This window comes from Leptospira sanjuanensis (assembly GCF_022267325.1).
Classification (GTDB): domain Bacteria; phylum Spirochaetota; class Leptospiria; order Leptospirales; family Leptospiraceae; genus Leptospira; species Leptospira sanjuanensis.
In genome coordinates this window covers 3162672-3247500 of record NZ_JAIZBG010000001.1, presented here as the reverse complement: position 1 = coordinate 3247500, position 84829 = coordinate 3162672, and the positions used below count along the sequence as shown (strand labels likewise).

At 46.0% G+C, this 84829-nt stretch carries 85 protein-coding genes, 4 tRNA genes, 2 pseudogenes and 1 riboswitch (2 of these 92 only partly in view); of the genes and pseudogenes, 56 read left to right on the top strand and 35 right to left on the bottom strand.

All coding sequences use genetic code 11. The annotated features are described in order from the left end of the window. Together rplQ and LFX25_RS14630 are read left to right on the top strand one after the other, a co-directional pair. Positions 1-110 carry the end of a 50S ribosomal protein L17 gene (gene rplQ / locus LFX25_RS14635; RefSeq protein ID WP_238730888.1) on the top strand. It extends 427 nt beyond the left edge of the window, so the window shows 110 of its 537 coding nt (coding positions 428-537); its start codon lies off the left edge, out of view; it ends in the stop codon at positions 108-110. A 410-nt stretch (positions 111-520) separates the two neighbouring features. Continuing rightward, positions 521-1672, top strand: a complete 1152-nt coding sequence (locus tag LFX25_RS14630; RefSeq protein ID WP_238730887.1) for a LamG domain-containing protein — start codon at positions 521-523, stop codon at positions 1670-1672. Between the two features lie 181 nt (positions 1673-1853). On the opposite strand, the gene LFX25_RS14625 is transcribed toward LFX25_RS14630, so the two are convergent. Next, positions 1854-3863, bottom strand: a complete 2010-nt coding sequence (locus LFX25_RS14625; protein ID WP_238730886.1) for a 1-acyl-sn-glycerol-3-phosphate acyltransferase — start codon at positions 3861-3863, stop codon at positions 1854-1856. A 95-nt stretch (positions 3864-3958) separates the two neighbouring features. Between LFX25_RS14625 and LFX25_RS14620 the strand changes: the two genes are divergently transcribed. From LFX25_RS14620 to LFX25_RS14595, 6 genes are all read left to right on the top strand, one after another. Next, positions 3959-4123, top strand: a complete 165-nt coding sequence (locus LFX25_RS14620; RefSeq protein WP_238730885.1) for a hypothetical protein — start codon at positions 3959-3961, stop codon at positions 4121-4123. Between the two features lie 114 nt (positions 4124-4237). Next, complete coding sequence (locus tag LFX25_RS14615; protein WP_238730884.1) at positions 4238-5272, top strand: ATP phosphoribosyltransferase regulatory subunit; 1035 nt, start codon at positions 4238-4240, stop codon at positions 5270-5272. A 37-nt stretch (positions 5273-5309) separates the two neighbouring features. Continuing rightward, positions 5310-6587: an adenylosuccinate synthase gene (locus LFX25_RS14610; protein WP_238730883.1), complete on the top strand. Its 1278-nt coding sequence runs from the start codon at positions 5310-5312 to the stop codon at positions 6585-6587. 74 nt (positions 6588-6661) lie between these two features. After that, positions 6662-6734: transfer RNA gene (locus tag LFX25_RS14605), tRNA-Lys, on the top strand. 17 nt (positions 6735-6751) lie between these two features. Then, positions 6752-6826: transfer RNA gene (locus LFX25_RS14600), tRNA-Glu, on the top strand. Positions 6827-6990: 164 nt separating this feature from the next. Next, positions 6991-7371 (top strand): TIGR04452 family lipoprotein, encoded by a 381-nt coding sequence (locus tag LFX25_RS14595; RefSeq protein ID WP_238730882.1) that lies wholly within the window; start codon positions 6991-6993, stop codon positions 7369-7371. A 4-nt stretch (positions 7372-7375) separates the two neighbouring features. Here LFX25_RS14595 and LFX25_RS14590 read toward each other — a convergent pair whose 3' ends face one another. Both LFX25_RS14590 and LFX25_RS14585 read right to left on the bottom strand, forming a co-directional pair. Further along, entirely contained in the window at positions 7376-8287 is a 912-nt protein-coding gene (locus tag LFX25_RS14590; protein ID WP_238731618.1) for a TIGR02757 family protein, read from the bottom strand. Positions 8288-8310: 23 nt separating this feature from the next. After that, a complete protein-coding gene (locus LFX25_RS14585; RefSeq protein WP_238730881.1) occupies positions 8311-9207 on the bottom strand; it encodes a hydroxymethylglutaryl-CoA lyase in 897 nt (298 codons plus the stop codon). A 229-nt stretch (positions 9208-9436) separates the two neighbouring features. On the opposite strand from LFX25_RS14585, the gene LFX25_RS14580 reads away from it, so the two are divergent. Both LFX25_RS14580 and LFX25_RS14575 read left to right on the top strand, forming a co-directional pair. Continuing rightward, positions 9437-10546 (top strand): hypothetical protein, encoded by a 1110-nt coding sequence (locus tag LFX25_RS14580; protein ID WP_238730880.1) that lies wholly within the window; start codon positions 9437-9439, stop codon positions 10544-10546. 45 nt (positions 10547-10591) lie between these two features. Beyond that, on the top strand, positions 10592-11356 hold the full coding sequence (locus tag LFX25_RS14575; protein WP_238730879.1) for an ABC transporter ATP-binding protein: 765 nt from the start codon (positions 10592-10594) through the stop codon (positions 11354-11356). A 6-nt stretch (positions 11357-11362) separates the two neighbouring features. Here the strand turns inward: LFX25_RS14575 and LFX25_RS14570 are convergent. Next, positions 11363-12053: pseudogene (locus LFX25_RS14570) on the bottom strand (hypothetical protein). Beyond that, positions 12050-13108, bottom strand: a complete 1059-nt coding sequence (locus LFX25_RS14565; protein WP_406600536.1) for a tetratricopeptide repeat protein — start codon at positions 13106-13108, stop codon at positions 12050-12052. The pseudogene LFX25_RS14570 and the gene LFX25_RS14565 overlap by 4 nt, the downstream one beginning before the upstream one ends. A 58-nt stretch (positions 13109-13166) precedes the next feature. Here LFX25_RS14565 and LFX25_RS14560 point away from each other — a divergent pair, with 58 nt between their 5' ends. The 12 genes from LFX25_RS14560 to LFX25_RS14505 all read left to right on the top strand — a co-directional run bounded on the left by LFX25_RS14560 (position 13167) and on the right by LFX25_RS14505 (position 23668). After that, a complete protein-coding gene (locus tag LFX25_RS14560) occupies positions 13167-13958 on the top strand; it encodes an ABC transporter ATP-binding protein (protein ID WP_238730877.1) in 792 nt (263 codons plus the stop codon). Beyond that, complete coding sequence (locus tag LFX25_RS14555; RefSeq protein WP_238730876.1) at positions 13930-14601, top strand: heme exporter protein CcmB; 672 nt, start codon at positions 13930-13932, stop codon at positions 14599-14601. Before LFX25_RS14560 ends, LFX25_RS14555 begins: the two co-directional genes overlap by 29 nt. A gap of 47 nt (positions 14602-14648) precedes the next feature. Beyond that, positions 14649-15341, top strand: coding sequence for a cytochrome c biogenesis protein CcsA (gene ccsA / locus LFX25_RS14550; RefSeq protein WP_238730875.1), 693 nt, complete (start codon positions 14649-14651; stop codon positions 15339-15341). 7 nt (positions 15342-15348) lie between these two features. After that, positions 15349-16482: a PP2C family protein-serine/threonine phosphatase gene (locus tag LFX25_RS14545; protein ID WP_238730874.1), complete on the top strand. Its 1134-nt coding sequence runs from the start codon at positions 15349-15351 to the stop codon at positions 16480-16482. Then, positions 16479-17345 (top strand): phosphoribosylaminoimidazolesuccinocarboxamide synthase, encoded by an 867-nt coding sequence (locus LFX25_RS14540; protein WP_238730873.1) that lies wholly within the window; start codon positions 16479-16481, stop codon positions 17343-17345. Before LFX25_RS14545 ends, LFX25_RS14540 begins: the two co-directional genes overlap by 4 nt. Then, positions 17321-17569: a phosphoribosylformylglycinamidine synthase subunit PurS gene (purS, locus tag LFX25_RS14535; RefSeq protein ID WP_118956110.1), complete on the top strand. Its 249-nt coding sequence runs from the start codon at positions 17321-17323 to the stop codon at positions 17567-17569. Before LFX25_RS14540 ends, purS begins: the two co-directional genes overlap by 25 nt. Next, positions 17566-18225 (top strand): phosphoribosylformylglycinamidine synthase subunit PurQ, encoded by a 660-nt coding sequence (gene purQ / locus LFX25_RS14530; RefSeq protein WP_238730872.1) that lies wholly within the window; start codon positions 17566-17568, stop codon positions 18223-18225. The genes purS and purQ overlap by 4 nt, the downstream gene beginning before the upstream one ends. Before the next feature lie 397 nt (positions 18226-18622). Further along, positions 18623-19672 carry a cytochrome-c peroxidase gene (locus tag LFX25_RS14525; RefSeq protein ID WP_240009054.1) on the top strand — a complete coding sequence of 350 codons (1050 nt, stop codon included), beginning with the start codon at positions 18623-18625 and terminating at the stop codon, positions 19670-19672. A 29-nt stretch (positions 19673-19701) separates the two neighbouring features. Then, positions 19702-20019, top strand: a complete 318-nt coding sequence (locus LFX25_RS14520) for a methylamine utilization protein (protein WP_238730871.1) — start codon at positions 19702-19704, stop codon at positions 20017-20019. After that, the gene (locus LFX25_RS14515) at positions 20019-20378 is read left to right on the top strand and encodes a c-type cytochrome (protein WP_238731616.1); all 360 of its coding nucleotides are present in this window, start codon (positions 20019-20021) and stop codon (positions 20376-20378) included. The genes LFX25_RS14520 and LFX25_RS14515 overlap by 1 nt, the downstream gene beginning before the upstream one ends. 3 nt (positions 20379-20381) lie before the next feature. Beyond that, complete coding sequence (locus LFX25_RS14510; protein ID WP_238730870.1) at positions 20382-22094, top strand: methyl-accepting chemotaxis protein; 1713 nt, start codon at positions 20382-20384, stop codon at positions 22092-22094. Between the two features lie 200 nt (positions 22095-22294). Continuing rightward, positions 22295-23668 (top strand): cyclic nucleotide-binding domain-containing protein, encoded by a 1374-nt coding sequence (locus tag LFX25_RS14505; protein ID WP_238730869.1) that lies wholly within the window; start codon positions 22295-22297, stop codon positions 23666-23668. A gap of 35 nt (positions 23669-23703) precedes the next feature. On the opposite strand, the gene LFX25_RS14500 is transcribed toward LFX25_RS14505, so the two are convergent. After that, positions 23704-24666 (bottom strand): hypothetical protein, encoded by a 963-nt coding sequence (locus LFX25_RS14500; protein ID WP_238730868.1) that lies wholly within the window; start codon positions 24664-24666, stop codon positions 23704-23706. A gap of 154 nt (positions 24667-24820) precedes the next feature. Between LFX25_RS14500 and LFX25_RS14495 the strand changes: the two genes are divergently transcribed. The 9 genes from LFX25_RS14495 (at position 24821) to LFX25_RS14455 (ending at position 32814) form a co-directional block, all read left to right on the top strand. Then, complete coding sequence (locus LFX25_RS14495; RefSeq protein WP_238730867.1) at positions 24821-26065, top strand: EAL domain-containing protein; 1245 nt, start codon at positions 24821-24823, stop codon at positions 26063-26065. A 262-nt stretch (positions 26066-26327) separates the two neighbouring features. Beyond that, positions 26328-27095, top strand: a complete 768-nt coding sequence (gene sufC / locus LFX25_RS14490; protein ID WP_238730866.1) for a Fe-S cluster assembly ATPase SufC — start codon at positions 26328-26330, stop codon at positions 27093-27095. Continuing rightward, complete coding sequence (sufD, locus tag LFX25_RS14485; RefSeq protein ID WP_238730865.1) at positions 27064-28302, top strand: Fe-S cluster assembly protein SufD; 1239 nt, start codon at positions 27064-27066, stop codon at positions 28300-28302. Before sufC ends, sufD begins: the two co-directional genes overlap by 32 nt. Further along, the gene (locus LFX25_RS14480; protein WP_238730864.1) at positions 28299-28610 is read left to right on the top strand and encodes a non-heme iron oxygenase ferredoxin subunit; all 312 of its coding nucleotides are present in this window, start codon (positions 28299-28301) and stop codon (positions 28608-28610) included. Before sufD ends, LFX25_RS14480 begins: the two co-directional genes overlap by 4 nt. A 5-nt stretch (positions 28611-28615) precedes the next feature. Next, positions 28616-29857: a cysteine desulfurase gene (locus LFX25_RS14475; protein WP_238730863.1), complete on the top strand. Its 1242-nt coding sequence runs from the start codon at positions 28616-28618 to the stop codon at positions 29855-29857. After that, the gene (gene sufU / locus LFX25_RS14470) at positions 29841-30281 is read left to right on the top strand and encodes a Fe-S cluster assembly sulfur transfer protein SufU (protein WP_238730862.1); all 441 of its coding nucleotides are present in this window, start codon (positions 29841-29843) and stop codon (positions 30279-30281) included. The genes LFX25_RS14475 and sufU overlap by 17 nt, the downstream gene beginning before the upstream one ends. Before the next feature lie 258 nt (positions 30282-30539). Continuing rightward, positions 30540-30863, top strand: coding sequence for a metal-sulfur cluster assembly factor (locus LFX25_RS14465; protein ID WP_238730861.1), 324 nt, complete (start codon positions 30540-30542; stop codon positions 30861-30863). Between the two features lie 102 nt (positions 30864-30965). Then, entirely contained in the window at positions 30966-31724 is a 759-nt protein-coding gene (locus LFX25_RS14460; RefSeq protein ID WP_238730860.1) for a GNAT family N-acetyltransferase, read from the top strand. Between the two features lie 34 nt (positions 31725-31758). Beyond that, positions 31759-32814, top strand: a complete 1056-nt coding sequence (locus tag LFX25_RS14455; protein ID WP_238730859.1) for a BPSS1187 family protein — start codon at positions 31759-31761, stop codon at positions 32812-32814. A 494-nt stretch (positions 32815-33308) separates the two neighbouring features. On the opposite strand, the gene LFX25_RS14450 is transcribed toward LFX25_RS14455, so the two are convergent. Beyond that, positions 33309-33815 carry a hypothetical protein gene (locus tag LFX25_RS14450; RefSeq protein WP_238730858.1) on the bottom strand — a complete coding sequence of 169 codons (507 nt, stop codon included), beginning with the start codon at positions 33813-33815 and terminating at the stop codon, positions 33309-33311. Beyond that, complete coding sequence (locus LFX25_RS14445) at positions 33805-34272, bottom strand: RidA family protein (RefSeq protein ID WP_238730857.1); 468 nt, start codon at positions 34270-34272, stop codon at positions 33805-33807. Before LFX25_RS14445 ends, LFX25_RS14450 begins: the two co-directional genes overlap by 11 nt. 122 nt (positions 34273-34394) lie before the next feature. Here LFX25_RS14445 and LFX25_RS14440 point away from each other — a divergent pair, with 122 nt between their 5' ends. Genes LFX25_RS14440 through LFX25_RS14420 form a run of 5 tightly spaced genes read left to right on the top strand, consistent with a single transcriptional unit; the run spans position 34395 to position 40093 of the window. Continuing rightward, a complete protein-coding gene (locus LFX25_RS14440) occupies positions 34395-35198 on the top strand; it encodes a class I SAM-dependent methyltransferase (protein ID WP_238730856.1) in 804 nt (267 codons plus the stop codon). Beyond that, positions 35195-36871: a DEAD/DEAH box helicase gene (locus LFX25_RS14435; protein ID WP_238730855.1), complete on the top strand. Its 1677-nt coding sequence runs from the start codon at positions 35195-35197 to the stop codon at positions 36869-36871. The genes LFX25_RS14440 and LFX25_RS14435 overlap by 4 nt, the downstream gene beginning before the upstream one ends. Beyond that, positions 36838-37929: an N-acetylmuramoyl-L-alanine amidase family protein gene (locus LFX25_RS14430; protein WP_238730854.1), complete on the top strand. Its 1092-nt coding sequence runs from the start codon at positions 36838-36840 to the stop codon at positions 37927-37929. Before LFX25_RS14435 ends, LFX25_RS14430 begins: the two co-directional genes overlap by 34 nt. Next, positions 37910-38698, top strand: a complete 789-nt coding sequence (locus LFX25_RS14425) for an LIC_10740 family protein (RefSeq protein ID WP_238730853.1) — start codon at positions 37910-37912, stop codon at positions 38696-38698. The genes LFX25_RS14430 and LFX25_RS14425 overlap by 20 nt, the downstream gene beginning before the upstream one ends. 42 nt (positions 38699-38740) lie before the next feature. Then, entirely contained in the window at positions 38741-40093 is a 1353-nt protein-coding gene (locus tag LFX25_RS14420; protein WP_238730852.1) for a hypothetical protein, read from the top strand. A 111-nt stretch (positions 40094-40204) separates the two neighbouring features. On the opposite strand, the gene LFX25_RS14415 is transcribed toward LFX25_RS14420, so the two are convergent. Together LFX25_RS14415 and LFX25_RS14410 are read right to left on the bottom strand one after the other, a co-directional pair. Beyond that, positions 40205-41092: a DUF2167 domain-containing protein gene (locus LFX25_RS14415; RefSeq protein ID WP_238730851.1), complete on the bottom strand. Its 888-nt coding sequence runs from the start codon at positions 41090-41092 to the stop codon at positions 40205-40207. 217 nt (positions 41093-41309) lie between these two features. Continuing rightward, positions 41310-42158 (bottom strand): tetratricopeptide repeat protein, encoded by an 849-nt coding sequence (locus tag LFX25_RS14410; protein ID WP_135574622.1) that lies wholly within the window; start codon positions 42156-42158, stop codon positions 41310-41312. A gap of 113 nt (positions 42159-42271) precedes the next feature. Between LFX25_RS14410 and LFX25_RS14405 the strand changes: the two genes are divergently transcribed. After that, a complete protein-coding gene (locus LFX25_RS14405) occupies positions 42272-42451 on the top strand; it encodes a hypothetical protein (RefSeq protein ID WP_118956466.1) in 180 nt (59 codons plus the stop codon). 9 nt (positions 42452-42460) lie between these two features. Here the strand turns inward: LFX25_RS14405 and LFX25_RS14400 are convergent, their stop codons facing one another. After that, the gene (locus LFX25_RS14400) at positions 42461-43288 is read right to left on the bottom strand and encodes a crotonase/enoyl-CoA hydratase family protein (RefSeq protein ID WP_238730850.1); all 828 of its coding nucleotides are present in this window, start codon (positions 43286-43288) and stop codon (positions 42461-42463) included. Positions 43289-43401: 113 nt separating this feature from the next. On the opposite strand from LFX25_RS14400, the pseudogene LFX25_RS20995 reads away from it, so the two are divergent. Beyond that, positions 43402-43500, top strand: a pseudogene (locus tag LFX25_RS20995) (LIC12628 family protein); the annotation flags it as partial. A gap of 15 nt (positions 43501-43515) precedes the next feature. Here the strand turns inward: LFX25_RS20995 and LFX25_RS14395 are convergent. Beyond that, the gene (locus LFX25_RS14395) at positions 43516-44895 is read right to left on the bottom strand and encodes a histidine kinase dimerization/phosphoacceptor domain -containing protein (protein WP_238730849.1); all 1380 of its coding nucleotides are present in this window, start codon (positions 44893-44895) and stop codon (positions 43516-43518) included. A 579-nt stretch (positions 44896-45474) separates the two neighbouring features. Here LFX25_RS14395 and LFX25_RS14390 point away from each other — a divergent pair. Together LFX25_RS14390 and LFX25_RS14385 are read left to right on the top strand one after the other, a co-directional pair. Continuing rightward, positions 45475-45936, top strand: coding sequence for a MarR family winged helix-turn-helix transcriptional regulator (locus tag LFX25_RS14390; RefSeq protein ID WP_238731615.1), 462 nt, complete (start codon positions 45475-45477; stop codon positions 45934-45936). Positions 45937-45959: 23 nt separating this feature from the next. Beyond that, entirely contained in the window at positions 45960-46628 is a 669-nt protein-coding gene (locus LFX25_RS14385) for a hypothetical protein (RefSeq protein WP_238730848.1), read from the top strand. Positions 46629-46830: 202 nt separating this feature from the next. On the opposite strand, the gene LFX25_RS14380 is transcribed toward LFX25_RS14385, so the two are convergent. From LFX25_RS14380 to LFX25_RS14360, 5 genes are all read right to left on the bottom strand, one after another. Then, entirely contained in the window at positions 46831-47901 is a 1071-nt protein-coding gene (locus LFX25_RS14380; RefSeq protein WP_238730847.1) for an alpha/beta hydrolase, read from the bottom strand. Between the two features lie 378 nt (positions 47902-48279). Then, on the bottom strand, positions 48280-49398 hold the full coding sequence (locus LFX25_RS14375; RefSeq protein ID WP_118956140.1) for a peptidoglycan DD-metalloendopeptidase family protein: 1119 nt from the start codon (positions 49396-49398) through the stop codon (positions 48280-48282). A 53-nt stretch (positions 49399-49451) separates the two neighbouring features. Further along, entirely contained in the window at positions 49452-49862 is a 411-nt protein-coding gene (locus LFX25_RS14370) for a bactofilin family protein (RefSeq protein ID WP_118956141.1), read from the bottom strand. 104 nt (positions 49863-49966) lie between these two features. Next, complete coding sequence (locus LFX25_RS14365) at positions 49967-52459, bottom strand: penicillin-binding protein 1A (protein ID WP_238730846.1); 2493 nt, start codon at positions 52457-52459, stop codon at positions 49967-49969. Positions 52460-52465: 6 nt separating this feature from the next. Continuing rightward, entirely contained in the window at positions 52466-53542 is a 1077-nt protein-coding gene (locus LFX25_RS14360; RefSeq protein ID WP_238730845.1) for a zinc dependent phospholipase C family protein, read from the bottom strand. A gap of 75 nt (positions 53543-53617) precedes the next feature. On the opposite strand from LFX25_RS14360, the gene LFX25_RS14355 reads away from it, so the two are divergent. Both LFX25_RS14355 and LFX25_RS14350 read left to right on the top strand, forming a co-directional pair. Next, on the top strand, positions 53618-54889 hold the full coding sequence (locus LFX25_RS14355; protein WP_238730844.1) for a diaminopimelate decarboxylase: 1272 nt from the start codon (positions 53618-53620) through the stop codon (positions 54887-54889). Next, positions 54867-55574, top strand: coding sequence for an IspD/TarI family cytidylyltransferase (locus LFX25_RS14350; RefSeq protein WP_238730843.1), 708 nt, complete (start codon positions 54867-54869; stop codon positions 55572-55574). Before LFX25_RS14355 ends, LFX25_RS14350 begins: the two co-directional genes overlap by 23 nt. Here the strand turns inward: LFX25_RS14350 and LFX25_RS14345 are convergent. From LFX25_RS14345 to LFX25_RS14335, 3 genes are all read right to left on the bottom strand, one after another. Next, positions 55566-55832: a PIN domain-containing protein gene (locus LFX25_RS14345; RefSeq protein ID WP_238730842.1), complete on the bottom strand. Its 267-nt coding sequence runs from the start codon at positions 55830-55832 to the stop codon at positions 55566-55568. The two genes, LFX25_RS14350 and LFX25_RS14345, sit on opposite strands and share 9 nt — an antisense overlap. Positions 55833-55904: 72 nt before the next feature. After that, the gene (locus LFX25_RS14340) at positions 55905-56354 is read right to left on the bottom strand and encodes a hypothetical protein (protein ID WP_238730841.1); all 450 of its coding nucleotides are present in this window, start codon (positions 56352-56354) and stop codon (positions 55905-55907) included. Between the two features lie 17 nt (positions 56355-56371). Next, the gene (locus LFX25_RS14335; RefSeq protein WP_238730840.1) at positions 56372-56581 is read right to left on the bottom strand and encodes a heavy-metal-associated domain-containing protein; all 210 of its coding nucleotides are present in this window, start codon (positions 56579-56581) and stop codon (positions 56372-56374) included. 164 nt (positions 56582-56745) lie between these two features. On the opposite strand from LFX25_RS14335, the gene LFX25_RS14330 reads away from it, so the two are divergent. From LFX25_RS14330 to LFX25_RS14310, 5 genes are all read left to right on the top strand, one after another. Beyond that, a complete protein-coding gene (locus LFX25_RS14330; protein ID WP_238730839.1) occupies positions 56746-57033 on the top strand; it encodes a 2Fe-2S iron-sulfur cluster-binding protein in 288 nt (95 codons plus the stop codon). 25 nt (positions 57034-57058) lie between these two features. Next, a complete protein-coding gene (gene cueR / locus LFX25_RS14325; protein ID WP_238730838.1) occupies positions 57059-57460 on the top strand; it encodes a Cu(I)-responsive transcriptional regulator in 402 nt (133 codons plus the stop codon). A 96-nt stretch (positions 57461-57556) separates the two neighbouring features. Continuing rightward, positions 57557-57638 (top strand) — tRNA-Leu (locus LFX25_RS14320). 609 nt (positions 57639-58247) lie between these two features. Continuing rightward, the gene (locus tag LFX25_RS14315) at positions 58248-59660 is read left to right on the top strand and encodes an MBOAT family O-acyltransferase (RefSeq protein WP_238730837.1); all 1413 of its coding nucleotides are present in this window, start codon (positions 58248-58250) and stop codon (positions 59658-59660) included. Next, positions 59629-60657 (top strand): hypothetical protein, encoded by a 1029-nt coding sequence (locus LFX25_RS14310; RefSeq protein WP_238730836.1) that lies wholly within the window; start codon positions 59629-59631, stop codon positions 60655-60657. Before LFX25_RS14315 ends, LFX25_RS14310 begins: the two co-directional genes overlap by 32 nt. Before the next feature lie 324 nt (positions 60658-60981). Here the strand turns inward: LFX25_RS14310 and LFX25_RS14305 are convergent, their stop codons facing one another. The 7 genes from LFX25_RS14305 to LFX25_RS14275 all read right to left on the bottom strand — a co-directional run bounded on the left by LFX25_RS14305 (position 60982) and on the right by LFX25_RS14275 (position 68347). Beyond that, positions 60982-61629 (bottom strand): FFLEELY motif protein, encoded by a 648-nt coding sequence (locus LFX25_RS14305; protein ID WP_238730835.1) that lies wholly within the window; start codon positions 61627-61629, stop codon positions 60982-60984. A gap of 52 nt (positions 61630-61681) precedes the next feature. Beyond that, entirely contained in the window at positions 61682-62422 is a 741-nt protein-coding gene (locus LFX25_RS14300; RefSeq protein WP_238730834.1) for an SPOR domain-containing protein, read from the bottom strand. Then, positions 62419-63042, bottom strand: a complete 624-nt coding sequence (gene coaE / locus LFX25_RS14295) for a dephospho-CoA kinase (protein ID WP_238730833.1) — start codon at positions 63040-63042, stop codon at positions 62419-62421. Before coaE ends, LFX25_RS14300 begins: the two co-directional genes overlap by 4 nt. A gap of 94 nt (positions 63043-63136) precedes the next feature. Then, positions 63137-65140, bottom strand: coding sequence for an NHL repeat-containing protein (locus LFX25_RS14290; RefSeq protein ID WP_238730832.1), 2004 nt, complete (start codon positions 65138-65140; stop codon positions 63137-63139). A 428-nt stretch (positions 65141-65568) separates the two neighbouring features. Further along, complete coding sequence (locus tag LFX25_RS14285; protein ID WP_238730831.1) at positions 65569-66021, bottom strand: hemerythrin domain-containing protein; 453 nt, start codon at positions 66019-66021, stop codon at positions 65569-65571. 2 nt (positions 66022-66023) lie between these two features. Next, on the bottom strand, positions 66024-67694 hold the full coding sequence (locus tag LFX25_RS14280) for an EAL domain-containing protein (protein WP_406600535.1): 1671 nt from the start codon (positions 67692-67694) through the stop codon (positions 66024-66026). A 248-nt stretch (positions 67695-67942) separates the two neighbouring features. Then, positions 67943-68347, bottom strand: coding sequence for an STAS domain-containing protein (locus tag LFX25_RS14275; protein WP_135779457.1), 405 nt, complete (start codon positions 68345-68347; stop codon positions 67943-67945). A 655-nt stretch (positions 68348-69002) separates the two neighbouring features. On the opposite strand from LFX25_RS14275, the gene LFX25_RS14270 reads away from it, so the two are divergent. The 4 genes from LFX25_RS14270 to LFX25_RS14255 all read left to right on the top strand — a co-directional run bounded on the left by LFX25_RS14270 (position 69003) and on the right by LFX25_RS14255 (position 72410). Beyond that, a complete protein-coding gene (locus LFX25_RS14270) occupies positions 69003-69293 on the top strand; it encodes a hypothetical protein (RefSeq protein WP_238730830.1) in 291 nt (96 codons plus the stop codon). Positions 69294-69360: 67 nt separating this feature from the next. Beyond that, positions 69361-69798 carry a hypothetical protein gene (locus tag LFX25_RS14265; protein ID WP_238730829.1) on the top strand — a complete coding sequence of 146 codons (438 nt, stop codon included), beginning with the start codon at positions 69361-69363 and terminating at the stop codon, positions 69796-69798. A 242-nt stretch (positions 69799-70040) separates the two neighbouring features. Beyond that, positions 70041-71135, top strand: coding sequence for a helix-turn-helix transcriptional regulator (locus LFX25_RS14260; RefSeq protein ID WP_238731613.1), 1095 nt, complete (start codon positions 70041-70043; stop codon positions 71133-71135). Between the two features lie 9 nt (positions 71136-71144). Continuing rightward, positions 71145-72410, top strand: coding sequence for an NHL repeat-containing protein (locus LFX25_RS14255; RefSeq protein ID WP_238730828.1), 1266 nt, complete (start codon positions 71145-71147; stop codon positions 72408-72410). A gap of 213 nt (positions 72411-72623) precedes the next feature. Here the strand turns inward: LFX25_RS14255 and LFX25_RS14250 are convergent, their stop codons facing one another. Further along, entirely contained in the window at positions 72624-73793 is a 1170-nt protein-coding gene (locus LFX25_RS14250) for a DUF1577 domain-containing protein (RefSeq protein WP_238730827.1), read from the bottom strand. Positions 73794-74041: 248 nt separating this feature from the next. Beyond that, on the bottom strand, positions 74042-74467 hold the full coding sequence (locus LFX25_RS14245) for an AAA family ATPase (protein WP_238730826.1): 426 nt from the start codon (positions 74465-74467) through the stop codon (positions 74042-74044). 109 nt (positions 74468-74576) lie between these two features. Between LFX25_RS14245 and LFX25_RS14240 the strand changes: the two genes are divergently transcribed. Then, positions 74577-74819, top strand: a complete 243-nt coding sequence (locus LFX25_RS14240; protein ID WP_000876121.1) for a hypothetical protein — start codon at positions 74577-74579, stop codon at positions 74817-74819. A 16-nt stretch (positions 74820-74835) separates the two neighbouring features. On the opposite strand, the gene LFX25_RS14235 is transcribed toward LFX25_RS14240, so the two are convergent. Then, a tRNA-Phe gene (locus LFX25_RS14235) sits at positions 74836-74908 on the bottom strand. Between the two features lie 94 nt (positions 74909-75002). Between LFX25_RS14235 and LFX25_RS14230 the strand changes: the two genes are divergently transcribed. Next, positions 75003-75668: a protein-L-isoaspartate O-methyltransferase family protein gene (locus LFX25_RS14230; RefSeq protein ID WP_238730825.1), complete on the top strand. Its 666-nt coding sequence runs from the start codon at positions 75003-75005 to the stop codon at positions 75666-75668. Positions 75669-75984: 316 nt separating this feature from the next. On the opposite strand, the gene LFX25_RS14225 is transcribed toward LFX25_RS14230, so the two are convergent. Then, on the bottom strand, positions 75985-76323 hold the full coding sequence (locus LFX25_RS14225) for an LIC10421/LIC12816 family protein (RefSeq protein ID WP_238730824.1): 339 nt from the start codon (positions 76321-76323) through the stop codon (positions 75985-75987). 102 nt (positions 76324-76425) lie between these two features. Continuing rightward, entirely contained in the window at positions 76426-76674 is a 249-nt protein-coding gene (locus LFX25_RS14220; RefSeq protein WP_238730823.1) for a hypothetical protein, read from the bottom strand. Positions 76675-77267: 593 nt separating this feature from the next. Between LFX25_RS14220 and LFX25_RS14215 the strand changes: the two genes are divergently transcribed. After that, the gene (locus tag LFX25_RS14215) at positions 77268-78395 is read left to right on the top strand and encodes an alpha/beta hydrolase (protein ID WP_238731612.1); all 1128 of its coding nucleotides are present in this window, start codon (positions 77268-77270) and stop codon (positions 78393-78395) included. Between the two features lie 606 nt (positions 78396-79001). Further along, the gene (locus tag LFX25_RS14210; protein WP_238730822.1) at positions 79002-80702 is read left to right on the top strand and encodes an acyl-CoA dehydrogenase family protein; all 1701 of its coding nucleotides are present in this window, start codon (positions 79002-79004) and stop codon (positions 80700-80702) included. 54 nt (positions 80703-80756) lie between these two features. On the opposite strand, the gene LFX25_RS14205 is transcribed toward LFX25_RS14210, so the two are convergent. The 3 genes from LFX25_RS14205 to LFX25_RS14195 all read right to left on the bottom strand — a co-directional run bounded on the left by LFX25_RS14205 (position 80757) and on the right by LFX25_RS14195 (position 82995). Next, complete coding sequence (locus LFX25_RS14205) at positions 80757-80912, bottom strand: hypothetical protein (protein ID WP_238730821.1); 156 nt, start codon at positions 80910-80912, stop codon at positions 80757-80759. A gap of 3 nt (positions 80913-80915) precedes the next feature. Continuing rightward, complete coding sequence (locus LFX25_RS14200) at positions 80916-81887, bottom strand: porin OmpL1 (protein ID WP_255717825.1); 972 nt, start codon at positions 81885-81887, stop codon at positions 80916-80918. A gap of 148 nt (positions 81888-82035) precedes the next feature. Next, the gene (locus LFX25_RS14195; protein ID WP_238730820.1) at positions 82036-82995 is read right to left on the bottom strand and encodes a porin OmpL1; all 960 of its coding nucleotides are present in this window, start codon (positions 82993-82995) and stop codon (positions 82036-82038) included. 464 nt (positions 82996-83459) lie between these two features. Beyond that, positions 83460-83558: riboswitch (TPP riboswitch) on the top strand. Positions 83559-83683: 125 nt separating this feature from the next. On the opposite strand from LFX25_RS14195, the gene thiC reads away from it, so the two are divergent. After that, on the top strand, positions 83684-84829 hold the 5' portion of the coding sequence (gene thiC, locus LFX25_RS14190) for a phosphomethylpyrimidine synthase ThiC (protein WP_238730819.1). It continues 423 nt past the right edge of the window; 1146 of the gene's 1569 nt are visible here — the first part of the coding sequence; it begins with the start codon at positions 83684-83686; the stop codon falls past the right edge of the window.

Below are 84829 nucleotides of genomic sequence, written 5' to 3'. Positions count from 1 at the left end.
GACAAGCGAAGGTTAGAGAAGAAAAAAGAGCCGCAAGAAAATCGGGTTCCGCTCCAGCCCCTGCAAAGAAGGAAGCGGCTCCTAAAAAAGAAGCAAAGAAAAAGAAATAATTTTTTTCTTAAAGAATTCACGTCGCTTTCTTCAAGCGACTTTGAAACCCGGCCTGTTTACGCATCGCCGGGTTTTTTATTTACGGCGAGGGATTGATATCGATAACCCAAAGTATCTATTTCAATTAAAGCGAACGGTTTACGATGTGCACGGCAGATCGTAAGAGTTCCCACGCTTTCATTTCCTAAAAAAGTAAAAGAATTCTGTCTTACCCGTTCTGAGGTTAGGATATACTTCCGTTCTTTATCTTTCTTGTATTTTTATTCTCAATTAAAAATTGAGAGATTGATTTTTACAAAATATTTATCGCTCTCTATAAAAATAGATCAACAGCAAAGAAGCGGTCTGTTGTTTTTGGTAAATGAGCCTTTGCTCACACACGCCAAATAGAAAAAGTTGGGCTTTTTACATGATGGGATCATCGAACGGATTTTTAAAATCTTCTTCGCAGAGGAGTTCCCGCATCTTCGGGATTTTGCTTCTTCTTTCGTTTCAGTTTTCGTGTATGCAAGCGGAAAAGTTCAGCTTGGATGCGAGCAATCCAGCCGGTTTATTTTTACAAATCGCCATTCCGAACGTGATCGCAGGCGCCAATGGAAATAACACAAGCGGATCCTCTTTCACAGCAACGGGGGACATCCACTCTGTGAAATTGAGTTGGCCTGCGGTCACGGACGGTTCTAAGTTTAAGATCTATTCTTCCAATTCTTCTGCGGTTACTGCAACGGCATCACCGGAAATCACGGGAAGCGGTTCGGGAATCGCCGTAAACAACTTCACTCATTCCGGTTTAACCGGAGGGGAAACACGGTATTATCTTTTGGAAAAAATCCAAACCGACGGAACGAAGTCGTATTCTCAGGTCGTGCAAGCGACGACATATTATCTCCCGACGGACGTTTCCAGTTTGGTGCTTTGGTTGAATGCGGAAGCGGGAGTTACGAAAGACGGCGCCAACAAGATCACAACTTGGCAAGACCAAGTTAATGCGAACGTCTTCACCCGTTACTATGCAAATCAGGAACCGTATTGGCTCCCGAATTATCGCAATCAAAGACCCTTTGTTCAGATGAGCAACGGAGAGGGTCGGTTCTTTTCCGGCTCGGGAGTTCCGATTACGGGGAGTTCTTATACGATGCTTTTCGTGGTGGAACAGAATGCAATTTCAGTCGCGAGCGAAGGAATCATCCATCTTTCGGGCGGCGGCGTGACCTTGTATCTGAAATTTTACAACGGTCAGCTTTTGATCAACAGCGGCGGCGGAGATTTTCAAAGTAACGCTTATGCCACCAACTCGGCTCATATTCTTACGATGCAATTTTCCGGAACCGGAACCTCTCTTTATTTGAACGGAAGTTTGCAGAAAAACACCACGAACGTGTACAATGCGGTCGGAAATAATTTAACGTATCTAGGCGTTTACGCCGGTGGATCGGGTTTTGACGGAAGACTTGCGGAAACTTTGATCTACAATCAGGGACTCAGCGCTGCGGATCGAGTGAAAGCGGAATGTTATTTGGCTTTCAAATACAACCTAACGGTTCCGCATTCTTGCAACTAAGTTACTCTGACTATAAACCGAAGTAGATTGTAGTTTTGCGAGATAGGCCCGCGTTCTAATAACGGAATTATAATATACGATCTTCTTTCCTCTTTCTCGAGACAAAAGAAGGTGAGAGCCGTATGTAGATCGGTTTTGTTAGCGCGAGCCAAACTTGCAATGTTTAGCTCGTGCGTTTCTTCTAAACTCTCGAAAGTCTTCCTTCCATCATTTCAATGACCTGCTGCATCGGCTTTTTGTTGATCACGATTTCATATGCCGCCGCGAGAACGGGAGTTTCCGGAGTTATGTTCATCAGATTCGGCATCACTTTCAAACCGTAAAATCCGTTGGACATTCTTTCCGAAGGCGAACCGTAAGCGATGTCGTATCCGGTTTTTCTGTCCTTCGCATCGGTTCCGAAACAAGAAAGCATAAAGTCCGTCAGTCCCGAAAGTCCGAGAAAGGTTTCCGGTTGTCCGCCCATCTTCGCTCCGATCGCGGTCATTTCGGAAAAGAAACGATTCGATAAATGAAAGAGAGAATTATCCACGTTGCCGCCGAGGGTTTGCGTGAAGTAACCTTCCACGATTCCCATTGCGAGAGCGTAGATCGTTTTCAAAGCTCCGCCTAACTGAACTCCCTTGATGTCGGTCGGGATTCTCGCTGGGCGCGGAAATATATAACCGGTCGTGAACAGCTTTTGAACTCTCGGGATGAGAGTTGCGTTGGATGCGGCGATCTCGAATCCCGAAATTTTTCGTTCCATGATCTGATCGGGATAACAAGCCCCCGCGATCACGCCGAGACGATCGTCCTCCAAACCGAACGCGGTCTGCACTTCGTCCAAGATCAAGCCGGTGCTCGTAAATCCTTTGACCACGTTGAAGAACGGAGCCTTATTCTTGTTCAAGAAAGGTTGAATCTCCGGATAAACGTTGATGAGTTCCCAAGGATTGGTTCCTTGAATAAAGAGAGTCGCCGTTTTTAAAACTTCCGGATCGGACGTAAAAATCAAATTCGGCGGAAGTTTGTAAAGAGGGTAGTATTTCAGTTCCCTTCTTTCCGTATTGCATTGTTCGGTGTAAGCCTGATCGGGATGATAAAGATAAACCAAAACGTCGTTGTTTGCAAGAAGGGTCGCGACCGCAATCGACATGCTGCTCGCGCCGATGACGACGATCTTTTCTTCCGGTTCTTTCGGAACCTTGATGAGAATGTTCTTTCCCGCGACATCGCCTTTATAAAGATTTCGATACGTTCCGTGCTGGTGTTTGTTCAAGTTGGAACCGACGAGCAACGCGAGGTTGTCGATGAGGAACTGCTTTTTGTCTCCGTGTTCGGGGAATTGAAGTTGTTCCACTTCCTTCGGAAAGGTTTCCATCTGTTTGCGGGATAATTCTCCCACTAACACGGGTTTGCCGATGACGAGTTTTCCGTTCACCTGATTGAACAAAAGACTTGTCGTGGGGAGAATCTTGTCCGTCTTTTCGAGAGAAATCGGAATGATGACTTTGTTGGCGACGTAGTGATAGACCGTTTCCACGAACGGCATCAGTCTTCCGTCTCGCGAACGCGTTCCTTCGGGAAAGATCGCTACGATCTTTCCTTCGGATTGAAGTTTTTGAGAATGACGGAACGCTCTCATGTTGATCTTGGTCATCACGTCCGAAAGACTCGGATTGTCCGCCATATCCCTTTTGGAACAAACGAGCAACGTTCCGAACATATAAAGACCGAGGCGGGTAAAGTCGGGTTCATACGCCAATCTTCCCGCGATAAAAACGAGCTGTTCGGCGATCGCCTTTCCCTCCGGAGAACAGTTATACAGCTGATGAAAGATCGCGGGCGCGTCGAGATGCGATAAGTGGTTCGAGATCAACGTGATCGGATATTTTCCGATGAGAGGTTTGACCGCTTTGAGATTGTCCACTCCTTCCACGGTGAACTGCTTCATGATCGGAGAAAGAAACTCCATCATAAACTCTCTCGATCTTTGTTCCGGAGAAGTGTAGACTCCGACGGTTTCCAAAAGATTCGGCTCTTTGAACACGTCCATTACCGGAGGCATCGGTGTTACAGAAGAGAGATATAAGAATTTCTGGAGAATCTTTTTGGCTTCTTCTTCCGTCATTCCGGAACGTTTGAATAAGTGGATGTTTTCAAAAAATTCTTTCTGCCATTTACCGACGCTGGATTCTTTCTCAGCCATTTAAATACCTTCCTGGTCCGTTCAAAAATAAGTTCTTAACAGCCGGTGTTTTTCCTAAAACGGAAATCCGGATTCTTCGCATTCCGATATGTTCTATGAAAGAGGAATCGGAGTTAGGATCGTTTTCGGTTGCTCCGAACGAAAAGAAAATTTTCGCGTCGGGTTGGATTCTCACCGCGCCGGGAACTGCCCGGAAAGGCCTTTTGGAAGGACTTATCGATGTCATGGATAGAAATCTTGCGATGGAAAGAATCCATTGATTAGGTTGATAATCATCCGTTTGCAATGGGAATTGTCATTCTATTTTTTTAAAAAGGTTTGAATTCTGACGTCTCGGTTTTGAACTGTATTTTGGAATCGAAGTCTTCCAAAACATGAATCAAAATCTCCCAGAACCCAGCCAGAAAAAATGGATTCCCGACGGGTTTCACTTTCTCGGCCCCGAAGACAGCAAGGACAGAAGGATCTTACTCGAAACCGTTTCCGGCTTTCTTAAAAAAAAAGGCTACTCGGAAGTTTTCCTTCCCGCATTCGATTACAGTTCCACGTTTTTACAAACGGTTTCCGCTCCCGATTCTTCCTCTTTATTCAGAATTCGTGATCTTTCCGGAAACGAGATTTCTCCGAGCATCGATCTGACCGTTCAGGCGGTCAAAGGGATGGCCGGTTTCTCCCATCAAAAGGAAAATCAAAATATCTTCTATGTCGGAAGAGTTTTTCGGGAGAGCGCCAAGGGAAGCGTGTCCCGCAAAGAGGTTCTTCAGATCGGTGCGGAATCTCTGGGCGCTTCCGGCAAGGAAAACACATTCAAAATTTTGGAAGAATTGGACGAGATCGTTTCTCTGCTTCCCTTGGAAGATCCGTTGACCTTGGTTCTCGGAAACGTGAATCTGTTTCATTCCATCGTCCGCGAGTTCGAGCTGAATGCGAACGAGATCGAAATTCTTTCAACGCTTCTCTATCAGAAAAACGGAAACGAGATCGAACGGATTTTCGGCGAAAAGAAAAACAGCGACGTATTCCTCCGTTTGTTAAACGCACTCGTGTTGAACTTCGATTTGGATTCTTTGAAGAAATCCCTGAGCCTGAATTCCCTTTCGCCGGAACTTCAAAAAAGTTTAAACGTCGTTCTCGAAGAAACTTCCTGGATCTTAAAGGCATGGGAATCCAAAAAAAGAAGGATCGATCTTTGTATCGACTTTTCCCTTTTGAGAGATTTGAACTATTATACCGGTTTCGTTTTTCAAGGTTATCTGCAAGGTTCTCCCGATCCGGTTTTGACCGGAGGCGCTTACGATCATCTTTACGAAATGTTTTCGGGAGTGCAGAGGGACGCGAGCGGTTACGCGATCGTGGTCAACACTTTGGAAGCTTCTCTGAAGACACCGCTTCCCGATTCCAAATCATGAAACGCAATATTACCAAGCATCTATTTGAGGAAAAACTATGCCCGCATCGTTAGTAGTAGGAACCCAATGGGGTGATGAAGGAAAAGCCAAAGTCATCGACTTTCTTTCCAAGGACACGGACATCATCGTTCGTTATCAAGGCGGCGCGAACGCGGGACATACGGTCGTAGTTCACGGAAAAAAATACGTTTTTCACCTGGTTCCTTCCGGAGTGATCTACGATCAGACGATTTGCGTGATCGGAAACGGCGTGGTTCTGGATCCTCTTTTCTTTATCGAAGAATGCGATCGTCTTCAAAAGGAAGGTTTTCCGGTTTATGACAAGCTTTTGTTAAGCGACGCGTGTCATCTTCTGTTTCCGTATCATTCTCAGATCGACGGAGCGAGAGAGACTACAGTAAGCCAAGAACACAAGATCGGAACGACCAAAAAAGGAATCGGAATCTGTTACGCGGATAAGATGATGAGAATGGGTTTGAGAGTAGGAGACCTTTTGGACGATTCCTATCAGGCGCGTTTGAAACATCTCGTAGACGAAAAGAATCGCGAACTCGACAAACTTTACGGAATGCCTCCCGTTTCCTACAACGACATCAACGAGGGTTTAAAATTCTTCCTTTCGAAAGTTAAAAAGAATATTATCAATACTGCATATTACTTGGATTCGGAACTTAAGAAAGGAAAACGGGTTCTATTGGAAGGAGCCCAGGGAACCGGTTTGGACGTGGATTTCGGAACCTATCCTTACGTTACGAGTTCCAATCCTACCACGGGCGGCGCTTTGATCGGAACCGGAATTCCGTTTCAACATTTGAAACACGTGATCGGGATCACGAAGGCTTACACTACGAGAGTGGGAGAGGGGCCGTTCCCGACCGAACTTTTGGGAGAAGCGGGAGAAGCTCTTCGTCAAAAAGGCGGAGAATTCGGCGCGACCACGGGACGTCCGAGACGCTGCGGCTGGTTTGACGCGGAAATGCTGCGTCACTCGGTTCGTATCAACGGAATCACTTCGATCGCTCTCACAAAGATCGACATTCTTTCCGATTACGATAAGATTCCCGTTGCGGTCGGCTATAAGTTGAACGGCAAGAAGTTGGATTGTTTTCCATCGCAAGGTTTGGATAAAGTGGAAGTCGTGTATGAAGAATTTCCCGGATGGAAATCCGATATTTCCGGCATCTGCGAATTTCAAAAACTTCCCGAAAAGTGTAAGGATTATATTTCAACTCTCGAAAGATTCATCGGAGTGAAGATCAATTTGGTTTCAACGGGACCTGATCGAAAGGATACGATTCACGGAGATTCTTTTTAAGAATCGGGAGTTTTTTTCATCGTTTTTGATTGACCCACCGCACTCGAAAAATATCGTGTATTTCGTAACGCTTCGAGTCGTTAGCTCAGCTGGTAGAGCAATTCCCTTTTAAGGAATGGGTCCGGGGTTCGAATCCCCGACGACTCAAGGAAACGTTCTTATAAGCCGCCATCGTCTAGTGGTTAGGACACAAGATTTTCATTCTTGGAACAGGGGTTCAATTCCCCTTGGCGGTACCACTCTTTTTTAAAAATACATTCAGTTTCCATTATGTTCTTAATTCGAATGCAATTTTGGAATTAATTCAATAATTCAACTTGTGATATTATTCCAATATTAAGTTGACAAGGTGAGAGTGGGAATTACGTTCGTTTCAAATATAGGGAAGAGGTTTCAAAATAGGATGAAGAATGTTGTTGTGCTGTTTTTACTCATTGTTGCCTTTAGTTTTTCTTGCTCTACTGTATATGACGTAACCGGGCGTGATTCGATAAAAGCGCCAGAGGCTGCACTCAAAATTGACGAAGCTGTTTTGATCGGAATGGTTATGACCATAGGGACAACTACATCGTCTACGAGTAGTCGCTCTTCTTCAGGAAGTATATTATCGCTTGCTTTTATAAGCTCCACTGCGGGTATTGATGAGGAAGATACCTCCGCTTTATATGAAAAGAAAAAAGTGAAAGATTGTGCTGACTCTATTTTGTCTACGATCATCCTTGTTCGAAATACGGATGCCGGCTTGATTGCGGCTTCGGCTTGCAAACTGAAAAAACTTCCTTAATTCCTTAAACCTTGGCCCGGTTTGCTCCGGGTCGTTTCTCGTAAACCTTGCAGATCGAGTTGATTCTGCAGGTTTCGCATAACTCCTTCGCGTATTTCGACTTACACTTTCGTAATATACCCAATCGGCTGAGAGCAAAATCCCCTCGTACCGGATCGTTCGGGAAAAGTTTTAGAAAGAAGTTCGTGATTTCCTCGGCTTTTTTCCAGTCCGGAGTGCTTCTGGAGCTGATCTTCAAAACGCTTGCAATTCTTTGAATGTGTACGTCGAGCGGGTAGAGCAGTTCGTTCGGATCGATCGTCGTATAAATTCCGAGGTCTGGAAATTCTTTCCGAACCATCCAACGCAGATACATGGAATAGCGTTTTAACGAGGACGAACTCGGTCCTTGTCCGATCAGAAATTTATATCCGTAACTTTGTGTTTGCTGTCGGTTGATTTTTTTAGAAGTTTCCAGAAATCGAAGCTGGAAGGCGACGATTCTTTGTCGTAAGGTTCCGCTTTGATCGAGCGATCTTTGTTCCTTTGGGGAAAGCGAGAATTCTCCGGTTTGCGGAAGAGAAAATAAAGGTTCCAACGTATGCGATTTCGTTTTTCGAATTTCTTTTTGGATCGTTTGCAGAAAGAGAAACGTGTCGGCGGGTTTTTGAAATCGATAGGGTTTGAGTTTTTTGCGGACGGGTTCGAGTTCTTCGTTTAAGAGGAATCGAACCGGGGAGTTCCCGCAAAGTTCGAAAAGATGTTTGAGATGATTTTTGATCGCGGCAACGTTCCCGTACGAGAAGAGCGCTGAAATCAGTCCGACGATTTCCCGATCTTGAAAATCGGGATACGAATGTGGGAACTCGATCGGATCCGTCGTTAGATATTCGGGAGTTTCGTATTCGAAGAAGATTCTTTCCAGAACCTTCCTCATTTTTTGAGGAGAGGAAGGGGAGGTCAAGACTCTCGTTTCTTTTTGGTGGCGAGATACGTTCTGGATTGCAGTTCTCGGGCGAGCGCATTCTCCATAAACGCGGACGCTTCCCAGAGAAGTCCGGGATCGATTCCCGTGGGAACTCCCGACTTTTCCAAAAAATATACGAGGTCGTCGGTCGCTAAATTACCGGCCGCGCCTTTTGCGTAGGGACATCCTCCCAATCCGCCGGAGGAAGAATCGAAGGAACGAAGTCCCATAGAAAATGACTTTTCCACATTGGCGATCGCCATTCCATACGTGTCGTGAAAGTGACCCGCCAATTTGTCCGCGGGGATTTCTTTCAGTAGGAGTTCCAACAACTTCTCCACTTCCGCGGGAACTCCCGTGCCGATCGTTTCTCCGAGCGAGATTTCATACGCGCCTTGATCCAAAAGAATTTTGGAAACTTCGAGCACCTTTATCGGATCGATTTTTCCTTCGTACGGACAGTCGATCACGGTCGATACGTAACCTCGCACTTGAATTCCGTCCCGATGGGCGAGTCGAAAGATTTCTTTGAACCCTTCGATGGATTCCGCGATCGTTCGGTTGATGTTTTTTTTCACGAATGATTCCGACGCCGCGGTGAAAACCGCGACTTCTTTGTAGCCGGCGTTCTTTGCCGCTTCGTATCCTTTTACGTTCGGAGTCAACGCCGAGTAACGGATTTTTCCGTTCAAATCCAATAAGGCCGAAAGTTCGGCTGCGTCCGCCAATTGAGGAATCGCGTCCTTTTTTACGAAGGAAGTCGCTTCTATATTCGTCAAACCCGCTTTGACGAGCCGCTCGATATAACCCGCTTTGATCTCCGTGGAAACCGGACGTTTCTCGTTTTGAAGTCCGTCTCTCGGACCTACTTCCGTGATTTTTACTTTCATTCTATTCTGATTCCACCGTTTTGCGACGTGCGGGCAAGTCAAATATCGACGTTCTTTACCCTATATCCGTTGGACTGTTTCCGAATTGATTTGACTTTCGTTTGCGACTCGTTAGAGTTTCGAAATCTTTTTTGCGGAAATTATTTTTTGAACCGCGTTCTTTTGTGTTAGGTTTTGAATTATGAAAAATCCGTTTTTACTCCGTTCGCTTATCCCGAAATTCCTCTTCTTGGTTTTTCTTTGCGTTCCGTTTTTTCGATGTTACCTGCATCACGCGAACGTAAGCGGAGACGGGTTCGGAGCCAAGTCGCTTATCAATCCGAGGGAATATCGGTTTCACGGAAGTGTTCCCGTTCGGATCGATTTCGATCCTTCGGGAAGAGAAACGGCCGCCCAAGACATGCATCGAAAAGGTCTGAACGTTTCCGTAGCTTTGCAAGACGTGGAAAGTTATTATTCCTCCGAGATTCTTTCGCAGTTCCGAAAGAGCGCTTTGTTCCTTCTCAATCCGAACGCGCACATTCAGATTCGAATCCGTTCCTCCGCGGAAGAAGTCAAACCTCCCGTGTTGTCCATCATTCCGTTTATCGTTACGATCGGTTTGTTCCCGATGATCGAAAGAACGAACGGAAGAGTTGAGTTCGAATTGTACGAAGAAGAAACGAACAAGGTTCTCAAAAGTTACAAGTATCCGATCGAACATCGATCCATCTTCGGAATCGCTCCGCTGCTTTTGGGTCCGATCGTTCCGATCTTCAGCGATCGATTCGATCATTCGCAGAATAAAAAGAATTTCGCGATCATGCGCGTCGCGTTTCAGCAATTCGAACAGGATCTCAAAGCGGATCTCGGTCATCTGAAGGAATTGTCCGCTCATTTTACTCAGGACGAAGCGCATCGTTTCGCGTTCGTTTCCCTCGCGAAAACGGACGAGCCCGGTTCGCAGATTTTCACGGACATATATTCCGAGTTGGAAAAAAAATTCATCAAACACGGAATTCTTTTGGTGGAACGAAACCGTTTGGATAAGGTTCTCTCCGAGATCCAGTTGTCCTTATCGGGAATCACGGAAAATTCAAGATTGAAACTAGGCAAACTCCTGGAAGCGGATCGTTTGATTTTGATGGATCACTTCGAATACATTCCATACAATCGGCAGGCATACGACGGTAAATTCGCCTTTTCGATCCGTTGTATCGACGTTCAAACGGGAAGAATCATCTGGGCCGAAAACGTCCGCGAGAATCTTTACTCCGAGTGGACGGATTCTTCCTATCAAAGGGAACGCGCGATTCGAGATTTGATCGCGTCGCTGCGCGATCGCGGAGAATTGTTGTGATTCAAAATTCTTGTCTTGAAAGCCAAACTCCGCAAGTCTGGGAAAATGCCCGATCCAAGTAAAGCCGTCGAAGTTCGAAGATTGAATCTGCAATTCGGTTCAAGAACGATCTTGGATTCCGTTTCCTTTTCAGTGGAACCCGGAAGTATTCTCGGAATTTTAGGGAGATCGGGTTCGGGCAAAACTTCCCTCTTTCGAATGATTTTGGGAATTCCGACTTCGAAAGATTTCGAACAAAGCGGATCGATTTTCTTTTTCGGAAAAGAACGGAAAGAAATTCCGATCCATCGATTACAACCCGTGTTTCAAGATCCTTCCGCGAGTTTTAATCCGACATGGTCCTTGGAAAAAGCGCTTAAAGAACCGCTTCGCGTTCTCGGAGGAGAGATCGCAAAAAGAGGGGAGGAATCGTTTGCCGATCTTCTCGAATCGTTTCAGCTCGCGAACAAAGATCTAAACCGTAACGTCCTTTCGTTTTCCGGAGGAGAACTCCAGCGCGCTGCGATCTTACGCGCGCTTCTTGCGGAACCGAAGATCCTTTTTTTGGACGAAGCCTTGGGCGCGCTCGATCCGATTTTGTTGAACGAAGTTTTGATCTTTCTAAAAAAAATCGCGCAGGAACGGAAAATCACCATTCTTCTCATCACACACAGCTTGAGAACTGCCAAAAAATTCTGCGATCAAATCGGAATATTAGAAAAAGGGAAACTGTTGGATTTTGGAAAAACGAAGGAAGTTTTTTCGAACTACAAAAGCGCTTTTACGGGGGAACTCATCCGTGCGACCGATCTGAGCTCCCTCCGCGTTTGATCTTGATCAGATATCGATCTGATAGAGGTTTTTTCTGTCTTTTTTGTCTTTATACAAAGCGATCATGATATCGATCCGGTAAATCGAAGATCTAAGGCTGGATTCTAAAAGTCGTAGCGCTTTGATCTGATTTTCCAGGGAGATATCTCCCACTTTCGTATTCTCTATCTTGTCGAATCTTTCAAGTCTGACCTGAGATGCTAATACGTCCGGAGGAGAGAAAATCAGTCTTTTGTTTTCAAAAGCGAATTCGTATTGAATTCTTTTTTTCTCAGAGGCAAGTTCAACTTCCTTGATTTTGCCGCCCTCAAACTTGAAACGAACATACTTGAGCAGGTTGCTCTCGTAACCTTCGTCGAAAGTAAAAGGAATGTCTTCCGTGACGATTGTTTGCACCTTTTCCAGTTCCGGTCTCAGAATTACGAGAAGCGAATGTTTCTTCTCCAAATCCGTAAGCCTTTCGTTGATCGTGCTTTCCAGATCTCTGACGATTTTCTGGAGGGATTTCGTGTAAGAACTTCCCTGTTCAGAAAAAACATCGGAACGACTCAGGTCGTCCTGCCCTTTCTCTTTATTCTGCGCGAACGCAGGAATGCTAAGGAGGAAAAGCAGGATTGTGAGCCAGGTGATTTTTTTCATAGATTCCTCCAAGGTTCAAGATAACGGAAGAAAATTGAAAAAAGCAAACCTTTTTCACTCGGTTTTGTTTTCTTCTTCCAGGGACTTGATTTCGGCGAAACGTTTTGCAAGATCCCTTCTTCGTTCGATGACCTTATAGGAAAATTCGGAAAAGAAAGGATCGTTCGGATATTTCAAAAGTTGTTCGTATTGATCGGCGGCCGTGACATAATCGCCGACCTTACTAGCCGTTTCGGCGTAGAAGAAGTGAAACTTCTTATTGTATTGTTTCTTTTGTCCGAGGTCGTCCACGAGTTCGGTGTTTTTGAAGATTCGATACGCGTAAAGATCCTTGGAGGAGAGAAGTTCGATTCTCGCTCTTCCCATTCTCGCGTCCGGACTTTGTTCGTCGATACGCGCGGCTTCCTTGATATAAAGAAGGGCTCGGTTTCGGAGATCGGTTCGGATATAATGATCCGCCAAAAGCAATAACGCTTCCGTATGAAATTTGTTAAGCGACACGGCCTTTCTCCAAAGGATCGTCGCGTTGATCGGTTCACGCATGATTTCATACAACGTGCCGAGATGGATGTAGGTTCGGTAGTATTCCGGGATTTCGGCGCTCGCATATTCGAATTGTGTGATCGACTTTTGGTATTTTTTTTCGAGATGATACGCCCGTCCCAAATTGTAACGGAACGGAAAGAATTTCGGATCGAAACGAACTCCTTCTTCCAGCATCAGAATCGCGCGTTGCCGTTCCTCGTTTTTTCCGGTTTCCAAAAGTTTGACCGCTTCGTTGTTGAACAATCCGCAGTTCGGAATCTCCTTTTCTTCAAACTTGAAACTTCCCTTGGACGGAGGCGGATCACCTTTCCAATTTCTTCCGGCCGCGAGAATGAAGTCCTGATCCGTTCTTAAAAACGATCCGTCGTTGTAATACTCGGGAGAAAGGATTTCGTTTTCGCCCCAGAGAAGATCGGTATAATATTGGCCTCCGATTTGGATCTGCGCGGATAGAGGAAGGTTTGCAAGAACCGCAGAAAGAAAAAAAAGAACGGGGAGAATTCTTCGCCGAAGAACGGAAACGGCGAATTTTTCGATTCGGAACGCGGGAACTCTTCGGAGCGAAATAAAAACGCATTGTAAATTCCGTTTCGGAGAGGACTCTGGTTTCATAAGAGGAATCGGTTTGCCACTTAAAGAACAAGCGCTCTTCGTCTGCCAAGACCTATCTTATTCTATCGGAAAAAAACGGATTCTCAAACAGATCTCATTCTCGCTTTTCCGTGGCGAACTCGCTTTGTTGCGGGGCGACAACGGCGCCGGAAAAACGACTCTGCTTCGCGCGATTTTAAATCACGGTCAACATAAGGATTGTTTTTCGTTTTACGGCTCGGGTGAGAATTTGCGGCGCAACTCTTCCGACACGACGATCCTCGTCGATAAAAGCTCCGACAACGCCGGTAAAAGTCCCGACGCAGGAAATAAGAACGCAAACTTGAATGACGATTCGATCTCAAAGTCGAACAACGATTCGGTGACTCAAAAAATTCCTCGGATCTCTTATCTCGGTCACGAACTCGGACTTTATACTTCTCTTAGCTTGGAGGAGAATCTTCGTTACTTTCTTTCCATAGCACGAATTGAATTTCCTAAGGAGAAGGTCGAGTCGCTTCTGCGTTCCTTTAAACTTTGGTCGAGAAGAGAGGATCCCATCTTTACATTCTCCCGAGGAATGAAACAAAAGGCCGCGCTTGTTCGCGCGCTTTTGACCGGAGGAGATTTGATTCTTTTGGACGAGCCCTTTACTGCGCTCGATCGTTCCGGTTTGGAAACCGCGATCCGTCTTTTGGAAGAACATTCGAAAAACGCCGCGGTGTTGATGGTGACGCACGATCCGGGAATTCCGTTTTCACGCGCGACAAAAACTTTGACGATTCGGGAGGGAAATCTTGAAACAACTGTTCTCTCTGCTTCATAAGGAGTTTCTGCTGTTAGGAAGGGCGATTAACGGAATTCTTTCCGTTCTCGTTTTGATCACCTCGATCGTATTCATTTTTAATTATGCGTTGGAGCAGACCGGCAAACTGGATCGTCAGACTTTGATCGGAATCAAATGGTCCGTTTTGTTTTTGACCTCGTACGTTTTTATCGGTCAGTCCGCTTGGGAGGAACGGGAAAGCGGTGGAGGGAGAATCAGCTCGTTGTTTCTTCCGATTTGGATGCGCTTTCTCGCAAAGTCCCTTGCCGTGTTTACGGGTTTGACGATCGCCGCGATCTACTTAATGATTTTATTATCCGTTTTTTTTCAGGCGTTTCCCTTGGGTTGGAAAGATCTTACGGTCAATTTGATCTTTCTTGTGCCGGGTGTTCTCTGCATTTCCTTTTTGGGTGTGGCTTTGAGTCATATCAGCGATTCTTCGCGGCTGAAGGAAATTCTTCTTCCCTTGTTGATGATTCCGTTTACGATTCCGATTCTCCTTTTCGGAATGGAAGCCGAACGGAAGCTCGAACGTATGCCCGTCTTCGATCCGATTCCCGGTCTTGCCATCTTACTTTCGTTTTGCGTTTTTTACGCTGGAATCGGAATTCTACTTTTGGAACTTTCGGGCGACGAACCCTGAAGAATCTTCTTGATTCCACCGACATTCCCGCGAATACTCTATTTCGTATGAAAATTCGAATCGCTCATCCGATTTGGGACTGGGTTTTATCCGCATTCTTTTTGATCGGTTTTCCGACCGCCGTTTTGTTTTCCCTCAATTATCCGAACGTGATTTTACAACAAGGAACCGCTCACAGAATTTTCTACTTTCACGTTCCGGTCGCGTGGGTCGCGCTTTACGGTCCCGTTTTTTCTCTCGCGTTCGCGGTCGTTTATCTCATCCGCAAAGAATCCAAATGGGATCTTCTTTCGCTTGCCGCAAATCAAGTCGCGCTTTTGTTCGCGATCGGAGTCATCTTTTCCGGAAGAATCTGGGCGTTCAGCGCGTGGGGAGTCGCTTGGGATAAAACCGACGCAAGACTTCAGTCCTTCACCGTTTTGTTTATCAGTTTGATCGCATATTTCGTTTTTCGAATATTGATCACCGACGCGACCAAGAAAAAACTTTTTTCGGCGTTCTTGAGCATTTTATGCGCGGTGAACGCGGTCATCACTTGGGGGGCGATCCGTTGGATCGACAATCCGGGAAATCATCCCGAATCGGTTCTCGGCAAGGGAGGAATGGACTCGGATATTCGCATGAGTTTCTGGCTCGGGGTTCTTGCGTATCATATTTTGTTTTTGGTATTGATCCGCTTCGCTTATCGTTTGGCTAAGATCGAGGATCTTAGGGAAAGCCTGCCGGAAAGGGAAGAGTAATCCGTTCTTGTCCACGGCTACGAATTACAGTCTTTATACGGTTCTCGCGGTAGACGATTCCGAGATCAATTTAAAGCTGATCGTACATACTCTCAAACCTTTGGGGTTTCAGATCTTCACCGCGGAATCGGCGGCCGAGGCGCGTAACGTGCTTTTGACCAACCGGGTCGATATTCTTTTGTTGGACGTGAGTATGCCGGGGCAGGACGGTTTTTCGTTCTGCAAGGAACTCAGGGAAATCGAACGATTCAAACTTCTTCCCATACTTTTTATCACCGCGATCAACCGTGAACTCGGATTCGACGAAGCGATCTCTCACGGAGGAGACGACTTCATCCACAAACCGTTTCAGCCGAGGGAATTGATCGCAAAGATCCGCGCTTTTATTCGGATTAAAATTCTTCAGGACGAAGTCTTAGAACAAAAGCGGAACTACGAAAAGGAACTGATCATGGCGCGGAAGGTTCAACAGGAACTTCTTCCCGAAAAGGAATTGGAATGGAGCGGAGTAAGTTTAAGCACGATCTTCCAACCTTTGATGCAGATCGGCGGAGATTATACGGACGCTTGGATTGAAAACGAATGTCTTCATATCTTCATCGCGGATTGTTCCGGTCATGGTCCTTCTGCGGCCTTGCTCGCGGCGATGCTGAAGATGCAGGTTTCCAGTCTTTCTCCCGATCAGACGTTGCAGGAAAAAGTGCGGACGCTGCGTCACAATCTCGAAAAAATTCTTCCCGAGGAATTTTCGATCACGTTCTTTTACGGAATTCTTCACAAGGATCTTCACTTCGAATATTCGAACGGAGGTCATCCCTCTCCGATGCTTTTTAAGGACGGGGCCGTTACGACTCTTCCGGGGATGGGGCCTCTTATCATTCCGATCGAAATCAACGTAAGCGAAGAATTCAAAACCGTTCAATTGGAAAAAGGTTCGTATCTTCTTTTATACACGGACGGCGCCACGGAGATCGCGGACAAAACCATGAACATTCTCGGCGAAGAAAAGCTGAAGAGAATTTTTCAGGACGGAGTTTCCAAAGGCGGGGACATTCTCGCATCGATGATGCAATCCATTCTTGCGCATTCGGACCGCGGAACGAATGATGACGATATCGCTATGATGGTATTGAAATTATGAATTTGCCGAATCCTTCCTACCGGGGTAAAGTCAGGGACATTTACGATCTCGGAGACAAGTTGATTCTTTCCTCCACGGATCGTATCTCCGCGTTCGACGTCGTCTTTCCCCAGCCGGTTCCCGATAAGGGAAAGGTTCTCAACCGAATCTCCACTTCTTGGTTTTCCTTCTTTAAGGATATTCCCAATCATATCTTGGAAACCGATGTGAAGAAGTTTCCCGCTCCGTTTCAAAATCATCCGGATCTGGAAGGACGTTCGGTTTTAGTAAAGAAGTGCAAACGTATCGATTATGAATGTGTGGTTCGCGGTTATATTGCGGGTTCCGGTTGGAAAGAATACAAGGACGCGGGAACTCTCGCGGGCGTGACTCTCCCCAAAGGTTTGAAAGAATCCCAAAAACTTCCCGAGCCGGTGTTTACTCCCGCGGTCAAAAACGACCAAGGTCACGATGAGAACATCTCCGAAGTCGAAATGGAAAATCGGATCGGAAAGGAACTGTTCGGAATTCTGAAGGAAAAATCGATTTCCATTTTCAACCGGGCCGCTGAAGTGGTAGATAGGGCCGGAATCATTCTTTGTGATACCAAATTCGAGTTTGGAATCTTGGACGGACAGGTCATTCTGATCGACGAGCTTCTTACCCCGGACTCTTCCCGGTATTGGTCTGCGGATACGTATTCGGTGGGAATTTCTCCTCCGAGTTTGGACAAACAGATCCTTCGGAATTATCTGGAAACTACGAGCTGGAACAAGATGCCGCCTGCGCCCGATCTCCCGGCCGGATTGATTCAGGAGCTGAGAGAAAAATATCAGAAGATAGAGGATCTCATTCTTTCATGTACATCGCAAAAATCCAAGTAGTCCTCAAAGAATCCGTTCTCGACCCTCAGGGAAGCACGGTGAAAAAAGTTCTTTCCGAAGTCGGTGAAAAATCGGTGCAAGACGTGAGAGTCGGAAAATACATCGAACTCAAGATCGACGCTCCGAACGAAGACGCCGCGAGAAAGGACGTGGAAAGACTTTGCGATAAGATTCTCGTCAATCACGTTATAGAAACATATTCTGCGAATATTCAAAAACTATGAAAGTTGCGGTCATCACGTTTCCCGGTTCCAACTGCGACGCGGACATCTACCGCGTTTTGCGAGATCAATACGACGCCGAAGTCGATCGCGTTTGGCATAGGGATCAGCTCGATAAGAAATACGAACTCGTGATTCTTCCCGGAGGATTTTCTTACGGAGATTATCTCCGCTCCGGCGCGATGGCCGGTTTTTCTCCCGTGATGAAATCGGTAAAGGAACACGTGGACAAGGGCGGAAAGCTGTTCGGGATCTGCAACGGATTTCAAATATTAACCGAGGCGGAATTCCTCCCGGGCGCTCTTACAAGAAACAAAACTCTGAAATACATCTGCAAAACCGTGACCTTAAAAAAAGGTTCGGCCAACAATCCGATCACGACTTCCTTGGACGCTTCGAAAGAATTGAGAATTCCGATCGCCCACGCGGACGGTTGTTATTATGCGACATCCGATGTTCTCAAACAATTGGACGACGAGGGGAGAATTCTGTTTCGTTATTCCGGAGAGAATCCGAACGGTTCTCTCGACGCGATCGCGGGAATCACTTCTAAGAATTTCAAGGTCGCCGGTATGATGCCTCACCCGGAGCGCGCCATGAATTCGATCACCGGAGAAGTGGACGGCAAGGTCGTTCTGGATCTTATCCTCGGCGCTTGATATAAAATAAGTCTCGATCGGAACGTCGCGAGTATATTAGGAAATTTGGATTTAGTCCGCGCGTCCCGGCTAAAACGCATATCGCAGCTCGATTCCTTTCCGATTTATGAAGAATTCTTCCGTGAACTCCTATATTATATTTAAAGAATACAGATTTCGCGGATAACCGCGAATTTTATCCCTTATTCGAGTGTATTTGACTCGAAAATTGATTCGTTGAATAGTAGAAAAGGATAATATTTCATTCAAAACATTAGAATTTGCGAATTCCCCTGCAGTTATAACTGAGAATATTTCAAATTATAAACCAAGTGGAAGGAGTTCCAACATTTCTTGTATGATAAAGACAACGAAAATTTAGGACGTTTCTCGAACAAATGTCCTTTCGAGGTATGTCTTGTCTTGCATTCTGTTTGTTCCAATTCTTATTTTCAGTCTTTTTACTTTCACACATTGTACATCCGAAAAGGAACAGAATACAAAGACGGAAACTTCTAAGGCGACGGATAAATCCGGTGAAACGACCGCAAATCCTGTGGATACCGCAGCATATCCTTTCCCACCGGACAATCAGCCGACGCCCGATCGGATTCTTCTCGGGAAAACATTGTTTTTTGATCCGATTCTTTCCGGCTCCAACTGGATCAGCTGCGCGACTTGTCACAATCCGGGACTCGGCTGGTCGGACGGACTCAAAACCGCGGTCGGCCATAATATGAAGGTTTTAGGAAAGAACACTCCGACCATTCTCAACGGAGCTTTCGGAAATAAGATGTTCTGGGACGGACGTGCCGACAATCTCGAAGCGCAGGCTCTCGGTCCGATCGCTTCTCCCGACGAAATGAATCAGGATTTGGACGAAGTAATATTAGAATTAAAGAATATTCAAAAATACAAAGATCTTTTTGCAAAAGCCTATCCAGGAGAAGAAATCAGTGCGAATACGATCGCCAAGGCGATCGCGAATTTCGAAAGAACGATCATCTCGACCGATTCTCCCTTTGATCGTTGGAAAAAAGGGGAAACGAACGCGATCTCTAAATCGGCGCAAAGCGGCTTCGCGCTCTTTAACGGGAAGGCGAACTGCGCGTCTTGTCATCAAGGGGAGCATTTTACGGACAACGGATTTCATAACATCGGTCTGAAATCGAATCGAAAGGATGTCGGAAGATTTAAGATCGTTCCCGTTAAATCCATGAAAGGCGCGTTTAAAACTCCCACGTTGCGGGATGTCGATTTTACGGGGCCTTATATGCACGACGGAAGTTATGCGACGTTGGAAGAAGTCGTGGAGCACTACGATCGGGGAGGGGACGAAACGTCGAATCTCGATCCGAACATGGCTCCGCTCAAACTGAACTTTCAGGAAAAAGCGGACTTAGTCGCGTTTATGAAATCATTGACCGGGAAGAAACGGATCGTCTCCATTCCCGAGTTGCCGAGATAAGATTAAAAAAGATACTATAGGAGTTTTACATGTCGATTCGATGGAACGTTATTCTGTTCGGTTTAATTTTTTCCGCGGGAAGTTTGTCCGCGGCGGAACACGAAGTGGGGCAAAAGAATAAAAAATTCACGGTGGAATCCCTCAAGATCAAGATGGGAGATATCGTAAGTTTTCCGAATTACGATTCCTTTTACCACAACGTTTATTCTCTTTCTCCGGTTAAGATCTTCGACTTGGGATCGTACGCCAAAGGACAGACTCAAAAGGTGAAATTCGAAAAGGCCGGAAAAGTTACGGTTCAATGCGCGATTCATCCCGATATGAAGATGACGATCGACGTTCAATGATGAAAATATATTCAAATATTCTGATATTCTTTCTCTTTGTTTTTGCGTTCGCCGACGTGAATGCGGAGAATCCCAAGGAAAAGTCCGTGATCCGAGGAAGTATCGTGTTCCGTACGTACTGTGTTCTTTGTCACGGCGAATCCGCGGACGGAAAAGGAAGGCTTGCCACAGGTAAGGTTCCTCCTCCGGCGAACTTGACGATCACGAAGCTCAGCGATTCTCAAAAGGAGGAAATCATCCGAAAAGGCGGAGCAGGCGTGAACCGTTCTGCGTTTATGCCGCCTTGGAAGGACGAACTTTCCGAAGAACAGATCAAAGACGTGATCTCGTATATCAATTATCTTTCCAAAAACAAATAATCGGTGAACCTACTCAATCGGATCAGCATCAAAACGAGACTTCGCTTCAGCTTCGGGGCGATCATCGGCGTATTCATTCTTTCGTCCGCGTTGATCGTCTACAATACGTTCACGTATCGAAAGGCGATTCGATCCATGATCGACCATTCTCAACCTAAGTTTCAGTTGATGAACCTGACCTTGGAAAAACTGATTCTCGCGGAACTTACGCTTTCTTCCAAGGTTTCCACGATCGACGCCGTCTTATCCGAAGAAGAATACAAGAAGGTAAAGGTTCTAATCGACGAGATTCGAGCGAACCTAACTCGTTTGAACGGTTATTATCTGGAAAAAACGGAAGTTGAAAAGTTGAATTCTTTGAAGGAAGGTTTGAACGATCTTCTGCGATACACGGATACGATTCACCTTCTCGGAATGGAGAACCGCAGACAGGAAGCGCAGATCCTTTACGTGCGGGGAATTCATCCGTTGAGCGCATCGATGCGCGGCGTTATCAAGGAGTTGATCGAGTTCGAAGCCTTGGAATCGCGCAAAAGCGAAGAAACCGCGGAAGCGCAACTAACGTTATCCTTATACACGATCAGCATTCTTTCCGTTCTTTCCCTGATCGCGGGTGTGTGGTTTTCCAGATCCATCATTCTGTCCGTGATGTTCCCTTTAAAAAGGGCGATCGACTTTGCGTCCGAAATCCAAAACGGAAATCTGAACAATCGAATCGATATCGATAGTTTGGACGAAATGGGCGAGCTGCTCGAATTCTTAAAAAGAATGGAAACATCTTTGCGCGAAATCATCGTTGAGGCGCGCAACTCGGTCGAAAGTTCGGAAAGAGCCGGTCAGGAATTCGCGAAAGTTTCACAGGAATTTCTGCAAACCTCCGAAACGCAGGCCTTCGATTCTCAAAAGGTCGCGGACCATATCGATCGTCTGAGCCGCTTAGTCGAAAAGAACACGCAGACGATTTTGATTTCGGGAGAACATCTCCGTAACCTCGAACGCGAAATTCAAAGAAATCTAATGTCTTTGGCGAGCGTCACCGAGTCCCTAAACTCTTTGACCGTACGTGCGAAGGAATCCTCCGAAACGGCCTTGAAAGGAAGAGAAAAAGTCGACGCGGTTCAGAAGTCCTTTGCCGAAGTTAAACGAACCGTACAAAAGATTAAGGACGCGCTCGTCAAGATCGGAGAAATTTCCACAAGAACGAATATGCTTGCCCTCAACGCAGCGATCGAAGCTGCAAGAGCCGGAGAACACGGAAAAGGTTTTTCAGTCGTCGCGGAAGAGGTTTCCCAACTCGCCGAACACACGATGAAAAACACGAGGGAAATCACCGAACTGATCGAGTTTACCCGGACGAATATCGATTCCGGAAACGGAGAAATGGATCAGTTCTCCGATTTTTTCAAAATCATTCAAGAGAACGCCGTGAATGTTGCGGAGTTCAGTCTCCGTCTTTTGGACGACATGAGAGTTCAGGAGTCCGGCCTCAATCAATGTTCTCAACGAATGCACGAGGTCGCATCGAATATTACGGATTTGGAATCCTCTTCTTTGGAAAATAAAAGCGCTTACGGTTCGATACGGGAATCGGTGCAGAAACTTTCGCAGGGCGCGCTTCAAATTTCTTCCGGTTCTCAGGCGATCAACGAGGGCGCGAAAAAGATCGACGAACAATCGACAAAAGTAAAACGCCTGATGGAAAAATTTAAGGTCTGACAAACGGATCCGTATAGAGTGACTCGCCGAGTTCGGGAACGGAACCCGAATCAACGCGATCGAATACTTAAGGGATCCTTTCTTCGATTCTACTTTTCTTTGAATAAAAAAGGGTTTGCTTCCTTTGGAACCCAGGCAATCGTATCGTCGTCTAAACTATACGCCTTCCTTTGAAGGGGGCTCTTTTAGAGATACGATCGTTGAGCCTTCTTTATGCCGAAAATAAAGCGCGAATATTTTGGGATATTATAATATTCTTTTGTATTTTGTTCGCTGCCGTCGAGTCTCCGCTTCGAATAGTCCTTTTTTATGAAAAGGGTCTTACCTTGAGCGGCATATACATTTTGGTCGACTTGCTGTTTTTGGGCGATATTTTCGTGAATCTATTCTTTCCCGAATCCGCGCGGACGGAACGCAGGCCTGCTTTCCGAAAAGAGATGATTCTCCCTTATTTAAAAAGCTGGTTCGTATTCGATTTCATCGCCGCATTCCCTTTCGAATTGGTCGCTCAGAAAGCGATCGGTATCGAACTCACCTTTCATCCGTATTTGTTTCTTTTATTCGGGATCACTCGTATCGTTAAGGTGGTTCGGATTCCGGGAATCATTCGCAGGCTGAATCTCGCATTCCAGCCGTCGCCTGGTGTTCTTCGTTTAGGATTGCTCGGCTTTTGGATCACGATCGTGGCCCATTGGTTTGCGGTCGGTTGGCTCTATATGGACCAATTGGAAAGGATGAAAACCGGATGGAACGAGTATGTCAAAGCTCTTTATTGGTCCGTGATGACGCTTGCCACCGTAGGTTACGGAGACGTGCTTCCCGCAACGACCGAACAGAGGATCTATTCGATTTTGGTGATGATGATCGGAGCGGCGGTTTACGCCACCATCATCGGGAACGTGGCGAGTATTCTCGGAAATCTGGATTTGGAACGTTCGGCCCGCATCAAAAGAATGTCGCAAGTGGATTCCTTTTTAAAGGCGAGAAACCTTCCCTCGGATTTGAGGATGAAAATCCGCGAGTTCTACATTTACATTATCGAGAAAGGTTTCGGTCAAAACGAAAAGGAATTGTTAAGCGACTTGCCAATTCCCCTGCAAAGGGAGGTCAAGATTCATCTGCATCGGGAACTTTTAGAAAAGGTTCCGTTTCTTAAGGGCGCGGAGCCTTCGTTCATTACGACGCTCGTGTTTTCCCTCAAACATCAGATTTTTCTCCCCGGCGATATCATATTCAGGAAAGGTGATATAGGTCATAACTTGTACATTCTGAGCGAAGGGACGGTTGAAATCCTCGGAGAAAACGATCACGAAGTGATCGCGAAAGCCGGAGGCGGACAATTTTTCGGAGAGTTGGCTTTGATTACCGAGGAAAGGAGATCGGCTACGGTTCGATCCGTGGGAATCTCTCAGGCGTACACTCTCAGTAAGGGTGATTTTCTGAACGCCTTGAACGATTATCCCGTATTTAGAGAGGCGATTCTTACCAGAGTTCGGAATCTAAAAGCGCAGACACGGACGCGTAAAAAACGAACGGCGAACGGAAAGGTTTCAAAACGGGAAAGGAAGAATTGACCGAACCGTTTCGAGAACTTCGATCAAAGCGCGAATCAGACTTCTAAGATCGCGAATCCTTTCTTAATCGTTTCCTTTTTATTTCCGATGCGAATCTTACCGGAAATCTTTCCTTCGATCCGTTCCATCGGAATCTTTTTCCCCAACAAACCCGAAATCGTCGAATGTGTAGTCCGCACCGGAGTCACGGTAAGTTCGATTTGATCGGAAGGATCATGAAGCACATACGATAAGGATTCTTTTTTGAAACTCGCCGTTTCCAAAAACGTAGGAATTCCGTTTCTCCAAAGTAGAATGCCCGTCTTCTGGTTGTAGTTCAAACGAAACGAATTCTTTCCCGCACCCCATCCGTAGATTCTCGATTCCGGAAAAAAGGATTGGTTGGCAAAACCCGTGGTGATGCTGTAGGAAAGTTTTTCCGAAGATTCCAAATTCCAAGTTTGATCGTCGAAGGCGAGTTGTCCCCGCACGCTGAGATCGGGCGAAATCAAACGAAAGAGCCAGTCCTTGCCGGATTTTTCCAAAGAAGAAACCGGCTTATGCGTTTTTTCAACGGTGCTTACGAGTGCGTCGAGTTGAAGATTCAAGTTCGAAGCTAAGATCGATGAATGCGTATACCCTTGTTGGATCGTATCGTCCAGACGAAAGTTGAATCTCTGATTGCCTTGGGTAAAACTCCAATAACCGTTTCGAAACGTGCCTCGGGATAAGTATTCTTTGCCCGGGCTGCCGATCCATTCGAAGTCCTTGAAATTGTCGGATTCGAAAAACCAAAGATGGAGAAGGGCCTTACAGGCCCCCGGGCCTCGGAAAATTCGCAACCCGAGAAGAAAATCTTCTGTAATCAAATCGACTAAAACGGAGTCTATTTTCTTCCAGGAAGAGAAAAAAGAAGTTTTATACTCTCTGGAGTTGTCGATTCCAAGAGTTCCTGAATAGAGACCGAGATTGGGTTCTAATGTGGAGGGGTTGAGAAGATGGCCGATCGCCTCTTTCATGAAGAATACCTTTAGGATTGTCAGTTTTTCCAGAGGTTTCAAAAAAAAAAGAAGAATGTGGTCTTCTCTTCTCCTTAATTTGGCGCTTTTTGTCCGGAATTTTGCTTGCCGGACCTTGCTTTGTGGATTCCAGTATAGGAACTCTTAAAAAAACATGTTGTACAGCCAGGATACAAGCAACCTTCTCTCGTATGGGGAGAATTATTATCAACCTCACTATCAACCGATCCTGGAAGTTACGAACTGCAACATCATCGGCTACGAGGTTCTCGGGAGATTTTATTCTCCGGAAAAGAACGAATATCGTTCGCTCGGTTATCAATTCCACAATCCAGAACTCGATACGATTCGATTGATCCAGATCGATCGGCTGATCCGCGAAAAGGCGATTCGCCATCTTAAAGATACGGGACTCAGAACCAAGTTGTTCCTCAACATGATGCCGAACTTTCTTTCGATGATTCATACGGGGGACGTTTTGGATCTGAAGAGACTTCACGTTCTCAATCTCATCGAAAAATACGATATATCTCCTTCCGAAGTCGTGTTGGAAATCACGGAAGACAAATTCGACGGAAGCATTGAAAAACTACTCTCGATCGTAAACGTGTTCAAGGACTACGGTTTTAAGATCGCGGTCGACGATCTCGGAGTCGGATTTTCCAACTTGGAAAGAATCGGTTACATTCATCCGGATATCATGAAAGTCGATATCAAGATCATGCGCGAGAGCTTGAACAGAAGATCGTTCAAAAACGTTCTGAGCGCGATCGCGGACATGTCGCAGAAACTCGGATCGGATCTTCTTTTCGAAGGAATCGAAACCGAGGAAGAATTGCATCTCGCTCTTTCGATGGGAGCGAACCTTCTCCAGGGATTTTATTTTTCAAGACCTCAGGTGGAGTTTCAGGATAAGAAGCAGTTCAACAGAACTCTTCGCGATACTCTGGAGAAGTTTTCCGGTCTTCGGTTTATGGAACTCTTGGAAGAATTTCAAAAAGGCCAAGCTGTCATCGACGCCCTCGGAGAAAAACTCGAAGCCCTTCGTCACAACGGAAAAGAGGATCTGCCTCTCGTTCTTCATTTGATGCTGTCCGAGTTGCCCTCGGAAATTCTATCCGTGTTTGCCTGCGATATCTTCGGTTATCAGATCACTCCAACGTATTTCCGTTCGCATCCGGGCGAAGAATGGGATTCCGATCTGACCGAGATCGGGAACAATTACGCTTGGAGACCGTTCTTTATCCGACACAAAGCAAAGGTGGTTCAAAGCGGAGCCAAATGGACCGTGACCGAACCGGTCTACGATATGGATCTTCACAAACAAGTCGTGATCTTTACCTACACTCTTCGCGATAATTATATTCTCGTGATCAAGATGGATTGGGAACGGGTCTAAGATCCGTTTTCGAGTTATGTCGGCTATCCGTAGACTTTGTGGGAACTCCCACAAACACGGGGAAAGAATTTCGATTGAAAATTTAAGAAATCCGTGATATAGAAATTTCGCAGGAATTTTTCCCGCCTCCTCACCCCTCCGCCCAAACAAGGGTGGGGCGCAAGTTTCACGGACTCATTGTCGTACCTCCGACAATTCGTTTGATAACTATTGATCTCTCCTTACAAAAAAAAACACTGGTAGAATAGGGGAAGGTGCGTTTGTGACCGAGATTCTAAAAATCCAGGACCTGCGAGCGGGAATCCAAGTCGGAGATTCCGGAGAAATCAAGGAGATCGTAAAAGGTGTAAATCTTACGATTCGTCCCGGAGAAGTTCACGCCATCATGGGCCCGAACGGTTCCGGCAAAAGCACTTTATCCAACGTCATCATGGGACACCCGAAATACCAAGTATTGTCGGGAGATATTCTATTCGAAGGGAAATCCATTCTCGATCTCCCGACCGACGAACGCGCCCGTCTCGGAATCTTTCTCTGCTTTCAATATCCGACGAGCATTCCGGGAGTTACGATCGGAAACTTTTTAAAGACCATCGTCAAGTCCGTTCGGGGAAAAGAACTACCCGTTAAAGAATTCAGAAAGGAACTCAAAGAATCCATGGCGGCTCTCGACATGCCCGAGTCGTTTATATCTCGTTATGTGAACGACGGATTTTCCGGCGGGGAAAAAAAGAGAAACGAAATTCTCCAGATGAGTTTGCTGAAACCGAAATTGTCCGTGTTGGACGAAACGGATTCGGGACTCGACATCGACGCGCTCCGCATCGTAAGCGAAGGAATCAATCGAAACAAAACTCCCGATAGATCGATTCTACTCATCACGCACTATCAAAGAATGCTAAACTACATCACACCCGATTTCGTTCACGTATTCGCAAAAGGAAGAATTCTCAAAACCGGAACGAGAGAACTCGCGTTGGAATTGGAAGAAAAAGGATATGATTGGATCCTTGCGGAATCTGGAGACTAAAAACCAAGTGTCTTTAGAAACTCAATTTTCGAGTCTGCTCTCCCGCAGCGGGGAACCCCAGGCACTAAAGGATTTTCGCAAGAAGGTATTCGCAAAGTTTCAGACCTTAAAAATTCCGAGATCGGAAAACGAGTCTTGGAGAAAAATCCCCTTATCCAATTTTCATCCGGACGAATTCAACGAAACTCCGGATGCGGCAGACGCGGTTACGTGGAAACTTCCCGAATCGGTAAAACTGCAAAAGGCGGAATCCCTTTCCGGAAAAGAACTCGAATTCTTTCTCGAAAGTCTGGAAACTATATTCCAAAAACAGAATGAAGAATGGTTTACGTTGTTGAGCCTTTCCTCCTTTACGCACGGGATTTATCTCGAAGTCGAATCCGATCGCGTCCTCAAGGAAGAAATCGAAGTGAAGTTTCGCCTCGAAACGGAGAATCGAATTCTTCCGTTGGTCGTTGCAAAAATCGGAAACCACAGCAAGGCGTTTTTTGCGGAACGATACGAATGTCCCGAAGAACAGGATTTTAAATTCTTCCAAGGTTTGACAGTGATTCATGCGGGCGCGGGAACAAAATTTTCCTATGCGGGAATCGAATCCTTCGGTTCGAGCGTATTCCATTTTCAAAATCTATTTTCCGATCAAAAAGAGGATTCGGACGTAAAGATCGCAAAGGTAACTCCCGGCGGTTACAAAGGAAAAAATCTTCTCAACGTGGAACTTTCCGGCAAAGGCGCGAGGGCGCGCGTGATCGGACTCGCTCCGATGGCCGCCCGCGAATTTCAGGATTCCGAAGTGAAGATCGTTCACAACGAAAGTCATACCGAAAGTTCGATCCTTTACAGAGGCGCGTTTAAGGACAAGGCGCATCATATCTTTACCGGCAATCTTCATATTCCGAATTCCTGCAAAGACGTAAACGCGATTCAGATCAACAACAACCTTCTTCTCAACCGATCCGCGAGAGCCGAGTCCATTCCGAAACTCGAAGTATATGCGGAGAACGTAAAGTGCGAGCACGGGGCGACCGTAGGCGAGATCGACGAAGAACAGTTGTTTTATCTCGCTTCCCGAGGAATCGACGAAGACGAGGCGAGAAGAATGATCGTGGACGGATTTTTGGGTCAAGTGATTGGGGAAATCGAATCCGATTCCATACGACAAGAGCTTTTCGAGCTGATCGCCCGTAAAGTGGAAGGTTCCGCATGAGCTTTCGTAAGGTAGCAAATCGTTCCGAAATCGAAAACGGGAAAGTCAAAGTAGTGGAGACCCGCTATAATAGAATCGGGATCACGAGTTTGGACGGAAACATTTACGCATTCGAAGATGTTTGTACACACGACGGAGAGGCGATTTCCGGAGGGGAATTGTGTGGAGACGTAATCACCTGCCCGAGACACGAGGCGCAGTTTTCGATCAAAACCGGAAAAGCGCTTTGTATGCCCGCAGTGGAAGATCTCCCGGTTTATCCCGTAAGAATCGTGGGTGACTCCGTCGAGGTGGACTTGGAGGATTGACATATATGAGTTTCTCAGCCGAAAGAATCAGAACCGATTTCCCGATTTTGGGAACCACGATGAACGGGAAACCTCTCGTTTTTTTGGACAGCGCGGCTAGTTCTCAGAAACCGTTTACGGTCATCGATACGATCGAAAAGTATTATCGCGAAGAAAACGCGAACATTCACCGAGGCATTTATTATCTTTCCCAAAAAGCGACTGAAAAATACGAACTGAGTAGAATCCGTCTTTCCCGCTTTATCGGAGCGCAATGCGCGAAGGTTTGTATCTTCACGAGAAACGCTACCGAGTCGATCAATCTTGTCGCACAAACCTGGGGAAGAACCCAAATTCAAGAGGGGGACGAGATCGTTCTCAACGAACTCGAACACCATTCCAATATCGTTCCTTGGCAGATGCTCGCTCAGGAAAAAAAAGCCGTATTAAAATTCATTCCTCTGAACGAGGACAGCACTTTGGATCTGAGCGGGATCGACGAGATCATCACGAACAAAACGAAACTCGTCGCGGTCTCGCAAATGTCGAACGTGACCGGAACGATTCATGACATTCTCCCCATACAAAAACGCGTAAGACAAGTCGGCGCCAAACTGCTCGTAGACGGAGCGCAGGGAGTTTGCCATCTTCCCGTGAACATGAAGGAAATGGATTACGACTTCTACGTATTCTCCGCGCACAAAATGCTCGGCCCGACCGGAGTCGGTGTTCTTTACGCAAAGGAAGAAATCCTGGAAGAGATGCCTCCTTGGATGGGCGGCGGCGATATGATCGCGCAAGTTTATAAGGAACGATCCACATACGCGGAACTTCCTTCCAAACTCGAAGCGGGAACTCCGAACATCGCGGGAGTGATCGGTTTCGGTTCGGCGATCGAATACCTCGAAACGATCGGGATGCAGGAAATTCGAAATCACGAAGTCGAATTGTTAACATATGCTCTCGATCGATTGGACGATTTCGGCGGACTCGAACTCTACGGAACGAGAGATCTTTCCAAACGAGGCGGAGTGATTTCCTTCAACTTCCCGGGAGTTCATCCGCACGACGTGGGAACGATTCTTGACGAAGAAGGAATCGCGATTCGGGTCGGACATCACTGCGCGCAGCCTTTTATGGCGTTTAAGAATATTCCGGGAACGTGCCGCGCGAGTCTTTACCTTTACAATACAAAAGACGACATCGATCGATTGATCGAGGGTCTAATTAAGGTAAAGGAGATTTTCTCCCGTGTCCTTAAGCGATAGTCTTTACAAAGAAGTCATTCTCGATCACTATCAAAATCCGAGATTTCGAGGCAAACTCGAACCGGCCGATCTTTTCGAACACGGAATCAATCCCCTTTGCGGCGATGAACTCGAGTTGACGATCAACCTCGTCGGAGAAACGATTTCGGACGTTCGCGTGACCGGAAAAGGATGTTCGATTTCCCAGGCCTCGGGTTCCATGATGGCGGAATCGATCCGAGGAAAAACGGTGGCGGAAGCGGAGAATATTCTCAGCCGATTTAAGAATATGTTTTTGGAAGATAAGGATCCGCAGTTCGAGGAAGAACTCGAGGATCTTGAATCGATGGAGTCCGTAAAAAAGATTCCCGCGCGGATCAAATGCGCGGTCCTTCCTTGGAATACTTTGGAACGCGCGTTGGAGCGAGCGTCCAAACGAGGTTGAGTTTGCTTGCGTGCGGATTTTCTCCCGATAAAAAGTGTGGGAACTACCACAATGCAAATATTCATACCATCCAATTTGTGGGAACTCATACAAAGAATCGGGTCGACAAACGACTGTATGAGCTTCGACGGGATTCGGCGGTCGTCGATAAATTGTATGAGTTCCCACAAGTCACCGTTGGTCGCCGTCCCCTTCGGATCGTAAGAGTTCCCACACGGTTTGTCGGGAAAATGAAATAGAAAAACGGAGAGTGAGAAAATGTTAGAAGCCCCCACAAACGCATTGGAAGAACAGATCTACGAAGAAGTAAAAAAAGTGGAGGATCCCGAAATCGGAATCTCCATCGCGGAACTCGGTCTCATCTATAGAATCAAAGTCGAAGGCGATAAGGCGAAGATCGACATGACTTACACCTCCATGGCCTGTCCAGCCGGACCTCAAATGAAACAACAAGTCAAGGATCATGCGCTTCGTGTGGAAGGAATCTCCGACGCGGAAGTGGAGGTGGTCTGGGTTCCGAAATGGGATCCGCGCGAAATGGCGACCGAAGAAGCCAAGATGGATCTCGGAATTTTCGACTGAACCGCAAATATCATAAAGTTTGAATGTTTGAATGAAGGAAAGGGGAAAAACGTCGCCGATGTTTTTTTCCTTTCAAAAGAAGAATATTGTAACCGATTCTAAATGAAAGAAATCCAATCCTCCGAATTAGAAACACGATTTGCCAATTCTTTGGGACAACCGATCGGAACCCCGCTTCCCGATTGGAAACCTGCGTCGCTCCCGAAAAAGGAAACTATACAAGGAAGATTCTGCCGCTTGGAACCTCTCGATCCGGAAAGGCACGCAGAATCGCTCTATTCTGCCAATTCGTTGGACGCCGGAGGGGCGATGTGGACGTATCTTCCCTATGGACCTTTTAAAACGTTCGACGAATACCAAGAATGGATGAAGAATACGTGTCTGACGGAAGATCCGTTGTTTTTCGCGATCTTCGACTTGTCTTCCGATCGGGCCGTCGGACTTGCTAGTTACGCGGAGATTTCTCCGAAAGCCGGTTCGATCGAAGTCGGGCATCTGGCGTATTCTCCGTTCATGCGACAATCTCCGGTTTCGTCGGAAGCGATGTATCTTATGATGAAGAACGCGTTCGAACTCGGATATAGAAGATATCAATGGAGATGCAACGCTCTCAACTTGCCTTCCGCGATCGCGGCACAAAGAATCGGATTGTCCTTTGAAGGAATTTTTAGACAGGCCAATGTTCTAAAGGGTCATAGCCGCGATACCGCTTGGTTTTCGGCCATCGACGAGGAATGGCCGGCGATTCAAGAAGCGTTTTTGAAATGGTTAAATCCCGGCAATTTCGACGAGAACGGGCTTCAAAAAGTCCGCTTGAGCGATTTGACGGCGCCTATTCTCAAACGGAAATACGGTTTTTAGTTCGAAAGGAGTTTCGATTCAACAACTTACCTATATGAATCATTTAGAATATAAAAAAACGATCATAATCCTTCTCTTCTCTTCCTTTCTTTTTCTTTCGTCGACGATCTCCTGTAAACGGTTTCAAGACAAAGAAGACGATCCGAATGCGGATCTTTTCACCGGATATGCATTGTTGAGCGTATTGGGATGTACACAATATCAGAACGCACCCCGCGTGGATACGGTCGACGGTTTGACTCGGATTTTCGTTCTGCCGAGTTTTACGTTTCCCTGCGTGCCGCGATACAACGACCCGCATTTGATTTTTGTTCCTTCTTCCTCCGTAAAAAATATTCTTACCGTGTTTTTGCCGGGTTCGGGAGGAACTCCGATCGGCGTTTCCAAACTCATTCAGGAAGGCGCGGCCCGCGGTTATCACAGCGTCGGTTTGATGTATCCGAACGGTGAACCGATCAACGTTCTTTGTAACGGTGCGGGAAGTTCTCCCGCTTGTTTCGGGAATGCGAGAGAGGAAATCATTACGGGAGTCGATAAGACGAACGTCGTTTTCGTCGATACGAACAATTCCATCGACGGTCGTTTGTTGAAGCTACTTCAATATCTCGTCGTCAAACGTCCGAACGACGGTTGGGGACAGTTTTTAAACGGAGATTCCGTTAACTGGAACAAGGTTTATTTCGGCGGCCATTCGCAGGGAAGCGGACACGCCGCGTTTCAAGGAAAGATCAAAGCCATCGGAAGGGTTTCGATTTACAGCGGCGTCGGGGATTATCATATCGCTTCGGCGACTCCCGCGACTTGGTTGGCTCAGAGCGGCCTGACCTCTTCCGCGTTCTTTTTCGGTTTGATCCATGTCGGAGACGGTGTCACGAATTTTTCCGGAAATTCGAATCAGGCTACGGATACGTGGCAAAGCGCCTTCGGGATGAACGGCGCCCTTACCGACGCCGACAGCGGAACCGCTCCGTTCGGAGGAACACAACGATTGACTACGAATCGCTGCGCGGGTCAGGACGAGAACAGCAAACACAACTGTACGATGATTCCCTCCCAACAGGCGGCTTGGGATTATATTAGTTTTCCTTAATGGAATACGTGGATACATACCCCTCTGGTTTCGGATTTTTTTCGGAACAGTGCAGGTCTAAAAAGTTTTTTGATACAAGCTTTTTCCGAATCTCTTGTCGGAACACTTGTGAAAATCCGAAATGTAGGAACTCATACGGGTTCGCGCAACTTGTGCGGTCACTCACTTCGTTCGCTGAAGTCGTCACCGCTTCTCACGCGGTCACTCACTTCGTTCGCTGAAGTCGTCACCGCTTCTCACGCGGTCACTCACTTCGTTCGCTGAACTCAGCACCGCTTCTCACGCGGTCACTCACTTCGTTCGCTGAACTCAGCACCGCTTCTCTTACGGAGAAGCGGTAGGGATCAAAGCGTGGTCAATAAATTGATTTTCCTGAATGATTTCGCGAATTCAAAAACGGATTCAATTTATTGACCGAAGCTGCGAGCCCGGGCCGCTACGCGGCACCGCCCAGTCGAACGATCTCATAGAGTGCGAGCCTTGAGCCCACGCGTCTAATCTTTCTGAAAGAATTGATTGAGTGAAAGAAGAGTCGTAATTCCCCAGGCGCCCAAAAACGCGTAGAACTTCCAACTGAAAACGTAATCTTCTTCGCGCAAAAAGCTCACAAAGAACGCTTCGGGAAAAAAGATTCCCGCAAGCGCGCCCAAACCCAAAAGAAATTGAACGCTCAACAACAACGATCCGAGCCAATGAGAACGCCAGAACGATCCGAAAAAGAAAACCCCGGCCGACAAAAAGATAAAATAGAAGTTAGACGAAACACGAAGTCCTTCCGTTTCTTCTCCGCCTAAATGGATCGTGTATTCGATCCAAGTCGAAAGACTGAATAACAATTGAAGAGTTACAGCGACAAAGAGGGCTTTTTCCGAGACGGATTTTTCCTTCCAAAACTCGGTGAACCTCCCCGTAAACGAAAGATAAAATGTGAGCCATTCTCTCAAGAGAAGAGGGACGGAACGCAGGCTCCATTGAACGTCTCTCCAGAGATTACGGAGCATCTGCAACCTGAAAGGTGACTTCCACTTCCACGGGCGATCCAAGCGGAAGCGAAGGAGTTCCCACGGCAAAGCGCGCATGACGTCCTTCTTCTCCGAACACGGAAAGAAGAAAGTTGCTTCCGTGATTCGCGACAAGATGATGTTCGGTAAAATTCGGACTGCAAGCGACAAAGACTCCGATCTTCACGATTCGAACGAGTTTGTCCGGACCTCCGCAAACTGCCGCAGCCGCTGCGATTGCGTTGAGACTCGCTTGGATCGTCGCTTCCTTGACGTCGTCGACGGAAAGACCTTCTCCCAGTTTTCCAACCTGCATCAGTTGACCGTCTTTGAGAGGAAGTTGTCCCGAAGTGAATACGAGATTTCCCGAACGATTTGCGGGAATATACGCCGCGATCGCTTGCGGAGCGGGAGGAAGTTTGTAACCTAAGGATTCGATTTTGTTTTGAATGCTCATGTGCTTCTTTCTTGCCGAATAGGGAAGATCCTTCCAAAAAGATTGTCATACTCGATTTTTCAAGCAGTTTCGAAAAAAGGAATTTTCTTTCTTTTCCCCTCCGGTTTCACTAGATCCAGAGAATGTATCCGAAACTCGAGCTGATTCCTCATCCGCAGTATCCCGAACACTATCAGATCTGCAAACGAACCGGAGTTTGTTTTTACAAACCGGCCAAAACCCGGGAATACAAGGATTCTTATTTTTTAGAAGAATATAAAAATCAGTATCAAAAGACCTACTACGAAGACGAGGTTTCCCTGCGCGCTCTTGCCCGAAAACGGCTCGCGATCTTGGGTCAGCTCCACGACCCGAAAGGGTCCGCTCTTTTCGAACTCGGTTCGGCCGCAGGCTTCTTTTTGGACGAAGCAAAGAAAGTCGGTTATCAGGTGAGCGGTTTGGAAATTTCTCCCGCAGAGGTCGAATATTCCCGAAAGACTTTGGGGCTCGACGTTCTCTGCGATTCTTTTTTAGGGGAGAAGGTTTTACAAGGGTCTACTTTCGACGTCGTTGCGGCTTTCTTCGTAGTGGAACATTTTCCGGACGCGGACTTCGTGTTCGAAAAGTTAACCGGTCTTGTCAAACCCGGAGGATTTCTGTTCTTAGGACTGCCTTCCTTATACGGTCCGACCTTTCAAACCAATCCGGAAGAATGGTTCCGCACGCATCCGTCGGACCATTTTTGGGATTACAGCCCAGCCTCCCTGAAAAAAATGTTGAAAGGATACGGTTTTAAGACTGAGTATAAGAAACCGATGTCCTACCACCCGTCCCGTGATCGGGGCTGGAGAGGAAAAACACTGAGTCACCGCCTTTTTGCACGTCTCTCAGACCTCACCTGTTACGGTGATACATTCCACTTAATCGCTCAGAAGCTGCACACATGAAATTCGAAGAACTTTCGCTACATCCTAAATTACTTTCAGCCATTCAAGAGATCGGTTATACCGAACTCACTCCGATTCAGGAACGATCGATTCCGCACGGGCTGGAAGGAAAAGACATCACCGGTCTCGCACAAACGGGAACCGGAAAGACCGTGGCCTTTTTAGTGCCGGTCATTCACACCATTCTTACCAAAGAAATCCAAGGCGTTTCCGCTCTCGTATTGGCTCCCACAAGAGAACTTACGATGCAAATTTCGGACGAAGCCAAAAAACTTCTGAAACATTCGGAAGGAATCCGCGCGGTGCCGATCATCGGCGGAACCGATTACAAATCCCAAAACAAGGATTTGGAAGGATTGAACGGAATCATCGTCGCGACTCCGGGAAGATTGATCGACATGATCAAGTCCGGTTCCATCGACATATCCAACGTCGAGTTCTTCGTTCTAGACGAAGCGGATCGAATGCTCGACATGGGATTCATCCAGGACATCCGTTGGCTTCTTCATAAATGTAAGAATCGCAAGCAGACCTTGCTGTTCTCCGCAACCTTATCCGTGGAAGTGATGCGTCTCGCCTATCGCTTCTTAAACGAACCCGTTGAAATTCAGATCAATCCCGAAAAGATCATCACCGAAAGAATCGATCAGAAGATCGTCCACTTGGGACGCGAGGAAAAAATTCCTTACATGACCAATCTGATCGTCAACTCGGAGGAAGAAGGTCAGGGAATCATATTCACGAATTATAAAGCGAATATTCCCAAGATCGTTCATACTCTACGCAAATACGGAATTCCCGTCACTGGAATCTCCTCCGAGTTGGATCAGAAAAAAAGACTGAGACTTTTACGGGATTTCAAATCGGGCAAATACCGTTATATGGTCGCGACCGACGTCGCTTCCCGCGGGATCGACGTCGAAAACATAGACATCGTTTACAATTACGATCTTCCGCAAGACACGGAAAACTACGTTCATAGAATCGGACGTACGGCAAGAGCGGGAAGAAAAGGGAAGGCGATCGGTTTTTGTTCCGAGTCCGATTACGTGGAACTCGAAAAGATCGAAAAATATCTGAAACAAAAGATCGACGTTCTGGACGTTCAGGAAGAATATATTCAATTTCCTGCGGGTGATTTTCAGCCTTTCGTGGGCGGTGATTCCTACGATCGGGAAAAGGAAACTCACTTCAAACAAAACGGGAGACGTCCTCACGAAAGAGGGGAACGCGCTCCTCACAAACACGATCGGGACAGAAGAGGGGACAAACGTCACGCAAGTCATACCCGTTCTCATTCTCCCGCAAGAGATTCTTCCCAAAAGAAAAAACCGGCCGCCGCGATTCAAGAGGCGGAATTTTTTCTGCAAAAAGCCGATTCCGTTTTATCTTCCGAACCGAAAGGCAATAAACAAGGCAATAAGAATCAACATCGTTTTCAAGGCGGCAAGGACAAACAACGTCAGCCGAATGGCGGTCAACAACAGGGCGGCGGAAATCAACAACGCAATCAGCAAAATCGCGACCGCAATCAGAACAGAAACCAACAGACGAATAAGAATTACGACAAGAGCAAACGGAATCTGTTCGATATCAACGACACTCAAAGAGAAGATTCCAAAAAGAAAAAAGGTTCGATTTGGCAAAAAATCAAATCTATCTTTGGGGGCTGATCCTATTCTTTTCCAACGCGTGGGGACTTGCGGCCAAGGTCTCCATTCCCACGCAGGCTTCCGAACGTTATGTGCGCTTTGAGGACGTTCAAAAGGAATTTCCTTCCCTAAAGTCCTCGTTCAATCCAGCGACCTTTGTCGGTTCGATCAAACATCCTTCCGGAGAAATCCGTTTTCGGGTAGGCTCCTCCTTTTACACCTTCAATCAAACGATCGAAAAAATCTCCGTTCCGATTTTGTATAAGGAAAAGGATTTTCTGATTCCACCCGAAATCGTGGAAGCCTTGTTCGTACAACTCATGTCCGAGGACGTTCGTTACGAATATAAGGAAAACGTGTTGGAGTTGGAGGTTCTTCCGGGCGCGGAAATACTCGGAATCAAGACCGTTCTGATCGATGCTGGACACGGAGGAAAGGACCCGGGGACTGCCTCGAACGACGGAACGAACGAGAAAACGGTCGCTCTTCAAGTCGCCAAAATTCTCAAGAAGTTCTTCGAAAAGGTTTATCCGTCGATCGAAGTCGTATTAACGAGACCGGACGACACGTTCGTGGAACTCGAACAAAGATCCGCGATCGCCAATCGGGAACTCAAAAAAAAGGGAAGCGCTTTGTTCATCAGTCTTCACTGCAATTCCTCCATCAACGAGGATGTGAACGGTTTCGAAATCTATTATCTTTCGCAAACTGCCTCCACAGAATCCGCGCGGGAAACCGCGCTGTTGGAAAACCGGATTCTCAAGCCCAAAGGAACCTCAGCCGTGAAAAGAATCCAGGCGGGAATGATGTCCTCCCTCATCCAAAGAAGGAGCAGAATCTTAGCCAGGTCCCTGGAATCGGAGATGAAAAAAAAGCTCCAACCTCAAATTCTGTCCAGGGGAGTGAAAAAGGCGGATTTTTCGGTCCTCCGAGGAAGTCTCATGCCCGCGGTTCTCGTGGAAATGGGTTATCTTTCTCATGAAAAAGAATCCAAACTTTTGCAAAGCAAAAGTCTGCAAGTAAAGATAGCGAAAAGTATCGTAGAAGGAATCCGGGGATATGAATTGGCAAAAAATTAAAGAATCTGCAATCGCGATCAGAGACGCGGCATGGGAAGCGATCAAGGCCGCGGGAGTAAAAATCAATCTCGGATATCTTTGGTTGTTCCGCACCGCCACCGAAGACGGAGTTTCCAGACGAACCCTTTTTCTGACCTACGCTTGGATCGGAGTCGTATTATTTTTTACGTCCTTTATTCTCGCGGGCAATAGCCCTTTCGTCACACTCGTTCCGTTTTCCCTTTACGACGTGGGAAACAGAGATCCGAGAACGACGATCACGATCTACGGATCGGACGGAGAACGTCAGGTATTTCCGGTTCAAAGAAAGGTTCTTCTCGAAGACGAAGAATACCGTCACAAGACGATGACCCTGATCGGAGAAATCAGCGAATCCTCGTATTTCGATAAGACACTTGAAAGCGGAAAGGGAGAACATTATAAAAACCTAAAGCGTTTGCCCGAGATACAATACGCGGTAAAAGCGATCTGGAAGACCGGAAACGTTTTGATTTTGGATTTCAGAAAATCGACGCTTCAGGAAATCCTTTCCGGGATGAAGTTTAGAATCGATTATACTTACGTTCAACAGAACATGAAAGAGGAAGAAAAACAAAAGGAAATCGCCCGTAAAAAGATGGCCCTCTTGGATTCCACGTTTCTTGCTCTGGAAAAAACCGTTTTCGAGAATTTTCAGGATATTCAAAGCCTAGAATATAGGCTCGACGGTTTATCGGAGAGCATTCCCGGAATGGAATATTCTCTCAATTTAACCCATAAAAGGAACTGATTCGCTCTTTCCGTCCGTTTTTTAGCCGATACTAGAAACAAGATGAAATCCGATTTTATGGGTCGCTTGTTTCCGATCGGCAAAACGAAGCCGCTCACGATTTGTTTTCTCACCCTGTTTTTTCTCGGGGGAAGCGTCTCGTCTTCTTCCGATCTGCAGATTTCTCCCGATCTACTCAATATCACCGATTTTCGGACCGATCGACTCGCATTTCATTTTATACAGCTCGTGGACAAAGAGGGAAAATCCCTTCCGCAAACCAATCCCAACCGCGATTCTTCCGAAGCGACTTTGATGATCATCTACAAAGGACAACTAACGTTACTTAAGGACGGATACGACGATCCGAACAAGATACGGGAGAAGGAAAAGGAATATCTCGTGAAGATTTCCAATTACGCGAGACTCCGGGAATTGGAATCGGAATACTACAGACTTCCCGAATCGGAACGGACCGTAAGTCCGAACAAATCCTCCGAAAGTCCGCAAGGTTCCGGTCAGCAGAACGTTTCCAGTTCGAACGCGACTTCTTCTTCAAACGCCGCGGTTTCCGGAAATGGATCGACTAACAACGCCGAGGCGAGTCAGGTTTCGGCGGAACCTTTGAAAAAGACGAAGGAGCTCGATCTTCTTTTGAAATACGACGAGGAACTTTTGAAAAGTTATTCTTCCGAACGTGCGGTCAGCGGAGAATTGGAACGGTCCGAACGGTTTTACGGAAAGGATTCACCTAAAACGACTTCGATTCGTTTCCGTGCGGAAGAACTCCGCAAGAAAGTAAACGAAAGAAGAAACGTTCTCATTCAATTCTTAAGGAACCCCGCTTCATCCACCAATCCGTATCCGGGCGATCGAAAGGATCAGGCGTTTTATACGAATACGATCAACGGTGTTCCCGATTTTTATCTTCATTCCACGACTCCGCGCGAACCCGACGGTCAGATGAAAGGAGAGGAAGAGGTCGGCAAAAAATACGGGGAATTGTTTAAGTCCGCGAGAGACAAACTGATCGATTCTCAAATTAGGAAATTATACTATTATCTTTGGAACCGCGAGATGACGAACACGCGCGTCAAAGCGGAGAAGATGAAAAACGGCAAAAAGGCGGTAGTCGTTACGGGAGATTCCACGGTATTCACCATGATCGATAAGGAAGGAGACGGTATTACCGAATCCTTTTTTGTGGACAGCCCCGGAATTCGTTTTTCTTGGGGAAGAGATCTACCGAACATCATCTCGATTTCGAACTGCACGGACGAGACGATTCTTCCTAAGATCAAAAATCTTACCGAGGACGTTTTGTCCGGAAGAATGCCTGAGAAAATCGACAAGATCGATCTTACCGTTCCGGAAGAACAACTCGTGATCGAGTTGGGGCCGAAGATTCCTCAGTGACTTTGCGTTCTCCGAACCGTAGAATCTCATTTTAGGCAAATATTAAGATTCTTGAACCCTTCCGGAAGCCCTGCCGTGAAAGGGTTTTTATTCGTGAACGCAAAGATTCCGTTAAGCGTTGGAATCGTTACTCGGAGGAGCCGCAGTTTCCTTTTCCTTAAAGATAAACCTCTTCAGCACGCCCAATCCGCCGATTACGGCTAACGCGATCACTTTCCAGAATTTTAATAAGAGAGCGAAAAAGCCCGCTTTCGCCAAAACTTTTCCCGCTATCAAACCTCCGATCCCGTACGCGGCCACCGTATCCAGACCCGGATTGAAGTCGGCGTAACGATGTCCTTCGTTGAACTCGGTCGAGTTTACGATCGAGTCGAGTTCTCCATTGACCAAAGAAAGTTTGTCGATGTCGGCGATTACGTTCAGGATCAGAACGCCTTTCCTCCCCAACATTCGAATATTATAATTCAATGTATCGACCGGAGAACCTTCGAACTTCAAGGTCTTTGCCCAATGCAGTTTTTTGGTCTTAGCATCGTAAAACGGAGGAGAGGCCCAACCCACCAATTCGACGCTTTCGTAACCTTCCTTTTTGCGGGCTTCGTTGGCTTCCTTCATGTCGTCTTTCATCTCGTCGAGAAGGTCGTCGTAGTCCATGTCCTTTGCGTCGTCGTCCTTGATATAACCTTCTTCGGAAAAGGAAATGCTGATCGCATAAGAGAAGTTTTGGCTAATCGGTGTTTCATTCTTTAGAAACAACATTCCGAGCGGTTCCGCTCCGGGCGGATTCCCCCAGACGTTTTCCAAAACGAGTTTACTCTGCGCCCCGTCGATGTATCGGAAGTTAGAGGGAACGTTCAAGGTTGCGAGCCCGTCTCCCAACGTTACCTTTCCGGTTTTGTATTTCAAAGAATTGACGATCTTGATCGCTTCCGGGCTCGGTTGCGCGAGCAATCCGAAGGATAAGAGGAGTAGAATCGTCGCCGTGATTTTCAATTTCATAGAATTCTCCCGCGTGGATTGATTTAAAACGTTTCGGCTAATCGATCTGCTTTAGCTTGTCCAAGGTTTTCTGCAAATATCTGTATTTCCCGATATTATCGGCGAAAACTTTTTCAAGAACTAAGAGCCGTGCGTATAAATCCGGATGTTGTATCCGGACCGGACCTAATATGAGACAGGAACGAGGAACGGAGTCAAGAAATTCTCGGAAAAACGGTCAGGGTTCTTCTATTTCAACGTTCTCTAATGTATCGAAAAACCCGGTCTGGAGCAGCGGGGCAAAGTCCACCATATCTTCCGCGTTCAGTTTCAATCCGTTTTCCATCGAATACGCCTGTAAAAGGGAAGCACAGGCCAAATGACTTTCTCCGAGTTGTGCGTGCGCTCTCGCTTTGATGATGAGAATGTCCGAATCAGACTCTCCGAAATATTGTATGTATAAGTCGATGAACTTCAACGCGTTTTTATGATCGGCGACTTTCAGATAACACTGGGCGATCATGTCGTAGTGCAGAAAATTCTCGTCGCTGTCCATTCTCATGGAAGTTTTCAAAGAAACCAAAGCGGAGTTGTAATCTCCTCTTTGATAGTAAAGATGTCCGAGTTCCGCCCAGATATCCTTACGGAGAATTCCCCTTCCTCTCGAAAGTTTTTCCTGAGCCAGCGCCTGTTTTAAAACCGCGATCGCTTCGTTCGAACGGTCCGTGTCTTTCAATAGGGAAGCGAGAGTCAGATACAACTCGAGTTGATCCGGATAAAGTTCGATTCCTTTGGTAAGAATCTTCTTTGCTTGTTTGAAATTGGAAACCTTGATGAGATAATTGGAATAGTAGAGATAGCTGCCAGGTTCGTTCGGATATTGAGTGATGATCTCGTGAAAGAGATTCAATGTCTCTCGAGTATTTCCGATATGATACTGGCACCAAGCCTGACGATTTCGGATCTTTAAGATCGTTTTCGGACTTGTGGTGAAGGAAAGAGCTTCCTTGTAGAGGTTGAAAGCTTTCGTGAATTCTCTTTGATTCTCCCTCTGAATCGCAGATCTGATCAGTGTAGGGAAACTCACAGTTTGGACAGGTTAAAAATTTTCAAAAAATAATCAAGTTTTCTATTTATCAACCGAGAATAGAATTGGGGGAAAAAGAAAGAAAACCCCGAAATTCTCGGAAGAGGGAATTTATGAACATCAACGGAAACACAAACCAGAGTTTACTTTTGGAAAGGGTAGCGAATCTACCTAAGGAAATCTTTCAGGCTCAAAGCGACTTAAATCGAAAGATGTTGCATCTCGCCGTGGAAGCGGGAGTCCAGAATTCCAAGGAAGAGGGACAAAGAAGAATCCTGGACCTTTACGCTTAAGACGAAACTTCAGTTTTGATTGTAGACGGGGCGTTTGCGCTCCTTGAAAGATTGCATCGCTCCTCTAAAATCCGCGGAATCGAGAAAACTCGAGTTCCATAGTGCCACATAATTCAGACCGGCTTCGAGCGGTTTTCCTTCCGCAAAGCGCATTACATCCTTAACGCCCGACACGACGATCTTCGGATTCTCCGCGATTTCTTTCGCGGTCGCTAGCGCGGCTTGCATCATCTCTTCTTCCGTTTGAAAAACCTTAGTAACGAGTCCGATTCTTTCGGCTTCGATCCCGTCGATGTCCTTACCTGTAAGAGCCAGTTCTCTCGTATGACCTTGTCCGATGATTGCGGGAAGTCTATTGATGGAACCCATGTCCGCAACGATCGCGACTTTCGCTTCGCGAAGCGAGATGGAAGCGTCTGTGGTCGCGTAACGGATGTCGCAAGCGGAGATGAGATCGAGCCCTCCGCCGATGCAATGTTTTTGAACCGCCGCGATCGAAGGTTTGGGTGAATCGTAGACCGCGTTGATTCCTTTCTGCATTTTTAAGATGAGATCGAAGAATTTTCTGCGGTCTCCGCCGAGAGGCGCTTGGATCACGTTGCCGAATTGTTGGATGAACGAATCCAAATCGAGACCGGTGGAAAAGGATTTTCCGCGTGCAGCAATGACGAACGCGTGAATGTCGGAGTTCGCGTTGATTTCCTCAACGGCGTCCGGTAAATCCCTCCAGAAAGGCCAGTTCATAGCATTTCTCTTGTCCGGGCGGTTCAAATAAAGAATGGCGGTTTTGTCTTCGGGCCTTGCGACGATTTCAAAAAATTCAAAGTGGGTTTTCATCCCGGTCAGTTTCGGAGGGAAAAAAATTCTTACAAGTCATTCCTGAGCTCAAGAAATGCTGGACAGTTTTTAAATTATGAGAATGATTCTCATTATCTTAAAGAGGGTTTGGGATGATTATCAGCTGGGAAAAGATTCGCCATCAACATCCAAAGGAAGAATGGAAGAGGCTTTTAGAGGACGTAGATGCCTCTATGGAGAAAAAAAAGTGGGGAGTTCCCGCGTTTTTAAGCGGAAGCAGGGAAATGCAGCTTAACGCAGGCGCCTTCCCGATTCAAAAGATCGACTTTTCCGCCGATTTGTTTCGCCAAAGATTCCACAAGTGATAGGCCAAGCGAGCTTGGATTCCGATTTCGGATGGATTCTTCCGGGAGGCCCGCACCGCTATCGGAAACTTCCAGCGTCAGCGTTTCGTTTTCCCTCGTGAAATGAATCCGAATCAACCCGGATAAGGAATCGGCCAATCCGTGTTTTAAAGAATTCGTGATCAGTTCGTTGATGATCAAAGCGAGATTCATTCCGATCTCCGCTTTTACTTTTCCCTCGCGGATGTTCAGTTCGAGTCGAACCTTTTCCCGATCCACCTGATAGATTTCGAAAAGCGCGTCGGTGAGTTTTTTCACATACAGCTCGAAACTGATCGAAGAGAGATCCTTGCTTTCGTATAAAATTTCATGAAGAAGCGCGACGGCGCGCAGACGATTCTGACTTTCACGGAGGACGTCGTTTGATTCTCCGTTGGCTTGGCCCGAACGTAAGCTGAAGATGGAGGAGATGATCGTGAGATTGTTTTTGATTCTATGATGAATTTCTTTGAGGTAGGTGTCTTTTTCTCCGGCGGTCGTATGTTGTTCTTTGGTCCGGAGAATGTTGAACGTTCCCGTCAGTTTTTCCTCGGTTCCTAAGATCGGTGAACTTTGGAGCTGTACTTCCTGGCTATTTCCGTTTTTGGAAACAAGAAGAAGATTTCCGTTTTCTTTCGGAAGTCTGGATTTCAAAACTTCTTCCACTACGTTTCCAACTGCGTCGCCCGTTCTGTCTTTGAAAAAGAGAATGTCTTGAATCGGTTTGCCGAGATAATCTTCGTATTTGCAACCGATGAGTTTTTCCGCCGCAGGATTCATAAAAAGAAGAGATCCGTTTTCGTCGGTCGTTACAATTCCCGCACCGAGCTGGTCTAACGCGCCTTTGAGTTTTTCCTCGGTTTGTTTGGAGCGCTGTTCGATTTCGTTTTTATAAAGTGCTACTTCTATGGAGGAACGAAGCTGATCCGACTCGAAAGGTTTTACGATGTATCCGAGGGGTTGTGTTTTTTTGGCTCTGTCTAAGGTGTTTTCGTCGGCGTAAGCGGTAAGATAAATAACGGGGGTGTGAAAGCGGTTTCGGAGAACTTCGGCGGTTTCGATCCCGTCCAGGTTGCCTTCGATATTGATATCCATCAAGACAAGATCCGGGTGATTTTCCTCTGCCTTTTGGATCGCCTCTTCACCCGAAGAAGTAATTCCAACCAATTCGTAACCCAACTTTTTGAGCTTTTGGCCTAGGTTGACTGCAACGATGATCTCGTCCTCAACGACCAAAATTTTGGGTTTCTGAAGCATATTCATTAGTTACTAAAAATAACCCCGAATTCAACAAGATATTTGTCAAAAGACGGAAAAAGTTATGGTAAAATTATGTTTTCCCCTCGTGGGAATTCCAAACGCTCTTCCCAGTTTTCTCCGAGCCCCTAGCCGGAAAAGAAAAAAAAGGGAGCGAAACGATTTCGATCCTGTTACAAGCTTTTACGTTAGACTCATTTTTTAGGGAGAATCCTGATCGGATTTTTAATTTATTCCCTGGCCTTTTGAGCGTTCGGACTTCCAAAACGGCGCCGTTCCGTTTCGGTTTCTCTTTCAACGATAAGAACAAGCATCCCGTTTCCTTTTTGCTGATTTTCGTTTTTTATATCTCTTAAGCGGGAGTGAATTTCAGGTAACGCCTGTTTCGCGAAAAAATGGAAGTAGGGAATCGGTAACCGTTTTTCTGCTCCCTTGCGGATTTCGAATCCGCTATCGAGTTCGGATTTGTTCGGGAACAAGTCTATGTCCGGCTTTGAATCAGGACAGGGTCGATGTAAAAAAAATCGAATTCGATCCAATTCCGTGCTTGACGAATTTGGAATTAGTTGTATTATGCATCTAATTATGAAAGAGTTTTTGATCGAGAATACTCTCGGCTACCGGATCAATCGCGCCGCGATCGTGATGAAGTTGGAGCTGCAGGATCGTTTTAAGAACGCGGGATTCGAGATCACGCCTGAAGAGTGGGTGATTCTCAATCGGCTTTGGGAATCGGACGGAATGAACCAGAACGAAATTTCCCAAAAAACCTTGAAGGATAAAACTACGGTCACGCGGTTCTTGAACGCGATGGAAGAGGACGGTTTGATTCGGAGGGTTGTATCTGAAAACGATCGTAGAAATCGGCTTATCTTTCTGACGGAGCGCGGTAAACGCCTCAAGGAAAAGCTGATTCCAATCGCTAAATCATTGTTAGGTGATGTGGCGATCGGTCTGAATAAAGAACAGCTTACGGTTACGATGGAGGTTCTTGCGCGTATCGAACAAAATCTCGCGAATCTAAAAACAAAATCGGAAACGGAATAAAAAATACGGAAGGGGTGTTACGGATGGAAACACAAACTTGGAAAAAACATTTGAGCGCGGTCGCCGCTCTCACTTTTACGATTGTTGTAAGCACGCTCGGTTATCTTAAAATCGGTTTGCCTCCGGTGATTATAGTCGGAGGTTCGGGATTGATCGGAGGTATCTTTTGGTATTTCACGTATTTGAAACGGCCGGTGGAACCTCGGGTCATTCTCCCGTTATTTGTGCTTACCGTAGTCTGCTTACAGATTCATATGATCGAGGAATATCTAACCGGTTTCGGTCCGGCGATGAGCCGTCTTTTCGGGATCGCTTGGAGCGAACAAGGATTCGTGATCGTGTTCACTTTGCTCGGTCCGATGATCTATATGTTGACCGCGTTGGGTTTATTTCTTCGAATTCCTTTGGCGGGTTTTATCGCGTGGTTTATCTTTATCGGTCCCGGGTGCGCGGAATTCACACATTTTATCTTTCCGCTTCTTGAGCCGAGCATTCAACCCAATTCTCCCGAGCCGTTTTCGCAGGTGATCAACGGAGTCTTGATTCGGGATATGCCGAATTATTATTATAAGACCGTAGGAGAATATTATTTTTCAGGTCTTTACACCGCGGTGCTTCCGATGATTCCGGGAGGATATGCGATTTTTCGATTGTTAAAGTATCATAGAGAGAATACGACGAACACTCGTTGAAAAAAGTAAAATCATTTCGTTGAACGCGTGTTTCATGACGAAGGTTGTGGAGCGCGCGTTTTTAGTTTCGAAAAAAAATCGGTCCGTAATATCCGCGCAGTCCGCATTCTTCCGGAATCGAATCGGGTTCCGATCCCGCGCAATTCGATTCGTCTGCAATCGGCAGAATCGACTTCGACTTCGATTCCGCATCTTCGTTTTTTCAATTCCGCAAAACGTAGTTCTCGTTACCGGCGGATTTGCGGATAAACAATCGCTTCTCCGCTTTTACTCCAAGTAGAATCTGATAGATGTCCGTTAAGAGCGGTTTGGAAGAATAATATCCATGACCGAGTGAAATTAGGGAAGAATCAACCGGGTTCACATTGACTACGTCGATCCCCGGAAGGATCACGCAGGAACCGAGACGTCCTCCTTGATTGACCGATGCGGACGCTTGAAGCGCGCTGTCGCCGGGCGAACAGTAAAGCGTCGTCCGTTTTGCGGCTTTCAAAAGCGAATCCGAAAGAAGTCTGAATTCTCCCGAATCGAAATCGGGTGCGTTCAGAATCAATTCCTGGACGGCGGGTTGTTTCGATTCTTTCCCGATTTCGGCTAACGCAGGTAGAACGACTTGATGTCCCATGGAATGTACGATGAGATGAACCTTCTTACCGACCTTTTGCAGGGATTTTAGAAAATTCTTAAATTCGTCTCGGGAGCTTCTCGCGGAGGAGAGATTTTTTTCGTAGGTTCCTTTGAGCAGAACCTGATTGATCAAACCGGCTTCGCTTCCCGCGGGCCAAGTAAAGATTACGATTTTTCCGGGGAATTTCAGGTCGTATCGGATTTGTCCTCCGCGCAGAATCGCTTCTTCGAACTTTACGTTGAATCCATGAACGAAGACGAGCACCTCGTCGAAAGGATCTTTTTTGAGATCCTCGACGAGCGCGTCCCGGTTTTCAAAGGGTTTATGGCCGAGAAATTGAAAGTAGTTCTCCCGACTTCCGAGTCCGGCGGGAAGAGCTCCTACCTCGTGATTGGCGGGAACGTTTACGATACAATATCCGGTTTTGAGTTCCTGATTTCCGGTCGTTAAGAAGTATGAATCGCTGCATGAATTTTGAGCGCTCGAGTTTTGCGCGCGAAGCGTCGCGTAGTATAAGTTGAGCGTTTCGGTTTGATCGTAATTTTTGATCAGACGTTGATCGAGTAATTCTTCGAGGGAAGGGGTTTTGCAGCCGAAGCTGAAAAACAAAAGTAGAATCGGGGACAAGAAAATCAAATTCTTCATTTGGGAGAATCTTTCGAAAAAGTCGGGAGAATGGAAATCAAATTCTCGAGTTGTGAATGAGAATTTTCCGGAAGAGATGTGTGGGAACTCTTACAAGTTGCAAACGATATTTCCCGCTTTCAGGAATGTTTTGCAGTGAGAAATGTGGGAACTCCCACCGAGGAAGAAATCGGTTTTTGTGGTAGTTCCCACAATTTTCGCGCGATCAAAAATTCTCTCCGGATGACGTATGAGTTCCTACTTTTTTTCGAAAAACAAAGGATTTGTGTGAAGTCGAGAACTCCAAGAAAAAGCGGTAGTTCCCACATTCTACAGAAATCGCCGTAGCGCGCAGGAGTTCCTACTTCCTCGTTACGACAAACGAATCCGGATCGAAGCTTAGTGGGTTGGTCCGCCCTTGCGGAACGTAAGACCTTTGAGATATTTAGAAGGATTGACCGGTTGACCGTTTTTGATGACTTCAAAGTGAAGGTGAGGACCGAAAGAATAACCGGTGGAACCGGATCTTGCGATTTTCTTTCCGGCTAAAACGTAGTCGCCGCGTTGTACGAACAACTTGGAATTGTGTGCGTAAAGAGTTTTGAAATCGTCCGTATGTTCGATCACGACCACGTTTCCGTAACCGCCCATCCATCCAGCGTAGATGACTTTTCCGTTTCTTGCGGCCGCGATCGGTTCGTAGAAGGCCTTTAAGTCCAGACCTTCGTGGAACTTTCTTCTCGGGAAAGTTCTGAATCCGAAGTTGGAAGTCACGATTCGGGAAGCGACCGGAATCACCCACTTCGGAGCCGGATCGGGAATGACCGCTCCGGGTAAGAATACTTTTTGTCCCGGTCGGAGAATGTCGAGATCGTCCAGTTTGTTTTCGAGCATGATCTCGTCCAAGTTGACCTTGTAGAGACTGGCCACTTTCGCGACTGTGTCTCCGGTTTTCATCTTGTAGAGAAGCCCTTGTTTATTCGGAATACTTAATATTTGACCCGGATACAAAGTGTCGTCGATTTTGATGTTCGAAGAACCCGCGATCGATTCCATGGAAACCTTGAATCGGGTCGCAATTTCGGCTAACGTTTCATTTCGTTTTACGCGGTAAGTCGTTACCTTGAGTTGTTTCTTTTTTTCCGAAGGATTTTTGAGTTCCTTCGCCATTAGAATCGTAAGTTTTGCCTTTTCCGATTCTTCGAGAAACTTTTCATCACCCGATTTCGCCTTGAGATCCTCGGAATCGTTCTCCGTAATTTCTTTTCCGGAAGAATCGATCATCGCGTTGCTCGGATTCATTCCGAATCCTAAGAAGGCGATAAAGAGAGCGGCCGATGCGAAGATGGGAATGAGACGGAACCTTTTTCTGCGAAAGTCGAGATTCCCGTGATAAAGATTGCCTCTGAAATAAAAGGAATAATGAAAATGAAAGGCACCCAGATAGATCAGGGTGAAGTTGTCCGTTCTAAGGAGTTCCTTCCCCGCATTCAGTTGTCTGGGCTTTTTGAAGATCATACAGGAAGATTATCGGCCCGTTCAGAGCCTTTCCTATAGTAAAGAAAAAGGACTTATTCGTCCTTTCCGTTATCCAAAGTGCGGGTTCCGCCGAAAGATTCTTCCACGATTTTCTTTACGTCTTTCTTTTGGCCGCCGGTGATCGTTATGTTTCCTTTTGCTACCACGCCTTTGGCTAAGTGGAGGGCAGGGGCAATGATGTCTCCTAAAAGTCTTCCGGTTTCTTCCAGACGAACTTCGTTCTCGGCTTTGATGTTTCCGATCATGGTTCCGGAAACGGTCACTTCGCGAGCGGCGATATTGGTTCTTACTTTACCGGTTTCTCCGATGTAGAGGGTATCGTCCGTTTTGATCTCCCCTTCGAATTTTCCGTCGATGCGGAGAGAACCCGCGATATAAAATTTCCCTTCAAAAATGGACCCGGGACCGATTACGCTGTTATTATTTTCCTTGCCGATGGCCATCTAAAACTCCTGCTAGCAATCCAAACCTGCCCCTTGCTCTTCGGGACACGCCGTAAATCTATTTGTGTATTCAATCCCAAAACGACAAGTATTTTTGTTCGGAATTACCGAATCAAATCATCGTCGCCCTGGAAAATATTGGTTTTCTGCTTCTTTTTAACTTTGGTTTGATGGGAAGAATGATGTTCCGGTTCCGGTTCGGGAATAAAACCCGCTCCTCTGTGATCGTCGCAAACTTCTTTAGGGACCGTATCCTTGGTGAAGTATTCTTCTTCCGTTTGATTGCAATGAGACCCCGGAAGTTTTCCCGAGATGGAACAGATCGTTTTGCGGACCACGCCCGTTTCTCCGAAGTGAAAGGACTTTGACTTCTCGCGAGAAAGTGCGTTGGACATAAATCTTCCCCAGATCGGAGCCGCAACGACCCCGCCCGACATTCCCCGGCCCATGGAAAGAGTTCCCGTATCGTAACCAAGCCAGACAACGCTCACAAGATCCGCCGTATAACCCGCAAACCACGCGTCCCGAAAGTTATTCGTCGTTCCGGTTTTACCGGCGGCGGGTCGGCTGAGTCCATAGGAAGAAGCTCCGGTCCCCGTTCCTTTTTTGATCACGTCTTCCATCATCGAAGTAAGAATAAAACAAACTTCGGGAGAAAGAATTTGTTTCTTCTCCTGTTTGCCCGCTTCTTCTCGAAAGTCTTTGATTACGTTGCCTGAACCGTCTTCCACATAAAGAACGCTCAACGGGAAGACTTGTTTTCCTCCCGACGCGAGTACCGCGTACGCTCTTGCAAGTTCGTACGGAGACACTTCGAAGGTTCCGAGCGAGATCGAATAGTTTCTCGGTATGGATCTATTTTCTATCTGGAGAATTTTTTCCAGATTCGGCATTAAGTTGCTGATTCCGGTGTGTTCAAGAACGCGCACCGCGACGCTGTTTCGGGAAAGTTCAAGCGCTTCGCGTAACTTTATAAATCCTGAATATTCTCCCGTGTAATTGGACGGATTCCATTCATCGCCGTCTTCCAATACGTATTGAAGCGGAGAATCGGAAAAAAGAGAAGCGGCCGTTACGTTCTTTTTCGGATCGGGATGTTGATTGTAGTATTCCATCGCCGCCGCATACACGAGCGGCTTGAACGCGGAGCCGGGTTGCCTGTACGCTTGAAACGCTCGTATCTGTTGGTTGTCCGACCGAAAACCGGAACCCCCGACCATCGCCGTGATATAACCGCTGTCGGGACGGATCGAGATCAACGCCCCTTCCACGGGAAGAAGAAAGTCTTCCGTTTGTTGACTGCGGTAACTCCACTCGATCGCTTCGCCCAGCGATTCGGTTCCGCTCAAAAGATTGAGCGCGCTGAGTTCGTCGCGTAAGTCTTCCTGCCAGGCTCTGCTGAACGTCCGCACCGATCTGGAAATTTTGAACTTGAATTCGGGAACGTCGTGGATCATCGCGAGAATGTCGTAGATTTCTCCGTACGCGTCGTCGAAGGCGTCGATCTTTGTGAACGTTCTTTGATTGGAAAGCGCCGTCTGCGCTTTGAGTCCCGCATACAAAGCCTTTTCCGCCTGCGTTTGGTGTTGAATGTTGAGCGTGGAATAGATCTTGAGGCCGCCGCTGTACAAAGTCGTCTTCGGGATATAACGAGTTAAGTTTTTACGAACGTATTCCGTGAAATACGGAAAGCGGTTGAGACGATCGGAAAACGCGGAGTCGTTCGGAGAACGGTTTAGAGTAATGTAATATTCGGAAAACGCGTCGTATTCTTTTTCCGCCGTTTTGATGTCGAGGATTCCGTTCTCGACGAACTTTTTGAAAACGACTCGGACTTTCGCGCTGGAAGAATTCGGGTTGACCAAGGGGGAAAATTCCGTCGGTCTCGTGGTCAAACTCGCGAGAAGGGCCGATTCTCCCCAAGTCAGTTCTTTGACGTCCTTGCGGAAGTAGAATCTCGCGGCGGCTCCGACCCCGATCGTTCCGTGGCCGAGAGGAATTTCGTTGAGATAGATTTCCATGAGCGTGTCTTTGTCGAACACCGCTTCGAGAAGAAGTGCGAGCCAGGCTTCTCTCGCTTTTCGCAAGAACGATCTTTCCGTGTTTAAGAATTTAAGACGCGCGACCTGCTGCGTGATCGTCGACGCTCCTTCCTTGATTCTTCCCGCGAGAAGGTTGACCATAAACGCGCGGAAAATTCCCCGCAGGTCCAAGCCCCAGTGGGAATAAAAATTGTTGTCCTCGGTCGAAACGAAACTGCGGATCAGCTTGTTCGGTTTGCCGTCCTCTTCGGGAGGAAGTTCCTTGATGTTTAATACGACGCGGGAGAATCGATAGAACTCGGCGATCGGTTCGTATTCGTTTTTATCGTTTAATCCGTATAAGACGGAAGGTTTTTCATAAAGATTCGAATCGGGAACTCTCCATAAATCTTTGATCGAGAAAACGAAAAGAAATCCGTTCAAAAACAAAAGCCCCGCGCAGACCTTCGCGAGTTGTTTGAGGGGATTTTCCGAATCGAGAATTCTCTGAAGAATCCTGTCGCGGAAGTGGATCACAAAAAAACGGAAAAGATAACTGGATGGTTCGTGTTTCATAATCGATTAAACTTCTTCTATCGGTGAAAATTCTTTCATGCTGTCGACTCCTTGAAAGCGGAGTCCCGTATCCAAATTGTATCCCTGGTATTCCTTTAAGAACGCCGTGCGGGACATTTTGTTTTCCAGATAATTCCAAGCGTGCGTCAACGCGTCCTTCCCGTTTTGCGCGGAACGGTTGATGAGTTCCACGAAAGAATCTTCGCGAACGATAGAAGGATCGGCCGGGTAGTTCCACTTCTTATGTTCTTCGTTCATGATTCTTTTGTCGATGTGCTCTTTCAGAGGGAGCATCAACACGGAAGAACGCACTTTGTGGAACGTGATGTTGTCGAGCAGTTTTAAGGCGCCGCGCATCCATTTGCTTCTCGAATCCAGAACGCGGTGAAATTCCAGATAACCGAGAAAGGATTCGTTCAACAAATCGCCCGGGATGATTTTGTCCTCTGAACCTATATAATGTTTTTTGAATTCTTGTGAGAACGTTTCCTTGAGTCCTCTGAGCCAGAAGTGCCAGAGCATCGGGTCCATCTTCCAGGTTTTTTTGTCCGACTTGAAGATCGCGTCTACGTGATGAACGAAATCGTATTCCTTCGGAGTCATTCCCCATCTGTAATCGAGCAGCCAGGAATCGAGAGCGTTCTCCACTCTCATGTGATTGTACTGAGCGAGGCTGCTGATCTTTTTGTCTTTGTTGTAAAAGTCTCCGGAGATATAAAAGATGTACGGGTGTGTGACGATGTCCACCGCGCAGTGACAGATGTAGCCGAGAGTGAACGCGATGTATCGGTCCCTGTGGATTCCTTCTTCGGTCTGAAGAATCAGATCGAGAAAACTGAGAACGAGTTCGGCGACGTTGTTGTGATGACTCATGTCTCCCCACACGGTCGCCTTTTTCGTTTTGCGAGGAGAAAGAATATGATAAAAATAAAATATATCCGGAGCGATCGCTCCGATGTTCGCGAACTTGCGGTTGGATTCGGCGCGCATGAGGCCGGCGATTTTTCTTTGCTCGGCGGTTCCGTGATCCAGATGTTTGCAAACCTGAGAAAGGACTTCGAGATGAGTGATTTTGCCAGCCATAAATGAAAATGCCTTTAAAAAAACGGGACTCTGACGGAGCCTGTTCTAAAACCATTTAGAAATGCCCGTTTCACTATGCAATCAATAGAAAAATTAAAATTTTTGACTGAATCCCAAGTGCGATCGATCGCACAACAATTCGGAACCCCGGTTTTTGTTTATTCCCGGGAAAGAATCGAAAAAAGTTGCGACACCGCTCTTGCGTTTCCGAACGCATTCGGCTTAACGGTTCGTTACGCGATGAAGGCAAATCCGAATCGAACCATTCTTGAAATCATGAAACGAAAAGGAATTCAGATCGACGCGAGTTCCGAATACGAAGCGATGCGGGCGATCCACTACGGATTCAAACCGGAACAAATCATGCTCACTTCTCAAGAGCTTGCGAAAAATCTGAAGGAACTCGTGGAAAAGAGAATGATCTTCAACGCTTGTTCTCTCCGTCAGTTGGAAGCGTTCGGAAAAAACTTTCCGGGCAAAGAAGTCAGCGTTCGTTTTAATCCGGGACTCGGTTCGGGACAAACGAAAAAGACGGACGTGGGAGGAAAAACTTCTTCCTTCGGAGTTTGGCACGAAGACATCGATCAGGTGAAAGAGCTCGCGAAAAAATACGATCTCAAGATCTTTAAGGTTCATACTCATATCGGATCGGGAAGCGATCCCGCGGTTTGGAAAACGGTCGCTCAGGTTTCTTTGGACATCGCGGCACAGTTTCCCGAGTGTAGAATTTTGAATCTCGGCGGAGGTTTCAAAGTGGGGAGAATGGAAGACGAAAAAACGACCGACTTCCAGACGATCGGCAAGCCGGTCGTCGAACTCTTTCAGGAATTCGCGAAGAAGCACGGAACCCAACTTCACATGGAAATCGAACCGGGTTCCTTTATGATGGTCAACAACGGAGCGATCATAACCACAGTGGACGACGTAGTAACCACCGGACCTAACGGCGGTTATACGTTCGTTAAGATCGATGCCGGAATGGACGTGAACACAAGACCTTCTTTGTATGCCGCAAGACATCCGTTAGTCGTCGTTCCCAGAGAAGGCGCGCATTCCGGAAAAACGGCGGACTACGTTTACGTGGGACATTGCTGCGAAAGCGGGGACTTGTTCACGCAGGCTGAGGGCGGCGGACCGATTACAAGAACGACCGGAGAAGCTTCATTAGGAGATTATGTTGTAATGGAAGGAGCGGGGGCGTATTGTTCCTCCATGTCCGCGAAGAACTACAACTCGTTTCCCGAAACGGCGGAGGTTCTTGTGGGACTCGACGGAGGTTTTCAGCTGATTCGGAAACGCCAAAATTTAGAACAAATCTTTCAGAATGAAATCCCTGTTTCTCTCTGAGAAAATCTACGTTCTGATCTTAGCCGGAGGAACCGGCACTAGAATGGGTTCGGAGATTCCGAAGCAATTTTTGGAATTTGCAGGCGAACCCATTCTGGTTCACACTCTCAAAAAATTTCAGACCTGGGGGAAACAAAAACGAATCGTGTTGGTTTCCCATTTCGAATCCATTCCGAAAACGGAATCGATCTGCGGGCCGCACCTTCGAGACAACGATCGGATCGTGGAAGGCGGCGAAACAAGACACGCTTCCATGCTGAGGGGATTGGCCGCGCTTGAAATTCAAAGCGAGGACGTCATTTTGATTCACGACGCGGCGCGTCCGTTCGTTCTTTCGAAAGAATTGGATTTGTTATGCGACAGCGTTCGTGAGAACGGAATCGCGACTCTCGCTTCCCGAACCTCCGAAACCGTATTAGAAGAATCGAATGGACGAACCGCTTCCTTTTTGGATCGGGAACATATCTGGTTTATGAAAACCCCGCAAGGAATTCGAGGCGACGTGTTGAAGGAATTGTTGTCCTTGTCTTCCGATTCTACGCCGACCGATCTTTGTTCCTGGGCTTTGAGCGGCGGAAAAAAATCGGCCATCGTTGAATCGAACCCTTTCAATCTAAAAATCACACGCAAAGAAGATTTGGAACTTGCTGAGTTATACGGCGGTTTGTTCGAGAAGTTAGGTTAGAATTTCTTTTTGTTTGAGATTTGTCAACTTTGCGATCCGAGAAAAATCCGGATCTCTGTGGAATACCGTAAGTCGGTTTCGTATCGCACAAACTGCGATTTGAAAATCGATGCCGGATCGAATCGAAATTCCTTTGCTTTTGCAAAATCGAAATAGATCGGCAGCTTCTTCATAAATTTCTAAACGCATCGGATTCTCGACGAAGTTGACTGCGTCTGAATACGTTTTTTTACCTGAAACAAGAAGCGGTTTTTCCAATAAATCTTCCTGTAATACAAGATTTGTGCGTTTCATACACAAAGTATGTATGAAACGCTTTTGTAATTCCATTCATTTTTTGGAAATCGGCAGATCATAAACCGCGTCGATTCCCTCCATTTTCTCCCGGGTCGCCTTCAGGACGATTTTACCCGAAGATGGAATCTTGGAAACCGGACAGAAAAAATGATCCGGATGCGCCTGACATTCCAGTTTTTGTTCGGATTTTCCTTGGACGATTTTGGCCTGAAGTTTGCCGTTCTTTGTGGAAGGGTTTTTGAATTCGATATCCAAAAGATACACTTTCAGACCTTCCTTTAAAAGAACCAGCTCGGTGTGGAAACCGCCCGGCATCCGAATCGTTCCTCCGTTCGGTCCGGTTTCGTGTTCTCCGTGCGCTCGCAATCCATAACTTGCGAATATAAGAAAAATGGAAAGCGTCAGTTTTGCGACCTCCGCTTTCGGGAAGGCCGTTTTTTGGAAAACGGCCAGGCTTTTAGGATTCGGTTGTGAATGTTCCATCGATTGATTCTCCTCTTTTATTGAACGACAGTACTTTTGGAAACGGGGTAACCGCATTCTTCGATTAGATTTGCGAGTTCCGTTTCCGAACGCCCGCTGTCGACGCGAACGGTTTGACTTGCGACATCCACGCTCACTTGAACGTTCGGATCGATCGTTTTGATCGCCTTGGAAATAACGTTTGCACAACTTCCACAGGTCATATTCTCCACTTGAAATTCCACCATAAGATTCTCCTTAAACGGTTTTGAAAACCGATCTTGGAACTCAGCTTAAACCTTCCCACGAGGGTAAGGTCAATAGCCGATTTCGATTTTTTTTCTTTTCGCATTCTTTTTTTTGCGATCGGCTCCTTGACCTTCCCATTAGGGGAAGCTTTAGAATCTGCGGTATGATGTATAAAATTTATTTTCCCGATTGGAATCGCAGCGCCGATGTCTTGGAAGGCGAGAATGTACTGGATTCTTCCTTACGATCGAAAATCGATCTTTCCTATTCCTGCCGTTTGGGTCGATGCGGCGCGTGCAAGATCCTTCTTTTAAAGGGAGAAGTGGAACATTTATCCCACAATCGTTTTGCTCTCACCGAGGAAGAAAAAGAAAACGGATTGATTTTGGCTTGCAGATCCGTTCCGAAATCGGATCTTTCTCTTCGCAGAATCGAACCGCAGTCTAACTAAAAAAGAAAGAGAACGGTGAAGAGCTATGAACATCGGAAACGTTTCCAAAGAATCGGGAGTCAGCGCGAAACAGATTCGTCATTACGAATCGATCGGTTTGATTCCAAAGGCGAGAAGAAAAGATTCCGGTTATAGAACGTATTCTTCCGATGACGTTCATATTTTGAAATTCGTGAAACGCGCGCGAAGCATGGGCTTCGGGCTTTCCGAAATTCAAAAGCTCGTTGGCCTTTGGAGAAACAAGAGCCGTGCGAGCGCCGACGTAAAAAAGCTCGCGCTCACGCATCTGAAAACTCTGGAGAATAAGATCAACGAACTGCAGGAGATGGCGGCCACTCTTAAACATCTCGCACATCATTGCCAAGGAGATCATCGTCCGAGTTGTCCGATTTTAAAGACGCTTTCCAACGAGGACGACACCGAATGACGACGTTCGATTGCGGCCGCGGCAACTCTTTTCCCACGGCGTTTTGATTCTTTCCGCTTGACTCGCACGTACACTCGCAAACATTGGAAAGACCACGCGAGTATGGTGGAATTGGTAGACACGCCAGATTTAGGTTCTGGTGCAGTAATGTGTGGGGGTTCGAGTCCCTCTACTCGCAAGTAATTCCTCTTTTAAAATCCGAATCTCGAATCTACATTCAATCAATTGTCTATCAAAAAATTGAGGGACTCGAAGCGAGCTTTGGTAAAGCGTTTCGAGCGACCCTAGAAGCGAAGAAACGCTTCCGAGGAACAGGATGTTCCGAGGCCAAAGGGAGACGCCGTGGAGCCGAATCCGTCACGAGGACGGATTGCGTAACGGCGAGTCCCGCGTTTTCACAGATTCTAATTACCCGGAGAAACTTCTACTTTCGAACGTCCCTCTACTCGCAAGTAATTCCTCATCCATTCTTTTTTATAAATCCTGTCGGAACACTGAAAGAAATCGTCGGGGGCTTTTACTCGGCGGATCCTCGCATATCATTTTGAATCGCAGGCAATGTGGGAACTCTCACCCGGCACGGAATAATCTTGCAGTTGGAATCCGAAATTCTCCAACTGTTCCGACAAGATCGTCCTTTGAAACTTGACAGAATCGTCCCGTTCCCGGCGCCGCTTTTGACTTTACAATTACCGCAAATCTCAAAATCTGATTTTACTTTATCGAAATATCGGCCGGGAACAAAACGCGGTTCCAACCGAAGGAATGTTCGCAAAAGAACCGATCTATGTTATTCAACTCGATTCACTTTCTCGTATTTTATCCGATCGTCGCGGTTCTTTACTTTCTGCTTCCGTTCCGTTTCCGGTGGATTCTTCTGCTGGTCGCAAGTTGCTACTTTTACATGGCCTTTATTCCGGCCTACATATTGATTCTTGCGTTTACGATCGTATTGGATTACTACCTTGCGATCTGGATCGAAAATGCGACAGGGCCGAAACGAGGAACCTATCTCATCTTGAGTCTCTCTTCGAACATAGGGATTCTTATCTTCTTTAAATACTTCAATTTCGCTCTGGAGAATACCGGTTATCTCTATCGATTTCTGATCGGAGCCGATCTTCCCGTATCGCCTTTGCAGATCATACTTCCGATCGGACTTTCCTTTCATACGTTTCAGTCCATGGGTTATATCGTGGAAGTCTATCAAGGCAAAATTAAGGCCGAAAGGCACCTCGGATATTATTGGGTTTACGTGATGTTCTTTCCTCAGTTGGTCGCCGGCCCGATCGAAAGAGCGCATCACTTGATGGCTCAGTTTCATCAGGAACACAAGCTCGTGTTTCAGAATATCGAAAACGGATTGAAATACATAGTTTATGGATTTCTAATGAAGCTGATGGTCGCGGATCGGCTGTCGGTTTTCGTCGATGCGATGTACAACGATCCTGCCGGAAAATCCGGTACGGATCTTTTGGTCGCAACGTATTTTTTCGCGTTTCAGATTTATTGCGACTTCGCCGGTTATTCCAACATCGCGATCGGAACTGCGAAAATTTTGGGAATCGATCTGATGCGAAACTTCGATCGTCCTTATTTTTCTTCGAGCGTGTCCGAGTTTTGGGGACGCTGGCACATTTCTTTGTCTTCCTGGTTTCGGGACTACGTATATATTCCGCTCGGAGGAAACAGAGTATCAACGTTTCGTCATATTCGAAATTTATTGATCGTCTTCGCTCTTTCGGGGATTTGGCACGGTGCGAATTGGACGTTCGTCATCTGGGGAGTTTTAAACGGAATTTATCTCGCGTCGGAAGTGATTTGGAAGCGGTATGTCACCGAAAAAACTCCGAAAGGATTTTGGTTCCGCTGGATCGGAGTGATCGTCACGTTCCATCTCGTACTTTTAAGCTGGGTTTATTTCCGCGCGAATTCGGTATCAACCGCCCATTTGATTCTCCGAAGAATTTTCGATTTCACAAACGGAGAAGGACTCGATCTGATCGTAGAGTTTCAGAAAAAAGCGGGAGTTTTTGCGATCGCGGTCTTTTTACTTTTGGAAGCCTTGTTTCCTTTTTGGGAAAGAACGAAAGAAGGCTGGAAGAAATACGGAGATTGGGCCGTTGCGGGAATTTTCATCACTTTGATTTTTACGGGAGGAGTGTTCTATGGATCCAGCTTCATCTACTTCCAGTTCTAAAATTCTGCGTTATGCGGGTCTTTCTCTCGTTCTTCTGGTCTCCGTAGTTTTGTTCGATCGTGTTTGGTACGCCCTTTTGTTCGGACAATACGATAAGATGTTTTCGATGTCTAAAAATTTCAAGCCGGCAAATACGCTCATCGTCGGTTCGAGTCATATCCTTTGGGATTTGGACCCGGAAGTTCTTGCGAAAGAAACCGGCAAGCCGGTCGTTCTTCTCAACGTGCCCGGCGCCAACCTTTCTCTCAGAAAGGAAATCGTAAGCGAATATCTGAAAAAGAACCGCATGCAACTTCCTTCTTTGCTTGTGTTAGAAACCGATAAATTCGCTTTGAACCCGGATCGTTATCCGGATTCCGCGTATAAATCCGTGAAAGGATATTATCACAAAGGTTTGTTCGTGGACTTTCTGGATCAAAAGGTTCCGCAAGAATCTCCGATCGAATACTGGACTTTTCGTATTTCTCATTCGTATTCTCTGAATTCTTTTTCTCATTTTATTCTTTCGAAATTGTATGATAAGTATTTATCCTCCGTTTTCGTTTGGAAACTGAACGCGGAATCGACGAACAAAACGAAAAAACAAACGCAAGAATCCGCAAACATCGATTCAAACAAGGGACAAGTCGCAGAACAAGACGTCCGGATTGGGGAATGGAAAAAACAATACGAAGGATTGGCGCCGAAACTCGATCCCAGACTCATACAAGAACTTTATGAAATTCTAAAGTTAACGCACACGCACGGAGTTAAAACCGTTCTTCTGGAAACTCCGAATTATTTTTTTAGCAAAGAAGACGATCAGAGATATGAAATCGTCCGTAAAGAACTCAAAAAGATCGCGGAACAATCGAGCGCGGTTTATCTCCGCTTGAACCCGGAACGTTTCGAAACAAGACCGGAATTGTTCTTTGACGCTTCTCACTTCAATCTTTTAGGAAAAGCCGAATACACGGCGGTATTCCGAGCGGAACTGCAAAAGAAATCTCTGTTTTGACCGCGGAATCGTTTCGTAGAACAGCGCAGAGGTATGAGTTCCTACACAATTTTATATCCAGAGTAAATCTTTTCTGAAACTCAATGAATGCTGGAGTTCCCACATTTTCTTGCGCAAACGGAGAAATTTCCCGACTTACAACTCCGCAAGCGACACGAACGGCTTGGTCTGAAAGACCGAGCGGGACTCCGCGAGCCGGAAGTGGCGCGGTCCGGGCGTTGGAACTCACACAACAATCAAATTTTTACGATTCGATTCCAACGCGCGGATGCGGCCGAAATCCCTCTTTGTTTGTAATAGTTCCTACGCTATTTTATCGAAGAATCAGTTCGACAATTCGCCGACGGGATTTCCCAGTTCGAGTTTCGAAATAAGACGGGTTTCACGATCGAGAAATGCCTCGATAAACGGATTGAGATCCTTGATTTTGCTCGATAACTCGTAACCAGCTTCCATCGTTTCGACAAGCGACGTAGCGCCCACCATGGAAGCTGCGACCTTGATCGGAGCCATTACAAGTTTGATCATCGGAAGTTTGGAAAGGGAAAAAAAGAATTTCAACGTATTTCCGACCATCTGGATCTGTTTCTTTCTTTCCTCGAAACGATCGGTTTCGCCCATCGCGGCGTAAAGATTGTCTCTGGAAATCACTCCGTCTTCCATCAGATTGTTTTCGATCACGATCTTTGCCGTGTCGTAATCCAAAGAATCCGTTAGGCGATTCAGCAAAATGATCTGATGAATGTTGTCCGTCATGGATTTACCCGCGACCGTCTTCAGCTTTTCATAAAGATTTTCTAAAGCGTTGTCGCGCTCTTCTTTGTTCGCGGGAGAATAAAGATTGAATTCGAAAAAATCGGGAATGCCGTCGTATCCCTTGATGATGAGAAGATCCGAATACGTTGTGCGAAGCCTCTCGATCGTCGCGCGTACAACTGCTTTACGCGTTAGCTCTAACACCTGTTGATCCATTCGTATTCAGAAACAGATTTCGTCGGCTCCACAACGGAGGTCAATATAAAAATCAATCCTTGACTACGATGACTCCGGATCTCAATTTCGCAGGTAATAACTTTGCAAGACTTTCTGCTTCTTTTTTAGACGAAGCGGACCCGAATCGTACCGTATAATATCCGTTTCTTGATCTTTTGACGGTTGCTTTCGTATTTTTCTCTTTTCCGGAAATCGATTTTTTTAATTCGTCTGCCTTTTCTTTTTCCTTAAATGCGGCTACTTGAAGTGTAAATCCTTCCGTTTCTTCGTCGGAAGAGGATTTGGAAATTCGTTTCGATTTTTTTTCTTCGTTTCGTTTGGATTTTTTGGAATCCTTGGAACCTTCCGGTTCTTTTACGGAAAGAGTTTCAGGAGCGTTTTTGTTTTCCTTTTCAGCGGAAGAAGGGGCCGTTCCCGATTTTTTAAATTCCACGACTTCGGTTGCGGGAGGAATGTTTTTGAACGTAACGGATTCCTGTGTGTTTGCGTTAGACGGAGAATTCGCGTTCGCCGCCGGAATTTCAGCAGATGCGACCGTGTTGTTTCCTTCGCTCGGAATTTGACCCGGTTCGGAAAACGGAATCGAACTTTGCACTTCCTGATTTTTGATGTCGTTTAACGTCAGCGTTTCTTCCGCGGAGCCGCCTGCGCGTTTTTTTCCGACTGAAACTCCCAGAAAAAAAAACGAAAACAGAAGTCCGATTAAAAACGTGGAGAGAATTAGAATTCTCTTATTGTCCAGATTGATTACGTAAAAAATTTTTTCTTTCATGACATTCTTCCCAACAGAACGGAGTAGAGAGTTTTACATTCTTCTCTGAGAGATTCCAAGTCCCCTCTGTTTCTAATGATATAATCGGCTCTTTTCAGCTTTTCCGTAAGAGGAAGTTGGTTTTTGATTCTCGCCAAAACGTCCTCTTTCGTGGTCCCATCTCTGGAAACCGTTCTTGCGATCGATTCTTCCGGGTCGGAATCCACGGTCACGGTCGCGTCGCAGAGTGTGTGAGCGTCCGTTTCGAAAAGAAGGGGAACTTCCCAAATCACCATTCTCCCTTGAGCGATGGTCTCCAAAATATTTTGGAAGTCCTTGCGAACCCTCGGATGAATCAGTCGATTGAGTCCCGCGAGTTTATCGGCGTCTCGAAACACGATGTCGGAAATTTTTTTCCGATCCGGCTTACCTTCCGAATCGAGAATTTCCTTTCCTAGGAGTTCCGTCAGTTCGGCGAGAATGGGAGAATCCGGTTCCGTATAACGTTTCGCTAAACGGTCGGCGCTGATTCCGAAGCCGCCCAATTCTTCCAAGATCTTTGCCGCGGTACTTTTGCCGCCCCCGATCATTCCGGTAATTCCGACCAAAAAGGCTTTTTTACCGGGCTGCACGCTCTGCATTCGTTGAGAATAGAGACGTCGGACAAAAGTACAAGCAAAAAAGAGAAAAGGGACTTCCTTTCGAAAATCCCTTTTCGGAGAGGGATTGGGAATTTTAGTCGATCTTTCGAACCAACCGCATGTATGGATGCATTTCGACTACGAAGAGGCTCCGACCGTTGGTCACGATTCCCCTCGGTGCAAAGAAGCTTCCTTCGTTTGCCTGGCAGGTTCCGATCGTTCCTCCGTCCGGTCCGCCTGAAACCGTAGTGCCGCTGGTCGGCGGAATCGGAGAACAACCCAAAAGGTTCGTGACCGCATACGGAGCGGTTCTTGAAATCTTTTTGATGAGCGTTGTTCCGTCCACGACGTAGAGAAAGTTTGCGTCTAGTGAAACCGCCACGGGACCGGTAAAACGCGCCATAGTTCCCGTTGCGTTGACTACGTTTCCGGACGTTCCGGCGGAACTTCCCGCGATCGTAGTCACCATCGTTGAACTAAGATCGATTTTTTTAATATTGTTCGAGTTCGTGTCGGTCACATACAGAGTGTTGGAATCATAAACGAGATGACTTGGTTTATTGAATTCCGCGGAAGTTCCCGGTCCGTCCAGAGTTCCCGCGGTTCCGCTCCCCGCGATCGTAGTGACCGTGTTATCCGAGATTCTGATTCTGCGAATCTTATTATTTCCCGTGTCCGCGACGTAGAGATAGGTTCCGTCGGTCGCGATTCCTTTCGGAGCGCTGAATCTCGCCGCAGTTCCGACTCCGTCCGTGCTTCCGCTCGAACCCGCAAGACCTGCAATCGTGGAATACGTGTTCGTGATGAGGTTGTATTTCACGATAAAATGACTTTGGCTCGTGATGTAGAGAAAGATCCCATCGGTCGTAATTCCTCTCGGTCTATCGATCGTAATCGGAAGAGAAGTGGCGGTTCTCGAAGCGATGTTGATTTTTCTCACCGTTCCGGTCGTAGGACTTGCGGTGGTATAATCTCCTGCGTAAAGATGGATACCGTCCGTGGTGATATGATACATGTTCGCGAACGATGCCGTCGGTGCGGACGACATTGCGAATCCGTAGCCGTCGGCGATTATATCCGGGTCGCCTCCGGGATCACCCATAAACCAATCGGCGCTGCCGGTAGCCGGATTTTCCACGAACGGAGCGAGAGGCAAAGAGGAAACCAAACTGTTTCCGCTGACCAACGTTCCGAGAGATGTTCCGTTCACGCAGTTAATGAGAACGCTCGTCGCATCCGCGGTCGCGATCGTTCCCGAGGGGGATGCGATGTAACAAGTTTGACCGGAAGGCTGCCCCGTCATCGAAACGTTAAACGAAGAAGCATCTGCGATCGGAGTCGTCATCTTAAAACTTCCGTTCGCCGAAATCGTCGTGGAATCTCCACCATTGTTTTCTAATATTAGATTCCCGGAAAGTCCCGTGATCGTTCCGCCCACAAAATACATCGCCGGTCCGCAGGAAACGGAAACGTTCGAGATGTTCGAAGAGGAAACGGTGCCCGTATCGTTGCTCAGAGTACAGGTCTGCGTAGGAGAAGTCGGAGCTTGCTGAATCGTAACCGCATAGGTTGCGCCGCTTGCAATCGAAGCGGGGAACGTAAACGAACCGTCGGCCGAAATCGAAATCGGATCGGCGCCGTTGTTTTTCAGAACGAGTCCGCTGCCGCTCAGTCCCGTAACGTTTCCACCGATCGAAAAGCCGATCGCGGAACAGACCACACGAATATTGGAAATCGCTTGTGAAGATACGATTCCGGAGCCGTTGCTCACCGAGCAGATCTGCGAGGGAGAAACCGGATTTTGCCGAATCGTGATGTTGTAAGAATCGCCGCCCCTAACTTTTTCGGGAAAACTGAAATTTCCGTTGGCGTCGATCGTAACCGAATCCGTGTCGTTATTGGAAAGAATCAAACCCGTTCCCGCTAAGCCGGTCACGTCTCCGCTGATCGTCGCGTAGGTAGGGTCGATGTTTGTTGAAGTCACAAATCCGGGAATATTAAAGACCGACAGACTGGAAGAATGTCTGTCTCCGAGACAATTCAACGTCGATAAAACGATCGCGATCAATACTTTATAGAATTTGAATTTGTTTCTCATATTTTTTCTCTCGGCCGAAAAATTACGCGCGAAGTTTCCATTTTGAAATTTCCGCGTCGGCGTCGATCATTCCTCCAACATCCTATTTGAATCCGGAAAAACGTCCGTTGATTCCTTTTTACCTTTTACGAATAAAAATTAAAAAACGGAACAAAGCCGTATTCTTTCGCTCATTCCGATCAATGTCCGTTTAAATTTTCAAGTACTTTATTAAATTAAATTCAAAAGTATTATAAATAATTAATGTTATATGCGGAACCGCTCGAAAATGGATAGTCTGCATTTATATTAAATCGAAAGGAATTATAAAGCCGTATTGATCGTAGCGAATTTGCGTTCCCCGTATCAAAATTTCCGAATCGAGTCGTCGATTCCGAAATTTCAGGCCGAATTTCTTAGTTCTTTCGCGTATCGTTTCGCTTCTATTCTCACGGAACCGCCTCGGGTTCGTTCGCGAATTTTCTGAGAATCTCCTCGATCAAAGGATAGAATTCCGATTCTTCTCGTTCGATTCTTCTCCGGAGGAGTTTGAGGATCGTTTCCGTTTCTTCCCGGAAAACGGAAAAGTTCATTTCAATCGTAAGCGGATCGGAATATTTGCTCGCATAATCCAAAAGGGTGTCCTTTAAACCGAACATGGTCTTTTGGTATTGTTCGAAAAGGGAAACCAAAGTAGGCGAGCTATACGTATAACTTTCCATCTTGAGATAGAGCTCCAAGTCTTCTACGTTCAGGTGAAAGAGGAGAGAAGCCGAAAAAATGGAAAGCAATTCGACGAGATGACCTATATTCGGGTTCGCCTTATCGATTTCCGATTCGATCTGATGCGCGTATTCGTTCACGATCAGGTGTTGTTTTTTGAGTTTTCCGATTAGTTCCACGTTCAACTCCTCGCTGTTTTTTGGTTGAATTTCGATTTCACGTATTCTTCCACTTTGGAAGACTCCAAAGGATAAGAATAAAAATATCCCTGCGCGTAGTTGCAGTTCAGTTCCTTTAACAGTTCGTGTTGACTCGGATTCTCCACTCCTTCCACGATGATCGCTTTGTCCATCGCTTGAATCAGGCTGATTAGAGAGGAGATGATGGTCTTGCTCGACGATTTGAAGTAATTGAAGAGAAAGACTTTGTCTAGTTTGATGTAGTCGACCGGAAGAGTCTGCAGTCGTCCAAGGGAAGAATAACCTTTGCCGAAATCGTCGATCGCAAAACGATAACCGAAATCCTTAAGAAGCGTGATGACTTTGTTGACTTTGACGAGGTTCGAATCGAAAGAATCCTCGATGATCTCCAGAATGATGGAATCGGGAGAAATGCCGTAAAAATCGGTGGATTCCTTGAGGACGTTGAAGATCTGTTTGTCGTTCAGTTGTTTCGCGGAAATGTTAAGCGAAATACAGATCTGATTGTCCCTCAGGATGGAAGTGCTGTAGGATTTAAGTGTGTCCCAGATCAACCATTCTCCGATTGTTTTGATAAAGCTGGAACTTTCCGCTATCGAGATGAAGCTCGCGGGCATCAGCTTTCCTTTTTCCGGATGATTCCAGCGCAAAAGAACTTCCATGGAAAGAATCGAATCCTGTCTTAGGTCCAGGATCGGTTGGTAGGCAAGTTCGAGTTCATTTCGGTTTAATACCTTTCTCAGATCGAGTTCTATCTTTGCGCGTGTCGCGTTTTGTTCGATCGTGTTGCGGTCGTAATGATAAAAGGAATTCGGCCCGATAAGGGCGGATTGTTGAACGGCCTCCTCCAAAATTCGGAGGGAATTTAAGTCCGTATTGACCTGTTGGTCGAACTGGGCGTAACCGACGTTCGCGTTTAAATGAAATTCGCGTTCTCGATACGTGAATGGGAACGAAAACAAGAGTATGATGCATTCGGCAAACCATTCCGCTTCCAATTCGGATTCTATGTTCGAAGTCGCGATTAGAAACCGTTCCGAACCGAGCCGGAAGATCTGATCTCCTTTGGAGATGTACTTTTTGAGACGATCCGCGATTTTAAGAGCGATCGACTCGTAATAAAAATTATCCTCTTTGTTTAGAATCGAATCCGGATTGGAAAGCGAGATCAGAAAAAGAAAGTATTCCTTCTTGGAGTTGCTATTGTAGATCCGGTTGTTGCTGTAGATGGAAAGGAAGTAATTCTTATTCGGAAGCCCCGTGAAACGGTCCTGATAAAAGGATTCTTTCGTATCAACGGAAAGATTTTGTCTTACCGTAAGAAAACGAACCGCGTTGATTTCCTCCAAGTCATGGACGATGAAGTTCAACATCAGCGTCATATCGTTGAAATAGGCGACATCGATTACGCCCGATTCCAGAAGTAGGCTGGACAACCCCGTTTCCTTTTCGTATACGATCGACTTTGTCGTTTTAAAATAAGCTATAAGCGCCTCGTATATGGTTTGGAAATTCGGAGATTGAATCAGATGTTCGAATGTCGAATTGGAATACAGTAATTCCCAGTTTTTTGAGAATAGAATGATTCCTTCTTTCGAATTGTCCGAGCAGAATTTAATGGCTCTTCTTAAAATGAGAGGAGATACTTGCACGTTGTTCGTCACTTTGCTACCCAGCCTATATTTCTAGAGTGTATCAAAGCGCTGAAACGATGAAAAACGGAATTATAGAATTTTCGGATCGGCTTTATAAATCCTTAGGAATTACGTAAATTGCGTTTTTATAACGAAGTTTTGGAACCGGATCGGATGATTTATGGCGGGAATTACAAGTAGCTCGGAAAAAAGACAGGAAGGAGTTTCGAATCCTCGCACAGTCGCGAGGATTCGGCGGAATTTCATTAGGCGGAAAACAAACGAATTGCCGCGGATAAATCCGGAGCAGTGCGAAACAAAGCTTTGAGTCTTGTAAGTTCCAGCATTTTCTCGATCTGAGGAGTAAGAGAATGGAGAACAAGTCCTGCGTTCGGAATCTTATTGAGACGCGTCTGTGCTCCGATAAAAGTCGCTATCCCGGAAGAATCCATCCCTTTGACTCCTGATACATCTATTAGAAGAATGTAAATTTCTTTTTCGATCGCTTCGTTGAAAGTGTCCTTCAACTTTTTAGCCGAGAAAATGTTGATGTCTCCTTGGAGCTGAATCATTGCCGCAGGGCCGGGTAATGTTCCTCCGGAAGAAATATTCTCGACAGTGATTTTTATATCATTCGTTTTGTAACTGATCGTATCGGCTTTCGTATCCATAAATTATCTCCGGAAGGCGTCTTTGTTCACGTTATTTATCGCGATCTACAAATACAATAAAAAATGAAAAACAAGTTTTTGACCGCGTTTATATGAGATCTATAAGGAAATATCCATTCGTATTCAATTGCGGACAAGAAAAAGTAAAATGATTCCGGGCTGTGATAAATAAAACAATTATGATAACAGATTATAAATCAATACTATTTCTATTTTACAGTTCCGATTAAATTAAGTTGAAAGTTTTGTAACCGAGAAAACTCCAAAATCCGCTTGGTAATATTCATTTTTCGTATAGAATCCGGGGAAATGGAGAGCAAAATGATATTAGGAAATGATGAAATAAGAATGGTTAGGTCGAGCTTTGAAAAAGTATACGGGAACAAGGAAGAAGTTTCTGTTTTATTTTATAAAAAACTTTTTGAATTAGAACCAACTTATAAAGCGATGTTTAAGGGCGACATGACAGAGTAGGGAAGAAAGTTGATGTTGATGCTTAGAACCTTGATTTCCGGGTTGGGAGATCTTTCCAATTTAATTCCGGTCATTGAAGACACGGGCAAAAGACACCTGAATAGTAGAAACCAAACATTGATTTCGGTTTAGCAAGATTCCGATAGAAATTTTTCCGATAATGGCGGCCCGGTTCTTATACATGAAAACGAAATTCAAAGGTAAAATTCTCATAAGAATGCGAAGAGATGCCGGGAATCCGCGCGCCGTTTTGCTCTCGTTGGCTGAAACGATTCAAACCCGCGGAATCGATCGGGAATCGGACGAGATCTATAATGCGATCAAACGGCATAAAGACACGAACGTCGAAATGGAGTCCGGTGTTTCGAAGGTTTTTCGAATCGTTCCGGAAAGTCATAGGGTTTCCAAGTCCTTAAAAGATTTATACGGACGAACTCCGAGTAAAACTTACACAAAGAAAAAACGGTCCTAAGGATCGAACATTTAAACAAAGATAAAACCGGTTCAAATATAAAGAAGATTAAAGGTGAGAGAGAAGCATGCCAACCGAAGCGTATAAAAAACAAAACGATTCTCTGAAGAGGCTCGTCGTCGAGTTGATCCGGATCCTAAGAAGCGATTCGATTGCGGATCGGGTAAGCGAGGTTTTGGATATTTTGGCGACGCTGAACGCGAAGCTAAGCGAACACATGATGACCGAATCGAATCTGATTCTGATGGAACAGATTCCGGAGGAAATATTAAGTGAAGAACAGTTCGAGTTCTGTACGAAGCCAGCTCGAAACGAATTGAGAAATCGAGTTCGCACGTACGTCACTATGTGGTCTCTTCCTTCCTTGATTTTAGAAAGACCTTCGCACTTTATCAAGGATTCGAGCGAACTTACGGACCTGTTGTTTAAGAGGATTCAGAATGAAATCGAACTTCTTATGCCTCTTTTAAACGGCTCTTACGCCGTTAGCGAGAAGATCGGATAAAACGATCGTGGAGCAAAGCTTGGAGTTCGTTCTCGAATATATGTCGATGGTTCCATGTCGTATACGTCAGTCGTCTTTGAGGTGAAAAAAAACCGGTAATATTTTGTTGGTCAATTGAATGGAACAGCGGAGTGAAGGGAAATATTATATTGATTAGAACGATTGATATGATTTAGAAATTCTTCATGAAATGAAAATCGAATTATAAAAGAAGAAATTCAAGTGTGGAAGTTGAGACTATGTTGAATGTGGTAGATTGGTTCCTTAGGGAAGAATTGTTGATTGAAATCGCGCGGTTCGGCGCATTTTTTGCATTGATTGTCGGGATCGGACGTTTGATAAGAGCGAAAGGACAGATTGATTATTTTCTTTCCGCGCTTTTGATACTGACTGCGATCTTTCAGTATTTCGACGAATATTCGATTAACGCGATTTCATACAATTGGATGAGGAGGTTTCTGTTTCAGATCGATCTGATCGCGTTGTCGACCGCGGGAATTCTCGTTTATCTTTGTTCCGTTATGGTTTTTTCGAAATACAGCCATCTTCCTTCCAAATACTATTGGAACCTGATTCCTCCGATCGTCTTATCGATTCCGATCGCAAGCTTATACGATCAGCAGAGCAGATTAGAATTCGGAATGTTTCTCTATCTTACGGATATGTTCGTATTGGTTTACGTCGGCATAGCCGTTTATCACATGGTCGCCAATCACGTTTTCGAATTCAAACGTTTGAAGTCGAAGCTGTTGGCCGGTTTGGTCGTCTCCGTTTCCTTCTGCGCGTTTCTTGAAATCATGGGAATCATTTTAGACAATAAGACTCTCGTGCTTCTTTCAGGGGTGATGACTACGATCGACGTTATCTACTTTTACTTTATAAGCGTCTACTTTCAGGATTTGTTAAGCGACGACTCGGCTTCAGAAGCGCAGAAGAACACGCAAAAAAAGTCCATCCTCGGCGACATTGATATGGATGCGCTCGACAAACAGCTGAACTACCTGATTCACGAGGAACGAATCTACCTCGACGAGGATATTCGCCTTCCGAACGTCGCGGAAGAACTCGGCGTCTCGGTGCATCAGTTGTCTTCTTATCTGAACGATCATAAGGGAATCAACTTCAACAACTACATCAATCAGTTCAGGGTTGAGGAAGCGAAGATGATTCTGATCAACGATCCGACCCGTTCCGTGATCTCGGTAGGAAACGCGGTGGGATTCAATTCGAATTCCGTTTTTCACAGGGCGTTTCTACGTGAAACGGGAATGTCTCCGAAAAAGTTCAGAGAGGCTCATCTCTTCAAAAAACATTCTCCATCGTATACACTCAATTAGTGTTTTTGAATGTACCGATTTCTTCCCTTCTTTTTCGGAATTTATTTCCTGGGCGCTTGTCGTATAGCGCCTTCCGATCCGACCAACAATTCCATACTCAATTTATGGATCTACACTTGTAGATCCGGAATCAATGTTGGATGCAACGGTTCCGGCGATTTCCCGAAAACCCCGAACGAGGATTTGCCTCCCGCTCCGCCGGGAGCATGTGCATCGACTTCTTTGGAAGAGGTGATTCAACCGAGCCAATGGCCGAAGGTGCAAGCGGAACTGCAAGCGCAGGCCGCTTTGGGAAGTAGCGGCCCGCCCGTTGCGAATACGTTCGGAGCGATCGGTCCGATTACGGACGCATATCGGGGGGCCGTTCTTATGAAGAATGGAAAGATTCTCGCGATTCCTTATGGGGCCGCGAACAAGATCGAGTTGGACCCCGATACTCTATCTACGACCGTTGTTGGAATTCCCGGCGGTTTATATGATTGGTCCGGAGCCGTATTGGGTTTTGATGGAAACGTAGAATTCATTCCTTCGTTTCGATCCAGTTTTGCATCGATGGATTCTTCCACATATCTTATGACGAACTATACAACGGCGCCGGGTTTTAACTCCTATGTGGGCGGTACGATGGCGCCTAACGGTAAATTGTATCCGATGCCGGCTTCGGCGCCTAATTACAAAGTGGTCGATCCTGTCGCGAGAACCGGCGCGATCTTCGGTTTGGTTCCTACGGATCCGTCGTTTGCGGGAGGGGTTCTTGGACCCAATGGGAAGATCTATGGAATTCCGGCAAGATCGAGTCAGTTTGTCGAAATTGATCCGGATTCCAATACGGCCACTTTTTTCGGATCATTCCTTATTTCTTTCAGCGGCAAGTGGGCCGGCGGCGCATTGGCTCCGAACGGAAAAATTTATACGATGGTTGACGACTATTCCATGTTTGCGGAGATCAATCCGAACACTCCCGGTTTTTTTCTCTTTGGAGCCGCGCCTGGACCGGCGAACGCCTATTCGGGTGCCGTTCTTGCTCCCAACGGAAAGATCTACGGAATTCCATTCAATGCAACTTCTTTCGTGGAGATTGATCCGGATACCTTGACCGTAAACTATTTCGGAACGGCGCCCGGAGGCGGGGCTTGGTCCGGAGGCGTTTTGGCTCCGAACGGGAGGATTTATGGAATGCCTTACAACGCGAATACGTTCGTGGAAATCGATCCGAAAGCGAACGGAAAGATTTGCGACGTGATCTTACAATCCGCGTATTTGAATAAGTTCTAAAAACGATTAGGATCTTCGGATTCGCTTATCATCCATTCTGATTATAAAACAATCGGAATACCGAATTTAGAAAGAATCAGAATCAATCCTATGAAACATGAACGTTGGAAAGCCGAAAAATCAAACATCGAACGCAGCATTCTCAATTCGAAAATTAAAGAATTCTAATGTGTTAGTATTCGGTAGGGCGATCGAAACACAAAATCTCCCTACTTAGATCGCGTGCGTTTTTAATCCCGTGAATTTCCCCTGACCCAAAAGTTCCACGTTTCGGTGAAATTTTTCCCGTTCACCGGGAAACGCGGACTTGCCTACCAATTCCAATCCGAGGATGAGATTTCCGATCTCGTCGTACGAATACCAGCGAATGGCTCCGAAGACCTTAAAGTAACCCTGCATCCGAATATAAATGTCAAAGACGAAACCCGTATGTTTGGGTAGGGTTTGGATCAGATGTTGATCCGTAATGCGAATGCAAATTCCATTGTTGGAAATATCCACGATCGGAAATTTTTCCGCGGTTAAAACCGTATTGGATTCTTTGATGCGCGCCACCATCTCTTTGGAGAACTCCGAGAGTTTGTCGATCGTATCTTTGCCGAGAGGATTCTCTTTGCTTCTGACCCAGATATAACCGAGCGGAATCGATTGTCTTGAATGATTGATATAGATGATCGGGTAAATGATTTCCGAAACGATTTTCTCGTCCTTATACTTTCTCATCAGCGAAGGAATTTCTTCCTGAATCTGATCCTCCACGTCGATCTGATTTTCGTTCGTTGAGTTGTATGATTTTTCCAAAGAAGTATTTTCAATATGAATGTATTTTTTGGATCTTTTAACGAGTTCGAATTTTTCCTCCTGATCGGATTTAAAAACGTCGATCTCGATCAAACCGAGCTGATCGGCCTTGAGTTTGGCTTTGTAGTCCTCAAAGCTGACTTTCACAAGAGTCGGAATGTTGAAGAGGGACGCGTCTATAACGGTTTTGGAAGAATTGATATTGGTTACGTGGGCCGAGTCTTCCGCGACGGGATAACGGGGAAACGCACGATTGGATTTCGCGATCGATATTTGATTGATGCTGAGTTCGAAAATTTTCGGGCTGATTCGTTTTAAGAAAGTGCATTCGATCTGCACATACTTCGCGAGAATTCTATAAAGAATGATTTCTCCGACTTCGGGAAAATCTTTTTCACTATCGGATTCGACGATGATTTTTTCTCCGTCGTCGATGTATTTTTGTATAAGAACCGTTTCCTTGTCGTTGTCGCCTTTTATAATTAAGCTTTGCTTAAGGAGGTGTTTTTCTATAATATGCTTCCTTTGTTCTGCAGAACTTATGACATCTAATTCTCGATTTTTCAACTTGATTCCATTCATTGAACTTACCCCAAGAACCTCGTTTCCTCATACAATATGAGCAACTAAGAATAGAATGGAATGCTAATTTGGTAAATATAAAATTTCCTAACAAACTTTTCAAATTATAGATTCGATAATTTGATAGGTGATGCGTTAGATGACCTTTCTACTTAAGTGAGGGAGTTCCCACAAAATCCGGAAATATTTCTGAGATCGTCCGATCTTGATTCTTCCCCGAATCCGAAACAACGGAACGTTCCGTTTGTTTATAGGTTTTCCGGAAGTAGGCGAACCTTGTATTTCGATGCCATCTTTCGTAAGGATTCGTCGTCGATGGAATGAATGTTTTTTCCGTTGTGATAGTTTTCCACGGTAGCCACGAAAATCGTATAACCGAATTCGGTTGCGATTTGAAAGTAGGGCTTCAATTCCCAATCGAGAGTAAACGTATTGTCCAAAAAAATCTTGGACGTTCCCTTCTTCGCTTCGTTTCGTACACGTTCCTCGCAGCTCTTATAAGCGAGGTGATTCTTCTTATAATCGAAACGGTATTTTCCCGTTTGCGGATCGGTAAAATAGTCGTCCACGCTCAAGACGGGATATTTCCCGTTTTCGGATAAGACTTGGGCGAGTGCGCTTTTTCCGGCTCCCGGAAGACCTCTGAGCAGAATGAGGGACTTGTCTGCGTTCATTTCTTTTACTTTACAAATACGTTGAATCTGATTAGCCTATAGGAAACATCCAGCAGGAAATTCTTTCGCTCATCAAGGAGCGGGGGCGACAAAGAGGAATAGGAGCAGAATGAAATATTTAGAAACGGAGCAGATTATTCCTTCGAAAGGAATGTCTTACACGATGTACGAAGTGGAAGGCGAGGATCAGATTCAAAAGATGATGACTTATATTCCCAACACGGACGAAATTCATATCTATCCGAAACCTCCGGTCAAGAAATTGTATAAACCGGAACTTTGTAAGGTGATCGACGAGGTCGTTTTCTCGGAACTCTGGAAATTAGGGGAAGAAAGAAAGGCGGCAAAGTAGAAAAGGAAGTGAGTTCTGGCCTCGGAGAGAATCGAACTCCCGACACAAGGATTTTCAGTCCTCTGCTCTACCGACTGAGCTACAAGGCCGAACTCATGGACAGCATAGAAAAACAGTCCTCACTGTCAACGAAAAAGATCGTAAACTCCTCGCTCTCACCGATTTGTTTCCGGGAGAGTTCCAATGTCTTCTCCCCTTAAAATTTGCGATCCTTCTCTTCGATTCGAAGAAAGGAAGAAGATGGTCGATTCTCAAATCGCAGCTCGAGGAATCCGAGACGAACGGATTCTTTCCGCGATGCGTTCGATTCCGCGAGAATGTTTTATTCCGAATTCTCACGCTGCACAGGCTTATGAGGATAAGCCAGTGCAGATCGGTTGTCATCAAACGATTTCGCAGCCGTTTATGGTGGCTTGGATGACTTTGCTTTTGGATGTGAAGAAGGGTGATCGCATTTTTGAAATCGGCACTGGTTCCGGCTATCAAAGCGCGGTCTTGATTTTTCTCGGAGTTCAACTCTTTTCCGTGGAATACTTCGATACTTTGCATCGAAATGCGATTCAAAATTTGGAACGTTGGAAGCCGCGTTGCACGGAATCGAATCGTTTTCTGGTCGGAAGTGCGCCGAAAATTCTCACCCCTGAGCTGCAGTTTGATAAGATGATCTCTTGCGCCGCGCTTCCCGATCTTCCCGGAGTCGACAGTTGTTACTTTCAGTCCTTGGTTCCCGGCGGGATTTTTATTTTTCCTTTGGGAAAAGAAGAACAGTTTTTGATGATCGCAAGAAGAAATTTGCATAACTGGTCGTTTGAAACGAAGGGTAGCGTGAAGTTCGTTCCTTTGTTGTGATTTGTCGTCTTGTTGATTCCGTTGTAGGTCGTCGAGAGGTTGTGGACCTAAACGTAAGAAACCGAGTCGCAAGTTTGTTATGGTCCGAAATGGATTCATCCGGGATCGGCGGAAACGGATCCGTAAAAGACGAGGCGCCGGGCTACGTTCGTGCCGGTGACGCTAATTTCGCAAACTCAAACGATGCTTTCGAAAGACGCTCTGAATGCGTGAAAGAATTCGAGGGAATCGCATATATCAGGAAAGTTGCATGGAGTCGAGTGAAATCCCGCTCTCTTGTCGGGGCTTTTAAGATTTTTTCAAAGAGAATTTCTGATTACAAATTGTTGAGCAGGAATTGATACCGTTCCACTTCTCTTTCTAAGGCTTCGGCTTGTTTGCGATAACGATCCGATTGCGCCTTGTTTGCGAGAAACTTTCCTCCTGTCGAACGTTTGGAGAGTTCCCGCAATTCTTCCGCACGGCTCGCTTTTTGCGCTGCCATTGTCCGCAAATAATTGGCAACTGCGGTTTTTTGCTCCGAGGTGACCGCGCTTTCGATCAAAGCTTTTTCCATCAGCCTTTGCTCCGTCTCTTCGGAAACGGCAAAATGGGAATTCGAAATGAGAAAAAAAGCCAAAAAGAATAAATGGGCTGTGATGCGTAATGATTTCATAAGTAGCCTTTAGCCTTCTATCATTTAGACGTCACGGTTTGAAAGGTCGGTATTCTTGAATCCTTCTTTTTGTTTGATTTGATTATTTTAGATCTAAGATCCTTAAGATATAAGAACCTGTCCCAAAACCGGGGCAGAACCTTGCTGCTGGTCTTTCTGGTACAGCAAAATTAGGTTTTGAGACATGCTGTAATGACGTAAGGTAAAAATCGTTCTCTCTTTCGTTGTTTCGTTTTCTTTGCGGTAGCGTTTGGTCGGCACTTCTACTCTTTTTCGATTGATGGGGAGTTCCCGCTTTGAAAGAATTTTAGAAAAAGAAGTCTTTATTATTTTGTGGGAACTCTTACGCATCCAGGATTCCGTGTCTTCTCGAAAGACGTAGGATCTCCTCTCTTTCGATATTTTTTAGTATTAAAAAGTTTTGTTATCAAAATATAATTTACTAAATAACAAAATAGTTATATTCTAAGATGACCATTTTCTGATAAGGCGGCGTTCAAATTTTTCTCGGCTGCATGCAATTTTGCAGACAATGCGTTGCTTTTATGTTCGGTTCCTCTGTTTTAGTTTCGTAAAATACTTCCGTGGAACGCACCAAGTTCGTTGCGTCGGCGCGGCTCTTTTTTTGATTTCATCGTATGAGTTCCCACAAACCGCCGCATTCATCATTCTGGGAAGGTTTTTTTCAATATTCTTTTTTCAAAAGTTCATAAGGTTTCTGAGTCTAGGGGGGCGAGTCTAATATAAAATTCTAAAATTTGCATATTCAAAACAAATACAGTTATCTTATAATAAAGATCTACTTTTCCGGGTCTGAATCGATAAATTCCTTTACACAATCTTAAAAAAGTGAATCAGTTCCATTCGAAAATTATAAATTAGAGAATTATAGAATTAGAATAGAGATCGGGTTTTCTTCCTTAAATTACAAGGAGAAGCTAGTGATGAAGATTGAATTGGATTTTAAAAAGGTTCGAAATCGGATTCGAAGAATCGTTTCGATCGTTTGTTTTACAGTCGTTTTTTTTGGGGCAAATTCCGTCAGCGCTGCGTATGAGAGAGAAATTCTTACATACGATTTGGTCGGACGAGGATTTTATTCGCTGAACACCACGTATTATACGATCAATGTCGTACACTATCGTCGTCCGAGCGGAGGTCCGATTATTCTTTTTCCGAAAACCGTTTTGTTCGTTCACGGTTTCGGCGATAACAGCACGCTCTTTGAACCCTTAGCCAAGGAGTTGATCAATCAAGGAAAAGCACATCACGTTTATATTATGGATCTGCCCGGCCATGGTGCGAGTACGATGTATCAAGGGACCGCCGCAACGCCGTCAAACGTGAGCGAGCTAACCGTCACAAATTATGGAGACGCGCTCCGAGCGTTGTTGAGCGTCATGGTCAACACGGAAAAAAGAAAGATAACAACCATCGTAGGTCATAGTATCGGCGGTCTCGTGATACAGTTGATTCAAAATAGGTTTAGAAGCACGGGCTCGAGTCTTTTAAGCGCATACGGAATCGAAAATACGATTCTCATCGCGAGCGATATTCCTTCTCCTTTACCCTGGTACGGCGGAGATACTCCGATGAGTGATCCGAATTCTGCGAAAGGTTTCGTTTGGAATTTTAAATCGCTGATCATTCTAGATGTGTTTCCATATCCACCTTATGCGATTACGGGTCTTTTTGTGCAAACACCGGATGATTTTTATATCAACACCAAATACGCGGTCAATGGAGTGCCCGTTACGGGAGCGCCGACGCCCGCGCAATTGGAAACCATGAGCAATTTGGAACCGTATCCCGCCGCAGCGAATATTGTGGGTTTGGATCCAACCGGAAACACAACAACGGCGGTTCCGAGATTGCCAGTTTCTCAAAATATTTGGAACGGTTTCAATCTAAAAGTCGTATGGTTGGATAAGGATTTATTCTTTAGTCAATCGGAGACCCAAGGATTGGCCCAATATTTGAAGGCTGGTTTGGATGCGATCACGATTTCCGATCCGGAAGCGGTTCATAACTCACCTTTTTCGAAACCGTCTCTTTTCGTGCCTCTGTTTTAGTTTCCAAGCACGCTCTTTTAGCCGCACCTCGGTTCCGGGTGCGGTGTTTTTTAAAGATCGTTTAAAATCTCGATTCTCTTGCGGTTGCCGCCGATTCGGCGATTTTAAATTAAGAAAATAATAATATACCAATGTTATCCGTATTGTCCTTTGGTCGGATCGCCGTTTCGATCAAGGATGATTGCCGGATTGACACGGCGGATTTCTTTTTTAGGAATGATTTCGCTTCAATGATAAAACCTGTCCCGAAGAAAATTCAATGACATTGCTCTCTATGATCGCAGCGGGAAACTCAGCGCCACTGCTCTCTATGAATCGCAGCGTCAGAGACAGAACCTTGCGCTTGTTTTTCGAACCAAGTAGGAATAAGTTTTGGGACAAGCTGTAAATTCCGCTAACAAACAGAATTCGGTAAAAAAAGCGAGTTTCTATTTTGCCTTAAATCGCCGATTTCTTATTAAATTCTTGATCGAAATCGAATCTGAATGGAAATTTCTGATTTACTTCTCCTTCACCGATTCGATTCTCCTTTAGAGCCTTTCCGACCTTCGTATTTATTTTCGGAAACGCTTTTTGTCGAAATGAAAATCATGAAGAGATAAATCAATGGATCTATTAAACCCAAACAAAACGGAATACAAACATCTGGATGAAAAATCCAGAAACATTATGAAACGTACGATTGCCTTTTTCGAAAAGAAAGGGAAGAACAAGTTAAAAGAAGACGATCGCAATCAAACTTGGTATGCGGATTTTCTCGAGTTTCAAAAACAGGAAAAGGTTTTTGCAACGTTGATGACGCCCGCAGGATACGGACCGAGCGATTCCAGATGGGATACGACTCGGATCTGCGACTTCAACGAGATCGCGGGCTTTTACGGTCTTTGCTATTGGTATACTTGGCAGGTTTCTATGTTGGGTCTCGGTCCGATCTGGAACAGCAAGAACGAAGAAATCAAACACAAGACCGCCAAACTTCTGCAAGACGGCGAAATTTTCGCGTTCGGACTTTCCGAAAAGGATCACGGAGCCGATTTGATCTCCAGCGAAATGTCTTTGGAAAACAAAGGCAACGGAAACTACGTCGCCAACGGGAGAAAATACTATATCGGAAATTCGAACAAAGCCGCGATTGTTTCCACCTTCGGTAAGATGAAGGACACGGGAAATTACGTTTTCTTTGCCGTGAACTCGGGACACAAGAATTACGAACTGATTCAGAACGTGGTCAACTCGCAGAGCTATGTGGGAGAATACGGTCTCAAGGATTATCCGATCGAGGAAAAGGATATTCTTTCCAAAGACAGAGAAGCTTGGGACGCGTCGCTCAGTACGATCGCCGTTTGCAAATACAATCTCGGTTGGGCTTCCATCGGAATCTGCACACATTCCTTTTACGAGGCTCTCAATCACGCTTCTAAAAGAAAATTATTCAATCGCCGAGTGACTGAATTCTCCCAAATCAAACAAATGTTCGTCGATGCGTATTGCAGACTTTTCTCCATGAAACTGTTTGCCGCAAGAGCGAAGGATTATATGAGATCCGCGTCCGCAACGGATAGACGTTATCTTCTCTTCAATCCGATGGTGAAGATGAAGGTGACGATGCAGGGAGAAGAAGTTATCAATCTTCTTTGGGACGTGATCGCAGCGAAAGGTTTCGAGAAGAACATGTATTTCGAAATGGCCGCCAAAGACATCCGCGGTCTTCCTAAGCTTGAAGGAACGGCGCATGTAAACATGGCCTTGATCATTAAGTTCATGAACAATTATTTCTTCGAACCGAATTCTTCGCTTCCGAAAATTCCGAAGATGGACGGCTTTCAAAATGACGACTTCCTTTTCAATCAAGGAACGACTTCCAAAGGTTTTGAAAAGATCACTTTTCCGGATTACAACGAAGTATATGCGAGCGTGAATCTTCCGAACGTAAAGATTTTCAGAAAACAGATCGAGGTTTTGAAAGACTTTCTGAAAAACACTCCGCCGGATTCTAAACAGTCCAAGGATCTGGATTTTATGCTTATTCTCGGAGAACTTTTTACGTTAGTCGCTTATGGTCAGCTTTTGATTGAAAACGCCGCGATCGAGAAGGTAGAGGACGATCTATTGAGCCAGATTTTCGATTTTATGGTCCGCGACTTTTCGAAATACGCGCTTCAACTTTATTCAAAGAGAAGCAGTACCAAAGCACAGATGGAAAAATGTCTCGCGATGATCTTTAAACCGGAAGAGGATGAAGCGCTTTTTAACCGCGTTTGTGAAAAGGTTTATTCTTACAAAGACGCGTACGAAATGGCTCCTTGAAACGCGACCCGTAGTGAGCGTTTCGCTGAGTTAACGCGACCCGTAGTGAGCGTTTCACCGCGCGACCGTCGAACGAAAGAGAACGTTTGTGGGAACTCCTGCGGACGTTCTCTGAAAGTTTGCGGTTTTCAAATCGCTCGGTGATTCGTTTGTGGGAACTCTTACAAAACGTGCACAGCCCTCTTTCGCACCGAATGCGGGAACTCTCACGGCTCAAAGCTCGTGCTTGTAACCAGCCCGATACGTCTGACCCCCGACTTGAATCGGAAAGGCCGGAGTAGGGGAAAGGTTGAGAATGGTTCCTAAAGACTGGCTTGTAGTCGAATCCATTTTAGATGCGAACACGGTTTCCACTTCTAAAAAAACGTAACCCTTGTCCGTAATCCGGGCTTGGGTTCCGATCAGCCAATTCGGGGAAAATCCCGAAATTCTAAACTGAGTGTTTTCCCGAACAGAAGGAGGATCGGGACCGTCCTTCAAAAGATCCCGAACCAATGCAAGCTGCGGAACGCTGACGATAAGAGCGTCTAACGTGTCCGCGACTGTTTTAGAATCGTTTCTGCCTCGGAGACCCCAGCCTCCCGTATAATAATTTAAACCCATTCCCATATAAACGGCCGCATCGTCGCTGACGTTTAATTTGATCCCGATCGTCGCGGGAACAACCAAGGATTGAAAGTTCCAGTTTGCGTCGATAAAACGATATCCGATGAAACTCGCTTTTGTAACGCCGCCTGCGATCTTCTGTGTGTAGTTTGCGGAGATTCTCCAGAAAAAATATTTTCCGAAATCCTTTTCGAAACCGGTCATGATATTTCCGCCAACCATCGCGCCATGCGCGCTCTCTGCCTGAAATACTCCGCCCGTAGTGCGCTCGATCGTGATCAGTCTATTTTCGGGAACGACCAATCTTCGGAGCGCGACGCCGTTTACGAATCCGTTTTGACTACAGACTGCAACGCTCGGGTCGCAGGCATTCGAAGATTGAACCGTATGGTATTGTCCCGAGTTGATCCCGTCTTTGGTGATGACTTCTCCCATATTTCCCAAATCGAATTGAAGACCTAAGCCTGTAACGAAATAAGATTTTGCAGAAAGGTTATCGCAAAGGGAGAAGGAGAGTAAGATGCAGAGCGTCAGCCAATAAGGCTTTGTTACGGAGAATCGACGTGGGTCCAAGATCATTTACGCTTCTTTCAACGGATGGTTGAATTAGGACGCTAAATTCGAATCGGTTGCTGTCAAGGTTCTTCAAACTTTTTTGGAGCGAGTGGTATAAAAAAAGGCTCTCGAAGGAGAGCCTTTTTGCAAATTCGATTCTTAGGAAAGAATCTTAGAGTTCGTGTTTGTATCCGAATCTGTAGATTTGTCCACCGACAACGATCGGATATGCAGGGTAAGGAGAAAGGTTGGAAGCTCCCCCTACGGACTGAGTCTTACCCACGGAATAAGCCGCAGACATGATCGTTTCAAGCTCGATAAATACGTGTCCTTTGTCGGTTACTCTTGCTTGAGTTCCGATCAGGAAGTTAGGAGCGATTCCGGAAGCTCTAAATCTTGTATGTTCGCGAGTAGTTACTGGGTCGGTTCCATCGCTCAGAAGGTTTGCGACGGAAGTAAGACCTGCAGCACTCAACATGTCGTATCCGCCTTTGATGTTGTTCATCCCGTTCAAAGACCAACCACCGTTGAAGTAGTTCAAACCCGCTCCCATATAAACCGCAGCGTCTTCGGTAACGTTCAGTTTGATACCTACAGTTGCCGGGATAATGATTGCGCTGAATCCCCAAGTGATGTCTACGATGTTGTAACCTGCGATATCGGCTTTGGTAACCCCGCCGGAGATCTTTTGAGTGTACTCGGCCGCAACTCTCCAGAAGAAATATTTCGCGAAATCGGATTCGTAACCTACCATTAAGTTACCGCCGACCATAGCTCCTTTGGTAGTTCTTGCGTTTACAAGACCGCCGGTAGTTCTGTCGAGGGTGATCAGCCTGTTTTCAGCAGGGATCGCTCTTCTCGGAGCAACTCCTACGTAAGTTCCTGTTCCAGCAGCTTTAGAAGGATCTTGGATACAACCTGCATCCGTTCCAACGGTACAAGTGTTGGAAGATCTTACAGGACCGTAATAACTAGCGGCATCCAGACCGTCCTTAGTGATCGTTCCACCTAACTGACCCAGGTCTAATTGTAACCCGAATCCTACAATTGCGTATGATTTTGCACTTAAGCTTGCAGCCGACGCGAACAATACGGCAAGGACAAGCAACACCTTACTCATGTTACGAACCATTGATAACTCCTTACTCACGATTCAATTTTGATTTGATTGTGTTTCCGGAGGTTGTTTCTATTTTCCTGAATCCCGGACACAGGGTGAAACTTTAGAAGTTCATGGATTAGTGTCAAACAGGATTTAGGGAAAAGGTTGAAAAGTTCCCAAAATTCCGAAGTAGAATGAAAAAAATTTTAACTTATTTATAACATTTGTTATGAGTTTGTATAAAATCTTTGATCATCGGAGCGACGAAATTTTTTAAACATCCCTTAAGACGCGGAACAAAAAACGACGCCGATTTTCGAATTTGAAAAATCGTTCGGTGATTTATACTCACCGATTTTTGATCGGCAGTTTTAGAACCTTCCGTTTCAAGTTCGTTATAGACGGGAATTCCTCAAAGAGAAACGGGTTTGATTTTAATACCGGGAGCTTCTTTTTATTCTTGTCATCGAACTCTTGTCATGCGATTCTACTTTTGAAACCGTTGGGGGTGGGGCTAAACAATATAGCCTCTGAGAGAGTCCCCGGAACCTGATCAGGATAAGGCCTGCGTAGGAAAACGGATCATACAAACGATTCTATCTTTGTTCCCATTCGTTTCGAGTCGTCTAGGAAGTTTCAAAGGAAGAATCGCGAATCGGTTCTTGTTTTTTAACGTCCTTCCTCAGTTCCATCTCCAAACCCGCGGTCAGGAGAAAGTATGGAACCCGCTCAATCATTTCAAGTCCCGCTCAAAACGATTCGTCTCACCGACGGGACCGAATATCAATCGTATCATACGGAAGGTGCGCTTTCCGATAAGCAGCCTTCCGACTACAAAAACGGAATCGCGAAGCTCAGACAAGAGTGGATCCAAAAACGTATGGACCGAGGCGATACGAATCATTCGCAGATGTATTATGCGAAACAAGGGATCGTCACCGAAGAGATGCGTTATGTGGCGCTTCGGGAGAATATGAATCCCGAGTTCGTTCGTTCCGCGATCGCGAGCGGTCGCGCGATTCTTCCCTCCAATCGAAACCATCCCGAACTGGAACCGATGATCATCGGAAAGGATTTTCTCGTAAAGATCAATGCGAACATCGGAAATTCCGCGCTCGGTTCCTCCATCGAAGAAGAGGTAGAAAAACTTCACTGGGCGGTCAAGTGGGGAGCGGACACGGTGATGGATCTTTCCACGGGAAAGAATATTCACGAAACGAGAGAATGGATCCTCCGTAATTCTCCCGTGCCGATCGGAACGGTTCCGATTTATCAGGCGCTCGAAAAGGTAAAAGGAAAAGCGGAGAATTTGAATATTCAGGTTTTCTTGGAAACTTTGGAAGAGCAAGCCGAACAAGGAGTGGATTACTTCACGATTCATGCGGGAGTTCTGCTGCGTTATATTCCGTTTACGGCAAACCGAGTGACCGGGATCGTATCGAGAGGAGGATCGATTCTCGCGAAATGGTGCCTCGCGCATCACAGGGAGAATTTTCTTTACACACATTTCGACGAAATTCTCAAGGTGATGAAAAAATACGGAGTTTCGTTTTCTCTCGGGGACGGATTGCGTCCCGGCTCGATCGCGGACGCAAACGACAAAGCCCAATTCGGAGAACTCGAAACCTTGGGGGAATTGACCAAACGCGCCTGGGAAGAGGACGTTCAGGTGATGATCGAAGGACCGGGTCACGTTCCGATGCATCTCATCAAGGAAAACGTCGATCTTCAAATGAAACTCTGTCAAGAGGCTCCGTTTTACACGTTAGGCCCTCTTGTCACGGACATCGCTCCGGGTTACGATCATATCACTTCCGCGATCGGAGCCGCGATGATCGGATGGTTCGGAACGGCTATGCTCTGT

What these genes read in the sequence shown, in the direction of transcription:
- LFX25_RS14350 (WP_238730843.1), top strand. Translation starts at nt 54,867, where the DNA reads ATGAAATCCCTGTTTCTCTCTGAGAAAATCTACGTTCTGATCTTAGCC.
- LFX25_RS14390 (WP_238731615.1), top strand. Translation starts at nt 45,475, where the DNA reads ATGAAAGAGTTTTTGATCGAGAATACTCTCGGCTACCGGATCAATCGC.
- LFX25_RS14215 (WP_238731612.1), top strand. Translation starts at nt 77,268, where the DNA reads ATGAAGATTGAATTGGATTTTAAAAAGGTTCGAAATCGGATTCGAAGA.
- purQ (WP_238730872.1), top strand. Translation starts at nt 17,566, where the DNA reads ATGAAAGTTGCGGTCATCACGTTTCCCGGTTCCAACTGCGACGCGGAC.
- LFX25_RS14440 (WP_238730856.1), top strand. Translation starts at nt 34,395, where the DNA reads ATGTATCCGAAACTCGAGCTGATTCCTCATCCGCAGTATCCCGAACAC.
- coaE (WP_238730833.1), bottom strand. Translation starts at nt 63,042, where the DNA reads ATGCAGAGCGTGCAGCCCGGTAAAAAAGCCTTTTTGGTCGGAATTACC.
- LFX25_RS14540 (WP_238730873.1), top strand. Translation starts at nt 16,479, where the DNA reads ATGAATTTGCCGAATCCTTCCTACCGGGGTAAAGTCAGGGACATTTAC.
- LFX25_RS14200 (WP_255717825.1), bottom strand. Translation starts at nt 81,887, where the DNA reads ATGATCTTGGACCCACGTCGATTCTCCGTAACAAAGCCTTATTGGCTG.
- LFX25_RS14385 (WP_238730848.1), top strand. Translation starts at nt 45,960, where the DNA reads ATGGAAACACAAACTTGGAAAAAACATTTGAGCGCGGTCGCCGCTCTC.
- LFX25_RS14615 (WP_238730884.1), top strand. Translation starts at nt 4,238, where the DNA reads ATGAATCAAAATCTCCCAGAACCCAGCCAGAAAAAATGGATTCCCGAC.
- LFX25_RS14480 (WP_238730864.1), top strand. Translation starts at nt 28,299, where the DNA reads ATGAGCTTTCGTAAGGTAGCAAATCGTTCCGAAATCGAAAACGGGAAA.
- LFX25_RS14355 (WP_238730844.1), top strand. Translation starts at nt 53,618, where the DNA reads ATGCAATCAATAGAAAAATTAAAATTTTTGACTGAATCCCAAGTGCGA.
- LFX25_RS14500 (WP_238730868.1), bottom strand. Translation starts at nt 24,666, where the DNA reads ATGAAAGAGGCGATCGGCCATCTTCTCAACCCCTCCACATTAGAACCC.
- LFX25_RS14270 (WP_238730830.1), top strand. Translation starts at nt 69,003, where the DNA reads ATGAAAACGAAATTCAAAGGTAAAATTCTCATAAGAATGCGAAGAGAT.
- LFX25_RS14210 (WP_238730822.1), top strand. Translation starts at nt 79,002, where the DNA reads ATGGATCTATTAAACCCAAACAAAACGGAATACAAACATCTGGATGAA.
- LFX25_RS14595 (WP_238730882.1), top strand. Translation starts at nt 6,991, where the DNA reads ATGAAGAATGTTGTTGTGCTGTTTTTACTCATTGTTGCCTTTAGTTTT.
- LFX25_RS14305 (WP_238730835.1), bottom strand. Translation starts at nt 61,629, where the DNA reads ATGGATCAACAGGTGTTAGAGCTAACGCGTAAAGCAGTTGTACGCGCG.
- LFX25_RS14315 (WP_238730837.1), top strand. Translation starts at nt 58,248, where the DNA reads ATGTTATTCAACTCGATTCACTTTCTCGTATTTTATCCGATCGTCGCG.
- LFX25_RS14195 (WP_238730820.1), bottom strand. Translation starts at nt 82,995, where the DNA reads ATGGTTCGTAACATGAGTAAGGTGTTGCTTGTCCTTGCCGTATTGTTC.
- LFX25_RS14225 (WP_238730824.1), bottom strand. Translation starts at nt 76,323, where the DNA reads ATGAAATCATTACGCATCACAGCCCATTTATTCTTTTTGGCTTTTTTT.
- LFX25_RS14375 (WP_118956140.1), bottom strand. Translation starts at nt 49,398, where the DNA reads ATGATCTTCAAAAAGCCCAGACAACTGAATGCGGGGAAGGAACTCCTT.
- LFX25_RS14250 (WP_238730827.1), bottom strand. Translation starts at nt 73,793, where the DNA reads ATGAATGGAATCAAGTTGAAAAATCGAGAATTAGATGTCATAAGTTCT.
- LFX25_RS14220 (WP_238730823.1), bottom strand. Translation starts at nt 76,674, where the DNA reads ATGCGTAAGAGTTCCCACAAAATAATAAAGACTTCTTTTTCTAAAATT.
- LFX25_RS14585 (WP_238730881.1), bottom strand. Translation starts at nt 9,207, where the DNA reads ATGAAAGTAAAAATCACGGAAGTAGGTCCGAGAGACGGACTTCAAAAC.
- LFX25_RS14330 (WP_238730839.1), top strand. Translation starts at nt 56,746, where the DNA reads ATGATGTATAAAATTTATTTTCCCGATTGGAATCGCAGCGCCGATGTC.
- ccsA (WP_238730875.1), top strand. Translation starts at nt 14,649, where the DNA reads ATGAAAATTCGAATCGCTCATCCGATTTGGGACTGGGTTTTATCCGCA.
- LFX25_RS14495 (WP_238730867.1), top strand. Translation starts at nt 24,821, where the DNA reads ATGTTGTACAGCCAGGATACAAGCAACCTTCTCTCGTATGGGGAGAAT.
- LFX25_RS14415 (WP_238730851.1), bottom strand. Translation starts at nt 41,092, where the DNA reads ATGAAATTGAAAATCACGGCGACGATTCTACTCCTCTTATCCTTCGGA.
- LFX25_RS14575 (WP_238730879.1), top strand. Translation starts at nt 10,592, where the DNA reads ATGCCCGATCCAAGTAAAGCCGTCGAAGTTCGAAGATTGAATCTGCAA.
- LFX25_RS14230 (WP_238730825.1), top strand. Translation starts at nt 75,003, where the DNA reads ATGTCTTCTCCCCTTAAAATTTGCGATCCTTCTCTTCGATTCGAAGAA.
- LFX25_RS14450 (WP_238730858.1), bottom strand. Translation starts at nt 33,815, where the DNA reads ATGCTCCGTAATCTCTGGAGAGACGTTCAATGGAGCCTGCGTTCCGTC.
- LFX25_RS14360 (WP_238730845.1), bottom strand. Translation starts at nt 53,542, where the DNA reads ATGGCTGGCAAAATCACTCATCTCGAAGTCCTTTCTCAGGTTTGCAAA.
- LFX25_RS14515 (WP_238731616.1), top strand. Translation starts at nt 20,019, where the DNA reads ATGAAAATATATTCAAATATTCTGATATTCTTTCTCTTTGTTTTTGCG.
- LFX25_RS14405 (WP_118956466.1), top strand. Translation starts at nt 42,272, where the DNA reads ATGAACATCAACGGAAACACAAACCAGAGTTTACTTTTGGAAAGGGTA.
- purS (WP_118956110.1), top strand. Translation starts at nt 17,321, where the DNA reads ATGTACATCGCAAAAATCCAAGTAGTCCTCAAAGAATCCGTTCTCGAC.
- LFX25_RS14310 (WP_238730836.1), top strand. Translation starts at nt 59,629, where the DNA reads ATGGATCCAGCTTCATCTACTTCCAGTTCTAAAATTCTGCGTTATGCG.
- LFX25_RS14620 (WP_238730885.1), top strand. Translation starts at nt 3,959, where the DNA reads ATGAAAGAGGAATCGGAGTTAGGATCGTTTTCGGTTGCTCCGAACGAA.
- cueR (WP_238730838.1), top strand. Translation starts at nt 57,059, where the DNA reads ATGAACATCGGAAACGTTTCCAAAGAATCGGGAGTCAGCGCGAAACAG.
- LFX25_RS14420 (WP_238730852.1), top strand. Translation starts at nt 38,741, where the DNA reads ATGAAATCCGATTTTATGGGTCGCTTGTTTCCGATCGGCAAAACGAAG.
- LFX25_RS14395 (WP_238730849.1), bottom strand. Translation starts at nt 44,895, where the DNA reads ATGAATATGCTTCAGAAACCCAAAATTTTGGTCGTTGAGGACGAGATC.
- LFX25_RS14335 (WP_238730840.1), bottom strand. Translation starts at nt 56,581, where the DNA reads ATGGTGGAATTTCAAGTGGAGAATATGACCTGTGGAAGTTGTGCAAAC.
- LFX25_RS14255 (WP_238730828.1), top strand. Translation starts at nt 71,145, where the DNA reads ATGTACCGATTTCTTCCCTTCTTTTTCGGAATTTATTTCCTGGGCGCT.
- LFX25_RS14340 (WP_238730841.1), bottom strand. Translation starts at nt 56,354, where the DNA reads ATGGAACATTCACAACCGAATCCTAAAAGCCTGGCCGTTTTCCAAAAA.
- LFX25_RS14475 (WP_238730863.1), top strand. Translation starts at nt 28,616, where the DNA reads ATGAGTTTCTCAGCCGAAAGAATCAGAACCGATTTCCCGATTTTGGGA.
- LFX25_RS14245 (WP_238730826.1), bottom strand. Translation starts at nt 74,467, where the DNA reads ATGAACGCAGACAAGTCCCTCATTCTGCTCAGAGGTCTTCCGGGAGCC.
- LFX25_RS14380 (WP_238730847.1), bottom strand. Translation starts at nt 47,901, where the DNA reads ATGAAGAATTTGATTTTCTTGTCCCCGATTCTACTTTTGTTTTTCAGC.
- LFX25_RS14365 (WP_238730846.1), bottom strand. Translation starts at nt 52,459, where the DNA reads ATGAAACACGAACCATCCAGTTATCTTTTCCGTTTTTTTGTGATCCAC.
- sufD (WP_238730865.1), top strand. Translation starts at nt 27,064, where the DNA reads ATGATTGGATCCTTGCGGAATCTGGAGACTAAAAACCAAGTGTCTTTA.
- LFX25_RS14460 (WP_238730860.1), top strand. Translation starts at nt 30,966, where the DNA reads ATGAAAGAAATCCAATCCTCCGAATTAGAAACACGATTTGCCAATTCT.
- LFX25_RS14300 (WP_238730834.1), bottom strand. Translation starts at nt 62,422, where the DNA reads ATGAAAGAAAAAATTTTTTACGTAATCAATCTGGACAATAAGAGAATT.
- LFX25_RS14265 (WP_238730829.1), top strand. Translation starts at nt 69,361, where the DNA reads ATGCCAACCGAAGCGTATAAAAAACAAAACGATTCTCTGAAGAGGCTC.
- LFX25_RS14610 (WP_238730883.1), top strand. Translation starts at nt 5,310, where the DNA reads ATGCCCGCATCGTTAGTAGTAGGAACCCAATGGGGTGATGAAGGAAAA.
- LFX25_RS14425 (WP_238730853.1), top strand. Translation starts at nt 37,910, where the DNA reads ATGAATTGGCAAAAAATTAAAGAATCTGCAATCGCGATCAGAGACGCG.
- LFX25_RS14630 (WP_238730887.1), top strand. Translation starts at nt 521, where the DNA reads ATGATGGGATCATCGAACGGATTTTTAAAATCTTCTTCGCAGAGGAGT.
- LFX25_RS14275 (WP_135779457.1), bottom strand. Translation starts at nt 68,347, where the DNA reads ATGGATACGAAAGCCGATACGATCAGTTACAAAACGAATGATATAAAA.
- LFX25_RS14400 (WP_238730850.1), bottom strand. Translation starts at nt 43,288, where the DNA reads ATGAAAACCCACTTTGAATTTTTTGAAATCGTCGCAAGGCCCGAAGAC.
- LFX25_RS14370 (WP_118956141.1), bottom strand. Translation starts at nt 49,862, where the DNA reads ATGGCCATCGGCAAGGAAAATAATAACAGCGTAATCGGTCCCGGGTCC.
- LFX25_RS14290 (WP_238730832.1), bottom strand. Translation starts at nt 65,140, where the DNA reads ATGAGAAACAAATTCAAATTCTATAAAGTATTGATCGCGATCGTTTTA.
- LFX25_RS14240 (WP_000876121.1), top strand. Translation starts at nt 74,577, where the DNA reads ATGAAATATTTAGAAACGGAGCAGATTATTCCTTCGAAAGGAATGTCT.
- LFX25_RS14435 (WP_238730855.1), top strand. Translation starts at nt 35,195, where the DNA reads ATGAAATTCGAAGAACTTTCGCTACATCCTAAATTACTTTCAGCCATT.
- LFX25_RS14445 (WP_238730857.1), bottom strand. Translation starts at nt 34,272, where the DNA reads ATGAGCATTCAAAACAAAATCGAATCCTTAGGTTACAAACTTCCTCCC.
- LFX25_RS14465 (WP_238730861.1), top strand. Translation starts at nt 30,540, where the DNA reads ATGTTAGAAGCCCCCACAAACGCATTGGAAGAACAGATCTACGAAGAA.
- LFX25_RS14455 (WP_238730859.1), top strand. Translation starts at nt 31,759, where the DNA reads ATGAATCATTTAGAATATAAAAAAACGATCATAATCCTTCTCTTCTCT.
- LFX25_RS14520 (WP_238730871.1), top strand. Translation starts at nt 19,702, where the DNA reads ATGTCGATTCGATGGAACGTTATTCTGTTCGGTTTAATTTTTTCCGCG.
- LFX25_RS14590 (WP_238731618.1), bottom strand. Translation starts at nt 8,287, where the DNA reads ATGAGGAAGGTTCTGGAAAGAATCTTCTTCGAATACGAAACTCCCGAA.
- LFX25_RS14625 (WP_238730886.1), bottom strand. Translation starts at nt 3,863, where the DNA reads ATGGCTGAGAAAGAATCCAGCGTCGGTAAATGGCAGAAAGAATTTTTT.